This window comes from Bifidobacterium reuteri DSM 23975 (genome assembly GCF_000741695.1).
Classification (GTDB): Bacteria; Actinomycetota; Actinomycetes; order Actinomycetales; family Bifidobacteriaceae; genus Bifidobacterium; species Bifidobacterium reuteri.
Genome location: NZ_JGZK01000005.1, coordinates 168237 through 283579 on the forward strand (window position 1 = coordinate 168237; position 115343 = coordinate 283579).

Here is a 115343-nt window from a genome sequence, read left to right on the forward strand (position 1 = left end):
TCGCCGTCGCGCAACGCCTTGTCTGCATCGCCAGCATTGGTCACCGGGGCGAACACCTTGGTGAAGAGCGAAGGCTGCTCGGCGAACGTCATCGCAGAGGCCTCGTCGTCGCCGGAGCCATATGTCACGCCCATCAGCATGCGGCTTTGTGATACCGTGTCGATGCCTTCGGTGTTCTTTATGGCCTCAATCGCGTCATCGGGGATCTGTCCGTTGGACACCGACATGGCGGAGAAATCCGATTTGAGTCCGGAATCCACAATGCCGGCCACGGAGGCCTTGGCCGAGGAGGCGATCACGCCAAGGCAGCTGACGATTGCGACACCCACGAACAACGCCGCCGCGGTGTTCGCTGTGCGTCGCTTGCTTCGCGACAGGTTGCGAGTAGCCAGTCTGCCCGTCACCGTGAACACATGCGACGGAATCCAACCGAGAACGGCACTGGTTGGCGTCACCAGTGCGGGGGCCAGCACAATGACGCCGATTACGATCAGGCCGGCGCCGATGCCCAGCGGCCAGCCGGTGCCCAGCGTCGTGGCCAGATCGTTGAACCGGCTCCAGGGGGATACCTCGCCTCCGTTGGTGTTGACCCATGCGATGCGCCAGCATACCGCCCATGCACAGACGCCCAACACCATCATGATCGCGCCGATGATGCCACGTGGCCATACCGGTTTCTCCGGGTTCACCGTTTCGTTCATGGCTTGGATGGGAGGGGCCATGGCAGCACGGCGAGCCGGAAGAGATGCCCCGATAAGCGTGACGAGGACGCCCACGATCAAGCCGACCAGCATGTCGGAGACGCTCGGATTCACGGCGCCGGTCATCGGCGTGCCCATCCGGGCCATCAGCGCCACGATGCCCTTGACCATGCCCCAGCCAAGGCCGATGCCGATTCCGGACCCCACCAAGCCGAGAAGAACGGCCTGTACAGCCACTGTGACGAAAACCTGGACGGGGGAGGCTCCGATTGAGCGCAGCAATGCATAGCCGCGCATCGATTCGCGCACGATCATAGAGAACGTGTTCGTGATAATGAACGAGCCGACGAACAGGGCGATGATCGCGAATATGAGGATCAGCGGCTGGATGAAGCCCAAAGCCTTCTTGGTGCTTGCGGCGTTGTCGTCGCGCACGCTCTGCCCGGTCACGGCGACGGCGTTCGCATCGGCAGGCAGCGCCTTGTTGATTCGGTCGGCGAGCGTTTGCTGCTGTTCCACGCTGAGAGGCTGTCCCTGGGCTGCCGACCCGTAGACGGTCAGATAGCGGGCGGTGCCGATCTGCCCGGATTGCTGCTGGAAGTACTCTTTGGCGGTGGCCGGGTCGAGGCCGATGATGATTGCGCCGGCCTGGGAGGAGGCGGTGGAGAATATGCCTACCACGCGTACGTCGGCAGGTCCGTCCGGATATACGAGCTTGGTGGTGTCGCCGACGTTGAGACCGGCGGTTTCGGCCGCGAACGTGTGCAGGGTGATCTCATCCTTGGCCTTCGCCCATCGGCCTTGGGTCAGTGTGGCCGAACGCCATGTTCCTTGCGACAGTCCCATGCCGGAGGTCATGCCTCCCATGGTGGATACGGCGTTGCCGTCCTTGCCCACCAGCACCAGACCGTTGACCTCGTACACCGCTTCAGCGGTGTCCACGCCCTGAACGCTGCCGATGGTGTCCACCAGGGAGACATCGATGCGGTTGTAGTTCTTCGATTCCGTGGAGGTCTGGGTGGAATCCGAGCCTGACTCGGAGCCTGAGGATGAGGCCGCGAATGATGCCGACGTGTCATCCTTCTGTTCCGTGTCGCCCCGCACATACACGTCGGCATCGGAATTCGAGGCCAGCATCTGATCGACCTGATTGTTCATCATTTCGCGGAAGCAGAACGATCCCACCACGAAGCTCACGCCGAGCGCGATGGCGATGATGGACATGACGAATCGCCCGAAATGCGCGCGGGCGTCACGCAGACCGATCCTGATCATGCGTTCGGCTCCGCGTCGCCGTCCTCGTTGCCTTCGTCGGCGAAGACCTCGAGAATACGGTCATAGGAGGGATGCCTCAGGTCCTGCGTGATGTTGCCGTCGGCCAACACGAGCACACGATCGGCATAGGAGGCTGCACGGGGATCGTGCGTCACCATGACAATAGACTGCCCATACTGTTGCACGGATTGTTTCAGGAATCCCAGAACCTCACGGCTGGAATGGGAATCGAGGTTGCCGGTGGGTTCGTCGGCGAAGATCACGGATGGGCGGGCCATCATCGCGCGTGCGCAGGCCACGCGCTGCTGCTGTCCGCCGGACAGTTGGCTGGGGCGATGCTTGAGCCGATGCTCCAAGCCCACCACGCTGACCACCTGCTTGAACCAGGCCCGGTCGATGGGTTTTTTCGCTATCTGCAACGGCAGCAGGATGTTCTCTTCGGCGGAAAGGGTGGGCACCAGATTGAACGACTGGAAAATGAAGCCGATCTGCTCGCGCCTCAGCTTGGTCAGTTGTCTCTGGTTCATCGCGGAGACCTCGAGCCCTTCCACTATTACCTTGCCGCTGGTCGGTTGGTCAAGACCGGCCATGCAATGCATGAGTGTGGATTTGCCGGAGCCGGAGGGGCCCATGATCGCGGTCATCTGGCCGCGCTCGAATTCCACGTTGACATGGTCCAGAGCCAGTACGCGATTGTCTGCGTCGCCGTACACTTTGGTCAGGTCGATGGCTTGCGCCACCACATGGTCATCCATCCCATTGCGCTGTTCCGAATCGCGTGCGGTGCCTTGCCTGCTGTGACGAGCATGGTGAATCATTCGTCCTTAAGTCTGTGCCCGTGAACTTATGCCTATAGTGTATCGAAATGGGTGATTGGGCTGTGTGGGAGGCATGAAGGGTATGAGGTTTGAGGAATGCGTCGATGCGTTCATCCGTTATCTCCAAGCCAATCGTGGCCTTTCCGAGAATACGCTCAAGGCGTATCGTGGCGATGTCGAAGCATGCCTTGCCCTGTTCGTGCGCCGCGGCGTCACCGATCTCAACGAGATCACATTGGATGATCTGCGCAGTTGGATGGCTGCCGAATCGCGCCATCACGCGCGCAGCAGCATGGCTCGCAAAACTGTCGCCGTCCGCGGGTTTTTCGCATGGTGCTATGGGCATGGTTTGGTGCGTACGAATCAGGCCGCGACTCTGATGACTCCATCGATTCCAGACACCTTGCCGGCGGTGCTCACCGAGGTGCAGGCCAGACAGCTGATGGATAAGGCCGATAGCGAGGCCGTCAATCATGGCGACGGCGTCGGCGACAACGACGGCGACAACGCCGGCGATATGGATGACGGCGGCGATGGCGGTCTTCGCGGAACGCACGCCGAACACCTGCGCAATGCTGCGATCCTTGAACTGTTGTATGCCACCGGCATTCGTGTGGCGGAGCTGGTGTCGCTCGACATGAACGATGTGGACTTCACCAACCGTACTGTCAGAGTGACGGGAAAAGGCAATAAACAACGGGTTGTGCCTTTCGGCGTACCGGCCATGCGCGCGCTGCGGGCATGGGTTGATGATGGGCGCCCCGATATTGCCGCCGATGATTCCGCGGATGCGCTGTTTCTGGGGGCACGAGGGCGCAGAGTCAACCAACGTGTGGCGAGGGAGGTGGTGCACCGCATGGCCAGAGACGCCGGAGTGCCGGATATCAGCCCTCATGCATTGAGACATTCTGCGGCCACGCACATGCTCGATGGGGGCGCCGATCTGCGCGAGGTGCAGGAACTGCTTGGCCATGCGTCGCTGAAAACCACGCAACGGTACACGCATGTCTCCATCGAACAGCTGAAAAGCAGGTATGCACAGGCGTTTCCGCGCGCCTGATCCCATCGCGCGTCATCGCGCGTCAGGTTTGTGCGTCATATTTCGTTGTGACAGTGGTCTTTTCGAGGTCTTTTCGAGAATGACCAGAATGTGGACAATACCGTGTGAACCTGCAATATGGCTGAATATCGCCATTTAACGGACTTCGAATTTACATATACGTAACATGGAATTTGCTTCTTGTCACCAAAGCGCGAGACAATGCAAATTAATCAGCAATGGGGTTGGTTTGCCGGTATGACGCCTACGACGCGTCGCCAGCGGCCAGCCCCATTTGCGTGAAGCGGATCGTGGTCCAAAACCATGATCCTGCAGATTACGAATAGGAGATATCAATGAAGAAGAAAGCTCTTGCTTTCGCCGCCATGGCCTGCTCCATGGCCATGCTGCTGAGCGCCTGCGGCGGTTCCAGCAACAGCAACGCCGCCGGTGACACCGCTGGCGCCAACATCATCTACGCCTACAACTCCGAGCCGCAGAACCCGCTCATCCCGTCCAACACCAACGAGACCGGTGGCGGCAAGCCGGGCGATCTGCTCTTCTCCCGTCTGGTCTCCTTCGACAAGGACGGCAAGGCTTCCAACGAAGTGGCCGAGTCCATCACCCCGAACGATGACGCCACCCAGTACACCATCAAGCTGAAGTCCGGTTGGAAGTTCACCGACGGCACCGATGTCACCGCCGAGTCCTTCACCAAGGCTTGGTCCTACGCCGCCAACGCCAAGAACGCTCAGAAGGCCTCCTCCTTCTTCTCCACCATCAAGGGCTATGACGACCTGCAGGCCGACGGCCTTAAGGGTGACGAGCAGCTCTCCGGCCTCAAGGTCGTGGACGACACCACTTTCACCGTGGACCTGAACCAGTCCGATTCCGTCTTCCCTGTCAAGGTCGGCTACCTGGCCTTCGCCCCGCTGCCCGAGTCCTTCTACAAGGACCCGAAGGCCTTCGGCGAGAAGCCGGTCGGCAACGGCCCGTACAAGCTCGACCACTGGGATCACAACAAGGAGATCGCCCTAGTCAAGAACACTGACTACAAGGGCAACGAGGACGTCAAGAACGACGGCGTGACCTTCAAGGTCTACACCGACGACCAGGCCGCCTACCGCGACATCCAGTCCAACAACGGCGCCCTCGACGTGATGGAGTCCGTGCCGGCCGCCTTCACCAAGACCTTCAAGTCCGACAAGAAGATCCAGCCGTACTCCGAGGCTGGTTCCGTCATCCAGACCTTCACCATCCCGTCCACCCTTGACCACTTCAAGAACGACGAGGAAGGCCAGCTGCGCCGCCAGGCCATTTCCATGGCCATCAACCGCGAGCAGATCATCGACAAGGTGCTCAACGGCATCGGCACGCCGGCCACCGACTTCACCTCCCCGAAGACCCCGGGTTACTCCGACTCCCTCAAGGGCTCTGAGAACCTCAAGTTCGACGCCGCCAAGGCCAAGGAACTGTGGGCCAAGGCTGACGCCATCTCCAAGTTCGACGGTCAGCTCACCTTCTCCTACAACGCCGATGGTGGTGCCAAGCCGATCTACGACGCAATCGTGAACCAGCTCAAGAACAACCTGGGCATCGACGCGGCCACCAACCCGATTCCGACCTTCCAGGAATTCCGTGACGCCATCACCAACCGCCAGATGACTGGTGCGTTCCGCACCGGCTGGCAGCCGGATTACCCGTCCGCCGAGAACTACCTGTGGCAGCTGTACTCCTCCGCCGCTGCTGACGGCAAGGGCTCCAACGATGGCGACTACAAGAACCCTGACTTCGACGCCCTGTGCCTGCAGGCCGCCGCCGCCAAGACCACTGACGAGGCCAACAAGCTGTACCAGCAGGCTCAGGAGATCCTCCTCAAGGATTTGCCGGCCATCCCGCTGTACTACTCCAACGCCTCCGGCGTGGCTTCCCTGTCCGTCAAGTCCGGCTTCGGCATGGATTGGCAGAACCTTCCGACCTACGCCGAGATGTCCAAGAAGTGAGCTGAGGCTCGTCTGACATCGAACATGTAGTTCGCTGACCTACAAGGGGCGAGGATCGTCATGGTCCTCGCCCCTTTTCGCATTTCGTCGCATGCACCATTCTTCCTCGTACGTGTCGCGGGAAATTCCTCGTGAAAAGTCATGAATCCATACCATATATCGGACAATTTCACAGGAACCGCCCGGAATGGACGCTAAGTTAACGTCAGTTTACAAACCTCCGTCAGCGCTTGCGGTAGACTGTCGGAGTATTTGACGACCGGTCGCGTGCAGCGTTTCGCCGTTGTAGTCCCCGAAACCGGTCATGAGTAAGGAGCAACCGTATGGGTAAGTATCTTCTGCGACGCATTCTGCAGATGATCCCCGTGGTTCTCGGTACGACATTCCTCGTGTATGCGCTGGTCTTCCTGCTGCCTGGCGATCCCGTCAAGGCCATGTTCGGTGACAAGCCCATCAACGAAGCCGTCGCAGCCCAGATCCGCGCGGAATACCACCTCGATCAGCCGTTCATCGTTCAGTACTTCATCTATCTGAAGAACGCGCTGACTCTTGATTTCGGCAACACCTTCGCCGGCCAGCCCGTGATCGACGAAATCACCCGCGCTTTCCCGGTCACCATCAAGCTCGGTCTGATGGCGTTCTGCTTCGAGGCCATCTTCGGTGTGATCTTCGGTATCATCTCGGGCCTTAAGAAGGGCAAGTGGTACGACACGGTCATCCTGATCGTCTCCCTGCTCCTCATCTCCGTGCCGACCTTCGTCACCGGCTTCGTGATGCAGTATCTCCTCGGCATCCAATGGTCAATCCTGCCGGTGACAGCCGGCGCGGACCCGACGTTCCTCGACCTGCTCATGCCGGCCATGGTGCTGGGCTCCGTCTCGATGGCCTACATCATCCGACTGACCCGATCGGAGATCTCCTCTAACATCGCCGAGGACTATGTGCGCACCGCACGGGCCAAGGGCATGTCCAATGGTCAGGTCATGCTCCGCCATGTGCTGCGCAACTCCCTGATTCCGGTCGTCACCTATCTCGGTCAGGACATCGGCGCCCTCATGGGTGGCGCTATGATCACCGAGCAGATTTTCAACATCCACGGCATCGGCTTCCTGACCTATCAGTCGATTCTGAAAGGCGAGGCGAACCTGGTGGTGTCCATCGTCACGCTGCTCATGCTGATCTTCGTGGTGTGCAACCTTATCGTCGACATGCTCTACGCGGCACTCGATCCGCGCATTCGTTACGCGTGATAGGGAAGGAGTGACCGACATGACTAACGAAAACCTCGACAACCAGCTCGATAATTCCGGCGAACCGACGCCTGAGTACTTCATGGAGACCCTCCCCGGACAGGATCGATATGTGGCGCCTCTCGATGAGACGCCGCTGCAGGACGTGGACTCCGTCGACGAATCCGCTCCTGCGGCGAGCATGTGGGCCGATGCCTGGCGAACCTTGCGCCGCAACCCGCTGTTCATCATCTCCGGTATCGTCATCCTCTTCATCATCATTGTGGCCATCGCGCCGGGTCTGTTCACCAAGCAGGACCCGAACTCCTGCGATCTCGCCAACTCGTTGAGCCCCGCCTCCAACGGACACCCCTTCGGCTATGACATGCAGGGCTGCGACGTATACACCCGCGTGGTGTACGGCACCCGTACCTCGCTGTCAGTAGGTGTGCTTTCCACGTTGCTCGTCGTGTTCGTCGGCACTCTTATCGGTGCCGTCGCCGGCTTCTTCGGCGGATGGGTCGATGCGGTGCTGAGCCGTATCACCGATATCTTCTTTGCCCTGCCGATGCTGCTCGGCGCCATCGTGGTGCTGCAGATGTTCAAGACCTCCAAGTCCATCTGGAAGGTCGTGCTCGTGCTCGCACTGTTCGGCTGGGTCGGCGTATGCCGCATCGCCCGAAGCGCTGTGCTCGAAGCCAAGAACCTTGAATTCAACACCGCTTCCACGGCTTTGGGCTCGACGCCCACGCGAAACCTGTTCCGTCACATCCTGCCGAACTCACTGGCCCCGATTATCGTTATCGGCACCACGTCGCTGGCGTCGTACATTGTGGCCGAGGCGACGCTGAGCTTCTTGGGTGTGGGTCTTCCCACCACCACCGTGAGCTGGGGCGGTGATATCTCCAGCGCCCAGGTCAACCTGCAGACCGATCCGCTCGTGCTGTTCTACCCGTCCGCGGCACTGGCCATCACCGTGCTTGCGTTCATCATGATGGGCGACGCCGTCAAGGACGCCCTTGATCCGAAGAGCCGTACGGCCTGAGTCAGGGAGCAGAGGAAATATTATGACTGACAATTCCACTATCGATTCCCAGGCACAGATGCTGGCCATGCAGAAGGCCCACGGCCCGCTGCTCGAAGTCAAGGATCTGGCCGTCGATTTCACCACGGACACCGGCAAGCCGGTCCATGCCGTGCGCAGCTCCTCCTTCACCGTCTATCCAGGCCAGTGGGTGGCCATCGTGGGCGAATCCGGTTCCGGCAAGTCCACCTCCGCAATGGCGGTGCTGGGTCTGCTTCCCGGCACGGGTCATGTGGTCGGCGGCTCCATCAAGCTTGACGGCCAGGAGATCGCGAATGCCAAGCAGAAGGAATTCGACAAACTCCGCGGCACCAAGATGGGCCTCGTGCCTCAGGACCCGATGAGCAACCTGAACCCGGTGTGGCGTATCGGCTCTCAGGTCAAGGAGGCTTTGAAGGCCAACAATATGGACGTCAACCACGAGAAGCGTTCCGCATTGGCCAAGGCCTTGGCCGGCGAGGACGCCGCCGTGAAGCTCAAGGGGAATGACGACGAGACCTTCCTCGGCTCCAAGGAGCTGCCCGCTCTGATGGACGAGGCCAAGAAGGCGCTGACCGCCGCCGGTGTGACAGGGGACGCCTTCGACAAGGCCGTCGCCCGCTTTGAGAGCGAATGGGTGCCTGGTTCCGAAACCCGTTGGCGTGTGGCCGACGACCTCATCAAGGCCGGTGTGAAGGATGACGATGCTTGGTATCTGGCCAAGAAATACGTCATCGGTTCGTCCATGGACGATCGTATCGCTGGCCTGCTGTCCGAAGCCGGTTTGCCGGATGCCGCCACCCGCGCCCGTCAGTTCCCGCACGAGTTCTCCGGCGGCATGCGCCAGCGTGCGTTGATCGCCATCGGTCTGGCCTGCCGTCCTGACCTGCTGATCGCCGATGAGCCGACCTCGGCACTTGACGTGACCGTGCAGAAGCGCATCCTCGACCACCTGCACTACCTGACCGATTCGCTCGGCACCGCCGTGCTGTTCATCACCCACGATCTGGGTCTGGCCGCCGAACGCGCCCAGCACATCGTCGTCATGTACAAGGGACAGGTCGTCGAATCCGGTCCGTCCCTCGAGGTGCTGCAGCACCCGCAGCACCCGTACACCAAGCGACTCGTCGCCGCAGCGCCGTCACTGGCCTCCCAGCGCATCATTTCCGCCAAGGAGCGCGGTGAAGACGCCGATGCGTTGCTCGACCACAAGATCGCCGATGAGAACGAGCTCGAGAAGAGCGAACACATCATCACTGTCGAACACCTGACCAAGGAGTTCAAGCTTCCGCGCAAGAAGGAGATGTTCAAGGCAGTCGACGACGTGTCCTTCTCCGTCAAGCGCGGCACCACTCTGGCCATTGTGGGCGAATCCGGTTCCGGCAAGTCCACCGTGGCGAACATGGTGCTCCACCTGCTCGAACCCACCTCCGGCAAGGTCTTCTATGAGGGACGTGACACATCCACGTTCAAGGCCAAGGATCTGTTGGGCTTCCGTCGTCACGTGCAGCCGGTGTTCCAGAACCCGTACGGTTCGTTGGATCCGATGTACTCGATTTTCCGCTCCATCGAGGAGCCGCTGCGCATCCACAAGATCGGCGATCAGAAGTGGCGCACCAACCGTGTCAAAGAACTGCTCGACATGGTCGAGATGCCACAGTCGGTCATGGGTCGTTATCCGAACGAGCTTTCCGGTGGCCAGCGTCAGCGTATCGCCATCGCGCGTGCCATGGCCCTTGACCCGGACGTGATCGTGTGCGACGAGGCCGTCTCCGCCCTCGATGTGCTCGTGCAGGACCAGGTGCTGCACCTGCTCAACGACCTGCAGGCTGAAAAGGGGCTGAGCTACCTGTTCATCACCCACGATCTGGCCGTGGTCCGTCAGATCGCCGACGAGGTCGTGGTGATGCAGCATGGCAAGCTCGTGGAGCACGCCACCACTGATGAGGTGTTCGACCACCCGAAGATGCAGTACACCCAAGATCTGCTCGACGCCATCCCCGGCGGCAAGCTCAAGCTCGGTCTGGACTGATAATTCATCGCGCTATGTCGGTGTTGTCCGGCAGGTGTACCGGGCAACACGACATAGCGCTTAATGGAGTGTCTGATAAATCACACGTCATAGGTGATGGTCAGGGGAGCGTGGTCGGACCAGCGCTGGTCGTAGGTGGGCGCCTTGTCAATGACGAAGCCCCGTGCGGTCTCCGCCAGTTCCGGTGTGGCGAACTGGTAGTCGATTCTCCATCCGACATTGTTGTCGAAGGCGCGTCCACGCTGGCTCCACCAGGTGTATGGCCCTTGGATGTCGCCGGATAGTGAACGCATCACATCCACGAATTCGTATTCATTGAGCCATCGGTCGACATACGCGCGCTCCTCGGGCAGGAATCCGGCGTGATGCTCGTTGGCCTTGGCGTTCTTGATGTCCAACGGCGTGTGCGCGATATTGAAATCACCGCAGAGCACAGCCTGCCTGCCACCGTGCGCAGCCTCATCGCGCAACTCGCCCAGACGCACCAGCATGGTGTCCAAGAAGCGGAATTTCTGCTCCATCTTCAACGGGTCATCGGCATTGCCGGCATGGACGTATACGCATACCACCGTGATCACGTATCCCTGCGGTGTGCGGATATCCGTTTCGATCCATCGCCCCGAATCGACATCCTCATCCAATCCCGGCAGACCGTACCGCTGCTCGATCACTGGCAGATCGGCAAGCAGCGCCACGCCGGCGCGACCCTTCACGCGGCAGATCTCGTTGGTCAGCGTGAGATCCTCAGCCGAATCGATTGCGCCCGCCTGCGCGTACTCGAAGGCGAATTTGCTGACTATCTTGTCGATGTCCGGCTGCGGCGCACGGACCTCCTGCATGCACCATATGTTTGGAGTATGGTGTCCCGCCCAAGCCACGATGCCTTTGCGGTCGGCCGCACGCAGGCCATTGACATTGGAAGTAGTGATGGTAATGGTCATGCCGCCATAGTATTAGCGTCTGTATACCAATCTCACTGCGGTCTCATCGCCTGACGTGAATGTTCAGCGTTCTTTGAGGCTGGGTGCTAGGCTTGCAAGGGTTGCAACCGTGATACGAAATGAGGAATTATGGGACTGTTCGGATTCGGAAAGAAGAAGAGCAAGAAGGAAGCCGAACCGGCCGGCTCCGTCGACGAAGACAAGGCGGCGGCTGAGGCCGCCAACACCGCGGCCAAGGCCGAAAGCGCCGAAACCGTGCTGGCTGAGCCGTCCGGCGAATACGTGGGCCGTGGCGATGAGCGTGGCCCGTGGGACGTGAACGACGAGGACGTTCCCGACTACGACGATTATCTGGATCTGGGCGCGTACTACCTGCCGTTCCTGCAGGGTATCGAATTGCGCATCAAGGCAAGCCGCGCCACCCAGCAGGTGCTGGGCTCCACCATCACCTATGGCGCTTCCAGCCTTGAGATCGAGGCGTTCGCCGCGCCCAAGACCATGGGACTGTGGGATGATGTGCGCGCCGATCTGCTGGAGGCCAATAAGAACGCATCCGAAGCCGAAGGTGTATTCGGCACCGAACTGAAGCTGCCGGTCAGCGTCAAGGGCGGCAAAACCGTCAACACCCGTATCGTCGGCGTTGACGGGCCGCGTTGGATGCTTCGCGGCATCTTCTCCGGCAAGGCTGCCGTCGATCCCGATAGCCCGGAGACCGAGGCCCTGAACAAGTTCTTCGCTGACATCGTGGTAGAGCGTGGCGAGGAACCGTTGGCTCCGCGCGATCTCATCCCGATGCATCCGCCGGTCGCCCCGGCAGAACGCCGTGCCGCCAAGGCCGCTGCCGAAGCGGAGGCGCAGGAAGGCGGCAAGGAGCACTTCAAGGACATTCCGGACAACAAGCCGAAGGGCCCGCTGAGCCAGGACCAGACCACGGAGGTCAAGACCACCCTGTCCCGTGGTCCGATGTTCTCCGAAGTGCGCTGATCTGCCGGCCTGCGTATCCGGTGCCTTCTTCTGCAGAGAAGGCACCGGATACGGTGTATCGGAGCTGCTGGTTTTCGAGGACTTTCACGGTGAATCTCTCACGGTGGGAACTCCACGGATAGAGGAAGAGACTTGACAGATAAGAAACGTACCGGCCTGTCGGCGCTGGCGGATGCCGGCAATGGCGACGAGGATTTTTCGGTCATCGAGGCGATCGGCGGTCCGCGCGGCGTCATCGAGTCGATGCTGCCCGGTGTGGTGTTCGTCGTCCTGTTCGTGGCTACAAGCAACCTGAACCTCACCATTGCGGTGTCTGCTGTGCTGGCGGTGCTGCAGGTCATTGTGCGTCTCTGCCAGCGCCAGTCGGTGATGGGCGCGGTGTCCGGGCTTGTGGCAGTGGGCATTTGCCTGATCTGGGCATGGAAAAGTCATGAGGCGCGCAACTACTATATGTTCGGCTTTCTGACCAATGCCATCTATCTGGTACTGTTGTCGGTCTCGCTGATGGTTCGTGTGCCCGGCTTGGGACTGGTTGTGGAATTCATCCGGCAGATGCCCACCGAACGGTTCAAGGCATGGTTCCAGGATTGGATGAACGATGAGGCGCTGAAACGCGCCTATACGATCATCACCGGACTATGGGTGGCGGTGTTCGCACTGCGTCTGATCGTACAGGTGCCGTTGTATGTGACCGATCATGTCGCGGCGCTTGGCGTGACCAGGCTGCTGATGGGCATTCCGTTCTGGGCGCTTGCCATCTGGGTGAGCTACCTCATCATCGCCACGCCGCTGCACCGTCATAAGACCGCGCGAAAGGATGAGAACGAGGATGCAAGCTGAAGTCCGCATCGAACGATACGCCGATCAAGGCCGTTGCGTAGCCCATATCGATGGGCGTGTGGTCTTCGTGCGTTTCGCCCTGCCCGGCGAACTCGTCCGGGTCGAGCTCGACGAGCCGCACGATCGCGACGACCGTTTCTGGACCGGCGAGGTCGTGGAGGTGATCGAAGCGTCCGAGGATCGTGTCAGTCCTGCATGGCCGCTTGCCGGACCATTGGCCATGGGCGGGGGAGTGGGCGGTGCCGATCTCGTGCATGTCTCGCTGCAAGGACAGCTGACATGGAAAGCCATCACCGTTTCGGAGCAGATGAGCCGCCTCGGCCACATCGATGTGGCTGTGCCCATCGAACGCATGCCCGGCGATGAGGAACTTGGCGGGCTGCATTGGCGTACGCGCATCGAGATGATTGCCGATGAACAGGGACGGCCGTCCATGCGTCGCCGTGGCACTCATAATCGTGTGGCCCTTGACACCATGCCGCTCGCCACTCAGGCGCTCCTGGATGTGGCCGAACGCGAGCATGTATGGGATGGCGGCTTTGCACCGGGAAGCCAGATCCGGTTGTCTGTGCCCGAACCGCGCACGAACGGCACGGAGCCCGGCGTATCCTCCAACAATCACGACAATGGCGATGATTATGCCGTACTTGTTGACGGAGAGCTGCGTGCCGGTTCGCGATTGCTGACCGAACGGGTGACCATCAACGGCCGTCCGTTCACCTATCAGGTGGATGCCAATGGATTTTGGCAGATTCATCGTCAGGCGCCGATCGCGCTCGGCACGCATGTCATCAATCTGGTGAACGGGCGGCTGCAAGGCGCTGCGGCACCGGTGATCTGGGATCTGTATTCGGGGTCGGGGCTCTTCACCCTGCCGCTGGCCACCATGACTGGCGAACGCACCCGCATGTTGAGCGTTGAAGGTGCGGCGGTCGCTGTCAAGAACGCACAGCGCAATCTCCGCGCTGCCGGACTGACCAACGTGGACGCCCGCACAGGTGACGTCTCGCATACGTTGCTTCATGTACCTGCCGATCTGGCCAAGCCGGATGTGGTGGTGCTCGACCCGCCACGCGCCGGGGCCCGGGCCAAGGTCTGCCGCCAGATCGCGGCATCCGGGGCACCCACTGTGGTGTACATCGCCTGCGATCCCACATCATTGGCCCGAGACACCGCCACGCTGATCGCGGAAGGCTATGAGCTCAGCGATATCAGGTCGTTCGACATATACCCGATGACGCACCATGTCGAGACGGTGGCCCTGTTCGTCCGCTGATGCGCATCCGGACCGTTATCGCCGGGGTGCGGCTATCATGCCCACTATGAGACGACGGATTATGGTGGTTATATCCTGCACCGCGCTGGTGTTGTCGTTGGCCGCATGCACGCCGGTCAATCGTGCGGTGGGCGATACGCAGGACAATCCTCCCGCCGTCGCCCATGATTCAATCCATACATCGGATGCGGAAGTCGGGTTCGTCGGCTCCACGGATACCGCCGCGGACAAGCTCGCCATAGATGCCATGGCCGACGACGGCATCAGTGTGTACTATGCTTCGCTGGATTCCGATGCTTCCGATGCTGCTGGTACGGCTGCCTCCGATACTGCTGCCGATGCAGGTGCTGACGGCACTGATGCTGACGGCACCGATGCCGCCGATTCGGATATCACTGCGCAGCATGCGGTCGCCGATTACGTCGCCCGTGCCGTGGACATCATCATCGTCAGCGGCATCGCCATTACCGATGCCAACCGTGATACATGGGAGCAGACACTCGGCAACGCCAGGGAGGCAGGCATCGCAGTCGCCCTGCTCAATCCTGTTGCTGTGCCCGACAATGATCTGCTTTACGCGGCCACGCTCACCATCAACGACCGTGACGCCAATGCCGAGCGCATCGGCGACGCGGTGCTGGCGGTCATTCGCGACGAGCCGCACGAGCGCTCTATCGCTGTCACCACCATGTGACATCACGCCGAATCATCCCCGAGCCTGAACGCATTGCGCCATACGGCACGGTAGGCTGGATGGCATGAGTGCAACAGCAGCCGCGGCAATGCCCGAAATCGACGAGACCGGCCTGAACGCCGAGGAAGTGGCCAAGCGCATCGAAGCCGGGCAGACGAACGCGATGAAGGACTCCACGTCACGTTCGGTGAAGGACATCGTGCGCGCCAACGTGTTCACACTGTTCAACGGCATCATCTTCGCCGCCATGGTACTGGTGCTGATCACCGGATCATGGAAGGACGCGGTGTTCGGCTTCGTCATCATCATCAACACCGGCATCGGGATCGTGACCGAGCTCAAGGCGAAGCGCACGCTGGACAGGCTTTCCATTCTGGTCGCGTCCGATGTGCTTGTACGCCGTGGTGGCAATGATGTCGCGGTATCCCATAGCGATATCGTCATGGATGATCTGCTGTGGATTCGATCTGGTGAACAGGTGCCTGCCGACGGACGAATCATCCATACTTGGGGTCTGGAACTGGACGAATCCATGCTGACCGGTGAATCGCGGACCGTCCGGCACAAGGTGGGGGAGCAGATCTGCTCCGGTGCCACCGCGGTCTCCGGCATGGCGCTGGTCAGGGTGAGCGCCGTGGGAGCGCACTCCTATGCGGCAACGCTCACCGCGCAGGCGAAGGTCTACAAGAAGACCGTATCCGATCTCAACAAAGGCATCAATACGATTCTGAAATTCATGACCTTCCTGGTGGTGCCGCTGTGCGTGCTGCTCATCTGGTCGCAGATCCGCACGGTCGGAGGCTGGAACCATGCGTTCACGACCGGTGAATGGCGTGGGGCCGTGGTGTCGGCGGTGGCGGGCGTGGTGGGCATGATCCCCGAAGGCCTCGTGCTGTTGACTTCGCTGAATTTCGCGGTGGCCGCGATGCGACTCGCCCGGCACAACACGCTGGTGCAGGAACTGGAATCCGTGGAGACGCTCGCCCGCGTCGATGCGTTGAACCTTGACAAGACCGGCACCATCACCGATGGCGGCATCGCCTTCGACCGGCTCATCATGCTGGAGGATGCGGCCGATGTCGGCGGACATGGCGTCGCGGCCGAGCGGACCGTCGCACAGGCGCTGTACGACTGCTGCAATGAGGAGCAGCCCAACGGCACTGGGCAAGCGGTGCTTGCTGGCCTGACGGCGCAGGGGTTCGTCGCAGGAACGGTTCGTGCGCGTATTCCGTTCTCCTCGGCCCGCAAGTGGAGCTCAGTGGTGGACGAGAGGGGCGAACGGTGGTTCATGGGCGCTCCGGAAGTCATATTGGCTGCATTGCAGGGCGACAACGCCGACATACTGCGGCAGGTCAACGAATATGCCGATGACGGCGATCGGGTGCTGTTGCTCGCCCGTTCTGCGGACTGCAATTCTGAAGGAAGCCTGCGTCATGGTTCAGCGGGACACGATGCAATGGGCGACAATCCAATGGGGGAGACCGCTGGCGCCGTCAGCGCCGATACTCCACGACTTGACCCGCAGGCGCAACCCGTCGCGCTGGTGCTGTGCTCCGAACGGATTCGCGACGATGCCGAGCGGACGCTGGCATGGTTCCGTGAGCAAGGCGTGCGATGCCGCGTGATCTCCGGCGACAATCCGGTGACGGTTGGTGCATCGCACGCCGGGTCGGACTCACCGGCGACCGTGAGCCGGTGGCCTTGGACGCGCGTGAATTGCCTGACGACATCCATGAGCTCGCCCGGGTGCTGGAGCATGTCGACGTGCTCGGGCGCGTGCTGCCCGATCAGAAAGGCCATTGTACAGGCGCTGCACACGCAGCATCATGTGGTGGCGATGACCGGCGACGGCGTCAACGATGCCTTGGCCTTGAAAGAGGCCGATCTCGGCATCGCCATGGGCAACGCGGCGCCCGCCACCAAGGCCGTGGCGCAAGTGGTGTTGGTGGATTCCAGATTCTCCCATCTGCCCGACGTCGTGGCGCGTGGACGTCAGGTCATGGCCAACATGGAACGGGTCGCCAGCCTGTTCCTCGTCAAAACCGTGTATTCGGCGCTGATTTCGCTCGGTGTGGTACTGACGCAAATCCCATACCCGTACTTGCCCCGCCACATCACCTACATCGGTGCGCTCACCATCGGCATGCCGGCGTTCATCCTGGCGCTCGCGCCGAACACGCGACGCTACGTCCCAGGATTCCTGAAGCGTGTAGTCAAGTTCGCGCTCCCGGGCGGCGTGGCCACGGCGCTTTCCGTGCTGTTGGCCGCCTGGTTCCTGCCTGGCGTCATGGGCTGGAACATCACAGGCAACGATGGTGATCTCTCCTCTTTGCGCGCCACCAGCGCCATCATCCTGTTCCTGATGGGCGTGTTCGTGCTCGCACGTGTCGCGAGTCCGCTCAACAGTTGGCGCGGTGGGCTGGTGGCGTTCTTCGCCGCCGCTGGCGTCATCGGCACGTTCATCCCGTTCGTTGCGCGGTTCTTCGCGCTCATCCTGCCCACCGGCGCCACGCTGACCGCCACGCTCATCGCCCTCGCCGGCGCAGCCGTGATCTTCGTGCTGTGCCTATGGCTGGTGCCGAAGGCCGGCAGCATTCTGGCCCGGTTCCTACGCCGAAGCGGAATCAATATCTAGTGTGCCGTATATCGCCGGCTCCCCTCTCTGAGGGGAGCTGTCAGCGTAGCTGACTGAGGGGAGTTGGGCTCCTTCGCCAGCCCCTCCCCGAAGTCAGCTGAAAGAAAGTCGCTGCATTGTCTCACGTTTCAATCCGACACGCCAGAGGCAAAGTAACGTACCCGTACCATAACAAGCGGATAATCTACGGCAACAAGAGCCGATTCATGATTCGGAGGAAGCATGTCCTTACGTGACGCCCAACTGGCCACCTTGCACGCGGCCGGCAAGGACTTCGATTACTACAACATCGCCAATCTCGATGGCATCGACCACTTGCCGTACTCGCTGAAGGTGCTGGTCGAGAACCTCGTGCGCAACATCGACGGCGCCAACATCACCGACGAGCACGTCAAGGCCCTGCTCGATTGGGACCCCGACGCACAGCCCAGCCACGAGATCCAGTTCACCCCGAGCCGCGTGGTCATGCAGGACTTCACCGGCGTGCCGTGCATCGTGGACCTTGCCACCATGCGCGACGCGGTCAAGGACCTCGGCGGCGACCCGGAGGTCATCAACCCCCAGGTCCAGTCGGACATGGTCATCGACCACTCCGTGCAGATCGACAAGTACGGCATCGCCGACGCGGTCGAGCAGAACATGGACATCGAATACCAGCGCAACGGCGAACGCTACCAGTTCCTGCGCTGGGGGCAGCAGGCGTTCCGCAACTTCCGTGTCGTGCCGCCGGGAACCGGCATCATCCACCAGGTCAACATCGAATACCTGGCCAAGGTCATCATGACCAAGAGCGCCGAGGCATCCGGTCTGAACGATGGCCGCGATCTCGCCTACCTCGACTCCTGCGTCGGCACCGACTCGCACACCACCACCGAAAACGGCCTCGGCGTGCTCGGCTGGGGCGTGGGCGGCATCGAGGCCGAGGCCGCCATGCTCGGCCAGCCCATCTCCATGCTCGTGCCGCGCGTCGTGGGCTTCAAGCTCACCGGCTCCATCCCCGAGGGCGTCACCGCCACCGATGTGGTGCTGACCATCACCGACATGCTGCGCAAGCACGGCGTGGTTGGCAAGTTCGTGGAGTTCTACGGCGAGGGCATCGCTTCCGTGCCGCTGGCGAACCGCGCCACCATCGGCAACATGAGCCCGGAGTTCGGCTCCACCTGTGGCATCTTCCCGATTGACGACGTCACGCTCGACTACCTGCGCCTGACCGGCCGCTCGGACGAGCAGGTCGCGCTCGTCGAGGCGTACGCCAAGGCCAACAAGCTGTGGGGCGACGCCAACGATCCGGACTACGTCGAACCGAAGTACTCCGAATACATGGAGCTGGACCTCGGCACCGTGGTGCCGTCCATCGCCGGCCCGAAGCGTCCGCAGGACCGCATCACGCTCGCCACGGCCAAGTCCACGTTCGAGGACACGCTGCCCGCGTACGAGACCGAGAAGACCGCCCACGAGCCGATCGCCGTCTCCACCGACTTCCGCGGCGATTTCGACATCACCAACGGCGACGTGGCCATCGCCTCGATCACCTCCTGCACCAACACTTCCAACCCGTCCGTCATGGTGGCCGCCGGCCTGATTGCCCGCAACGCGCACGCGCTGGGACTCAAGCCCAAGCCGTGGGTCAAGACCTCGCTCGCCCCCGGCTCCCAGGTGGTGGCCGACTACCTCAAGGCCGCCGGACTGCAGGACGACCTCGACGCGCTCGGCTACGAGCTCGTCGGTTTCGGCTGCGCCACCTGCATCGGCAACTCCGGCCCGCTGCTGCCAGAGATCTCCGAGGCCATCAACGCCAACGACCTGACCGTCACCGCAGTGCTCTCGGGCAACCGCAACTTTGAGGGACGCATCAGCCCGGACGTCAAGATGAACTACCTCGCATCGCCGCCGCTCGTGATCGCCTACGCGCTCGCCGGCACGATGGACTTCGACTTCGAGACCCAGCCGCTCGGCGTTGACAAGAACGGCAATGACATCTATCTCAAGGACATCTGGCCTACCAACGAAGAGGTGGCCGCCGTGGTGAACGGCACGGTCAGCCGCGAGATGTTCCTCAAGGACTACGCCTCCGTGTTCGACGGTGACCGCCGCTGGAAGGGCCTCGACGTGCCCGAAGGCGAGCTGTTCCAATGGGACCCGAAGTCCACCTATGTACGCAAGCAGACGTTCTTCGATGGCATGAAGGCCGTGCCGGACCCGGTTGAGGACATCCACGGTGCCCGCGTGCTCGCACTGCTCGGCGACTCCGTGACCACCGACCACATCTCCCCGGCCGGTGCGTTCAAGGCGTCCAGCCCTGCCGGCAAGTATCTCACCGACCGCGGCGTGGCCCCGAAGAACTTCAACTCCTACGGTTCCCGCCGAGGCAATCACGAGGTGATGGTGCGCGGCACGTTCGGCAACATCCGACTGCGCAACCAGTTGCTCGCCTCTGTGGGCGAGGAGGTCACACCGGGCGGTTTCACCTACGACTTCACGACCGGCAAGCCGTCCACGATCTTCGATGCATCGCTGAACTACAAGGCAGCGGGCACGCCGCTTGTGGTGCTGGCCGGCAAGGAATACGGCACCGGCTCCTCGCGCGACTGGGCCGCCAAGGGCACGCTGATGCTCGGCGTCAAAGCCGTGATCACCGAGAGCTTCGAACGCATTCACCGCTCCAACCTCATCGGCATGGGCGTCCTGCCCCTGCAGTTCCCTGAAGGCGAATCCTACAAGTCGCTGGGTCTTGATGGCACCGAGACCTACGACATCGATGGGGTGGATAAGCTCAACTCCGGCACGACGCCGAAGACCGTGCATGTCACTGCCACGCGTACGGATGGCTCCACGACCGAATTCGACGCGGTCGTGCGCATTGACACCCCCGGCGAGGCTGATTACTACCGTAACGGCGGTATCCTCCAGTACGTGCTTCGCAACCTCATGAAGTAATGCAACAGGACGGTCGGGGCCATGTCTCCGGCCGTCCTGCATTTATGGGTCATGTGGATCAGTGGGACTGCAGACGGCACTGCTTCCAGATGTCGCTGAGCTTCTGACCATTGGACGTGCGCTTCCATACTTCAAGCCCGCCGCTGCGACGGCCTCCCGCAGCGGCACGGGCGGCCGCAGTGGGCGTCGGGTATTCCGAGCCGTCATCCAAGCGGAACCGTCCGTTCTCCGTCACCGTGGCATACCAGCGTTCGCCCTTGCGAGGCCGCTCCCAGACCAGCCGTTCGCCGGGCACCAGCAATCCGGCCTGAATCACCTGACGGATGGTCACACGTTTCGAGCTGTGTGCTGCGTGCGCCGTCGGCGACTGCGCGAGCTGATCGATGCCTTGGACGGTGAGATCGTTGTTGTTGCGGTCATAACGGATGCCCCAATAATCCACAATGAGGCGAACCGTCTCCGACTGCCGCTTCTCAAGCAGCGAAGGCGTGCAGTCGTTGTAATCCTTCAGCTCATTGGTCAAAGGAAAACGGCGTGAATCCGAGCGCATGAGCATGCGGTCACGGCGCGCGGCGAATTCGTTGAACTTGTCCAGCTGCTCTTCGGTGCCTTGGACCAGTGCCAGATTGCCCAGTCGATACAGCCAATGGTCATGCTGCTCGGGTGACCAGTCACTGAACGATTTCGAATGTTCGATATTCACCGGCATGATAGGCAGTGCGCTGCATTTGCGCGGCCTGTCAAGGTGGGATTGCGCCTTCTGCTCATTGGCGCGGATGAGCAGCAGTCGAACCAACGCATTGTCTGATTGCAATTCCCCTTGCAGGCGCACCACGGCGTTCTCCTGGTCGTCGTCGCGGACTTTCAGACCGTTGCACCGTTCGACCAGATACCCTTTGTCGAGATCGCGGATAGCGGCGTTCGCATACCCGCGTCTGTCTGTGACGTCGGTCCGAATCAACGTACGGATTCCGGTCACGCGTTCAAGAGCCGACAGGATCTCCGACAGACGGCGTTCATCGTGGGGCTCCAATGCGGCGAGCGACGTCGATGCCTTGACGTTCCGTGAGCCGCGTTGTGCGAACGGCGGGCAATCGGGATTGCCCAGCTGACGATACGAATTGACCAGCGCCCACATGGCTACGGGCTTCCACTCATGGTTGCGGTAGTCGTTCAGTCCCTCGAGACGATGCCGGATTTCGGCGGGCAGTATCGTCTCGTTGGGTTTGGAGATGATGCGCCACGCCATCGCATACGGGGCGAGCACGGTGTTGATGAACGAGGCCACCGTGCCGTTGTCGATATGAGGCTTGAGCACATTGTCGAGGAAATCCTCGATGAGCTTGCCGGTATCCGGCTGATGGGCGAGGATGAGATATAGGTATGAAAAGAACTCGTCGCTCTCATGCGGGTCGTCGCTGATCGGGTCGATGATGTCGTCCCAGCGTTCGGTATAGGCGTCAAGCTCCGCGTCACTGAGCCCGGATGTGGCCCGTGCCTTGAAGACGTCGGACGGCGTGAGCGGCAATCCCCGCATGTTCATCACGTCGAAGATGCGATGGGCGCCATCAAGGTTGTCGGTCGTGACGATGACCAGGGTGACCTGATTGACGAGGTATTGGGCGAACTGCTGCCGCGCGGACATGCCCCACGCGGATATCTCGTCGTACACATTCCGGATGTTCGTTACCATATTGCGTTGCGCGGCGGTGGCCAGATCGTCGTTGTCCATGTCGAACACGGATTCGAGGTTGTCCTCCTGGACGTGTTCCCGGAAGAATGACGCGTCGCGTTCGCGCAATGTGAGCCGTGGCTCGCTGATGATGCCGCGCAGCTTGTCGCCGGGTTCCACCAGCAGCGCGTCGAGCTGGTGCATCAGGTCGGCGTCCTGTTCCAGATCGCGCAGCACGGCGATGATGATGGATAGGGATACCAACCGCTGCTGCCCGTCGATGACGTCATAGCGGTTGTCACCATGGCGGACCAGGATCAACGAGCCGAGGAAGTACGGGGTCTGCGGTGTTTTCGAAGCGTCATGCAGATCACTGACCAGTTGGAGAATGTTCTCGGACTTCCAGATATACGCCCGCTGGAAGGAAGGCACCGTGAAACGGAAATCCGGTGTGAACACCTTTCCCAGTGGCAGTTCCCGTGCGTTGATGGCCATATGATCCCCCTGTCCGCCCCTTCGCCGTCGGTTGCTGGAGCCGCTCGCATGCATGTGCCGATGGATACCGCACTCGCATCCGCATGCAACAGTTCCGCAGTTCAGCTTACCAGCGCAAGCTGGCAAACGCGGGGGCGGTATCCGCGCGTATGCCGGCGATGCGGTTTGTGTTGTGGAGCGCTCCGTGGCAAGTACGGTTCCGCAGCGTCAGTCGTGCTCGGGAACCGCGCCCTCATAGAGATAGAAGGACATATCGTCATGATGGTATCGGGATGCGTCCAGGTCGATGGACGCGATCCGCTCGAGCCCATGATGGGTGTAGAAACCCACATTGCAGGAGGTGTCCGTGAACAGGAAGTACTTCGTCATGCCGCTCCTGCGGAAATCATCGAGCATCCTCCGGAACATACGCTTGCCCAGACCATGGCCTTGAGCTTCAGGTGAGAGCGCGAAGAGCACCACTTCGGCGGCATAATCATGGCCGGACCGCGAAGCCCGACTGCGCAGCATCCGGTCCAAGGCAAGGATGCCCACGATTTCATGGGCTGCACGCAGGCCTTCACGGGAGCGCATGAGTCCGCCCAGAAGACGGAGATACCTGCGGGCATGCGTATTGCATCGGTTCCGGGTCTCACGTGAGTCGATGCGGCCCAGAATCAGCGCGACCGGTTTGCCATCCACCACTGCGGTATAGGCGTTGGTGGTTCGGGCCAGACAGTTCTCCCAGTCGGCCTCGGCCGCGAGCATGCCGATACGTTCGCTGAAGTCGGCATACCAAGTGCGTCGCACCAGATCGATCAGTGCGGGGTGGTCGTCTCGCTGCAAAGGGCGAATCGTTGCGGTCTCATGCTCAAGTTCTTGCATGTGTTTCATTATGCCTTATGCCCAGGGGCGGAATTGCACTGTGCTGCGATACCGTGTGCGGCGTTTGCGGCGGAATCCGACTGGGAGAGGCCATTGTGCAGGAACGGGAGCGTACTCAGGCAATCCGCCGAAGAGACGCGGCCTATATAAAGCCTACAATCGTGCCGGCAGGTCGGCGCGCTCCACCAATCGGGCCATCTGCACGCGGCCCATGTCGAGCTTGTCGGCGGCCGAGGAGAGATGCGCCTTGGCGGTACGTTCCGAGATGAACATCCGGGAGGCGATTTCGGCGTTCGTATAGCCTTCCGCCGCGAGCATCACGGCCTCGCGCTCGCGGTCGGGCAATGCATCGAGCAATGCCCGCGCCTCGTCCCTGCGCGATTGGGGACGCGACTTGCTCAAGCCGTCGATCAGCTGTTTTTGGCTGACCGTCATTGAATTGGGGCTCGCCTGTGCATACGCCGATGATGCGGCGGATGATGCAGTCCGGGGCGTCGGTCTTCGATACGAATCCTTCGGCACCCGCCTCCACTGCACGTTCGACGGTGCCGGAGGGACTCAGCGAAGTCAGAATCAGCACATGCGGAGCAGGGGAGAGCGCTCGCAGTTGGCGGGTCGCCTCGATGCCGTCCACTCCGGGCATGGCGATGTCCATCAGCACCACATCCGGATGTTCGAGCGCGGCTCGGCGCACGCACGTCTCACCATCGGTGGATGAGGAAGCCACCACGATTCGCCCGTGGGAATAATCGTTCAGAATCAGACTCATCGCTTGGCAGATCATCGGGTCGTCGTCGATGATGCTGACCCTGATCGGCCTTGTCCCGATGCTTTCGGCATCAGTCTGCGCGCCATCGTCCGGCACCGACTGTGCGGCGGATATGGTACTGCCGTTCTTCTCGCTCACAGAAGACATCTTAGCTGCGCCACGGCAACTGCACGTCCACGTGGAACAGGTGGCGATCGTCCACGCCATACCGGCATTGTCCGCCTGCCGCATGCACGCGGGCCGCAAGACCGGGCAGCCCTGCGCCATGACCTGCTCGGTGAGCGGCTTTGTCGGTAGCGGTATCGGTAGCGGTATCGGGCATCGGATTGCTGATATGGATGTGCACGCCGGACTGCGGAGCCACGGAGACCTCCAAGGAGACCGGCATGCCGGGGGCGTGCCGCCGCGCGTTCGTCAATCCTTCTTGGATCGCCCGGTAGGCGGCCTTGCTGATGGCCTCATCCAATGCACTCAGCTGCTGGATATCGATCCACGTGTTGAGCGAGGTGCCGGAATTGCGCGTATCGGTGATCAACGCGTCCAATGATTCACGGGTCAAAGCGGTGTTGTCGGATGGGGCGAGCTGCTCCCACGCCTGTTGCGGGTTGCGCAGCATGTCGATGATTGCATGCGCCTCGTCCAACGCTCCAGCCGACTGGCGGCGAATGTCTTCGGCCTTGTCCGCCAAGGCCTTCGCCTCAGGCGTGTCTCCGAGTCTGTCAGCCTCCGCCTTGAGTGCACTGGCGTTCAACGCCATCAGGGACAGCGAATGGGCAAGCGTGTCATGGGCTTCGGCGGCGATCGCGTCGGCGAGTTGCTGGTTGTGAAGATCGCTTTGCAATGTCGCCGCTTGGGTGGTGGCTGCATCGGCCATCGCGTTCGCCGTGCGCAGGCTGGCGCGCGACCGGATATGCAGGCCGATGAGCACGGCGATGGCCACGAAAATCAGCGAGGCCACCGCCGCGCTGATCACCACGGTCGGTTCCTCCACCATCATGACAATCGGCTCACCTGAATCGCCGCCGGTATCCGGTTCGGCGAAGAACAAGTGCCATATGGATGCGTCAGGTTGTTGGAAGGCGTCCCGCAACTGGCTGATCAGCGTTACTATGGTGCCCGCAGCGACGGCCCGTATGGTCGTGTGTCGGTCGGTTCTACGGGCCAGCAACGATGTCATCGCCATCAAGGCGATCAATGAGTCGAACGGGAACACCACGACCAGTATGCAGGAGATCCAGAATGTCGCTTCCGGATACTCGTTGCGCGCCAGCAGCAGAAAACCGGACGGCAATGCGACCAATACACATATGACGACCAGCACGAACCCGGCGGAATCCTGATCGAAATTCCTCGAAAAGAACGAGGTCTGCGACAGACACATGAAACTGGCCAATGGCACCATGGTCGCCGAGCACCATCGCTTAGTGATCACAGGCACCTCATCCGGTTGAGGTCTGGACGTAGTCGTTGTTCTTCGACTTGGCGAAATCCGGTGGCGTACTTTTCTTTCCGGCTGCGTACCTGCAACGTTTCGATCAGTCATGGATACCACTGTATGGCCTGTCCCAGCCTGCCGCCACTGGACGCCAGGGCGGAACCATGCCCGGCAAATTGCCCGACCGGGCAGAGGACTCTGACCATTCGTCCACTACCTTCGGCGACCGTCGAACGGTAACGTCGAAAACGATTCAATCAACGGGAAGACATTGCGCCGCAATGGTGCAGTTGAGGAAAGGAGAGCGTCATGGCACATCAAGACGAGGCTCAATCGGCATCCGGAACCAAAACGAAAAAGCCAATCTGGAAGCGTTGGTGGTTCTGGCTTGTCATTATCGTGGTGATTGCGGCCATCGGCAGTCAAATGGGAGGGGCATCTGGGCAGACGGGGACGCAGTCCTCGCAGAGCAGCTCCAGCCAGAACGCGACCAATAACGCTGGTTCGGACAAGGACTCCACAAATACCGGTTCCACCGGTACCGACAGTGCCGACAATGGCGGTGCCGATCAGAAGTCCGACGTGCCTGCCGAATACCGATCCGCGTTGAAGAAGGCGGAATCGTACGCGACCGTCATGCATATGTCCAAGCAGGGCATCTACGATCAGCTCACCAGCGAATACGGTGAGAAGTTCTCCGCCGAGGCCGCCCAATATGCCGTCGACAACGTCAAGGCGGACTGGAACGCGAATGCGCTGGCCAAGGCGAAGAACTATCAGGAGACCATGTCCATGTCGCCTGAGGCTATTCGAGACCAGCTCACCAGCGAGAACGGGGAGAAATTCACCGCCGAGGAAGCGGATTACGCCATCCAGCATCTCAATGAATGACCGATCTCTTTCGCGATGGGGCGTTACGCCAATCCCGCCATCCGCTTTCGGAAGGCGGGATTGGTGCTGCTGCGCGGCCTGCGGCGGACAACAGCGACGTTTCGCCCTAAGACGAGGGATTTCATGGAACGTTCAGGTTTGTTCGGCTAGGATTGGTTCTGGAACAACAGATGAAGGAGCGAATATGACATTCGGTCAGCAGCCCCAGAACAACGGGCAGTACAACCCGCAATACAATACCCCCGACTACAACGCCGCCCAGCAGGCAGGATACGGACAGAACTACGGCGCTCCCCAGGGCGGACACCAGTTCGGCATGAACTATCAGAACGTCCAGCAGCAGTACCAGTACGCGCAGCCGCAAGGTGCCGGCGCAGGCGCGGCCGCCATCAACACCACGATGACCTACAACGTCGAAGAGGCGCGACGCGTTTCCGTCAGCAAGGTCTATGGCGAGATGACCATCGGCCTGATCGTCACCGCCATCGTGGCTGTGGCCGGACAGGTCACCGGCGCCTATTACAGCTTCCTCATGGCCACCGGCATGATCGGTCTCATCGGCCTGTGCGTGGCACAGGTCGCACTCGCCGTGGTGCTCGGCATGCGCGTGACCAAGATGAAGTCCTCCACCGCCCGTGTCATGTTCTACGTGTACGCGGCACTGATGGGATTCACGCTGAGCTCCATCTTCATGGTCTATGACCTCGGCTCCATCGGCCTGGCGCTCGGTATCACCGCCGCGTTCTTCTTCGCCCTCACCATGTTCGGCATGACCACCAAGATCAATATGCTCAAGGCCGGTCCGATTCTCATGGTCGGCCTCATCGTGCTCATCATCTCGCAGGTCGTGCTCATGTTCCTGCAGGTCGATGGCATGACGCAGATCGTCTGCGCCATCGGCTTGGTGCTGTTCGCCGGCATGACCATCTACGACGCGCAGTCCACTCGCGCATTGCTCACCGAATATGAGGCGCAGGGTCCGGAGATGGTCAAGAAGATCTCCATCCTGTGCGCGTTGAACCTGTACCTCGATTTCGTGAACATGTTCCTCTACATCCTCCAGTTGCTCGGCAACCGCGACTGACGGACAACCGATGATGCGACGCGTGCACTGACGTGTGCACTTGCAGCGCGACACATGGCAAGCCCGACCACAATGTGGCCGGGCTTTTTCATGCCCGACACAAACGCGAGTTAGGTTGGTGCCCCATGAGAAGACAAGAGCTTATGGGCATGTTCTGCCTGTTGTTGACCGCGCTGATCTGGGGATTCGCGTTCGTGGCGCAGGTGCAGGGCATGGATTCCATGTCGCCGCTGTTCTTCAACGCCAGTCGATTCACGTTGGGCGCGCTCTCTCTTGTGCCGATTCTGATTTGGCAGCGCTGGCGGGGGCGTGTGGGATCGTCCGTCGCCGCCGTGGATGCTGACTCCGGGCGACCTGTTTCAGCATCGCCGGATACGTCGGAAGACGCATCCTCGCATGGCACACACGCCGTGCCGTTCTGGGCGGCATGGCTCGCCAATCCGATCGTGGTTTCCGTGTTGTGCGGCGTGGTGCTGTTCACCGCGAGCACCCTGCAGCAATACGGCATCCTCTACGGCAAATCGGCCGGTCGGGCCGGATTCCTCACCGCCCTGTACATTGTGATGGTGCCGCTGCTGGCTTTCGTGTTCCTCCGCCGTCGTATCGGCATTCTGGTCGGCGCGGCCGTGGCGTTTGCAGTCGTGGGCTTCTACCTGCTGTGCGTCACCGACGGGTTCGGCTCCATAGGCTTTGCGGACATCCTGTTGCTGTTCACTGCCGTGCTGTTCGCGGCCCATATCCTCATCATCGACACGCTAGGCTCCAAGGTGAACGCCATTGTCCTGTCGTTCGGCCAGTTTTGCACCACTGCGGTCCTGAGCTGGATTGGCTCGATGATCGAAGGCTCGGTGGATTGGGTCGGGGCGGCGCATTCCTGGCTGCCGATTCTGTATGCCGGCATTGGATCGGTGGGCATTGCCTACACCTTGCAGGCGGTGGGGCAGCAGTGGGTGCCGCCCACGCGGGCGAGCCTGCTGATGAGCCTCGAATCGTTCTTCTCGGCCGTTGGTGGTGCGATCTTCCTCGGCGAGGTCATGACCCCGCGCGGCTACCTCGGTTGCGCGCTGATCTTCTTCGGCACGCTGCTGGCCCAAGCCCCCGCCAAACTCCCGAAGTTCCGTGACGGAAGCGATTCCTGAGTGCGGTTTCGGCGGTGGAAGTGCTGTATCTGGTCGGCCGGAGTCGCTTCATGATGTCCTATGTCCACGCCACTGTCCACGCCATCCTGCCTGCGCATCAATCCGAGGTCTTCGGTGCTTCGCCCACCTGAGGCGCGCCATTGATGTCGCGATGGATGTTCTGCATCTGCACCTCGATGTTCTGCAGGCTGCGCGAGCAGTCCAGCAACGTCTGCGAATGCTCGTTGAGCTTGGTGTCCGGCAGGTCGGTCTTGTATCGGAGCGCATGCTCCAGTGACGCCCAATAATCCATGGCGATGGTGCGGAACTGCACCTCCACGGGCGTGTAATGCGCGCCCGAGGAAAGGAACACCGGCACCGCGTAGATCACGTGCAGCGAACGGTATCCGTTCTGCTTGGGTTTCTTGATATAGTCCTTGACGCGGAGCACCTGGATGTCGGACTGCGAAGACAGATAGTTGGATACGGAATAGACGTCATCTCGGTAATTGCAGATCACGCGGATGCCCGCCACATCGAACAGGTTGTCCTTGATGGCGTTGACGCTGACGGGCAGCCCTTTGCGCTCCAGCTTGCCGATGATGGAGTTCACCGATTTCAGGCGGCGCTCCATGTGGTGAATCGGATCATGGCTGAAACGCACCTGGAATTCGTCGTCGAGAATCTCCAGTTTGGTGCTGATCTCATACATCGCTCCCTCGTAGACCTGCATCAGGTCGATGAATTCGGTGATCTGATCGGCGTCGAAGCTGCCTCCGGGCAGGTCGAGCATCTTCAGACGGGCGTTCAGGTCGGCGGTGTTGAGACGGTTATGACGGTCAAGTATCACGACCACCAATATACCGTTCCTGCTTGTCGTGGCCTGAATGCCGGCGCACAATCTCCTCAAGTCGCACATGCTTTTCCGGTCGTGGCCCACAGGCATCCACAAGTCTCCCGTATTCGTCTATGTATCCAATACCGGACAGGATCCTGTCTGATGCTGCCCTATGCTGTCCGATCCTGTCCGGGGCGGGCGGCTTCGATGCCGCAGGATGTGGGCATGCCACGCAGTTGTCGAGTGTTTGTCTCCATGACGAACCCACTGGATAGAATCGCACCTTATGAATGAAGACATGATGACCGAGGCGGAGCGCGCCTCGATTGAGGCTGACGGTGCGGAAATCGCAGCAGGGGAGCGCGGCAAGGGCGTATTCCATATCCATACGCTCGGATGCCAGATGAATGTGCACGATTCCGAACGCATCGCCGGCGTGCTTGAGGCCAATGGATATGTGCCGGCCACCCAGGAACAGATCGATTCCCATGATTTCGACGTGATCGTGCTCAACACCTGCGCGGTGCGGGAGAACGCCGCCGAACGCATGTACGGCACGATCGGCCTGTTCAACCGCATCAAGATGCAGCGGCCGAACCTGCAGATCGCCGTGGGTGGATGCATGGCCCAGCTCGACCGCGAGACGATCGCGAAGCGGAAGCCGTGGGTAGCCGCCGTGTTCGGCACCAAGAACATCGAGGATCTGCCCAGACTGCTGGAGCAGAACCGCATCACCGACAAGCCCCAGGTGCGGGTCAGCGACAAGCTCGAGGAATTCCCGAGCGACCTGCCAGCCGCCCGCGCATCCCGCGTCAGCTCTTGGGTGGCGATTTCCGTGGGCTGCAACAACACGTGCACCTTCTGCATAGTGCCCACCACCCGCGGCAAGGAGAAGGACCGTCGCCCTGGCGATGTGCTCGCGGAAATCCGCCGGTGCGTGGCCAATGGGGCCAAAGAGGTGACGCTGCTTGGGCAGAACGTGAACTCCTATGGCTACGGCATCGGCGACCGTTATGCCTTCAGCAAACTGCTGCGCGCCTGCGGTGACATCGAGGGGCTGGAGCGCGTGAGGTTCACTTCGCCCCATCCGGCGGCGTTCACCGATGATGTGATCGCCGCGATGGCCGAGACCCCGAACGTGATGCACCAGCTGCATTTCCCCCTGCAATCGGGGTCGGACCGCATCCTGCGCGCGATGCGCCGGTCGTATCGTTCCGCCAAGTTCCTCGACATCCTCGGCCGTATCCGCGCCGCCATGCCGGACGCGCAGATCTCCACCGACATCATCGTCGGCTTCCCCGGCGAGACCGAGGAGGATTTCCAAGCCACGTTGGACGTGGTGCGTAAGGCACGGTTCTCCACCGCATTCATGTTCATCTACTCGCCGAGACCCGGCACGCCGGCGGCCTCCATGCCTCAGATCCCCCGTGACGTGGTGCAGGAGCGCTTCGACCGTCTGGTGGCCTTGCAGGAGGAGATCACCCAGGAAAACATGGAAAGCTTCGTGGGGCGCGACGTCGAGGTGATGATCACCGGCAAACTCGGGAAAAAGGACAATGACACGCATCGTGTCACCGGGCGCGAGAGAACCGGGGTGCTGGTGCATATCGGCGTGCCGGAGGGACAGCCGGTGCCGGAGATCGGCGATTTCGTGACGGTGACCGTGACCCACGCCGGACGGCACAATCTGCTGGCGGACCCCGATTCCGCCGCGGGACAGACCTATTCCGTTCGCCACTGAAGACATACGTCCGGCGCTCTGCGATCTCTATGATTGCTTCGACATCAGGGTGCAACCAAGGTTCCTGTGATCAGGGATTGGACGCAGAGCTGGTTTAGGGAGAGAGACTGTGCAGGAAGAAACACACATCACGCCGCGAGTGGTCAGTATCGTCGGCCCGACCGCTTCGGGCAAAACAGGTCTCGGCATCGCCATCGCCCAACGACTGGCGGCGCAAGGCGAACGGGCCGAGATCGTCAACGCGGATGCCTATCAGATGTATCGCGGCATGGATATCGGCACCGCCAAGCCGACCGCCGAAGAGCAGGCTGCGGTGCCGCATCATCTTATCGACATCATTGATCCCGAAGAGTCGATGAGCGTGGCCCGTTTCCAACAGCTCGCCCGCGAAGCCATCGCCGACTTGCAATCGCGTGGCGTCAGGCCGATTCTCGTCGGCGGGTCGGGATTGTATGCGCGGGCGGCCATCGATGACATCACCTTCCCCGGCACCGACCCCGACGTGCGCAGGAAATATGAGGAGAGGGAGAAGACCGAGGGCTCAGGCGCGTTGTTCGACGAACTCAAAGCCAAGGATCCTGAGGCCGCTGCGCTAATGGACCCGCATAACCCCCGTCGCACCATACGGGCGTTGGAGGTCATCGAGCTTACAGGACAACCATACTCGGCGAGTCTTCCGCGGTATCGGTATGTCATCCCATCGGTGCAGATCGGTTTGGACCTGAGCCGTGAGGAACTGGATCGGCGCATCGATCTGAGAACCAAGCAGATGATGACCAACGGTTTCGTGGAGGAGGTGTGGCGCCTACGCCCGCATCTTGGTGCCACCGCCGTGCGTGCGCTCGGCTATCAGCAGATCATCGACCTGTTGGACGGCATCTGGGACGAATACGACGCCTTCGCCGACATTGCCCAGAAGACCAAGCGTCTTGCACGCAAACAGATGGGCTGGTTCGGCCGTGATCCACGCATCCATTGGCTTCAGGCGTTGAATCCGAAGCTTGTCGACAACGCGATGGCCATCATCGCCCATGCCGATGCTGGCGATTACGATCCCATCGATGCTCAGGCTGATGCCTATGTGCAACACCATCTTGGGGACATCGCCGCCGCCTGAAACACCACACTCTGGCTCCCTGCTCTGGCTCCCTCTGACGAGGGTGCTGTCAGCGAAGCTGACTGAGGGAAAGATCGCAGCCGTAAGGCCGCATGTATTCAGTGCGCAGGACCCTGGTCCCAACCGGCAATCAGAAACACGCGCGTCGGATTCGCTGGACGCAGCATCGCCTCGAACATGCGCTCGAATGCGGAGATATCCCCACGATACGCCGTATGCTTGGCCGTGCGATATATGTCGCGTGTCACCATGCCCCAGTCGAGATCCCATCCCGCGTCATGCGCGAGACGGGAGCCGAAGATGCGCAGTACCATCGCGTTGCCTCCGCGGAACGGATGCAGATAGCCCAGCTCGTCGTATATGACCGAGAACTTTTGGACGAACACTTCCCTGTCCAGGGCATGCAGATTGCGGTTGTCCGCCAGTTCCATCGCGATGTTGTGCGCTCCGGTCTCTATGAGCCCGGCAGGGAAAAAGGCCTCGGGATTGTTGGCGCGGGCGCGGTCGTTGGTGATCTCGCGCGTGGTGTTCGATGTACGCAGTTTCCCGGCGTCATCGAACACTCCCTCGAACAGGCCGCGGTGGATCGCCACAAGCTCATCCAGATCGCCGGAGGGATTCCAACGCCGTTCCGCCAGCAGCACCGTGCGCGCAAAGACCGCGTCGGCACGGTTCGCGGCATGATCGTCAAGGCTGCCGTCTGACAGACGGTTCTCGCCATTCGGCCCAAGGATGTTCAGGCGCATGGCCGTCTGCTCGTCGGCCACGTCGATGAGATGGCTCACATCCTGGACGCCCTGCTCATAGGCGGCTGCGGCGCGCATCGTCGCTTCGCCCGGCGTCATCGCCTCCAGTGCGCAGTTCCTGAGTGCAAATGCGACTGCGCTCGCACGCTCTGCGGGTGTCATGGAACCCATGATAAGCCATGAAACATGTCATACGGCGACATGAACCCCCGTACATGTAGAATCAGACGCGATATGGCACGTACAGCATCCTCCAATAGCACACAATCCCGCAAGACCCGTGGCGGTGGCAACACCTCGACGCATGACGGGGAGACCGCAGTCCAGCCGGAACTCGATGCGGAGCCTGAACCGCTATGGCATAAGCTCCTGCTCGCCATCCCGCGTGCGCTGGGCTCGGGTGTCCGCGCCATCGCCGGTGTGGGGGAATACGACCCGGCATATCGGCGTGACGGGTTGTGCTTCATGCTGCTCGTTCTCGCCATCCTCTTCTGCGCTTCAGAATGGTTCCGCGTCAATGGGCCGTTCGGTCGGTTCCTTCATGCCTTGGCCTCCGGCGTGCTCGGTGTGATGAGCATCGTGCTGCCGGTGCTGCTGGCCGCTGTGGCCATCCGTCTGATGCGCAACTCTGGTTATGGTTCCAGCAATCCCCGCGTGATCACCGGTTGGGCGTTGCTCATGTGGTCCATCTGCTCGATCATCGATGTGGCCCTCGCCGCGAATCATCCCGGCTTCGATATCACCGTGCTGCAATCCGCCGGCGGTCTGCTTGGGTTCTTCTTGGGCTCGCCGCTGGCGTGGGGGCTGTCCTCCGCGTTCGCCATCGTGGTGTTCGTGGTGTTCGGTCTGTTCTCCGTCATGATGATCACCGGCACCCACGTCACCGATCTGCCGGAGGATGCGCGCAAGCTGATGGCGTTCATCCAGCGCAAGCCCTATGCTCCCAAGGGCCAGGATTCGAATGACGGCGACGATGAGCGCAGCCAGTTCCCCAATGAGGTGCGTGTCGGCGACACTACGCTGGCGTTCGCGGATGGCGTGCCGACCCATGACGGCGACGACGAAGAAGAAGGGGAAAACCCATCCCCGTCCAAGCCTGGTTTCTTCACACGGCTTTTCGGTCGCAAGCCCAAAGACGAGGGCGACAAGACGCTTGACCGGTATGCCGCCGACGACCCCTTCGACCGGGCGGCGAGCCGGCATGGGGCCACCGCCGAAACACCGGTGGTGGATCCCTCCACCGGTGAGATTCTCGGGGAACATGACGGAGGGCGCACGGTTGCGTCCTCCTCCTATGATGGCCGTCCTCATGTGGCAGGTAACGCGCCGTTCGCCGATGATGCGGCCGATGCCGCGACTGTTGCAGGCACCGTGCCCGTCCTGTCTGGTGCGGCCGGCGCCGTTCTGCCACGGGTGGTCGCCAGCGGCAGCGGCACAGTGGCCATGCCTTCCAGCGCGGGCGGTTCCGGTACTGCGGGCGGTTCCGGCGGCACTACAGCGATGCCGTCCGGTACCACAGCGGACAATGACCCCTGGGCCCCCAGTGCCTTGCAGGCTGCCGGAGCCGCGGCTGTTGTCGCTGCAGGTGCCGCGGCCGCTGGCGCGAATGCGACCGCTCCCTATGCCGGGGCCGACGCGGATGGCAGCGGCGTCGGACAGTCCGGTGCGGTTGCGGATGGCGAAACCGGCACCGATGACGACGCGAATCGTCCCTACCAGTTGCCTGACCTGAACCTGCTCGCCAAAGGCCAGCCCCATGCCATGCGCACTCCGGCTAATGACCGTGTGATTCGGGCCCTGACCTCCACATTCGAACAGTTCAACGTGGATGCCAAGGTGGTGGGCTTCCTGCGTGGCCCGTCAGTGACCCAGTACGAGGTCGAGCTCGGTCCCGGCGTCAAGGTGGAGAAGGTCACCAATCTGCAGCGCAACATCGCGTACGCGGTGGCCAGTTCGGATGTGCGTATCCTGTCTCCGATTCCCGGCAAATCCGCTATCGGCATCGAAATCCCGAACGAGGACCGCGAAATCGTGCATCTGGGCGACGTGTTGCGCTCCGACAAGGCGGTGGGCGACCCGAATCCGATGCTCACCGGTATCGGCAAGGACGTGGAGGGGCACTTCGTCACCGCCGACCTGACCAAGATGCCGCATTTGCTGGTGGCCGGCGCCACCGGTTCCGGCAAGTCCAGTTTCATCAACTCGATGCTCACGTCCATCATCATGCGTGCCACGCCTGAGCAGGTGCGCCTGATCATGGTGGACCCCAAGCGTGTCGAGCTGTCCGCGTACGCCGGCATCCCGCATCTGCTGACTCCGATCATCACCGACCCCAAGAAGGCCGCACAGGCTCTGGAATGGGTGGTCAAGGAGATGGATTCACGCTATTCCGACCTGGAATACTTCGGCTTCCGCCATGTCAAGGATTTCAACGAGGCCGTGCGCGCCGGCAAGGTGCATGCGCCGCTGGGCTCCAAACGCAAGGTGGCACCCTACCCGTACATCCTTGTGGTGGTCGACGAGATGGCCGACCTCATGATGGTGGCCAAGAACGATGTGGAAAGCTCCATCCAGCGCATCACACAGCTCGCGCGAGCCGCCGGCGTGCATCTGGTGCTCGCCACACAGCGCCCGTCCGTGGACGTGGTGACCGGCCTGATCAAGGCCAACATCCCCTCGCGTCTGGCGTTCGCCACGTCTTCGGCGACCGATTCGCGAGTCATCCTCGATACCGTCGGTGCCGAAACGTTGATCGGACAGGGCGACGCCCTGTTCCTGCCGATGGGCTCCGCGAAGCCGATTCGTGTGCAGGGGTCGTGGGTGTCCGAATCGGAGATCCGCAAGGCAGTGGAGTTCGTGCGCACGCAGCGCAAGCCGAGATACCGCGAGGACATCGAGGAGATGGCCAAGGAGGCGGAGAAGAAGAACGGCATGGAGCCGGATGAGGAGATCGGCGACGATATGGACGTGCTGCTCCAGGCCGCCGAGCTCGTGGTCACCTCCCAGTTCGGTTCCACCTCGATGCTGCAGAGGAAGCTGCGCGTGGGCTTCGCCAAGGCAGGCCGTCTCATGGACCTGCTCGAGACCCGTGGCGTGGTGGGCCCGTCCGAAGGCTCCAAGGCCCGTGAGGTCCTCGTGCAGCCCCAGGACCTGCCGCAGGTCCTCGCGTTCATCCGCGGCGAGACCAGCTCGCTGAACCCTTCCCAGCCAGCCCAGGGCGAGCTCGGCGAGTAACGGCTCGGCTTTTCAGAGCAGCTTTCAGCTTCCCTTTACCTAACGTAGAAGTATGGGGGTAACGTGAACATTATGACTAATGAAGCAATGGACAAGCAGGGCACACCCAAGGCCTCCATCTTCGACGGATGGAACGCGGCGCCGAACCTGGTCACCTATTCGCGCATCGTGCTGGTGATCATCTTTCTGGTGCTGGACGCTCTGGCCGGTGAATGGGGCGCCGACAACCTGACATTCCGTTGGATTGCGGCGGTGTTGTTCATCATCGCGGCGTCCACCGACAAGATCGACGGCTGGATGGCCCGCAAATACAATCAGGTCACCGAAATGGGCAAGCTCATGGACCCTATTGCGGACAAGCTGCTGACCTGCGGTGCCATGATCGTGTGCTCCGTGTTCGGAGAACTTGGTTGGTGGGTCACTATTCTGTTCCTGATTCGTGAGATCGGCATCACCGTGATGCGCTTCTTCGTGATGGAGCGTCCGGGTGGCAAGGTCATCGCCGCCGCATGGCCCGGCAAGCTCAAGACCGTGTTCCAGTGCGTGGGCCTGTCCATGCTGTTGCTGCCGATGTGGGCTCTGGACGGCAGTGCCACCACTCCGCTGTGGCTCACCGCCTACTACTTCCTGACTTACACGGTGATCTATGTGGCTTTGGTGCTTTGCCTGTACTCCGGTGGCGTGTACCTGTACAACACCTTCGTGGCCCCGAACAAGCGCTGAACGATGAATGCCGATGACCTTGCCGCAGCCGTATTGGCGATCTGTGAATCACGTGGTGTGAAAATCGCCTGCGCCGAATCGCTGACCGGTGGTCTGCTCGCGGACGCCTTCGTGCGAATTCCTGGGGCATCCCGCGTGTTTCTGGGGTCGGCGGTGACCTATGACATCAACGCCAAGGCATCCATCCTTGGCGTTGACAAGGCATTGCTCGACCGCGAGGGGGCGGTGCACCCCGAAGTGGCCCGCCAGATGGCGGTGGCGACGGCGAGGCTGTATGACCAGCCGGACTATGCAGGCCGTGTCATCGGGCTATCCACCACCGGTGTGGCGGGTCCCGGCCCTGATGGCGACAAGCCGGCCGGATTGGTATATGTGGGGTTCCGCATACCGCGAGACGTTGCTGCGGATCGAGCCGAGCATGTCGAGGCGGTTGAATTGCGGCTTTCGGGCACTCGTGAGGATGTCCGCCATGCCACCGTGCTGCATGTGCTCGAGCGGCTTCGTGCGTGGCTCGGATAGTTGGGTTGCCTGTTCCGGGAATGATTCGGTGCATCGGTCTGGGCTAGTATCCTGCGCCATAAGTTCGTTGATTAATTCACTACCCCTCAGTCCCGCTTCGCGGGCTAGCTCCCCTGACAAGGGGAGCCTCATATATTCAACGAATTAGTGATGCGGGATACTAGGTTGCGGTTTCGGTGGCCGTTTCACCGGCGAATGACCGATGCGATACACGCCTTAAGCAAAACCTGAGTCTATTTACAGCAACTTTTCAGGAATAAAACCCGTGGTGCATGGTGTTGAACTGTATGGAAACACTGAACAGGCCTGGAAGGGGGCTAAGGCGATGGAAACGATGACGCGGGCGGATGAGCAGATGGATGTTGCCGTCAAGAACCCGATGCGAGTGCAGCCGGGCGTTGCCCGTATGCGGGAACTCACCCCGGCCCAGCGCCGCGCGGTGATGTTCGCGCAGCAGCAGGTATTGAAGGCACAGGCCGCGAAGAAGGCCCGCGATGAACGTGCGGCAGCACGCGAACGTATGTGGCAGGACGAGGAGGCCGGATACGCCAAGTCCCGCCCTGCGGCTGTGCAGAACGTAGCTGCCGAATCCGAAGCGCATGACGTGTCGCTGCGTGAGGCTATCGGTCACGTGCTCCGCGATTTGCGCACACGCGACCGTCGCACGTTGCGCGAGGTGTCCGAGAAGGCAGGCGTCTCTCTCGGCTACCTCTCCGAGGTGGAGCGCGGCCAAAAGGAGGCCAGCTCCGAACTGCTGAGCTCCATAGCCGATTCGCTTGGTGTGAGCACTGCACAGATGCTGCGCATGGTTGCCGACTATCTTGACTCGGTCAATGAGCGGTAATCATTTGTGAGGCTGCTGTGGGGCCTGTGACGGTGGTATTCGTCACAGGCCCTGTTGTATGTTGCCGGATATTCGCCGGGTCGTGGCACACTTTCGGGTATGCGTGAACGTGAATTCTGGGAATTGCTCGAAGAGGTGTTCGGCCGCAGCTATGGCCGCTCGCTGGCCCGCGATCAGCGCATGCCCAAATTGGCGAATATGACGGTGCTTGAGGCGCTCGACGCTGGGGAAGAACCGCGGGTGGTGTGGAACGTGCTATGCGATCAGATGGAAGTTCCTGATTCGAGGCGCTGGGGGCACGACCACAATGCTCCACCGATGCCGGCCGCATGAGGCGTGTTTTCGGCGTGTCGCACAAGAATTCGAACAGATGTTCGTATGTTGCTCTATAGTTATCCACAGTGAGATGAAGCCACAACCGTGTGCATGGCGGCGCTGACCTGAAGTAACGCCTTACGGCAGTAGGGCTGTCGCTCTGAGGAGGGGCATGGGCCACGAAGCTGGAACCACAGAGGTCCGTCGGGCTTGCCGCATGAGGTTGCTCTTGCATACGGTGGGAGTGACCAACCGCTTACGACTTCGATAAGGAGAAGATCATGGCACAGGAGACCAAGTCGGCACCGCAACCAACCGGTGCTGCCGAACACGAGCTCGATCCCAAGCGCAAGGCCGCGCTGGATGCCGCGTTGGCGCAGGTCGAGAAGAGCTTCGGCAAAGGTTCGGCGATGCGTCTGGGTGACAGGCCGGAACAGAACGTCGAGGTGATTCCCACCGGTTCGCTAGCGCTTGATATGGCGCTGGGCATCGGTGGGTTGCCCAAGGGGCGCATTGTGGAGATCTACGGTCCCGAATCCTCCGGCAAGACCACATTGGCATTGCATGTTGTCGCCAACGCCCAGAAGAAGGGCGGTGTGGCCGCGTACATCGACGCCGAGCACGCGCTTGACCCTTCCTATGCGCGCAAGCTGGGCGTGGACACCGATTCGCTGATCGTCTCCCAGCCGGACAACGGCGAGCAGGCGTTGGAGATCGCTGACATGCTGATCCGATCCGGCGCATTGGACGTCATCGTCATCGATTCGGTGGCGGCATTGGTGCCGAAGGCCGAGATCGACGGCGATATGGGAGACAGCCATGTCGGCCTGCAGGCCAGGCTCATGAGCCAGGCGTTGCGCAAGATGACTGGCGCGCTGTCCCAGGCGGGGACCACCGCCATTTTCATCAACCAGCTGCGTGAGAAGATCGGCGTGTTCTTCGGCAACCCCGAGACCACCACCGGCGGCAAGGCGTTGAAGTTCTACGCTTCGGTGCGCATGGACATCCGCCGTATCCAGACCATCAAGAACGGGGACGAGGCCGTGGGCAACCGCACCCGAGTCAAGGTGGTCAAGAACAAGATGGCTCCTCCCTTTAAGTCCGCTGAATTCGACATGCTCTACGGCGAGGGCATCTCCCGTGAAGGGTCGGTCATCGACATGGCTCAGCAGGTAGGCGTGGTCAAGAAGTCTGGCTCATGGTTCACCTATGAGGGCGACCAGCTCGGCCAAGGGCGTGAGAAGGTCCGGCAGTTCCTCAAGGACAACCCGACGATCACCGAGGAGATCGAGAACAAGGTCAAGGCCCAGTTCGGCCTTATCGCGCCATCCGACCAGTTCGCAGAGGACGAGGAGGCCGCGGCAGCTGCTGCTGCAAGCGAGGCTGCTGCCGCCGATGAGGCCAAGGACAGCAAGGCGGCGGCCGCACGGCAGAAGTCGGACAAGACCGCGGAGAAACCTGCCCAGACGGCGGCCAAAGACGCCACCGCGAAGGTCTGACGCGCGATGATCGATGCCGCTGAATTCCTTCAGCGCAATCCTGCCGTCCTCGGACATGCTGTACCAGGGAATGCAGGAACAGCTGAAGCTGAGGCGTCTGCCGTGTCATCGGCCCCGGATTGTTTACGACACTCACTGTTCGGTGGTGCTTCGGAAAGATGCCACAGGAGCGCATCAGCCGGCGGGGCGTCGGCTGATGCGCAGGCTCCGAATGCCCCGAATGAGGATGAGGACGCATGCCGGGAGGCGGCGTTGAGGCTGCTCGATGCCGCTCCCCGGTCATCCGGGGCATTGCGAGACCGTCTCGTCGGCAAAGGATATGCCGAAGACGTCGCAGACCGGGTGATAGCACGGCTGATTGAAGTGCGGCTGCTGGATGACCGCGAGTACGCCGAATCGGTGGTCCGGATCTGCGCCAACCGCATGATGGGGCGGCGCGGCGCAGCCATGGAACTTGCCCGCAAAGGCGTGGATCGCATGCTGGCGTCGCAGGTGACCGAGGAGGCCGAACAGAACGGCGTGTTCGAGGAAGCGGCGTGGGAATTGGGGCGTAGTGTGGCGCGCAAGACGCAAGGCCTCGACCGGCAGGTGCGTCAGCGTCGCTTCTGGGCCGCGGGTGGACGCAAAGGGCACAACCCGGCTATCCTGCGCGAAGTCGCTGCCGAGCTGCTGGGATAGTTCGATGCCTGGTGAGCCGTTCGCTCCGTTGGAGCGGTCGTTGGGGGCAGCCAGCGGGATGGCTCTCTCGACGGTACGTGATGGAGGTTGTTTTCGTCGGTTGTATCGCACGAAAGCGATTCCCGGATTCTTCTCCATGCCGTATGTATAATTACAGGCTTGAGACCTCTTGATGGCCGCGGCCGTGATCTTCATTGGGATCGGCTGAGGAACTTCCGGGCTCCATAGAGCACGATGGCGGATAACGTCCGCCCAGGGTGACCTGAGAGATAGCGCAGCAGAGAACAGACCGCCCGTCCTCGACGGGTAAGGGTGAAACGGCGGTGTAAGAGACCACCGGGCCGCTGGTAACAGCAGGCCGCATGGCAAGCCTCATCGGGAGCAAGGCCAAGCAGATGGCGGTAAGGGCTGCTCGCCCGTGTCATCGGGTAGGCTGCTAGAGCCTGTCGGCGACGTCAGGTCGAGATGGATGGCCATCCGTGCAGCGCATTCGCGCGGCACGACAGAACCCGGGGTATAAGGGGTCTCATATCATCTTTTCCCGTTTTGCCGATGGCGCTGTGTCCAGCTTAGTGTCCAGCTTATAGAGCGGATTGTTTCACGAAGGTTTGTGGAAACAAACATATTGCTTTGAGCGAGCAGTCGGGCGCGTTGCCGATTGTTTACGCATTGTTCGTCTACAATGAAACGTATCCAAGCGGTGATGTTGCCGTTTGGACCCACATATAGCGGGTGAAACCGCTTGAGTCACTAGGAGGTCAACATGGAAATCGTCGTTACCGGACGTCACACACAGATCAAGCAAAGGTTCCGTGATGTTGTCGAGTCCAAGATGAATCGTGTGACCGCAATCGCCCCGGATGCACAGCGCGCGCAGATCGTGCTGACCCATGAGGGCAACCCGCGTCAGGCAGACACCGCCAAGCGCGTGGAAATCACCGTTATCGCGGGTCGTACCGTGGTTCGCGCCGAAGCCTCCAGCACGGATGAGTTCAGCGCATTGGACATGGCGCTCGACAAGCTGACGCTTCGCCTGCGTCGTACCCGCGATCGCCGCAAGGATCATCGTCGTGGATACACCAACCCGGTGCCGGTCGATCTGGGTGCCGCCGCTCCGGAGCCGGAGGTCGAGGAGGCCGATGAAGAACCGAACAACAGCCCGGCTGCCGCTGTCGCCTCCGATCTTGGCCCTGGCGAATCCGTGGAAGTCCAGGTTGGGGATACGCCGATCGTCATCCGCCGCAAGCTGCACATCGCCGAGCCGATGAGCATCGACGAGGCGCTGTACGAAATGGAGCTCATTGGACACGATTTCTTCCTGTTTGTCAACAAGGACACCGGTCGTCCGTCCGTGGTCTATCACCGTCACGGCTGGAGCTACGGCGTGTTCGAGATCGACACTCCTGAAAACGTCAAGAAGGCCGAAGCCTGACGCTGAACCCCGATAAGGCAACAGCCGAATAGCAGGCAATCGAGATAAGCCGCTTCCCGCCAACGGGAGGCGGCTTTTTCGTAATCTGGTCGAAAAAATGCGTGGTTCTTGCCACGTGGCGGTATCCTGATATGCGGAACCACCGAAACCAATCAAGGGAGAACCCAGTGGTCGATATCATTGACAAAGCCCTGCGCATGGGCGAAGGCCGTCAGATCAAGAAGCTCGAGAACGTGGCCAAGGCAGTGAACGCCTTGGAGGACGAGATCTCCGCCCTGTCGGACGACGAGCTCAAGGCTCAGACCCCGAAATTCAAACAGCAGATCGATAATGGCAAGAGCTTGGACGAGATCATGCCCGAGGCGTTCGCCACCGTGCGAGAAGTCTCCAAGCGCACCCTCGGACAGCGTCACTTCGACGTGCAGCTCATGGGCGGCGCGGCCCTGCACTGGGGTAATATCGCCGAGATGAAGACCGGTGAAGGCAAGACCCTGGTCGCCACACTGCCGAGCTACCTCAACGCACTCGAAGGCAAGGGCGTGCACGTGGTCACCGTGAACGACTACCTCGCCAGCTACCAAAGTGAGCTTATGGGCCGCATCTACCGCTTCCTGGGCATGAACGTCGGCTGCATCATCACCGAACAGAAGCCGCCGGAGCGCCGCAAGCAGTACAACGCGGACATCACCTACGGCACCAACAACGAGTTCGGCTTCGACTACCTGCGCGACAACATGGCTTGGGAGAAAGCCGATCTCGTGCAGCGCGGCCACCATTACGCCATCGTCGACGAGGTCGACTCCATCCTGATCGATGAGGCCCGTACGCCGTTGATCATCTCCGGCCCCGCCGAAGGCGACGTGACCCGTTGGTACCGCCAGTTCGCCAAGCTGGTCCTCAAGCTCGCCCGCGACGAGGACTATGAGGTCGACGAGAAGAAGAAGGTCGTCGGCATCCTCGATCCGGGCATCACCAAGGTCGAGGACTTCCTCGGCATCGACAACCTGTACGAGCCGGCCAACACCGCCCTGATCGGCTACCTCAACAACGCCATCAAGGCCAAGGAGCTGTTTATCAGGGACAAGGACTATGTGGTCACCCAAGGGGAGGTGCTCATCGTCGACGAGCACACCGGCCGCATCCTGCCGGGCCGTCGCTACAACGAGGGCCTGCATCAGGCCATCGAGGCCAAGGAAGGCGTTGAGGTCAAGGCCGAGAACCAGACCTTCGCCACCATCACCCTGCAGAACTACTTCCGCATGTATGACAAGCTCGCAGGCATGACCGGTACCGCCGAGACCGAGGCCGCCGAGTTCATGAACACCTACAAGCTGGGCGTGCTGCCGATCCCGACCAACAAGCCGATGATCCGCAAGGACCAGGACGATCTCATCTTCCGCACCAAGAAGGAGAAGCTCGCCGCCATCGTCAAGGATGTGGCCAAGCGCCACGCCTCCGGCCAGCCGGTGCTGCTCGGTACTGCCTCCGTGGAAAGCTCCGAGGTTGTCTCCACCCTGCTCGATGTGGCGAAGATCCCGCATCAGGTGCTGAACGCCAAGCAGCATGAGAAGGAAGCCGCCGTCGTGGCCGTCGCCGGCCGCAAGGGCGCCGTCACCGTGGCCACCAACATGGCCGGCCGTGGTACCGACATCATGCTCGGCGGCAACGTCGAGTTCCTCGCCGACGCCAAGCTGAAATCCGAAGGCTACTCTCCCGAGGACACCCCGGAGGAGTACGAGAAGCGCTGGCCTGGCACCCTGAACGAGATCAAGGCGCAGGTCAAGGACGAGCATGAGGAAGTCAAGAAGCTTGGCGGCTTGTACGTGCTCGGCACCGAACGCCACGAGTCCCGCCGAATCGACAACCAGCTGCGCGGCCGTTCCGGCCGTCAGGGCGATCCGGGCGAATCCCGCTTCTACCTGTCCCTGGAAGACGATCTGATGCGTCTGTTCAACACCCAGCTTGTGGCCCAGGTCATGGCCAAGGGCATGGAGGAAGGCCAGCCGATCGAATCCAAGTCCGTCACCAAGGGCGTGCGCACCGCGCAGAAGGCCGTGGAATCCCGCAACTACGAGATCCGCAAGAACGTGCTCAAGTACGACGACGTGATGAACAAGCAGCGTACCGTCATCTACTCCGAGCGTCAGGCCGTGCTCAAGGGCGAGGACATCCACGAGGATATCGAGCGCTTCATCGCCGACACCGTGGAGTCCTACATCAAGGGTGCCGAAAAGGGTTCCGACAAGCCGAAGGACTGGGATTGGGAAGGCCTGTTCAAGGCCCTCAACACCGTGGTGCCCACCGATGTGACCGCCGATGAGGCCAAGGAGGCTGCGGGCAATCTCAAGGGCGAAAAGGCCATCGAGGCCGTGCGCGACCTGATCGTCAAGGACGCCAAGACCAAGTACGACGAGCTGGAGAAGACCATCGGCGAATCCGGCCTGCGTGACCTCGAACGCCGTGTGGTGCTTGCCGTGCTCGACCGCAAGTGGCGTGAGCACTTGTATGAGATGGACTACCTGAAGGACGGCATCGGCCTGCGCGGCATGGGCCAGCGCGACCCGCTGGTGGAATACCAGCGTGAAGGCTTCCAGATGTACAACTCCATGATCGAGGCGATTAAGGAGGAGTCCGTCCAGCTGCTGTTCCACATCGATGTCAAGCAGGTCGTCGCCACCCAGGATCCGAACTCCACCGATGACGAGGACGCCGCCGTGGCCGCCGCCGAAGGTGCCACCGGCGTCGCCGAAACCTCTGAGGCTTCCGAACCCGCCGCAACCGTGGCCGCCGGCCCCGATGAGGACGGCGAGACCGAGGAGGAGGCTGCCGAAGGCGAGTCCGAAGAGGAATCCGAAGACTCCGCCGAGAAGCAGGCCATCGCCGAGTCCGCCGCCGCATCCGAATCCGGCGAGGCTACGCTTCCCGTGGCCGGTCCGGCTCCGATCAGCCACGCCGAAGGCAAGGTCCCGGTCTCCAAGCGTCCGAAGAGCGAAGAGCTGAAGACCCCGTGGGCCGACGGCCGCACCTTCCCAGGCACTGGCAAGAACGCGCCCTGCCCGTGCGGTTCCGGTCGCAAGTACAAGATGTGCCACGGCCAGAACGAGCAGTGAGCTGATTGCCCTGCACGGATGAAACAAGCCCCGCTGGTTCACACGGTGAATTGGCGGGGTTTTCCGTATCCGCTCAGCGAGTTCCCGCTGTTTCCGTCGTTTCATTGAGCAGTTTCAGATTCTCCCGGTAGACCTCGCGCCCTGAATGCGAGATCAGGTTCGAGGTCATGTTCACCATGAGATCGATGGACTCCCGCCTGCCCCGACGGAACCAGTCCTTGAGCATGTTCACGACGCCTCCGGCGATGTAGCCGAACTGGTAGTCGCTGAGCGTCTTCGCCATCGTCGGGTCGACCATCGTCGGGTCGACCGTCGTCCGATAACTCGTCGTCTCGCCAGTGCCGGACGCATCGCCCGTGGCGGCCACGCCGTTGGTTCCGATGGCGGCACCGACGGGACCTCCTATTCCCAGAATGATCTGCGGCGCGACCGTCTCGGTGCAGACCTTGGAGATTGCATCGATGATGTCCGCGTACAGATTGCCGCCGGACGGCGTCGACAGGAGCGAGAGGAGCTGCTCCCGCCCGTCCAACGACATGTAGACCTCGCGGATGAACGGACGGTAGTCGCCGTTGCACATCTCCTGAGTGTGCCGATATGTCATGTCCGTGTACATGTCAATCAGGTCGGTCCGCAGTTGGTCGAACATGTCGTATACATCGTGGTAATGCGCGTAGAACGTGACGCGGTTGACATCGGCCAGTTCCGTCAGTTCGGTGACGGTGATCCTGTTCAAGGGCTTGTCGGCCAGCAGGCGTAGCAGCGCCTCCTGCAGAAGAAGACGCGTACGCCGTGTTCGACGATCCATTTTGACGTCATTTTTAGTGTTCATTGTCGTTTTTCCTACAGGTGTCGGCCATATTCGTAGCATATCCATCGGAAGGCGTCCAAGCTGATGGTTGCAGGGCGATCCGACGTCTCCAATAATGATACCCCGTAAGACAACAGATGTAGTAAAACACACGACTGTAAGGAAACTGTCAGGGGGTATCCGGTGCAACGGATCATCAACGGCTTTCTCAGGCATCGCATCATCGTGGTGATCGTCTTCACGATGCTGACGGTCCTCGGGGCCATCGCCTATCCACAGGTCAAAGTCAACTATTCGTTCGCCGACTACCTGCCGAAGGACGCGCCGTCCGTCATCGCGCTCGACGACATGAAAGCATCCTTCGACGCGGGCGTGCCGAACGCGCGACTGTACGCCGAAGGAATCAACGCGGTGCAGGCGGAGCGTCTTGCCGACGATCTGGCTGATGTCGATGGCGTCGATGAGGTCATGTGGCTCGGCTCGGTCGTCGACACCAAGACGCCGGCGGAGATCCAGGACGCGGATACCGTCTCCTCTTGGAAGACGGACAAGGGGTATCTCTACCAGCTGACCATCGATTCGTCCAAGCTGGTCGACGCTGTGCCCGAGGCCAGGGCCGTGGCCGAACAGGCGCATGCGACGCACGTGACGATGGCCGGCGACGGCGTCACCACGGCCGAGGCGCAGGGTTCCACCGCCACGGAGATCATGCTGATCATGGCCATCGCCGTGGCGATCGTCATCGGCATCCTGCTCATCACCTCGCACTCGTGGTTCGAACCGGTGATCTTCCTCATCGTCATCGGCGTCGCGATCGTGATGAACATGGGGTCGAACATCGTGCTCGGCGAGATCAGCTTCGTCAGCCAGATCTGTGGCGCAATCCTACAGCTCGCCGTCTCGATGGACTACGCGATCGTACTGCTGCACACCTTCCGCAGAGTGGAGAAGGAGATGCCCGGCGCCACGCCGGTCGAGGCGATGGCCGAGACCATGATCCGCAGCTTCACGGTGATCCTGAGCTCGGCGGCCGTCACCTTCTTCGGATTCCTCTCGTTGACGGTCATGCGATTCGGCATCGGCGTGAACATGGGCATCGTGCTCTCCAAGGGCATCGTGTTCAGCTTCCTGTCGATCATGCTGCTCATGCCCTGCCTGATACTCATGTTCCTCAAGCCGTTGAACGCATTGGAACACCGGTATCTCATGCCCTCGTTCTCCCGGTTCGCGAATGCTGCGATACACATCGCTCTGCCGGCGGCGCTGGCGATCCTCATCGCCGCGGTTCCCGCCTATGTGGCGCAGGAGCGCAACGACTTCATCTACGGCGCAGCCGATTTCGTGCAGCCGGGCAGTCGGCTCAAATCCGACGCAGACCACATCAACGACGCCTTCGGCCGCTCGGAGACGTGGGTCATCATGGTCCCCGAAGGACGATGGGCGGATGAGCAAGCCGTCATCGACGACGTCGAACGGCTTCCTCATGTCACCGACGTCACCTCGTATATCACGATGGCCGGCAGGGCGATGCCGACCGCCATCGTCCCCGGCGATCAGTTGGACCAGCTCATCTCGCATGGATGGTCACGTCTCGTCGTGTCGATGGACGTGCAAACCGAATCGAAGGACGCCTACGCGCTCGTGCCTGAAGTGCGCGACACCGTCGCCCGCCACTACGGCGACGACTACCGGCTGGTCGGCACAGCACCTACGACCTGAGGGACGTGGTGCGCGCCGACAGCGGCAAGGTGCGTCTGTTCTCCATCGGCAGCATCGCACTCGTGCTGCTCATCGTGTTCCGGTCGATCGCGATTCCGGTCGTCGTGTTGCTCGCCATCGAAATCTCGATCTGGCTCAACCTCGCCGTGCCATACGTGACCGGTGACACCCTCAATTACATCGGATACCTCGTCATCGAGGCCGTACAGCTCGGAGCCGCCGTAGACTACGGCATCATCTACACACGCGAATATCTGGACCAACGACGACGGCACGAGCCACGTGAGGCGACTCGCCTGTCCATCCAACATTCCGCGATTACAATCCTCACCTCGGCCACAATCCTCATCAGCGCCGGATTCGCCGTGTGGCGCATCGCATCCAACGGCGTGATCAGCGAGATCGGTCTGCTCGTCTCCCGCGGCGCCCTTGTCTCGATGCTGCTCATGTTCCTGCTGCTGCCATGGCTGTTCCGCGTATCCGACGGGCTGATACGACGCACCTCGATCGGACTGGGCTTCCGCGATGACGCGCGTATGAATGTCAGAAATACAGATGCGCAAACCATTGGCACGCCATCCGACACGCAATCCGATACCCCCAATGACCAACCTGCCACCCACACCACTCATCCCACGAAGGAGATCACACGATGACCATGACCAACACCCATCACGACAACGTGAACGCCAACACCTCAAGCACCATCACCGAGCGTCGACACACGACGGTCAGGAGAATCCTCGCGCCCACCATCGCCGCATTCCTCGCGACCGTGCTCCTCACGGTTCCGGCGCTGTCCCGGGCGAATGCCGCGGACGAGCCCGAGCATCCGCGCACACCACGGGCGGTGACTTCGGCGAACAATGGGGGCAATAGTGGAGAGGGGAGCGGCAAGGACGAGACCGTCTACATCAAGGCCAAGGCCGACGGCGCCGTCTCCGGCATATACGTGGTCAACACCTTCGACGCCGGGCAGCCACGCACCGTCCAGGACCCGGGCTCGTACACCAAAGTCACGAACCTCACCACCGACGCCAAACTCGAGGAGAAGAACGGCACGGTGAACATCACCACCCTCAACGACAAGCCGTTCTACTATCAGGGCGACCTCAAGGCCGACACCGCACTGCCCTGGAACGTCAGCGTCGACTACACGCTGGACGGCAAGGCCGTCGATGCCGAGAAACTGGACGGAGCTGACGGCGAACTCGCCATGACCCTGCGCATCGCGCCCAACGAATCGGCCGACAAGGCGACCCGGGAATTCGCCGACGCCTATGTGATTCAGGCACAGGGCACCTTCCCGCAGGAAGCGTTCGACATCACTGACGCCGGTGACGCTGCCCTCGCCCAGTCCGGTGGCAACACCGTCGTCTCCGGCATGGTCCTGCCCGGAGAAACCGGAACATTCACCATCCGCGGCCAAGCCAAGGACTTCACCAGCTCCGGATGGCAGATCACCGCGATGAGCCTCGACATGGCGCTGGACGTGCGCGATCAGGACACCTCCCAGCTCACCGAGCAGACCGGCAAACTCAGCGACGCCACCGTGCAATTGGCAGACGGCACGACATCCCTCGCCCAAGGCAACCGGGAACTGAGCCGGGGAATCGGTTCGCTCGCCACCGGAACCGCCGAACTCAACCGCGGCGCGCAATCCCTCGCCGGCGGAACGGAAACGCTCGCCCAAGGCGCCGGGACGCTTGCGCAGGGCAACCGGCAGCTGGCCGACGGACTGGCGCAACTGTACGACGCCAGCGGAAGCATGAGCGACGGTGTCAAGGGACTGCCCGAACAGATGACGGCGCTGAGTCAAGGGGTCACCACGCTCAAACAGGGGTCGGACGCCCTGAAGCAAGGGGATGGGCAGTACCGTCAGGCACTCGCCGGCGGTCAGCAGACGATCCTCGCACAGGTCGGCGGTGACATCGATGCGGCCGAGACGGCATCTCGACAGGCGTACGCCCAGGCATTGGCCGCCGTGCAGCAGAATCCCGGCGACACTCAGGCCATCGCGGCGCTCGACAAGGCCGTGACAGCTATGGTGCAGGTGGAGAACGCCAAAGGGCAGTATCAGGCGCTCGGACAGGCGCTTGACGGTTACGCGGGCATCTCCTCCGGCATCGGCCAGCTGCGCGGGGGAGTGGATCAGCTCGACGCGAAGGTGAACGGTTCGTCCAACGGATCGTCGGCGGACTCCGCGGCCATGCAGGCGTCCCTTATGCAACTGGCCGAGGGATTGGCATCGATGCACGCCGCCGTCGGACAGCTCAACACGGGGGCGCAATCCGCTGCCTCCGGTGCCGAGGAGCTGGCGAAGGGCCTGTCATCCGCGCGTGATGGCGCCAACAGCCTCGCCACCGGAGCCGCTGCGGCGGACTCTGGCGCGCACAGCCTCGCTTCGGGCGCGGCCTCGGCTGCAGAAGGCGCCGGTCAGCTTGATGACGGCGCCCGAAAGCTCGCCGACTCCGTCAAGGGCATGGACGACAAGGTGCTCGACGAACTGCAGAAGACCATCGACGAGAAACTCGGCAAGGGCTTCAAAGTGCATTCGTTCGTCGCCCCCGCCAACACCGCCGTAGACCGCGTCCAGTTCACCTACGTCCTGCCCGGCATCGGGCAGTGAGCGACGGGTCGGCTCCCCGCATCGAGCGGGGAGCCTTTCGCGTTCTGCAATATGAAAGAACCGGACGGAGACGCAATATACGGCCATTACAATGGGCCGCGTCACTGATTATCGGGCGCGAGTGCGCCAAGGAGGAACAATGGCCGAGATCACATGGAAGTCGATTCTCACCAAGCTGGTCGGGGGAGACCACCTGAGCGCCGAGGAATCCGAATGGTTCGTCGATGATCTGATGAAGGGCAACGCCAATCCCGCCGCCGTGGGTGCCACGCTCGCCCTCCAGCAGCAGCTGGGGCTGACTGCCGAGGAGGTGTCCGGCGCGGCCAAGGCCATGGTGTCGCACGCCGTGCCACTCAACGTCTCCGGTGAGACCACCGACATCGTGGGCACCGGTGGTGACGGCTTCGCCACGGTGAACCTGTCCACCATGGGCTCGGTGGCCGCCGCGGCCGCGGGCGTGAAGATCGTCAAGCATGGCAATCGCGCCGCCTCCTCGAAGTGCGGTGCCGCCGATGTACTCGAAGCGCTCGGTCTCCCGCTGGACCTGAAGCCCGAGGCGGTTGGCGAGGTCGGAGACGAGGTGGGCATCACCTTCGCGTTCGCCCGCACCTTCCACCCGGCCATGCGCTTCGTAGGCCCGATTCGCGCCGCGCTCGGCATTCCGTGCGTGTTCAACGTGCTGGGCCCGCTGACCAACCCGGCCAAGCCCGCCCATGTGGCCATCGGCTGCGCCAAGCGCGAGATGAGCCCGATTATGGCCGCCGTCTACGCCGCCAACGGCCAGTCCGGCATGGTCTACACCTCGCATGAGGGCATGGACGAGCTCGCCCCCACCGGCCCGGTCTCCGTGTGGGAGATCCGCGACGGCAAGGTGACCGAGACCGAATTCGACCCGACCGTGGAGCTCGGCCTCGCCAAGATCGACGTCGCCGATCTCAAGGGCGGCGAGCCCGAGGCCAACGCTGCCGCCTTCCGCGATTTCGTGGCCGGCAAGGACATCCCGGCCCGCACCACCGCACTGCTCAATGCCGCATCCGCCATCGTTGCCGACGGTCATCTGGTGGGCGATGGCACGCTGGGCGAACGCTTCCGCGAAGCTTACAAGCTCGCCGAGGACGCCGTGGACTCCGGCAAGGCCCAGGCCCTGCTCGACAAGTGGGTGGCCACTGCCAAGTCCAAGGCGTGACACGCTGACGCGCAGGCTTGGCGATTACCGCAGCAATCGTCCATACCGAAACTGGGGGGCAACGAGCTAATTCGTTGCCCCCCAGCTGTTTACCGGGCAGATGATAGTCATCCTCGATGCGGCGTCATCCTGTCCAGTCAGGTGCACTCAGACCCGTGCTCCATCATCGAAATACCCGCCTTTATCTCCGGGACGGTTCTTACGATTGAGAATCTTGACGATGAGACCACCCAACCCCAGTATGGTGCACAGGCCGAACGCAATATTCAACAGTGCGCTGATCAACGGGATGCTGTACAAAGCCGGCACCAGGATCATCGTCAGCATGCCGACCAGGCCAATCACCAGCAACGCGACAAGCAACACCGTCGAAGCGTGCAACGGCCCGAGCTCCGGGTTCGGGGGAGTGAAGCCGCCGTCATCGTACCGGTCCATCACATCATCCGTGTCCAGCCAGCTGGAACCGGTGAAATCGCGGGGGCCGGCACCCGGGGACTCGCGCCTTCTCTGACCTCCACGCATACGCTCATGGAAAGGCCTCACGCCATCGGTGAACGCTGCCGCATCGAGATCGTCCACGGACAGCAATGCCTCCTTTTCGCGGCGTTTGGCCTGCCTCTCGAACTTCCGCGCCTGGCGCGATGAGGCGACATCATCGAGGTCGGCCTTATGCTCGGCCTCGAATGCAGCCCAGGCCTCATCCAGATTGCCGAGGCCATGCTGCCCGGATGGAGCGGCATCACGGGAGTAGCCGGCTGCGTTGGCGCCGGTGCCGACGTCGTTGCTCGTGTCATCCCCGTGTCCAGGCACGACATGGTGCTGCCCGTCGTCCGGCGTGGATGTTGGGTGCTCTCCGTCGCCATTGCTATTGTGGTTATCAGTCATAACTATCACTCTAATCAGGCGGTCGGCCAATGGCCGGCGTCCGTGTGAAGGGGGGAATGCCACGTGCTCTACTGGTTCTTCGTCAAGGTCTTTGGTCCCATCGCCCGTCACCATCTCGGTCCTACTGTTTCCGGCCTGAACAATGTGCCGCGTACCGGCGGCGCCATCATTGCAGCCAACCATCTGGCGGTGATCGACGATGCGCTCATCCCGATCACCTGCCCGCGCATGGTGCATTTCATGGGCAAGGCCGAGTATTTCGAGGGCAAGGGCATCAAGGGCAAGTTCAAAAAGTGGTGGTTCACGTCAGTGGGTGTGTTCCCGGTGGACCGTTCCGGCGGCAACAAGTCGCTTGGTGCGCTTGAGCACGCGCGAGAGATCATCGAGGACGGTCACCTGTTCGGCATCCACATCGAGGGCACGCGCAGCCCCGACGGCCGCATGTATAAAGGACACACCGGCGTCGCCCGACTGGCATTGGAGACCGGATGCCCGATTGTACCGGTGGCATTGATCGGTTCGGACAAGCTGCAGCCGATTGGCACCACGATTCCGAAGAAGGGCAAGACGCAGGTCAAGTACGGCAAGCCGATCGAGGTTTCCAGGAAGGCCGCCGATGAGATCACCCACGCCGAATTGCGCGAACTGACCGACCGCGTTTCCGCGGCGATCCGCGAGATGAGCGGTCAGGAATACGTTGACGAATACGCGCAGAAGGTCAAAGCCGAGCTGAAGGCCGCTAAGGAGGCGCAGAAGGCTGGCGAAGGCGTTCGCAAAGCCACGAACCTCACACCACGGTCAGCGTGATGACGGTCGGCTTGCCGTTCTCGTCGCGAAGGCGCACGGTTTCGCCGGCCTTGGGGCTCTGGATGCGGACCTCATGCGTCAGATCGCCCAAGGGGGCGGACTTCTTCACGGTGAAGCCGAGCTTCTCCAGCTGCTTGGCCGCCTCATCGTAGGTCATGCCGACCACGTTCGGCAGCACGGTGGTTTCCGGACCTTTGGAAACCACCACGTCCACGCTATCGCCCCACTTGAGCTGGGTTCCGGGTTTGACCGAGGTCGAGATAACCGTGCCTGCCGCGATCTTGTCATCGTACTGCTCGGTGATGTTCGCAGTGAGCTTGAGTTCAGCGAAGGACGCCGTCATATCATCCTTGGTTTTGCCTACTACATCCGGCATGCTGACCGGCATCGGTCCCTTGCTCAGGGTAATGGTCACTGTGGCATCATGCTTCATCGTGGTGCCCGGGTCGGGGGAGATGCTCAATGCGGCACCTTCAGGGACATCCATCGAATACTGGTCGCCGGATTCATCGTGGACGATATTGCTGAAACCGGCACTCTGCAGAGCGGCGATCGGATCCTTGCCATGGGACGATGAGGGGTCCATGATATCGTCCGGAATGGTGATCATGCGTGGGCCCTTCGAGATGACGATCTCAAGCTTCTGCCCATTTCGCTTCGACACATGGCTGTTGACGAACGCCTCCGCATTGTCCACTGACGCGGAAATGATCTTGCCTTTGTCTATGGAATCGCTGTACTCCTGCGACGTCTCATAGGGAATGCCCGCCGATTTGAGCAGGTCCTCATAGGCCGACCACTCGGTGCCCGACAGTGAACACTGCGTGTCCGCTTCGGCACAGGAGGCATCTTGAGGCTGGGGCACGCTCCAATAGCTGCCAGGGCCTGCAAAGGTCCACCATGAGGCGCCTCCGCCGATGCCAGCGAGTATCAGTGCCGTCACTAGGATGACGATGAGAATGACCTTGCGCCTCGATGATTTCTTCTTAGGGGAGTCGGCAGGGGAGACCAGAGTGCCTGATGCCGGATTGTCTGGCGACGTACTGCCGGCATTGCCGTTGCCAGAGGAGGGAGAATCGGTGCCATTGCCGGTACTCAATGCCTGTGTCGGTTCCGTTGTGGTCCCGGTCTGCGCCATGATGGCGGTACGGCCCGGATCAGGTGTCAATGCAGTCGTCGGCACTGCAGTCGTAGGTGCCGGATTTGTTGTCTGTACCGCAGTCGGCTGCGCTGTACGTGTTTGCGCCGGATTCGTTGACTGTGCCACCGGTGGTGCGGGCGGAGCCGGCTGCATGGCAGTCAGTCTTTCCGCGTTCTCGCCTATGGCACCCACCAATGCGGGAAGAGTGGCATCGGCGCGTTCCGCATGGGGCGACTCCGTCTGCAGGCGGTACTGCCATGCCTCCATCGGCAGTTTGGCCGCCAACTGGCGCAGTTCGGAAGCGGCCTCCAAACCATTCTTGGGCCGCGCTTCGACTGCGCGCGCAGTCAGATGAGAGATGAACGCCGCCACAGAGGGGTCGATGCCGGGGCAGACGGTGGCGATGGACGGCACGTCCTCATGCACATGTTTGAAGACCAGCGTCACCGGGTTGTCGGAATCGAACGGTACTTTGCCTGCCAGCATCTCCCATGCCATGATGCCCACGGAATACAGGTCGCCCTGTGGTGTGGCCTGATTGGCTTCGATCATTTCCGGGGCAAGATAGGCTGCCGTGCCGAGCAGCATGCCGGTGGAACTCAACGTGGCCTGGCTGGCTGCCTTGGCGAGACCGAAATCGGTGATCTGCACATGGCCGCGGTCGTTGAGGAGAATGTTCTCCGGCTTGATGTCTCGATGCACCACTCCGGCGCGATGCGCGGAGGCCAGTCCATCCAATGTCTCGGCGACGATGCGCAACGTCTCACGGACGGAGAATGTGCCCTGAACGTTCATTTCATGACGCAGATTGATGCCATGGACGTATTCCATGACCAGAAAATCCAGGCCGTTGAATTCGCCGGTGTCGTATACCTGCACGATGTGTGGATTGGCGATGGCCGCGGCGGAATTGGCCTCGCGTCGGAAACGCTCCACGAATTGCGCGCGATGCGGACCCTTGGCGAGCTGCGTATGCATCACCTTGATGGCCACGGTACGGCCCAGACGCTCATCGACCGCCTCGTATACGGTGGCCATACCGCCTTCGGCGATATTGCGCACGATGCGGTAGCGTCCCTCAATCATTGGCGTGGGCTCGTTCTCACTCATTGATCCGTACGGTTCCTTTGACTACAGCTGAACATGGCTCAGTCTACCTTGTCCGGGCTACGCATCAGGCCGGTCTGCGCCTGATCGCGCCACGGATTGGTCTTGATTTGGATTGGTTGCGGTATGGATTGGTTTCGTTGTGATGTGATCGCTGCGATAACTGCCTTGCCCCGGATTTGCCGGCGGTGGCCAGCGGCGCCTCACCTGAGGTCTGAGGGGATGAACCGTGCGCATGCCTCGATGAGGCGGCGCCGACCATCCTCGCTGAGATGCCATTGTTCTATGGCCTGCCTCGATTGCGACCACAATATGCTGATGCGGGCACGGGATTGGTCGATCGCACCTGTGCGTTCGAAGAGCGTGATGACGCGGCCTACTTGGGTCTCATCACGATGCTCGGCCTCGAACATGGCGCGCAGCTCGTCCCGGTCCGATACGTTGGCGGCGTTGAGGGCATCGGCCAGCAGCACGGTCCGCTTCCCCTCGCGGATGTCGCCGCCTACCGGCTTGCCGGTATTGCGGCTGGACCCGATGACATCCAGAAGGTCGTCCGCAAGTTGGAACGCCAGACCCAGCGGCTCCCCGACGGCCAATGCCTCACGCCGGGCGTCCTGCGGGTCGACACCGGCTGCCAACAGCGCGAACAGCAGTGGCGCGATGGTGGTGTAACTCGCCGTCTTCCATCGGAACACGTTCAACGATGCCTGAACCAATGCCTGCGGATTGCTGAGCGGAGTCATTTCGACGCCCAGATCAAGGACCTGTCCTATCTCCACCTCGCGTTGCATCGTGAGAAACGATTCGATGATGGCGTCGCTGTTGCTGAGCTGCTTGGCAGCACGGCGCGCGATTTCGATGCATTCGGTGGCGAGGATGTCTCCTAGCATCAATCCGAGACCGCGTCCTATGGATGCGTTGTGCACGGCGTATTCCAGCGCGCGATGGGCTGAAGGCTTGCCACGGCGCAAATCGGATTCGTCGATGATGTCGTCATGTACCAGCGCGGCGGTCTGGAACACTTCGATGGCGCAGGCCAGATCGATCATCGCGTTTCGCGAGGAGTTCACGTGATGCTGCTCGGTAAGCACGTCGAAGGCATCGAGACTGAGCAAGGCGCGGAGGCGTTTCCCGCCCTGGCTTGAGGTGACGGCCTGCTGAATCACATCGTCCATCACCGGCCGCAGGGCCGCAGCCACCTCACCAGTGTCGGGGGCGTCGGTCAGGTCGCGGACCAGCGTGCCGATGCGTGGTTCGATGATGGACAGGTCTTTCGCGGTTGTGCACATGCCTTATAACTTATCCACAGGTTGTGATGAATACAAGAACGTTGGAAACACTGGGTTGTGAAGCTGGAACCACAATGGTCGATCATCGTTGGTATCACGGCGGGTTCATTGCATAGTGGATGTACGCCCGTCAACGGTGACGGGCTGATGCGACCGACGCGGATGGCGTGGGGCATCGACTGGGAAAGGCAGGAATCATGGTGATGAACGACAACGACGCGCGAACCGATGGTGGCGGTGCCGTCGACGGATTCGAAACGACCAGAGTGAGTGCAGGCAAACCCGGATGCGGTGCACGGCATGACGGTGCGGGACGGTCCGGCAGACGCCGTGCCAAGAACGGCAACGGGCCGGGGCGCCATCGCAAAGGCGAATCGCGCGGCACCGCATCACGCAATGACCGTAACGATGAAGCGCGGCGCTCGCGAAGGCAAACGCCTCCTGCGCATGGCAGTCACGAATTCAATGGTTTCGATGCAGACGACCTGAAGATGATGTCGGATGCATTCCATGCCGATCGTCGCGCACGCGGCCCCCAGCAGGCCGACGCCGACTGGGTGTCCGAACCGTTGGATGAGTGGCTGGCCTCGCTCGAAGACGGCACGGCCAGCTTGGACGATGACACCATGGCGGCGTTCGCCGTGGGCATGAATGAGACGTTGTCGATACGCGACGCGCTCATTTTGTCGCTCATCGTCGATCAGAACAGATGCCCGAAATCACAGCTTATGGAATTTGCGGCGAAGCCCCACAGCGAGCACGCCCGTCGCCGGATGGGCACGCTGCTCACGGCGGCCTTTGAAGATGAAGGGCTGGTCCCGGACGAGGAACGATGCCGGACCGGTATTACCATGCTGCTTGACATCGCCTGTGCATCCCCGGTGCCGTATTGCATACAGCCGTTGGCTGTAGCGGCCTATGCGCTATGGTGGCTTGGGGATTCGAGCGCGGCGGCACTCGCCTTGCAATGCCTCGTGCTTGATGAGGACTGCTCGTTGGCGGCGATGGTGTTTTCCGCTTCCGACCGTGGCGTTTTCCCGGCATGGTGTGCTTGTGAGAACAAGGAATCGGCCATGTGACGGGGATTGCATCTGAAAGAGGTGACTTGCGTGCGGTTGGGGTCTGTGCGTCCTCATCGTGTCGCCGTCGGTGATGTCGTGCCGTTTTTCGCTGTGCGGGAATAATCGTCCGTAGAAGGTGATTAACTCTCATAGTTGAAGATTTGCCCTTGCCAGAAGTGGGCCCATGTGGTATGGGTGCTTCCGGCAAGAGATCAGAAGGAGCAGTTTTGGCCACGAAGGAAACGACGGCAACCAAGCACGCGGAAGACTCCGGCGAGGAGACCGAGACCAAGAAGAAGGCCAGCTCTACGACCACCGCACGCAAGACCTCCACTCGCAAGCCTCGCGCGACGAAGTCTGCCAAGGTCGCAGCAGAGGACAGCGGAGAAAAGACGGCCAGGAAGACGACTCGTCGTGCCGCCTCCAAGAAGTCCTCTGCGAAACCGGCCGATGATGAGGATCTCATCAAAGACGAGGACGACCAGGACGACGAACTCGGTGACGACGTGGTCGGTGACGACGACCTGGACGTCGACGACCTGGACGAGGACATCGACGACGTTGACGCCGACGATGTTGAAGACGATGACGATGATTCCGACGAGGATGAGATCGACGCCGACGACGTGGATGACGACGAGGACAACAAGCCCAAGGCCCCCGAAAAGCCGAAGGAAAAAGGTGCCTATGTGGTCTCCGACACGGATGACGACGATGAGAACGTCATTCCCGCCGGCAATCCGAAGCGCAGGGTCATCGCCGCAGGCGCCACTGCCGACCCGGTCAAGGACTATCTCAAGCAGATCGGCCGTGTGAGCCTGCTGAACGCCGAACAGGAAGTCGACCTGTCCGAACGCATCGAGGCCGGCCTGTACGCGCAGCATCTGCTGGACACCCAGTCGGAAGGCATGGAGTTCAAGCGCAAGCGCGAGCTCAAGTGGGCCGCCGCCGACGGCAAGAAGGCCAAGGACCACCTGTTGGAGGCCAACCTGCGCTTGGTGGTGTCCCTCGCCAAGCGATACACGGGCCGCGGCATGCTGTTCCTTGATCTGATCCAGGAAGGCAATCTGGGTCTTATCCGTGCCGTCGAGAAGTTCGACTGGAAGAAGGGCTTCAAGTTCTCCACCTACGCCACATGGTGGATTCGCCAGGCCATCACCCGCGCCATGGCCGATCAGGCCCGCACCATCCGTGTGCCCGTGCACATGGTGGAAGTCATCAACAAGCTCTCCCGCGTGCAGCGTCAGATGCTGCAGGATCTGGGTCGTGAGCCCACGCCGGACGAGCTGGCTCGCGAGCTGGACATGCCTGTCGAGAAGGTGCAGGAAGTGCAGAAGTACGGTCGTGAGCCGATTTCGCTGCACACGCCGCTCGGCGAGGACGGTGATTCCGAGTTTGGTGACCTCATCGAGGACACCGACGCCATCGCACCGTCCGACGCCGTCGCCTTCTCCCTGCTGCAGGAGCAGTTCAAGCAGGTGCTGGAGACGCTGTCCCCACGTGAGGCCGGCGTGATCAAGATGCGCTACGGTCTGGAAGATGGCCAGCCGAAGACCTTGGATGATATCGGTCGCGTGTATGGTGTAACCCGTGAACGCATCCGCCAGATCGAGTCCAAGACCATGTCCAAGCTGCGTCACCCCTCCCGTTCGCAGACCTTGCGCGACTTCCTGGACCAGTGATCGCGCCGCTCGGCAGCGCGATCACGCGAGGAGCTGGACAGTCCAGTGAACTGTCCAGCGACGGAGCCATCCGTTGAGTAGTCGCTGAGCAGACGGTCGGACGCGGACTCATCCGTTTCGTTTTCCCCGGTTCGCCGGGAAAGCAGGATGCCTGTTATAGAAGAAAAGGACTATGCCCAAAGAAGAATACGGCGCGAAGGATCTAGCCGTTCTCGAAGGCCTGGATGCGGTTCGCAAGCGTCCGGGCATGTACATCGGCACCACGGACTCACAGGGTCTGATGCATTGCCTGTGGGAGATCATCGATAATTCCGTTGATGAGGCACTTGCAGGCTTCTGCACGGATATCGTGGTGACCCTGCATACCGATGGTTCGGTGGAGGTCGCGGACAACGGGCGCGGCATTCCGGTGGACAAGGAACCGAAAACCGGCTTGTCGGGCGTGGAAGTGGTAATGACCAAGCTGCACGCAGGCGCCAAGTTCGGCAACTCCTCATATAACGCGGTAGGCGGTCTGCATGGCGTGGGCTCTTCCGTGGTGAATGCGTTGAGCTCCCGTCTCGATGTGGAAGTGGATCGTGACGGCAAGACCCACCATATGTCCTTCCATCAGGGGCATCCAGGCGTCTATACGGATGCCGACCCCGCCAAGCCCTCGCCGGATTCCCCGTTCAAGCGCACGCGCAAAAACCGTCCTACCGAATTGGACATCATCGGCACGGTGAGCCCGAAAACCACCGGTACTCGCATCCGGTATTGGGTCGATTCGGAGATCTTCAACAAAACCGCCGAGTTCTCCTATGAGCAGCTTGTCGATCGCGTGCGTCAGACCAGTTTCTTGGTCCCCGGTCTCAAGATCACCATCGTCGATGAGAACGTGCCGGAGTCGGCGACCGTGACCACAGATCGGTCGGATGCCACGGAGTCCGGCGATTCGGCATCGGCGACCGAGATTGACGGTCAGGACGCGGGCATCGACGGTTCCACAGATGCCGGCGAACGAGATGAGGATTTTTCCTTCGGCGCATCCGACGAGATGGCCGACGGTGCATTCGGCGAGCAGCCGGCCCACCCGCGCGTCGTGGAGTTCCGCCATACCGGCGGTGTTAAGGATTTCGTGGATTTCCTCTCCAAAGGCGAACCGGTATCCGATATCTGGCGCATCCAGGGCGAAGGCACCTACAAGGAGGAGACACAGGCCGTAGGCGAAGGCGGCGAGCTGCATGCCCAGGAGATTGAACGCACCTGTGGTATCGATATCGCCCTGCGCTGGGTGAACGGTTATGACACCACGATCATGAGCTTCGTCAACATCGTGGAGACGCCGGGCGGCGGCACCCACGTGGATGGGTTCATGAACGGCATCACCAAGCAGATTCGCAAGGCCGTGGAGGACAACGCCCGCAAGCTCAAGGTGAATCTCAAGGATTCAGCCATGAAGGTGGAGCGCGACGACATCCAGGCCGGGCTCGTGGCTGTGGTCACCGCCCGTGTCGCCGAGCCGCAGTTCCAAGGCCAGACCAAGGACGTGCTCGGTACCGCCCAGGTCAAGCCGATAGTCACGCGGCTCACCGACCAGCAGTTCGGTGAGATGATCACCGGCGCCAAGCGCGGATTCAAGGACCAGTCGGCCCGTGTGCTTGAGAAGATCGTCGGCGAGATGCATGCACGCATCCAGTCGCGCAAGGCCAAGGAGGTGACCCGCCGCAAGAACGCGCTCGAATCCGCGTCCATGCCGGCCAAACTCTCCGATTGCCAGCCCGGCAACGATGACGTGGCCGAATTGTTCATCGTGGAGGGCGACTCGGCACTCGGCACGGCCAAGGCCGCGCGCAATGCCGGATTCCAGGCGTTGCTGCCTATTCGAGGCAAGATCCTGAACGTGCAGAAGGCCTCGATCACGCAGATGCTGTCCAATAAGGAATGCGCGGCCATCATCCAGGTGGTCGGAGCTGGTTCCGGCCAGAGTTTCGACATCGACCAGTCTCGATATCACAAGATCATCATGATGACCGATGCCGATGTGGACGGCGCGCATATCCGCATCCTGCTGCTGACCTTGTTCTATCGGTACATGCGGCCGCTCATTGAGCATGGCTATGTGTACGCCGCGGTGCCGCCGCTGCATCGCATCGCATTGACCGGCTCGCGTAAGGGTGAGTACCTGTACACGTATTCGGACGATGAGCTGGCGAACAAACTCGCCGAATTGGATGCCAAGCATATCGGCTATGCCGATGACATCCAGCGCTACAAGGGTCTGGGCGAGATGGATGCCGACCAGCTGGCGGACACCACCATGGATCCGCGCACGCGCATGCTCCGCCGCATCCGCATGGAGGACGCCGCTCAGGCGTCGGAGATCTTCAGCTTGCTCATGGGCGATGACGTGCCGCCGCGCAAGCAGTTCATCGTCGACAATGCCGACGACTTCGACCGCTCCAAGATTGATACGTGACGGATTGTCACATGCCGGATTGTCACATGCCGGATTGCCATGTGCCGCATCGGCGGCTCCGGCGTTCCGGCTGATGACCGGTGGCCGGTGGCGCCGACATGCGGGTTTCGACCGTGTGCCGGCGCCACGTCGTTATCAGCCGCAGGTCAAGTCCTGCTTGGGCGCCTCGCAGGCGCTGCTGCCGGGTTGGGGCGCTCATACCCCCAGTGTAGCGTTCCACGACATGATTACCCAGTCCGGATCGCTCAACCCCAGCGCCACCCACCAGACGAGGACCAGGATGAATCCGATGGTGATCAGCGGCAGGCGTTCACGGAAAAGACGGACCAGCGCCAGCAGCAGGATCACCGCGAGCAACGCGATGAACGTCAGCGACAGCCACCTGAGCCAGGTCATGCCATAGGCGGCGATGTATAGGCCCAGACGGGTGGCCGAGGAGGCAAGCATCACACCGGTCGCCGTGATGAGGCCGATTTCGAGGCCGATCATCGTCCTGGTGCGTGGTACGAACGTCATCACGACGCCGTAGCCCGCCAGATTGAGCGCGGTCACGAACAGCAGCTGGAAGAAGCCCTGACGCGCGTATTCCGCGTACGTGTAGCCGGCAGGCAGACCAGCGCCGGCGAACAGGAACGTGAACTGGATGATGCAGAACACGGCGTACAACGCCAGCACGAGTCCGAGCACCACCGCGGCGATGGTCGGGTCGAACGGGCGGCGTCGCTCGGCCTGCCGCAGGCCGCCGAGTTCCGGTTCCGTGGTCCGGGTCTCTACGCTCGCCAGCAATGAGAACAGGAACGGCGCGGGAATGACGACCACGGCGGCATGGAAGAGGAACCGCGTGAGATCGATATGGTCGACCATGTGGGTCACGCCGTAGGCGAACACCTCGTCCGCCTGCATGAGCAGCGGGATTAGCAGACAGAGAATCGGCAGGCTGATGAGCAGCGCGATGCCGATTTTGCGCAGTGTGGTCTCCGGCGATCGTGACGTGACATCATTGCCATCCGGATGCGTCGCCGTATCGACGAGCCGTGCGAGCGTGTCGATGAGCAGCGGCCAGCGCGAGAATGGGCTGACCGTCCATCCAAGGAACCAGTCCGCGATCAGCGTGGCCGGACGGCGGATGTCGAAGGTGGCGCTCGACAGCTGCAGGAGCAGCATGAGCAACGCCGGCAGGGCAAGGTAGCCGGTGATCAGCGAGTACCAGAAGTTCGGCGTCGGGCCGGAGGCGTTGCGCCAATCGGCCGCCAGCGAGGTGTCGTTGACGATCAGCCATGACGCGCAGAACACGGCGACGGCACCGACGATCCACCACATCGGCGTGCGGCAGGCCCTTGTGACGAACAGCAGGACGCCGATTGCGAGTATGACAAGACAGAACACGCCCCAGGGAAGCCAGCTGGCAGTGTAGGTGCCACTCGCGAATGAAGGAGGGTCGATGATGAGCCGGTCGAAGGCGAACGGGATGACAAGCGCCGCGGCGATCAGGGTGATGCGACGGCGCATTGAAAGCGTCGGCGTGGCGGATGATGATGCGTTCGGGAGCGGTGACTCTGCGGGTGGTGTGTCCGCAGACTGCGCGGTTGCGGATGGGGTGGACGCGAGCGAAGCGGTTGCGGATGCCGTTGCTATAGGCGATGCGGAGGTGCCCGTTTCGGGGACCGTGCCGTCCGGATGATGCGTGAGATTGGTGCTCATGCCTGCATCGTATGATATCGATATTCGATATATGTCTATCGTAAATCGATTCTTCACAGTTGTTTCATATCGAATTTCGATATACAGCGAGGCTGTGTTGGTGGCGTTGCGCTGCGGCGGGGTGCATGACTGCCATGGGTGACGCCTCGGTGTGGGCGATAAATGTGTACGTTCGTCCGCGTGTTGCTTGGTGACCGTTTGGTAACCTTATGACATCGTTATCACAATGTTGTCTTCGATGCTGAAAGGTGTGTGTATGGCCAGCCTGCTGCTTGCTGTGATATACGTGGCGTTCATCAGCTTGGGATTGCCGGACTCGCTGCTGGGGGCGGTGTGGCCCACGATGAGCCAGGACCTTGCGGTGCCGGTTTCGTGGGCTGGCGGCATATCTGCAGTCATCTCGTTGTTCACTATCGTCTCCGCGCTGCTCTCCGACCGTATGACATTGCGTCTTGGCGCAGGGCGCGTCACTGCCATCTCGGTGGCTCTGACGGCCATAGCGCTGGCCGGCTTCTCCGTGGCGCCGAACTACTGGGTGCTGCTGCTCATCGCCGTTCCATACGGTCTGGGTGCCGGCGGTGTGGACGCTGCGCTCAACAACTACGTCGCCATCCACTACGAGAGCCGCCATATGAGCTGGCTGCACTGCATGTGGGGCGTCGGCGCCTCGATTGGCCCGTACATCATGGGATATGCGCTGTCCAACGGACAGGGCTGGCCGTGGGGATACCGGTACATCGCTATCCTGCAGGTCGCGCTCACGCTGATTCTGGTGCTGAGTCTGCCGCTGTGGAAGTCACGCGGTCGTGCGGCGGCCGAGGCGAACGGCGTCGACAGCGCTGCCGGTGAGGGCGTCGGGGCCGACGCGGCTTCGTCCGCCGGCACGGAACGCAAGCCGCTTGGCGTGGCCGGTGTGCTGGCGATCCGTGGCGCGAGGGAAATCCTCATCATGTTCTTCTGCTACTGCGCCATCGAAAGCACCGCCGGCCTGTGGGCCTCCAGCTACATGGTGATGCACGCCGGCGTGGACAAGGTCACGGCGGCCAGCTGGGCCAGCCTGTTCTACGTGGGCATCACCGTGGGACGTGCACTGTCCGGCTTCTTGACCATGAGGTTCCGCGACCCGGTGATGATTCGCATCGGTCAGGTGCTGGTGCTGCTCGGTGTGGTCACGATGTTCCTTCCGTTGCCACATCATCTGGGTATCGTGGCCGGATTGATCGTCGTGGGTCTCGGTTGCGCGCCGATCTATCCGTGCGTCATCCACTCGACGCCCGCATACTTCGGTGAGGAGAATTCGCAGGCGATCGTGGGTGTGCAAATGGCGTGCGCCTACACCGGCACGCTGCTCATGCCGCCGTTGTTCGGCATCATTGCACAGTACGTGACCATCAGCTTGTATCCGTGGTATCTGCTGCTGTTCCTGGTGCTCATGGTCGCCATGCACGAGCGTCTGCGCAAGCTGCGCGGCTGATTATCCTCCCCGTCGTCAGCGGGGCTACTATGCTGGGCAAGCATGAGTAGTGAAGAACATGAGCAGATGCCCGAGCCGGTACGCGATCGTCTGGAAGCCTTGGGCAAGGCGCAGGGTGCTGTCATTGTGGTCGGTTCGATGAACGCGGACTACACGGTCAGCACCAAACGGCTCCCCAAGCCGGGGGAGACCGTCAACGGTGGTGCCATGAAAGTGCTACCCGGCGGCAAAGGGGCAAATCAGGCTGCCGCCGCAGCAAGACTTGGCGCCAACGTGCAATTGCTGGGTGCTGTCGGGGAGGACGACAACGCGAACTTCCTCTTGAGCAAACTGGATGAGGCTGGTGTGGACACCGCGGACATCCTGCACGTGGAAGGCCCGAGTGGCACCACGCTGATCACCGTGAGCGCCGAGGGCGAGAACACCATCGTCTATTCCCCGGGATCCAATGCGAAGGTCAGTGCCGGATATGTGCAATCCCATCGTGACACCATCGCGTCCTGCGCCGTGCTTGGTCTATGTCTGGAAAGTCCGATCGCCACGGTGATCGCGGCGGCGCAGACCGCGCATGACGCCGGCGTGACCGTGCTGCTCAACGATTCCCCGTTCATGGACGAACTGCCGCACGAGCTGGTGGAGGCCACGGACATCCTGCTGGTCAATCAGCATGAGGTGGCGCAGTTGCTGGGTCTGCCCGACACCGATTCCGTGGACTATGACTGGTATGAGGTGACCTCCCGGTTCGTCGACTATGGCTTCGGCAGAGCCATCGTGACGCTTGGGGCTTCGGGCTCAATCGTCATTGAGGATGGTCGTTGGCATCGTGTCTCCGCCGCACAGGTGGATGCGGTGGACACCACGGGATGCGGTGATTCCTTCATGGGGACCGTGCTCGCAGGTCTGGCGGCCGGATTCACGTTGCTGCAATCCGCCCAGATCGGATCCTATGTCTCCGCATACGCTGCGACCAAGCTCGGCGCGCAAAGCGCCTATGGAACTGCCGAAGAGGTCATCGCCTACTTCAGCTGACCAGTATCGGTCTATGAGCGGGGCAAAACCTCGCATCGCTGTGCGATATGGTCCATTGGCTGTTTGTCAGTGGACCATATCGCATAATGGTTCGAGGTTGTGCTTCGGCGAGTGGGCCTGTAGGGGCCGTATGGTCGGATGACCCGAGGTTGTGCTTTGCTGAGAGGTTGTGGGCAGGGCGAGTGCTCTGGTGAACCGAGGTTGTGCTTCGCTGAGAGGCTGTCGACGGGGCGGATGTCCTGGTTGTCCGAGGTTTTGCTTCGGTAGGAGGCTATAGGCGGGCTGAAAGTCCAGATGGCTCGAGGTTTTGCCCCGTTGGGCGAGAATGCTGCCGCCGCCGGTTCATGAGTGACGCGCAGTTTGTTCGCATAGCACGTTACAATCGAACATATGTACGAAAGTCTGAGTCTGTTCGCCGAGCCAACTCGGTCATGGTTCATGCATGCATTCGGGAAGCCCACCGAAGCGCAGAATCAGGCGTGGCCGGCCATCGCCTCTGGCGAACATGTACTGGTGATTGCACCCACCGGCTCAGGCAAGACGCTCGCCGCGTTCCTCTCCGCCATCGATCGATTGCTGCAGCCGGGAAATAAACGGACGCGTTCGAAGCGCACAGGTGTACGCGTTCTCTACATTTCACCGCTCAAGGCGCTTGCGGTGGATGTGGCCAAAAACCTCGAACAGCCCCTCGACGGCATCGCCGCGCAATGCGAAGCACAGGGGCTGCATGCGCCGAACATCACCGTCGCCACCCGATCGGGGGATACCACTGCCCAAGAGAGACGCCATATCGCCTCCCACCCACCGGAAATCCTGGTCACGACTCCGGAATCCTTGTATCTGCTGCTCACCTCCAAGACCAGACGGATCCTGTCCACTGTGGAGACGGTGATCATCGATGAGATCCACGCGGTGGCGGGCACCAAGCGCGGCGCCCATCTGGCGTTGAGCCTGGAACGGCTGGAACGACTGGTCTCCGAATCGCGCAGACGGGAATCTATGGACTCATCGGCGTCTGTCGAGGCGATACAGTCCGACAACGACGCCTTTGCCGACGCTGTTGTCGGCTCGATGACGGAGCATACGGGGCAAGATGACCGCATCGGTGGTGGAGGCCGCGCAAGTCAGTCGTGGCGTATCCAGCGCATCGGTCTTTCCGCGACGGTCAATCCGCCTGAAGAGGCTGCTCGATTCCTAGGTGGAGGCAGACCGGTGACCATAGTGAATCCGGGCGGCAGGCCGGCCATGGACGTGAAGATGGTCGAGCCGTTGGACAACATGCGGGATTTGGACTCCGGCAATGTGCAACATCGTGCGGGAGGCGCGGATTCCAGCCAGGCCAGGCCGTATATCAGCGGGGTCACACCGGCCATGCAGAGGCTGGCAGAGCGTAAGGGCATCACTGGTGTCGCTGATGGTGGTGACGAGGACGCCGAGCGTGACGGTTCGGTCTCTTCGGCAATAACGGGAGCCCGTGGCGACCGTACATCAGGATCCATATGGCCTGTGGTGGAGCGCAGCATCCTCGATGAGGTGTTGGCGCATCGCACCACACTGGTATTCGTGAACTCCCGAGGTGTGGCGGAGAAACTCACCGCACGGCTCAACGATATGTACGCCGAAAGCCCTGCCGCTGGCACTGGTAGGTCGTCTGGGCGAATTGGCTCGGATACCGATGAAGCGCATGAATCCCTTGGCCCTGGCTCTCCGGAAGGACGTGAGGGGTTCGCAGCCCACTACGATGCCGTGGTCGGCTCCACCACCATGCTCGTCGATGCCCATGAGGACGCTGATGTGATCGCCATGGCCCATCACGGTTCGGTTTCCAAAGACCGCCGCAAGATGATCGAGGAACGATTGAAACGAGGCAAACTGCGCTGTGTGGTGGCCACCTCCAGCTTGGAACTCGGCATCGATATGGGGTCGGTCGATCTGGTGATCCAGGTTGATACCCCGCTGTCCGTATCCTCGGGGCTTCAGCGTGTCGGACGGGCCGACCATCAGGTCGGGGGAGTGTCCCATGCCCTGTTCTACCCGCTTACCCGCCATCAGATTGTCACCTCGGCGGCCTGCATGGAATCGATGATCGCCGGCGATATCGAACCGCTGTCCATACCGCGCAATCCGCTTGACGTGCTCGCCCAACAGAGTGTCGCAGAGGCCTCCATGCATGATTTGGACGTCGAGGACTGGTATGCGACCGTACGTCGCAGCGCGCCGTTCGCCGAACTGTCCCGTGACATGTTCGACGCGGTATTGGGCATGATGTCAGGCGCATACAACACCGAGGAGTTTTCGGCATTCAAACCACGACTGATGTGGAACAGGGAGGAGGGTCGGATTTCCGCGCGTCCCGGCGCGCAGAAGATCGCCGTGACCTCAGGCGGCACGATTCCCGACCGTGGACTATACACGGTGGTGCTTCCCGAGGCGGATGCCGGCAAAGTCCAGCGGCGCGTAGGCGAACTGGACGAAGAGATGGTCTACGAGTCTCGTGTGGGCGATGTGATCACGCTGGGCACGTCATCCTGGCAGATTCAGGAAATCACGCGGGATCGCGTCGTGGTGACCCCGGCCCCCGGACGCACCGCCCGACTGCCATTCTGGCATGGTGAAGGTGCGGGGCGGGACTACGGGTTCAGCCGCACCATTGGTCGTTTCCTCCGGGAAACCAGCGCCGGTCTCATATTCGCTTCCGTCCTCCCGCGTGAAAGCAGTCCGACAGGGGAACAACCTTCCTATACCGGGGAAACGATATCTGGCTCCCCTCTCCGAGGAGAGCTGTCTGCGCAGCAGACTGAGGGGAGTTTCGAGGGAAAACTAGTTACAGCAACCATTCCATCTTCGCCTACCTTCAGCACGTCCATCCTCAATCGACTCCGCCACGACGGCCTCGACAGCAACGCCATCGCCAATCTGGCGCGCCTTATTGCCGAACAGCAGGCCGCAACCGGCATGATTCCCGACGACCGCACCCTGGTGGTCGAACGCACCCGTGACGAAGACGGCGGATGGCGAGTCGTGCTGCTCAGTCCCTTCGGCCGCCGCGTGCATGAGCCATGGGCCATGGCCATCAGCCGCCGACTCGCCACCCGATACGGCTTTGATGGTCAGGCCTATGCCGCCGATGACGGCATCGTTATCCAACTGCCGGACGGCGAAGGCCATATCCCCATGGCGGACCTGTTCCTGTTCGACCCGGAAGACCTTAAAACGGACGTGGAACGCCAAGTGGGCGAGTCCGTGCTGTTCGCCGCCCGGTTCCGCGAATGCGCCGCACGATCGTTGTTCATGCCCCGCTCCGAACCCGGCCGCCGCGTGCCTCTGTGGCAGCAGCGGCTCAGGGCGGCGCAACTGCTGCAATCCGCGCGCGCGGCCAAAAACTTCCCATTGCTGCTCGAAACGGCTCGTGAATGCTTGCAGGATGTCTACGATATGCCAGCCCTGAACGAGGTGATGACCGGGCTCCAATCCGGCGCTATCGTCGTGAAAGACGTGGAGACCGAAACGCCGTCACCGTTCGCAGAGAACATCCTGTTCGGCTTCGTCGGCGCGGTGATGTACCAGTACGACCAGCCGCAAGCCGAACGCAATGTGCAGTTGCTCTCCCTCGACCCGCAGGTGCTGGAACGGCTGCTTGGCACCACGGATATGGCGCAGGTGCTGGACTCGGACGTGATTCACGATGTCGAAAGGGAGCTGGGGGAGCGTACCTTCTGGAACGAGCTCGCGGACGATGATGTGACAGGCCGCGTGACCCGTTACGCCAAAACGCATGGTCCCTTCACCGCGGAGCGGCTCATTGCCGATCTTCATCTGACCGTCACGGATGCCGTGCATACGCTGGATGCGCTCACCGCCAAAGGGGAGCTGCTGCAAGGGCATTTTACGGATGCGGACTCCACTGATGCGGATTCCGGTGGGATGGTGTCGGCCGGCAACGGCGATGCGACGGTCCAATGGCTGCACAAGGACGTATTCCGCCGCATACGCGCGCGGTCGCTGGCCAAAGCGCGCAAGGCGGTCAAACCGGTCGAACCGTCCGCCTATCAGATGTTCCTGCTCGACCGGCAAGGCGTAGGACCGGTGGGAGGTGAACGATACGAGGGTGTGGACGGGCTGATGCGCGTCGTCGAACAGTTGGAAGGCGTCGCCCTGCCCGCCACACTATGGGAATCCTCGGTATTCCCCGCACGTGTCCGCGATTACCAGCCGGCGTTGCTGGACGAATTGCTGACCTCCGGCGACGTGGTCTGGGTGGGAACCAAGACCGGTGCCACCGGTGCGCTGGAGGTCGGCGAGGTGGCGTTCCATCCGGCCGACTCATTGCTGCTGGACTCAATGCCTTCCGGTCCGGCGCCATCGGCCTCATTGGCGTCGGGCAAGGTACCGTCGAGTTCGGAGCTATCGGATGCGGTGCCATCGGGTACAGTACTGTCGGGACAGGGCGATTCGGACGAGCCATCCGTCACCATGCCCGAATCGATACTCGCGGCGTTGGATTCCGGTGGAGCCTTCCATGCGAGGCAATTGGCGGATGCGGCCAAACGCGTCTGGAGCGAGACCGCCGAACCGGACATCGACCCGAACACCGGCGAGATCATCCCGCAGGAATGGAGCGAACGGCAGTTCAAGGATGCCCTGTGGAGCCTGGTATGGCAGGGAAAGGTCACCAATTCCAGTTTCGCGCCTGTGCGTGCATTGAGCGCGGGCGCGAATGCTCCACGCAAAACCGGCGCATCGCGTCGGCGTGGAAGGATGGCTCCGATTCGTCGCGCCGTCACGGATATGACGTTGGGCGGACTATGGCTGGCCGTACCCGGCGCCAATCGGGAAGCGGAGGACGCGCAACGGGAGCAGGCCGAGCGCCTGCTCGCGCTGGTCGATGCGCTGCTGGACCGTTACGGCATCATCGCCCAGCCGCTGATCGACCGCGAGAATGTGCCCGGCGGCTATTCCGCGCTCTATCCGGTGCTGAAGCGCATGGAGGAGCATGGCCGTCTGATTCGCGGCATGTTCGTTCGCGGCTTCGGTGCGGCCCAATTCGCCGAACGTGAGACCGTGGATGCGCTGAGGCATCCGTTGGAAGGACGAGCGCAATCGGTGGTGGCATTGAGCGCGCTCGACCCGGCGAATCTTGCCGGCACCGCCATCGGCTGGCCGGCAGTCGCCGCCAACGCCGTCAAGCCGGTCAGAAGGGTCGGGTCCGTGGTGGTGCTCAGTGAACAGGGGCCGGTGCTGTACGCAACGATAAAATCCAAACACCTCACAGTGTTCGACTGGGCATCCCGTCCGGATGCAAGCCGCGATGCCGACGGGGCATCACGCGACGTCGACAGCCGATGGCGCAGGGCGGCCTCGGAATTGGCCTATGCGCTCAAGCGTGACGGCTCAGGAACCGTGACCTTCGCGGACGTCAACGGCGAACCGTTGAACGCCCGTCACCCCTTCGCGCGCATCCTCCATCAGGCCGGCTTCGTCCCCGTCCCCCAAGGCATGCGCCTGTACTGAGCGGTGATGTGTTCCGAAGACCGCCGGCGAGGACGGCACATTGAGGACGGCTCATAAACGGTGGCCATGCGAGTCCTGGATAGCCATCGGGGCGACGAGCCAGCAACACTCGTTGGGAGCCGTCAAGCTGGTTACGGTCGCCGTGCAGCAATCGACCCCAGCACCCGTGGATAACGGCGGTTGCAGGAGACCACGGTCGCGCCCATGGCAGCCAGGCCGAAGACGACCATCACGGCCAATACCCATGGCAAGGTGAGTGTGAACGCCAGCACCGTAAGCAGCAGCATGGGAAGCGATGCAATCAGGGTCGCCGCCGATAGCGAACCCATCGAGCCGGTGTGAGTGGCGAGGAACATCTGCTCGGTCGCGAATGCCAGCGCCGCCGGTGCCAGTACGACATAGATGACCCGCATGACGGTGGCCGAGGCATCGAGCCCCGCCCATGCCAGATAGCCCACGGTGGTCAGAATCATGAACTCCGCGAGGAGCACAGGAAGCAGACTCTTGGCCAGGCAGTATCCCAGCATCGAGCGCCCCGAACCGCGCCAGTTCTCCAACGTGCCGTCGGTCTGCGGCACCACGCTCAAGTCCATCGAAGACGAATTGGAATACAACGTGCCGAACGCCAGCATCGATGCGGTATACCCATACCACGCCGCCAGCCCCTGCGCCATGCCCCATACATTGATCGTAGCCAGTTGCTGCGGCGAGGAGCCAGACAACAGTACGGCGAGCATGATCGGTATGAACAGCCACATGCCCACTGCAAACGCCAAGTATAACGGGCTTTTACGTAGCAGCGTCCAATCGTGCCAGAGCATCGCCCTCATCGCGTGCCTCCCAATCCGAAGTCCACATGATCGCGCTCACGGCCGAGCGTGGCCGCCTGCCGGAAGGCGTCGATATCGTCGAAGTCGGCGAGCAGGCAATCCTTGGCCACACGCTTGTCATCCAGAACAATCACACGGTCGGCGACCTCCCAGCAGTAGTCGAGGTCATGCGTGATGGTCAGTATCGTGCGTCCATCCGCCTTGAGCTGCCGCATCAGGTCGATGAGGAGCTGCCGGGTGACCGGATCGACCGCGTTGGTCGGCTCGTCCAGCAGGACGAGCCGGGGATTGAACAGCATGCCGGCCATGATGCCCGCACGCTTCCTCAATCCGCTGGAAAGATCCTTGACCTTCTTGTCAAGATGCTCGCCGAGTTCGAACGCGCGGACCATCGGCAGTCGGTCGAGATGCTTCAGGTCAAGCGGATGCGGGTCGTCATGCGTGGCGTACAGCATCGAACGGAACCTGAGATTCTCGCGGATGGTCATCGTGGGGGAGAGATTGCCCGAATCGGTGAGCTGGAATACATCACGCATGGAGCGGAACACGTCGGCGTTGATGGTCGCAGAGCCTTCCTGTGGGCGCAGCAGTCCGGTGATCACGCCGAACAGGGTGGTTTTGCCCACTCCGTTATAGCCGAGGATGCCCAATGACTGTCCGGCCGGCACGTCAAGGTCGATGTGCTCGAGCACGGGTTTGCGACGCCTGTATCCGAACGTCATGTCCGTGACGCGGATGGCGAGCGGATCCTGACCTGCGGGTGCCGCTGCGGCCGTTCCTGATGCGGAGGGCATGACGGATACCGTCGAATCAGAAGTTACGGGGGCAGATGCCGTGGACGTCGTCGCGACGATGGAATCGAGTGTGGTAGTGGTCATGATCGTTGCCTTTCCCTTGATGAATATCGACCACAGGTACAGCGCCAGCGCGGCGAGCGTTGGCGTGACGGCCAGCGCGACGCCCTGCGGTCCCGCGATGGTCGCGCGGAGTGCGGGAGCGTCGAGGAACGCGAACCCCATCAGCGCCGCGGACAGCACGGTGATAGGGATTACGGCGTACGCCAGTTGCGCTGCGAGATACTGCCGGAACGGACGTCCGCAGGCGCGTACCGAAACGATGGTGCCGTTGGCGAAGTCGCTGCGGATCGCGTCGAGCGACAGCGTCGGCGCCAGGCCCATCGTGAACGATGCGACGGCGAAACGTAGCATCACCCCGGCCATGTCAGGGCCCATGGCCAGCGGGGTGATGGTGGCGATCAGTGAGAGGGGTGCCACGATGGCGATAACGGCGGTGATGAGCATCGCCGTGTTATGCCGGATCTGCTGCAGATCCTTGTACAGGACGGCCTTCATATGAGCCTCGATTCGTGGATTGGCCGGTGATATCGGGAAGTGATGTCGGAACGATGATTTCGAGTATGCTTGCGCCAGGCCATGCGCGAAACCGCGGTTTCAGGTATGGCTCACGCCAGGCGATGGTGTGTGTTATTCGGGTTGGCGAACTGTGAGAATCCCGCGCCCGCTGTGGCGGATGTGGGGCGACGGCTATGGTTCGGTGGCTATTGGCGGTTACCGGCGGTCTATTGCCCGGCGACGATCTGCCTTAACGCTGCCACATGCGACCGGAATGCGGACCCGCCCTCGCTGGTCAACCTGACCCATGTGACCTTGTAGGCCTTGCCGCCCTCATCGGCTTTCTTGTCCAATTGCACGTAACCGTGGTCGGCGAGCGTCTTCAGATGCTTGGAGCAGGTGGCGTCGCTGATGCCGAGCGTGTCGCGCAGCACGTCGAACCGCAGGGTGCCGTAGGTGTCCAGCAGTCCGCAGATGCGCAGCCGCACCGGGGCGTGGATTACCTCGTTGAAGATTGGTTCCGGATCATCCGACGCCATGATGCGTCTCCCCGTCGCTGGTGGGTTCGCCCATGGGAGTCGTGCGTTGCCTGAGCGCGCGGATGGTCTCGCTGAGTTCAAGATGCTCCATGAAACCGTTGAACGCAGCACCCACTGCCGTGACCGCCACGGCCGACCACCAGGCGTTCGTGGCATAGCCCACCGCCAGGGCAGCGGCTGCCGGAATGAAATTGGCGATGGCATGCACGGCGAGGATGATCCGGAACCGCCGGCTCTTCATCACAGGCCGTGGGGGAAGCCATTGGATGGCGACGCCCTGCATGTGGCAGGTGAACAGCAGCATCGCGTAGACCAACAGCACGGAAACCGCCAGCAATGTGAATATAAGCCATGCGGGATTGCCCGGCTGATGGAACCGGTTGAGGAACACCTGTGGAATCAGCCAATACGTCAGGGTGATCATGCCATATATCACCGTCACCCATATGACGGTCGGGACGCGGTTTCTCTCGTAATAGTCGGAGGCGAGCCTCGCCCGATCCGTGTCCAAGGCACTCAGTCGCGTCCAAGGCGGCCGGCGCATTGGACGCTATCGACGGGTTGTCCAACGCCCGAGGGGGCAGCACAGGTTGTGGTGTTTGTGCTGCCTGCCGTGCATCGGATTGGCGCTGCTGTTGCTGCAACCGGTCACGCGGCTCGTCACCGGCGCTCGTCCGTGTACCCTGCGTATCCGCCATGATGGCCCCCTTTGCGGTCCCTTGAGCCTGGACGTTAGCTTGATCGCTGGCTGCGCTGCGGCCAAACCACTTTCCGCTACGGAAAACAGTACCACTTTCCGTTATGGAAACAAGTTGCGTGTCGGCATGGCGGTGTCGGCATGGCGAGGCGTGCAAGGAAAATGGCGGGCAACGGGTATCCCACAGTGCAGGGGAATTCCCGGCATATATAGTCCATGGAAGAGAGGTCGACGCGGAACTCGTCTTAGCGGATGCGCCAGCTGGAGTCTCGCCGCGTCATGATGAGACCTGCGCGTGTGAGTTTCTTGTTCAGTGTGTACAGGGCGTAGTGGAGCAGGCCCTGCTGCTCGAAATACGGGCCACTGACCAGCTCGGCGAGCCTCTTGATGTCCACGAATTCGCCGTTGGCACGCACCAAGGCTTCGAGCAGGCTGTATTCCAAGCGGGACAGGTTGATGGGCGTGTGCGTGGAGGCATAGTACGCCTTCCGGTTCGTGGTGTCCAGAGTGAGGTTGCCGCGAATGATCATCGTGGGGGAGCCGGGGGTGAGCGCTTCGACATGGGAGAGCAGTTCCGTGTCGGAGAACGGTTTGCGCAACACGGCGTCAGGTTGATTCAGATGCGATTGATCGGTGCGCGGCACATCGCTATCGTTGGGGTCGGCCGGATGGCTCGCAAGAGGTTCGTATTCGTCAGGCAAGGCGCGCCACCGATTGCCGGCACCTGTGGTCCGGCTCAGTGGCGTGGATGTCAGCAGCAGAATCTTGATATCGGGCGCAGCCTTACGAAGCGATGCGATGAAGGAGCCATCAGGCGGTTCCACCATATCCTCGTCAAGTACGATGGCATCATACTGCGGTTCGGACTGCCCCAATTCCGCGAGCGTATCGGCATGTGTGGCGGTCTGCTCCACATCGTGATGCGCGCCGAGCAGCGTGCCTCGAATGGCGCGGGCCAGCGGCTCGTTCGTCGCAGCGACCAAAAGCCTCATCATGCATCCTTTTCCACACCCAGTATTGCTACTGCCCAGTCTAGGACGGGGAATCGGCTTTCGGATGATTCAGCCGATGAAGGCGACGGGTGCGGCGAGATCCACGCCGGAACCGTCGCGGCGCATGTCGGGCTTCGGCAGCTCCACCGGCGTGCCGGAGGATGTGGCGGCACGCAGCGGATACAGACCCACCCACGCCAGGATCAGCGTGTTCTGGCCTTTCAGGAAGCGCTGCGAGCGCACACCGCCCGTGGCACGACCCTTGGTCGGGTACATCTCCAACGGCGTCACTTTGGCGGCGCCGTTCTCGGTGCCGGGCAGTGCGTCCTCGTCGCCGGCCACGGTGAGCACCACGCACCGGGACGCCGAGCTCAGGCCGTTCTCGCCCTCCTCATACGTCCACGCCACCTTGCCTGCGGGCACCACATTGAACGCCATGACCTGTGCGCCGTCAGCCAGCTTGATGCCGGCCATGCCCCCTGCGGTGCGGCCTTGCGGACGCACGTTCTTCGCCTCGAACGTCAAGAGGGAGGAATCCGAGGCGATGAACACCAGACGGTCGTCGTCCTCGGCGGTGGCGGCGAACACCACCTCATCGCCATCCTTCAGGTCGATGACAGGCCAGGAGTCCATCGTGGTGGGAGCCTCGCGGTTCCAACGCTTGACCACACCGTTGCGGGTGCCGATGGCCAGCGAGGGGAGCGGTGCGTCGGCGGCATCGGATTCATTTCCCGAGTCGCCGGTCTTCACCGGCTCCATGGCGATGGCGGTCACCACGTGTTCGCCCGGAATAGGATCGGTGGATTCGGTCATGCCGATCAGCTCGTCCGCCTGCACGCCACCGGTCAAGGCGAGCGCCTCGGAAGCGGGCAACGCCGGCAGATCGACCACATGGGCCAGCACCAAGCGTCCCGCCGACGTGATCAGCGCATATGTCGCCTGCGTGGAAGTCGGGAACAACGCGGTGATCTGATCGTTCGGCTGACGCTTGTCGGAAGAGGAGCGGGCATGGTACACGTCCAGTGCGCTTGGCGTGGTTCGTGCGATCAGACCTGTGGCGCTCATCATCACCACGCACGGTTCGTCCTCGATCTTCAGGGCTCCCGCCAAGGCGTTCTCCTCGCCGCTCTTTTTGGCGGCCTTGGTCGCAGCGGCGACATCGGCCGCCGCCGAGGAGATAGTGGCCGCGGACTGCACCGCCTCGAGCGCGGACTGGGCGAGCGCGGCGGCGGGCGCGCCGAATGCGGAAACCGGGGTCGGTGTGCCATCGGGATCCACATCCAGCAGCACTGTCCGGCGCGGCGAGCCCCACTTGGAGACCGCTTCGTCCATCTCGCCGGTCACCACCTTGTCCAACGCCTCCGCGGACGCCAGGATACGGGTGAGCTCCTCGATGCGTTTCTTCAGATCATCGCGCTCGGCCTCAAGCTCGATGCGGTTCATCTTGGTGAGCCTGCGCAGACGGAGATCGAGGATGTACTGCGCCTGCACCTCGTCCAGATCGAAGACGGCCATCAAGCGGGTCTTGGCGACATCGGCGTCATCCGAGGTGCGGATCACCTGGATCACCTCATCGATGTCGAGCATGGCCAGCAGCAGGCCCTCGACCAGATGCAGGCGCTCCTGCGCCTTCTTCTTGCGGTATTCGCTGCGGCGGCGGATCACCACACGGCGGTGATCGATCCATACCTGCAGCATCTCTTTCAGACCCATGGTGTGCGGTCGGCCATCCACCAGCGCCACGTTGTTCATCGCGAAATTGTCCTGCAGCGGCGTGTGCTTGAACAGTTGCACCAGCACGGCATGCGGGTCGAAACCGGTCTTAATCTCGATGACCAGACGGGTGCCGTTGTGTCGGTCGGACAGGTCGTACGCGGCGGAGATGCCTTCGAGCTTACGGTTCTTCACACCGTCGGAGATGCGTTCGATCACCTTCTCCGGGCCCACCATGTAGGGCAGCTCGGTCACCACGATCGCCTGCTTGCGTGCGGTGACATGCTCGATATGCGTGGTGGCGCGTGTGGTCAGCGTGCCTCGGCCGGTCTCATACGCCTCGCGGATGCCGTCACGGCCCAGGATGGTGCCGCCTGTCGGCCAGTCCGGGCCCGGCACATAGCGCATCAGCTGTTCGAGCGTGGCCTCGGGATGGGCCATCAGGAACTTGGCGGCGTTCACCACCTCAGCAAGATTATGCGTGGCGAGGTTCGTGGCCATGCCCACGGCGATACCCGAACCGCCATTGACCAGAAGGTTCGGGATTGCGGCCGGCAGCACGGTCGGTTCCTTGAGCTTGTTGTCGTAGTTCGGCGTGAAATCGACCGTATTCTCGTCGATGTCCGCGTTCATGCCGAGGGCGGCGGGAGCGAGGCGGGCCTCGGTGTAACGGGATGCCGCCGGACCGTCGTCAAGAGAGCCGAAGTTGCCGTGCCCATCCACGAGAATCAGCCGCATGGCGAACGGCTGTGCCAGACGCACCATGGCCTCGTAGATTGCGGAATCGCCATGCGGATGCAGCTTGCCCATGACCTCGCCCACCACACGGGCGGATTTCATATAAGGGCGGTCCGGATTCAGGTTCATCTGGCCCATCTGGTAGACGATGCGTCGCTGCACCGGCTTCAACCCGTCGCGCGCATCGGGCAAGGCGCGCGCATAGATCACCGAATACGCGTATTCGAGGAATGATTTGCTCATCTCCTCGTTCAACGGCGTCTCGACGATATGCTCCTTGACTGTGCGCGGATCATAGGTCTGCACGGACGGCTTGCGGTGTGATGCCATGGAACTCCCTTTCAAACTCGCACCATAGTAGCAGTGCCCCTGCGCACATGCGCCGAACATCATCGTTCATCGTCGATCATCATCGACAGCGGGCTCATTGGGGTTACCATGAACCATATGACTGTCGATACGCCGGAAATGGACCAACTGCTGCGCCTGATACCCACCGTGACCTATCAGGACGCCAATCCGTCAGGAGCCCTGCACCTGTCCGCTGTGCTCCCCGCATTGTCCAGCGCCATAGGTCATCCGACGCCCACCCCTGTGCATGCCAATCCGGAGGCATGCCAGGAAGCCTTGGGACTGCCTGATGCGGCTTCCGCCATCGTCGTGCTGGTGGACGGTCTGGGATACTGGAATCTGGCCATGCGGCTGGGCCATGCACCCTATCTGCGCTCACTGATGAACGACTCCGCCAACCAGCGTCCTATCGCCACCTGCGCGCCCAGTACCACCGTGGCGGCCATGGCCACGTTCGGCACAGGCACATGCCCGGGGCTGACCGGCATGGCGGGCTACACGCAGCTGGAGCCGAACAGTAGCAAACTCATCCAGCTCATCCAATTCAAGGACGCCTTGGCGCCCAAGCCAGCCAACCCGCACCTTCCCCAGCCGCCCATCATCAACCCGCATGAGCTGCAGCGCGAACCCACGGTGTTCGAGCGTCTCGCCGCCCAGCAGGTGCGGGTCACCAGCTCCGGTCTGCCGAAGTTCAAAGGGTCGCCCTTGACCGAAGCGGCTCTGCGCGGCACCGAGTACCGGGCCGGCGTCACGCCGCGCGATCGCGTGCTTGCCGCCGCCCGCGCCGCCCGCGAACCGGGGCTCACGTATCTGTACATCCGTGATGCGGACAAGGTCGGACACAACTACGGATGGGATTCGGAACAATGGGTGGCCGCATTCGAGCATATCGACGCGCAGCTGGCCCTGTTGAGACGCAGCGCTCCCCAAGGGACGCTCATCGTGATCGTAGCCGATCACGGCATGGTGCAGACCGATCCGGCGCAGCGGGTGGACATCGCCGCCGAACCGCAGCTGATGCAGGGCGTGGAGCTGGTAGGAGGTGAGCCGCGCTCGCTGATGCTATACGCGCAGGACGGCGAGGACCCGGAGGATATCGCGCGGCGGTGGCGCAATCGTCTGGAGGACCGTGCGCAGGTGCGGACGAAGTCACAGGCGATAGGCGATGGATTGTTCGGCCCGGTGTCCGAACGTGTGAAGCCGATGATCGGAGACGTGATTGTGCAGGCCGCCGATGCGATGACGATCGTGGATTCACGCACCCAGAATGACAAGGCCACGCATCTGCAGCGTGCATGGTTCGCAGACTCAACTGGAAATGGAGATCCCCTGCCTGATTGACATCGCATGACATGTCGATAAATGACGCCGACTGCGGCGTCCGGCGTTCAGTCTCCGAACAGGATCTCGTCCCAGCTGGGCACGGCGGACCGTCCTGAACGGCGTTTGGGGGTCTTGCCGGCATGGGCGGATGCCGTTCCGGCGGCGGATGCCTCGGAATTGCCGGTATCGCCGGTACTCGTGTTCGCGCGGCTTGCCGCGGGCAGCCCCGAAGGGGCATCGACCGTGGCGGGGGCGACGGCCTGTATGGAGGCTTGTGCGGGTGGCGTCGCCTGGTCCGTGGCCAGTCCCGCAGTCTGGGCCGTCGTGGGGTTCGCTCCGGCCGACATGCCGTTAGGCATTACGGCCGCGGAACCGGCCGGACCTGACACCGGGATGACACGGGCGCTGCCGTCGACGGACGCGACTGTGTCGGATGATCCGGTAGGCGTCGCGAGCACAGCCGCACCCGGGAATTTGACCGGAGGCATGGAGCCGGAGGCGCCGGGATCGGCGGAGGCTCCCGCCCCGACGGCGGCTTGCGGCACGGCAGCGGGAATCGACGGCTTTGGCGCCGCCCATGCGCTCACCGCCCGCTCGATGCGCGCCGAGCGTATGGAATCTCCCGGCAGCTCAGGGCCGGGGAGCAGTCTCGCCGCGGCTTTGGAATCATCCGCGGCACTGTGCTCGCCCAATAACTTGCGCGCAGCGTTGTTCAGGCATACCACGGAATTATCGTGCATGTTCCACGTCCATTCGGCGTGGATCTCCCGTCCCGCGGAAGTGAACACCGCCACGATGCGCCATGGTTCGAGTCCGCGGCGAGTGGATTTCCAGGTCACCGATTCCATGCCGATGGAAGCGGAGGCGAGCGTACGCTCCACCAGATCGTTGATGGTACGGACCCGGCTGTCTTTCGGGGCCGGCACGGTCAGGAACTGTTCGATGGCATACTGTTTCTCGGTTTCCACCGCTGCGGAGAAGCGCCGCACCAACGTTTCGCTCAGACCGTAGCGCTCGGCCACGCGGGAAGGATCCGCGCCCGCGCGGATCAGTGATTGGATCTGGGAAATCGGCAATGTCGCCTGTTCATGCGGCTGGGCTGGCTCACGCCGCTCGCTTCTGACCTGCTTCGCTTCGAGAATCGCACGTTCGAGCGTGTCGTCCAGGCTGACGGCCACCTGACGTCCGCCTACGGAGAAAATCAGGTCCCCCGCTTCGCTGACACGCTCAAAATGGGCCTTTTCAAGCCGATTCTCAGGCATACGTACTCCACTTTCCTTGCCAAGGACATTGCTATATTCCAGTATGCCCCACGTGTCGAACTTTACATGTATTTCAAATCGTGTACCCTATGGCCGAGTATAGCGTGGCAACGAGCGCGCACAGCAGTAGATGTGAGATGAAAGGACCATGATGGCTCAGGATTATGATTCCCCTCGCAACAAGGACGAGGACGAGGAATCGCTGCAGGCTCTGGGGAAGTCCGCACAGAACTCCTCGAGCGACATTGATGATGACGAGAACGCCATCGCCGAAGACTATGAGTTGCCGGGCGCGGATCTGAGCAACGAGGATTCCTCGGTCACCGTCATCCCGATGCAGGGCGATGAGTTCGTCTGCTCCCAGTGCTTCCTCGTCAAGCACCGCAGCCAGCTTGCCTATATGGATGAGGATGGCCAGCCGGTGTGTGAGGAGTGCGCCTCCTGATGGCGTTCGACGAAACCTACAACGAGCCCGAACACACCGAGGTGCTGGTCAAATCGATCGATCCGGAGCATCCGGCCGACCTGCATTACGCGCATGCCGGTGACGCTGGCGCCGATCTCATCACCACGGTCGATGTGACCTTGAAGCCGTTCCAACGCGCATTGGTGCCCACCGGAGTGGCTATCGCATTGCCGGCAGGGTATGTGGCGCTGGTGCATCCCCGTTCCGGTCTGGCCGCCAAGCAGGGGGTCACGGTGCTCAACGCTCCCGGTACCGTCGACGCAGGTTATCGTGGGGAGATCAAGGTGCCGCTGATCAACCTCGACCCGGAGCATACTGCCGAATTCCATCCTGGCGACCGCATCGCCCAGCTGGTGATTCAACGGTATGTGGAGCGCGGTTCGTTCCCGCTGACGTCCTGCCCGGATCCGACCGGGCCGAACGCGGTTTCGGTTCGACCGGGGTGTCGGGCGCTGCGGCGTAGGGCGGCGGCACAGGGCGAATCAATCGCAAATGCATGATAGCCGGCCCGGCCCGCAGCGAACGTGGTGCGGCGGGCCGGGCCGGCACGTGGCTACAATGAAAGTCACAATGGGAGGTGGCAGGCATGTCGGAGAACGAGAGCGAGCAGTATGCCGCCCGCAAGTTGGGCTGTGAGATCAGTGCCGATCCGCTGAACCCGCTCGAGCCCATCAAGCAGGTGTGCAAGGCCCATCATCCGGGAGAGGATCTGACCATCCTCGACCGTGCATACAGGCGTGCCGTCATACAGCACTCATCCCAGCGCCGCAAGTCGGGGGAGCCGTACATCATCCATCCGCTGGCAGTCTCCCAGATCCTCGCCGACCTCGGCATGGGCCCGGTGGTCGTCGCAGCCGGTCTGCTGCATGACACGGTGGAGGACACCGACTACACACTGGAGCAATGCCGTGCGGAATTCGGTGACACCGTGGCCGGGCTGGTCGATGGCGTCACCAAGCTGAGTCAGCTCGAGGTCGGCGACTCGGCCCAGGCCGAGACCATCCGAAAGCTTGTGGTGGCCATGAGCCGTGACGTGCGCACACTGGTCGTCAAACTCGCCGATCGCGTGCACAACGCACGCACCTGGCGCTATGTCAAGACCACCTCAGCGCAGAGGAAGGCGCGCGAGACCCTCGACGTCTATGCGCCGCTGGCCAACCGTCTCGGCATGAACGCCATCAAGACGGAGCTCGAGGAACTGAGCTTCAAAGTGCTCTATCCCAAGATTTACAACGAGATCGTGGTGCTGGTGGCGCGCCGTGCGGGCCAGCGCGAGGTGTACCTCAAGCAGATTCTCGCCGAGATCAATGATGATCTGTCGGAGCAGCATATCAGGGCGTATGTGACCGGCCGCCCGAAGGATTATTTCTCCATTTACCAGAAGATGATCGTGCGCGGCCATGATTTCGCCAACATCTATGATTTGGTGGGCGTGCGCATCATCGTCGACACCATTCAGGACTGCTATGCGGCGCTTGGCGCCGTGCATGCGCGGTGGAACCCGGTTCCCGGACGGTTCAAGGACTATATCGCCATGCCGAAGCTCAACATGTACCAGTCCCTGCATACCACGGTGGTGGGGCCGGGCGGCAAGCCGGTCGAGATTCAGATCCGCACCTGGGACATGCACCGCCGCGCCGAGTTCGGCATCGCCGCACATTGGAAGTACAAGGAGAATGGTCAGGCCGGCCGGGCGTTGAGCTCGCCGGACAAGTCCGACCGCAAGCGCGGCGACAACGAGCAGGAGCTTTCCGAAGCCGACAATCTCAAATGGATTCAGCAGCTCGCCGACTGGACGAGCGAGACACCAGACTCCAACGAGTTCCTCGGTTCCCTGAAAGAGGATCTCGGTTCCGCCGAAGTGTACGTGTTCACGCCGAAAGGCAAGATCGTCTCGTTGCCAGCCAAGGCCACTCCGGTGGATTTCGCGTACGCCGTGCATACCGAAGTGGGCCATCGTACGATGGGCGCCCGCGTCAACGGTCGTCTGGTGCCGCTCGACACCACGCTCGACAATGGCGACACCGTGGAGATCCTCACCTCCAAGTCCGAGACGGCCGGGCCCTCCCGCGATTGGCTGAGCTTCGTCAAGAGTCCGAAGGCACGCAACAAGATCCGTCAATGGTTCTCGAAGGAGCGGCGTACCGAGGCCATTGAGGAGGGACGCGACGAACTGACCCGCGCCATGCGCAAGCGCAATCTGCCGGTGAATGCGTTGCTCACTCCCGAGGCTCTGGTCGGTGTCGCCGTCGACCTGAACTTCCCGAACGCGGATGCGGTCTTCGCCGCCATCGGCGATGGCCAGATCTCAACACAGAACGTCATCTCCCATCTGGTCAAGGATGCCGGCGCCGACGAAGTGGACGAGGAGGTCGAGCAGGAGGCTCTGCCGCTCAAGCCGGTGGAACGCAAGACCTCGTCCAGTTCCACTGGCGTGTCCGTGAAAGGTGTGGGCGATGTATGGATCAAGCTCGCACGATGCTGCATGCCGGTGCCGGGAGACCAGATCATTGGCTTCATCACCCGTAGCCAGGGCGTATCGGTGCACAGGACCGATTGCCAGAACATGATCGATCTGAAGGCCAAGCAACCGGAGCGTGTGGTGGAGGTCGAATGGACCAGCACGAAGGGTCTGTTCATGGTCAAGATCCAGGTGGAGGCGCTGGACAGGCGCAACCTGCTGTCTGATGTGACGCGCGTGCTCTCCGACCATGGCGTGAACATCATCTCGGGCACCATTGCCACCGGCTCCGACCGTGTGGCCACCAGCCAGTTCAGCTTCGAAATGGCCGACCCCCAGCATCTCAACACATTGCTCGCCGCAGTGCGCAAGATCGATGGCGTCTTCGATGTCTACCGTCTGACCGGTGCCAAGGAATCCGCCGAACCCCGGCTGCGCAAAATGAAGTAGCAATCGGGATACCGTCTCCGAGAAGCATCCCTCGGACGGACTCTCCTCGACAGACTCTCCCTCTGTCGGGGCAGCGGATGCAGGCGATTGTGGGATATCGAAACGATGAGGGCTCCGATGATTGACATCGGAGCCCTCATTCAGTAGGCAGTGTGGACCTGGCTTACTCCGCCACGTCCACGGACAGGATCACGGCAGGTTCGGTCGGACGATCCATCGGATCGGTGGACAGCGCTTCGAGCTTGTTCACCACCTGCTTGGAGGCGTCATCGGCCACTTCGCCGAAGATGGTGTGATGGCCGTCCAGCCACGGGGTCGGCACCGTCGTGATGAAGAACTGGGATCCGTTGGTGCCGTGGACCTTGCCGTCACGGCCGCGACGCAGGCCGGCGTTCGCCATGGCCAGCAGATACGGCTTGTCGAACTTCAGGCTCGGGTCGATCTCATCATCGAACTCATAGCCGGGGCCGCCGGTGCCGGTGCCCAGCGGGCATCCGCCCTGGATCATGAAATCCTTGATGATGCGGTGGAACGTGAGTCCGTTGTAGAACTTGCCGTGGGAGGGCTGACCGGTGTACGGGTCGGCCCATTCCTTCTCGCCTGTGGCGAGACCCAGGAAGTTGGCCACGGTGTTGGGGGCCTTGTCGTCGAACAGGTTGATGGTGATATCGCCCTCGGAGGTGCGCATGATTACTGTAGTCATAGGTTCCAGTCTGACATTGCCCCACGTCATTCATCTGATGGTGATGTCGTGGGGCGGCGCGGGGCTGCGGTGCCGGTGTTATATGCCGACGCGGGCATGGCATGCCGGCAGGCATATGCGAATCAGCGGATGGGGGAGAAGCTGACACCCTCGTTGCTGCCGGTGGTTGAACCGCCACTGTTGGACGAGCCTGAAGAGGAAGAGCCGGAGCCGGTGGATGTTGAGCCCGACGTCGAACCCGAGTTGGAATCCGAGCCTGTAGAACCGGAGGTGTCTCCGGACGTTCCCGAGCCGGTCGTTCCCGAGCCATTCGTTCCCGAGGAGCCGGTGGAATCCGAACCCGACGATCCGGTGGAATCTGTGGTTCCGGAACCGTTGGTGGTACCGGAATTGCTGCTGTCGGATCCGGTGCCGTTGGAGTTCGTCGAATCGTTGGTCGTGCCGTCCGTTGTGGTGTTTTCGTTGCCGGTGCCATCGTTCTGATCGGATTGCCCATACTGCGGATTCTGGTCGTTGTGGTGGGGCTGTACCGTGGAATCGCCGTCATCGGTGGTGCTGTCGGATGATGTGGTGGGGGAGATCAGGTCGGAGACCACGGTATCGGTGCCATGCCCCTGGGTCACCAGCATCACGATTCCCGCGGTTACGGCCACCGTCAGTAGTCCTGAAACCAGGGTGACGACTACTGCCGTACGTTTGGGGTCATGGCGGTGTTTGCGTAGCTCGGCGATGGAATAGGTATGCCCGTCGTTGGGGCGGGAGACGATTTCCCGGGGCCTGCGCGCCGATGCGGCGCCTTGCGGTTCGACGGTTCGGCCTTGCGCGGGTCCATGGCCCGAACGCTCGCGGGAGGCATCTGCATCCGCATCCTTGGACTGCTCCGCCTTCGCGGTGCCGTCGGTATCCTGGTCGATGGAGGGATCGCCGGATCCCTCGTCGCCCGCATCGTCATTGTCGGCGTCTTCGCTGCCTGAGTTGCCGAGGGTCTGTTGGAATTTCTCGCTGGATGCCGTAATCAGATTCTTGTAGATGTTCGTGGCGACCACGGAGACGATGTAACTGGCTGCCGCACCTATGACCGATCCGGCGACGCCGATTTTCGCGGCCAGCAGGAATGAGGTGACGGCGGCCAATGTGCCGGCCACAATCGAGGAAAGGGAAAGACCTTGGAAAAACTTCTTCACAACGTATGACGGTAGGCGGTTCTGCTGTCATCTTGCTGAAGGCGCGGTGAAAACGACAGAATGCTTACATGAGGATTCCATAATCTTCACATGATTCAGGACAGGGGATGGCGAGGTTGCGGGAATGCCATTATGCCATCATGCCGATGAGGTCTCATGCCCAGTCGAATCGTCCGGTGCCTGCGCCCAGTTCGAAATGCAGTCTGGCTATGCCGAGGCAGATATGCGCCTGTACGCCGTCAAGGGCCTGCGCGCGGACGGTGCGTCCATCCTCCAGCAGCTCGAACCGGACCGGTTGCTTGCCCAATGCGCTGGGGGCGAGCATGACCGCCTCGATACCGGCATGGAACCATTCGGGGGCGTCGGCATATGTTCCATTGGCCACAGTGCCGAGCTCCTCCGCCGGTCTACTGCGATGAGGACGTCCCGGGCGCGTGCCATGACCCAATGCTATGGCTGCGGGCATGCGTTGTCCGGTGCCGATCGTCCACGCACCATGGTGGTCCTGGGTTTCATGAAGCACCACCCATGACGTGTCCAATCCCAATGAGACCGCGTTGAGCGCCAGCAGTTCACCGGCATAGCCCACCTGCTCGTCAAGACGATGTCCATCGTCGCAAACACCCGCATCGGTGCCGTCATCGTCCTTGCCGGAGGTTTCGGAGCCTTCCGGCTCGTCGGAGCCGATCAGCGCGATGAGGTTATGCACCCCCGAGAACCGTCCATAATGCGTGGGGCATCCGCCGAGCGCATCCTCGGCATCATGGATCAGTTGGATGTGCAGATCGTAGGTGCCGTTGAGCTCGTCGATAAGACGGGACAATGTCGCTATCTGCTCTGCGGCCAAAGGCTCTTCGCTGAAGTTGCGAACGGCATGGCGTTCCTTCATCGACTCGAGCAGGTTCATGGCATTCCTCTCAATTCACGGTGTCGGGCATGGTGCGACTGACAATCATCCTCATAGTACTGGGCGGGCGCGAACGCGGCGAACGTGGCTGGCACGACGGGCGCGACGGTTCCGCCGCGGCGGGCACCGCTTTGGAGCGGCACTGGGATGCGGCGTCAGTTGCGATGCAGCGAATGCCGCGTAGGTTTCATGACGGACATGAGCACGGCGGCGAAGATCAGCGCAAAGCCCACCATCGAACTCCATATGATGCGCTCGCCCCAGAACAGGGCGGAGAACGACACGGCAAACAGGGATTCCGTGCACATGATGATGGACGCCTGTGATGCCGGCACATGCGCGAGCCCGATGTTCTGCATGATTTGGGCGCTCATCGTGGCGCCGAGGAACAGGTACAGCACGCTGGCCACCACCGGTCCCGCCAGCCAGCCGGCGTCTGGCGCCGGCTCGGTGAATACGGCTCCGAGGAGGAACATCGTCCCCGCCACGGCGAACTGCACGAAGGTGATGGCGATCGGGTCGAACCGTTGGGCGTAGACGCCGAGGAATGTGAGGTTGAAGGAGAAGATGATTGCGGTGCCGATGGTGAGCCAGTCGCCGACGCCCAGGGACAGCGAGCCGCCTGGTTTGAGAGAGACGAATCCGACGCCGATGAGGCAGACGACGCCTGCGATGAGATTGATGATCTTCGGCCGGTTCCTTGACACGATCCATGTGACGAACGGCGTCAGCACGCAGTAGGCGGCCGTCAGGAACGCGCTGCGTCCCGGTTCGATGGTCTGCAGCCCGACGGTCTGCGTGACCATCGTGCCCCAGTACGTCATGCCCACCACCACGGCGGGGATGATGATCTTGGGTGTCAGATTGGGGATGATGTGCCTGTGGAACAGGGCCAGCATGCACAGACACGCACCGAACATGCGCAGGGCCATCAGCCATTGCGGCGGGATCGCCTCCATGGCGAACTTGGCGAGCAGATAGCTGCCGCCCCACAACGCCGCGCATGCGAGGAGCATCAGACGTGCGAGATTCGGCGGGAACGAACGTGACCATTGGCTGCGCAGCCTGCTGAAACGATCGACCAAACTCATAGGCATGTCCTCTGCACTTCTTGTCTTCCGCCTGTTTGCTCCGGGTCACAGGTTACGGGTACGGCCGGTCAAAATCGGGGATTGGATTCGTGGTGCGTGACCGGCATGTTCGATGGGGAGGTGGCCGGCGCTCATGTAAGGTGACGTTACTCACAGCGATCATCCGAGCGGTTGGCGTACGGTTTGATTACTGTTGACTATGTATCATCAGTGCAATGAAAGGACTTGCCATGGCAGTCATCACTCCGGAAATCAAGGAATTCGTGGCGAACAACCTCGGTTTCGTCTCCACCATCTCCAAGGACGGGGAGCTGGATCTCGGCCCGAAGATGTCCCTGTTCGTTCTGGACGACACGCACATCGCCTACCACGAGCGCACCGCCGGTCAGACCTACGAGAACCTGAAGAACGGATCGCCGCTGGTCGTCGCGTTCGCCAACCTCGAGAAGAAGCAGGGCTACCGCTTCCGCGGCAACGTCACCCTGCACGTCGATGACGACATCTACGACGCCCAGGTCAAGATCGCCGAGGAGAAGGGCACCAAGAAGCCGGCCGTGATCCCGGTGCTTGAGGTCACCGAGATCCAGAACCTCGCTTCCGGCCCGAACGCCGGCAAGACCATCGTCAAGGACTGATGCCGATGCCCCATGCGGGCTATTCCATGTCCCTTGCAGGCCGTCTCCGCATCTCACGGAGGCGGCCTGCCGTGTATATGACGTCGCTGGCCACCTTATTGTTGCTTGATGGTGCGGATGATGATGTGATGCCCCTCCGTGTCGGTGGTGGCGAACAGGTAGGTGTCCCCGCCGTCCTTGAGCCTGAGCTTCCTGCGCAGTCCCGCCACAGGCATGGGGAAATTCCGTACGGTGATGTTCGCGTGCGTCAGCCCCTTCATCGCACGGTTCAGGTCATGCTTGTTCATCGTGGTCACCGTCTCGATGGCGAATGAGCGTCCGGGGAATCCGCCAATCGACTGTCCGGAGACGAACAAGTGGCTGTTCGGACCGATCTGACGGACGTTGAACCGGCGCTCCACTATATCGAAGCATCCGGCCTTCATGATGGAGGCATTGGGCTCATACAGGTACTGCCAACCGGCGTCATCCGCAACGATTCTGCCATCAGAGGCACGATTCGCCGATTCGGCGGCGATCATGGCAGAATCGTTGCCCCTCGACGCATCAGGCACGAACTCCAACACCTGGTCGTCGTTGACGCACACCACACGGGGCGCGTCGCACCGGTCTCGGCCCAACACCAGCAGCAGCTCCTTGCACTCATTGCCGGTGGAGACGATATGCACCTCATGCACCGAGCCCGAAAAATCGGCGACCGTCTTATGCCAGTCGAGCATGGGGGACAGCTTGATCATGACCACGGACGCCTTGCCGAGCAGCAGATCCTTCAGCGCCAGAACATCCGGGGTGCAGTCCGCGATCGCATAGGTGCGCGAACCATGGTCGTCCCTGCGCGCCGGGTCGGCGAAGATCATCGACACCCGGTCAAGTCCCCGAACCGCTTCGGTGGAATCGCCGTTGATGATTCCGGCATGGGGCAGTCCCAGCAGCGGGAGATTATGCCGGGCGATATCGCACAGGTCCGGCTGCCGTTCCACATATGTCGCCGTGTCGAACACGCGGGCCATATAGGAGAAATCGACACCGAACCCGCCTGTCATATCCACGAGGGACGTGGGCGAGTCGGATGATGCCATGAGCCGTGACGCCACACGCGCCTTGTACTGTGCCGTGAACTGCGAAGAGCACTGTTCCATCGGGACCTGAGGCGGATAGATCACCCCCTCGCACCCCGCCCAGTCAGGAAGCTTGACACGCGCACGCTGCCACCCGGAAATCTGCTCCAGGGCGAACGGCAGATCGACCGACGCATCATGCCTGGCATGCAGCGCCAGATCGCGCACATCCTCATTGCGGTGTTCGGCTATAAACGCAAGGGTCTGTTCGGTAATCTCCACAACGGTCATTGTAAAGGAGCGTCGACCGTCCGGTGAGCGTCTCCACGGCTCATGATGATATGGAGGAAGAAGCCAAGGAGGTCCACATGATCGATGAAGTGGTGATGCTGCGCCACGGACGTACCCAATACAATCTCGAGCACCGGCTCCAGGGACAGATCGATGTGCCCCTCGACATCGTGGGGCAATGGCAGGCCGATCAGACAGGATTCGCGCTCGCGAGCCGTTTCTATTGGGCGAAGGTGAACCATCTGGCCGAGCATCCGGAATTGATTGCACAGCCGGGGTTCGGCGCCGCGGAACGCACCGACGTCAGGCAATGGCAGCAGGCTCCGGCGGCCTCCCGGCGCATGGCGGTCGTCTCCTCCGACCTGTTCCGCGCCCGGCAGACCGCGCATGCCTTCGCGGATGTCCTGGGGCTTGAGGTCCGGGTCGATGCGAGGCTGCGCGAGCGCAGTTTCGGCCAATGGGAAGGGCTCACCCGCGAGGAGATCAAGGAGCAGGACGCCGAGGCGTACGCCTCCTGGAAGCACCATACCGGTGGAGAGACGCGCTACGGCGTGGAAAGCCGGGCGCAGGTCGGTGAGCGAGGCGCCGCCGCCGTATGCGATCTGATCGCCGATCCGGCCATCAACGGCGAAGGTGCGGGACGCCATGACCCGGTCACGCTGATGCTGGTCGGCCACGGATCATGGATCACCGCCACCATCGCCAACCTGCTCGGGCTCGACCCGAACGGCATGAACGCCCTCGGCGGACTGCGCAATGCCAGCTGGTGCCGGCTCAAGGTGCGGCATACCGTCAACGGCCAGCCGGTGGACACGCCATACTTCGAACTCGACGAATACAACAAGACTCCGGCCGTTGCGGACAGCGCCGACTGGGAGAACGGTCCGTCCGATCTTCGAGGAGCCGGCATGCTGGATTGGCGGCCCGTCATATGGTGAGACAGCATGGCGTGTCATGCTCATATGCGCATGTCCGTGCCGGACCCGCCGTATGCGCAAATTCGAACGGTGGGTCTAGACTGATTCCGGTTTACGACCGTACAGCGATAGAACACTGGAAAGCGCGGAAGGCGGGTGAGCGTCATGCTGAGAATCTTCAGCTCAATCAACAACCAGGTCGAGCAGATCGAGAAACCCGAGAACGGCTCCTGGCTCTGTCTGAGCGAGCCGACAGATGTGGAGCTCGCCACCGTCGCATCCCAGACCGGCATCGACCTGGCCGATCTGCGTGCCCCTCTGGATGACGAGGAACGCTCCCGCGTGGATGTCGAAGACGACTACACGATGATCATCGTGGACATCCCCACCGTGGAGGAGCGTGGCGGACGCGACTGGTACGAGACCATCCCTCTGTCGATCATCGTGACCGAAAACCTCATCATCACCGTCTGCATGCAGGACACGCCCGTGCTGCACCCGTTCATGGAAGGCACCATCCGTGGGTTCAACACCTACATGCGATCCCGGTTCATCCTGCAGATCCTCTACCGCAATGCCACGATGTACCTGCGATACCTGCGCATCATCGACCGCGAAAGCGACAAGCTCGAACTGAAGCTGCGTCACTCCATGCAGAACCGTGAGATCGTGATGCTCATGGAGCTGTCGAAGACCTTGGTGTACTTCACCACGTCGTTGAAGTCGAACGAAATCGTGATGGAGAAGCTCACCACCCTGCAGCGCATCAAGCAGTATCCGGACGACGAGGACCTGCTCGACGACGTCATCACCGAGAACAAGCAGGCCATCGAGATGGCCAACATCTACAGCGGGGTCCTTGCGAACATGACCGACGCCTTCGCGTCGATCGTGTCCAACAACCTGAACAATGTGATGCGCATCTTCACGATCATCTCCATCACGCTGTCCATCCCGACGCTCATCTTCTCGATGTACGGCATGAACTTCGTGCCCGGACAGCTGGGCATGCCGTTCACCGACAAGACCTGGGGATTCACGCTCATCATCGTGATCTCCATCGTGCTCTCCGGCGTGGTCACCTGGTTCCTCACCCGCTCCCGACTGTTCAAATGAGTTTGGATTGCCCTGTGCATGCTGTGATGAATGCTGTGAAGGGTCTTTTTATCATGAGGTCAAAGTGCTGATGCTGCCGTCGCGACGTCCGGTCCCATGCCGTGAAGACGGGGACATCCTAGGCCATGGCGCGGATCGGGCCGGGGCGGCTCATTCCATCCGACGCAGTATGCGGCGGCATGCGATCCGGGCGATTGCCGTGGCATCGGGCATGGTCGCATTGCTTTCCGGATGCGGACAGATCCAGGTGACGGCCGTATCGGGCGCACCGGAAGGCCCGACCATCGCCATCGGCGTCGCGGCGGACGAGCCGGGCGTCAGCGTGTGGCACGATGGCACATACGAGGGATTCGACGTGACTGTGGCGAAATATGTGGCGTCACGTCTCGGATACGCGAACAAACAGATCGTATTCAAGCAGGTGCGTCCCGAAAACCGTCAATCCATGCTTGACAGCGGACAGGTCGATCTGGTGGTGGCATCCTGGGCCATCACCGACGAGTCCCGCGCCGCGGTCGATTTCGCCGGACCATACCTGACCACCGGCGTGGGGCTTCTGGTACGCGCAGACGACCGTACGACGCTCTCCGCGGACGGCGACAGTGTGGGCGAGCTCGGGCGACGCAATATCTGCGTGGTGAAAGGCGACGAAACGGCATCGATGCTCCTCGAAAACCATAGTGATGCCGTGGCGCAGGAACGCGACAGCTACGCCCAGTGCGTCACTGCGCTCGAAGCGGGATCGGCCGACGCCATCGCCTCGGACCAGGTGGTGCTGGCCGGTCTGCGACAGGCCAACGGTCCGCAGTACTCGGCTCTTCTGACGGATGCGGGAACCGTCTCATACGGAATCGCTGTCGGCAAAGGCAATGCCCGGTTGGCCGGAACGATAGCGCAGTCACTCAAGGACATGGTTGCGGACGGCAGCTGGGACGACGCCCGCAGCACGCTGGAGAACCAGACCATGCTCGCTATTTCGCGTGACGGCACTCCCGGCGCCATCGTCTCGGATGATGAATAACGAAAAGGAACGTGTCCAGTTACGCGGCTACCTTGCTGATTTATGAGTGACAACGAGAAGAGCACGCAAACCGAAGAGCCCGGCTTCCGTTATAACGCCCGATTGGCGCAGGACATCGAGAACAAATGGCAGAAGATCTGGGATGAACGCGGCACGTTCTGGGCCGCCAACGTCAATGGCGACCTGAAGGACGGCAAGGGGCGCAACGCCGACGGCCGCACCGCCTATTTCGCCATGGATATGTTCCCCTACCCCTCCGGCAAAGGCCTGCATGTCGGTCATCCGCTGGGCTATCTGGCCTCCGATGTCGTGAGCCGCTATCACCGCATGAAGGGCGAGAACGTGCTGCACGCCATGGGCTACGACGCCTTCGGTCTGCCTGCCGAACAATATGCCGTGCAGACCGGCCAGCATCCGCGCGTGACCACCGAAGCGAACATCGCCAACATGTCCCGTCAGCTGCACCGCATGGGCCTGTCGTTCGACAACCGCCGCACCTTCGCCACCATCGACCCCGGCTATGTACGCTGGACGCAGTGGATCTTCTCCCGCATCTACGAATCCTGGTATGACGACGAGGCCACCAACCCTTCCGGGACCAAGGGCTCCGCGCGTCCGATCAGCGAGCTTGTGGCCAAGTTCGAGTCCGGCGAGAAGGCCATCCCCGGCCATGAGCATGACGGCAAGGCATGGGCCGACCTGACCGATGCGGAGCAGCAGGATATACTGAACGACTTCCGACTGGCATACATCTCCAAGTCACCGGTCAACTGGTGCCCCGGTCTGGGAACCGTGCTCGCCAACGAGGAGGTCACCGCCGAGGGCAAGTCCGAGCGCGGCAACTTCCCGGTGTTCCAGCGTGAACTGCGCCAGTGGTCCATGCGCATCACCAAGTACGGCCATCGTCTGATCGAGGACCTCGACGGCATCGACTGGCCCGAGAAGGTCAAGCTCATGCAGCGCAACTGGATCGGTGAATCCCATGGTGCCTCCGTGCACTTCAGCGTTGCCACCGCCGATGGCGACAAGGACATGGAAATCTACACCACCCGTCCCGACACCCTGTTCGGCACCACCTTCGCCGTGGTCTCCCCGGAGCATAACCTGCTGCAGTACGTCCCCGCCGAATGGCCTGCCGGCATACCCGAAGCATGGAAGGGCGGCTACGCCAGCCCTGCGGAAGGAGTCAAGGCATACCGTCTCGCCGCCGAATCCAAGACCGCCAAGGACCGTGTGGACGAGGGCGGCGAGAAGACCGGTCTGTTCACCGGCCTGTACGCCACAAACCCGATCACCGGCGCGAAGCTTCCGCTGTTCACCGCAGACTACGTGCTGATGGACTACGGCACCGGTGCCATCATGGCCGTGCCCGGTGGCGACCAGCGTGACTACGATTTCGCCGTCAAGTTCGGCCTGCCGGTGATCTACACCGTTCAGCCGCTGCCGGATTCCGGCGACGATCTGGCCGATTACGAAGGCAAGGCGCCGTTCGTCTCGCATGACGGCATCGTGATCAACTCCTCGGTGGACGTTACGGCGGCCAAGGGCGACGCGCTGTCCCTGAACGGGCTTCGCGTCGATGACGCCATCGCCAAGGTCAACGAATGGCTCGAATCCGCCGGCGTGGGCAAGGGCACGGTGAGCTACCGTCTGCGCGACTGGCTGTTCTCCCGCCAGCGCTACTGGGGAGAGCCCTTCCCTATCGTCTATGGCGAGGACGGCACCCCGCACCTGCTGCCGGACTCCGCGCTGCCCATCAACCTTCCCGACGTGCCCGACTACGAGCCGCGCACCTTCGACCCGATGGACGCCGAGTCCAACCCCGAGGCGCCGCTGAGCCGCAACGAGGACTGGGTCAAGGTCGAGCTCGATCTGGGCGATGGCGTCAAGACCTATTACCGTGACACCAACACCATGCCGAACTGGGCCGGCTCCTGCTGGTACTACATGCGTTACATCGATCCGGCCGACACCAAGCACATGGTCGAAAAGGACGAGTTCGACTACTGGATGGGCCCGAACCACAACAAGTACTCCGGCGACGAGGGTGGCGTGGACCTCTACATCGGCGGCGTGGAGCATGCGGTGCTGCACCTGCTGTACTCCCGCTTCTGGCACAAGATCCTCTTCGACCTGGGCTACGTGGACTCCGCCGAACCGTTCCACAAGCTGTTCAACCAGGGCATGATCCAGGCCTACGCCTACACCGACGACCGTGGCCAGTACGTGCCGGCCGACGAGGTCGTGGAAGGTCCGGCCGACGCCTCCGGCGAGCCGACGTTCACCTGGAACGGCGAACACGCCAACCGTGAGTTCGGCAAGATGGGCAAGTCACTCAAGAACATCGTGACCCCGGACTTCATGTATGAGAACTACGGCGCCGACACCTTCCGCCTGTACGAGATGAGCATGGGCCCGCTGGACGAGTCCCGCCCGTGGAACACGCGCAACGTGGTGGGCGGCATGCGCTTCCTGCAACGCCTGTGGCGCAACGTGGTCGATGAGACCACCGGCGAGGTGCACGTGTCCGAAGACACTCCGGACGAGAAGACGCTCAAGCTGCTCAACAACACCATCGCCGAAGTGACCGTGGAGATGGAGGGCATGCGTCCGAACACCGCCATCGCCAAGCTCATCGTGCTCAACAACCATCTGACTTCCCTGAAGTCCGTGCCCCGTGCCGCCGTGGAGCCGCTGATCCTCATGCTGGCACCGATCGCGCCGCATATCTGCGAGGAGATGTGGAACAAGCTCGGACACCCCGAATCCCTCTCCGCCGAGCCGTGGCCGGTGGCCGACGAGCGCTACGTGGGTCATGACACCGTGACCGCCGTGGTGCAGATCAAGGGCAAGGTGCGCGCCAAGCTCGAAGTTCCGGTCGACATCGATCCGGCCGACCTCGAGAAGCAGGCGCTGGAGGCTGTGGTGGACCGTCTTGGCGGCAAGCAGCCGCGCAAGGTCATCGTCAAGGCGCCGAAGATCGTCTCCATCGTGCCCGCCGAATAAGGACGGCCGACACCGGCAATGTGGATAACTCCAGAAGCTGGAACCACATACCCCGATTCAGCTGGACATCATGCCCATGCGTCCATCACCGTGGATGCATGGGCATTTTCCGTATCGCGTCAACAGCGTCAACATCGCCAGCAAGATCAACGGCGTCATCGTCATCATGTCGGCTGCAGGGCTTGCACGGCGGATTCGATCGCATCGAATCCGGATCCGGGCATGCCACGCAAACCGTGCGCGATGCCGGTCGCGTCGGCGAGATTCCTCCACCACCTGGTTATGAGGGTATCCATCCATTGCCGGATCGGGTTGCGGCCGACAGGTCGTCATCCGATGATTCAAGTCATTCATCCGGCTTCGATGATGTGGCAGCGGCCGGCACCATGGCGCGAGACCGGAAACCGCTCGGCGAACTGATCGGAGTACGACTCTCGGATTCGGCCGCAGAAGGTGCAAGACGGAGCCGGGACAAGCCACGCGTGGTGTTCACGGTCAACCATGCGCTGGCGGTGATCCTGATCCTGATCGCGGCATTGGGCGCCAGCCTGGCGTTGCTGGTGCAGCAGTCGATGAATCTGACGGCATTGTCATCAGGCATCGGCACCTCCTCAGACATCGGCACAGCGCAGCTGGATGGCGGCGAAGCGGATGCGGACGGCGACACCCGAACGGGTGATACCGATCCCGGTGACGATGCCCCCTCCAACCCTGGTATCGACACCGGTTCCGCCGCCGGCGACGATGGTGAAGCCGATCCCTTGCCGCAGGCCGATGACCACCGCATCGATCTCAACACGGCCACATCCGAGCAATTGCAGACCATCAACGGCATCGGACCGACCATGGCGGAGCGTATCCTCGCCCATCGCGAATCCATCGGACGGTTCTCATCAGTCGATCAGCTTCTCGACGTCGACGGCATCGGCTCCAAAACCCTGGAGAAGATGCGGGGGCAGGTGACGGTGCGATGAACACCGCAACGCATATCGTGCATGATGCGCCGCCCGCCATCGCCGGAGCGGATTGGATGCTGCGCGAACAGGGCAGTCGGGACTGGCGCATGCTCCCGGTGGCGCTGGCGCTGTGGGCTTCCAGCCTTGCCTCGCATATCGGATTCGACCGATGGCCCGGACAACAGCGCATCGACATCCCTACCGGGTCATTTGACATGACCATATTGCCGATAACCGTTTTCGCCATAATGATGGTACTGACATTGGCCGTGCTCTGTGCGGCGTTCCACACCAAGGCTCGTTGGGCGGGCACGATCGCTGTATGCCTCGCCATGGCCTGTGTAGGCGGCATTACCGCTATTGCCGCCGACACAGCCGAATGGCGCGACCCCGCGGCGATATGGGCCAGAAACCAGGGCGGTCTGACACAGGTTCATGCCACGGTGTCCGCTCCCGTCATAGCTTCCGATCTGCGCGATTACGATTGCCGGATCGATGTGCGGCTCAACGGCATCGCGCCTGCCATGCAGGGAGCGGATGACGGATTCCGGCATTCGTCGGCGGATGTCCGTGTGTATGCCGCGGAATCGTATTGCTCCCGATTCCACAGAGGGGCGACGTATCGCTTGTCCGGCACCCTGCAGGAAGCCGAATACGGACATATGCCATTATGGCTCCTGCTGCAGGGCGGCGATCCCGTCGTGCAGATGGCCAATGGGCCACCGTACCGGACCGCCATAGAGCATATGCAGCAGTCGTTCTTCCTGATCACCGAGCAGCTGTCCGATCAGGGACGCGTACTCGTGCCGGGACTGACCATGGGCGTGCTGGGACAGGATTACGTGAGCGTGTCGCCTCCGGGGCACGTCGGCTCACCCCTCGACGACACCTATGCGGCCACGCTTGAAGAACGGTTCCGCCGATCCGGCATCATGCATCTGATGGCTGTCTCCGGAGGCCATTTCATCATGTTGGCGGAAGCGGTCCGACGCCTCTGCAGACGATGGCTGATATGCCAGCAGCTCAGCGCCGGAGCGATCGCCGGTGCGTATCTGGTCCTGGCCCTATTGGTCTATCCCAGTGATTCGGTGACCCGTGCGCTGATCATGGGCCTGCTCGGAGCCGGAGCCTATGCGCTGGGACGCCGGTCCCAAGCATTGAGCGCCCTGTGCTGGACGGTGACCGGTACACTCATCCTCGAACCGGAAATGTCGCAGAGCTATGGATTCGCGTTGTCCTCGGCGGCGGTACTCGGCATGGTATTGTTCGCTGGACCAATCGGCAAGACGGCGGGACGCATACTGCCGGAAGCCATCGCGCAGATGGTGGCGATGACCATGGCGGCACAGTTGTTCACACTGCCGATTCAGATACTGATGGAACCTGAGCTGCCGTTGCTTTCCATACCGGCGAACATATTGGTCTCACCTGTTGTGGGCTTCTCGACGATCACCGGGCTCATGGCGCTCGCCTGCGCGTGGTGCCTGCCATGGTTGGCAGGCACGCTCGCCTGGGTCGCCTCGGCGGGCACATTAGTGATGGAACGGGTGGCGATGTGGCTGGGTGGCAGCACATGGTCCGTGATGCCCTGGCCGGATGGGATAGCCGGCGCCTTACTGGTCCTGCTCATTGAAGCCGCCTGCATGGTGATCGTCATGGCCGTGAGCCGATTCGCACGTCGACGCACCATGCAGGACATTCGGCCTTCCGGACAACGGTTCGGCTCATCGCGCCGGGTACGGTTCGCCATCTGGTGGCAGGAGACGCGGCGCATGCTCCATGTGACCGCATCAGACGGGAGCACGTGACTCACCATTGGCCGCAATCCCATGCGGAAGACGTCATCCGAGTCGTTTCAGCAGCGATTCCACATGCCCCTTGGCCCGCACATTGTAACGTGCCAGTTCGATGCGCCCATCGGCGGCGATGGCGAACGTGGAACGCAATACGCCCACGTGCGTCTTGCCGTACAGCTTCTTTTCGCCGTATGCGGCATATCGTTTGTGCACGATGAGGTCCGGGTCGGACAACAGCGGGAACGACAGGTGGTCGCGCTCGCGGAACCGCTGCAGTTTGGCCACGGGATCCTTGGATACGCCGAGCACCGTGTAGCCGAGCGACTCGAGGCGGGCCATGTTGTCACGGAAGTCGCATGCCTCGGTGGTGCAGCCGGGGGTCATTGCGGCGGGATAGAAGTACAGGATCACGTTGCGGCCGGCCGTGGTAAGCGCGGACAGCGTGACGCTGGTCTGGCTGCCGTCCGGTTCGACGGCGGTCAGCGTGAAATCAGGCGCAGGCTGGCCGGGCTCAAGCCGTGCGGGCATCGTCGCCGCGTCAGTGGCGTTGTTCATATCCTGGGGTTCGATATCGCTCATACCGTCCATCGTAGTGCGCGGAACCGGGCAATGGCGGGGCTGACACCGATTATGTCGGGCTTTGTCCAAAGGATGTGGGGTGATGGAAGGCATGGCCAGATCAACAGCGAATGCACCGGTGACGGTGGTGCCGGGCGGAGACTCATATCTGAACTCCATGCGCGTCAAGGAACTCTGCACGGCGGCGCTCAGGGCGCGCCCGGACGCGGAATTCATCGAACTGGACGCCACCGGAGCCGACCGGTATGCATTCGATGAGGCCGTAAGCCCCTCGCTGCTCTCCGATGTGGCGGTGGTCAGGATCGACAACCTGCAGAACGCGGACGAGAAACTCGCCGAATCCCTCCTCGCCTACACCAAACAGGCAGTCAGGGACCCGCAGGGTTCCAGCGTGGTGATATGCCAGCATGAAGGCGGCGCCAAAGGCAAACGCCTCCTCGACCAACTGGTGAAGGCGGGGGCGCGTACGGAGGATGTACCGGACCTGAAGAAGCCGGACGCGCAGCTGAACTTCGTCTACAAGGAATTCGAGAAGCGCAAACGGCGAGTGGAACCGGCAGCAGCGCAACAGCTGGTCGCCGTACTCGGCGGCAAGACCGGCGAACTCGCCGCGATGTGTGAGCAGCTGTGTTTCGATTTCGACGACGATCCCATCGCGTTGCAGCGTGTCAACCAGTATTTGACCACCAATCCACAGGTCACCGGCTTCGCTGTCGCCGACAAGGCGCTTGAAGGGCACACGTCGCAGGCCATCGTCATGATGCGTGCCGCTGTGGAGCAGGGGACCGACCCGATAGCGCTGATCGGCGCCTTGGCCATGAAACTGCGGACATTGGCCAAGGCTTCCGCGGTGAAATCCGGCACCATCTCGCAAGCGGAGGCCAAAACGAACCCCTGGGTGTTGCGCAACGCCGCAAGACAGCTTGGCGGTTGGACCTCTGCGGGAATGTCCCATTGCATCCGCATGCTGGCGTGGGCCGACGAGCAGAGCAAAACCAACGGAGGAGACCCGCTCTACGCGTTGGAACGCTGCATCGAGGACATCAGCCACAAAGGACGACCGGCATAGACCGGCATAAACCCTCCCGAGGCGCGCGAGGCGCTCGACACCAATACCAGCGGACACACAGACAGTACAGAGGATGACACCGGACATGAACACGATCACGACACACGCATCCACCGCACAAGCCATGCGGCAGCTCGGCGCACAGGTGGCCGGCCAAGTCAGAGGAGGTGACGTGCTGCTGCTCTCCGGGCCGCTCGGCGCCGGCAAAACCACGTTCGCCCAAGGCTTCGGCGCGGGATTGGGCATCGAGGAGCCCATCGTCTCACCCACCTTCACCATCGCCCGCGAACTGGACGGACGATTCGCCGACGGAACCGCCGCCCATCTGGTCCATGTGGACGCATACCGACTCGGAGGTGCCGCATACGCACCCGGGCAGGACGCCATCGGCCGGCTCCTTGACGAACTCGAATCGCTCGGCCTCGACGAAGAACTCGAAGACCCCGGCGAGAACACCGTGGTGCTGATGGAATGGGGCGAACAGATGGCCACCGCATTGGCCGACGAACGATTGGAAATCCACATCGGCAGACCATTGGATCCGACGGCCATCAGTGAGCACGGCGACCAGGACGGTCTACAAGACAGCCAGCCTGTGCTCACCAGCAACGGCATCCGCACGGTGACCTTCGTACCAGTGGGCGCCCGCTGGCAAGGCTTCACCATATAAGAGACCAACGAGCCACGATGGGCAGCGTCTGCACGCACGCGCCCGCAGGCGCTCTCTTCGATGTACACTCTCTTAAGGTTCGGTACGGATAATGCCATGTGCGCGTGAGCATACGGCTAGGAGGATACATGGGTTGCACACTGGTGATTGACACCTCATTCGGTTCGACGGTCGGCGTCGTGGGGCATGAGCCCATCGTCGAAACGGATTCTCGCACCCATGTGGAGAAGTTGCAAGTCAACATCGCATGTGCGGTGGAACAGGCCGGGTTCGCCCCACAGGACATCAATACCATCGTGGCAGGCGTAGGACCCGCCCCATTCACCGGATTGCGCGCGGGAATCGTGGCGGCCAAGGCGCTCGCTTTCGCCACCGGCGCCAAGCTGCTCGGCCAGAATGCGCTTGAGCCGCAGGCGCAATGGAACGCAATACGCCGCGGGAAGAAAGGCACTCTGGGCGATCCGCGCAGTCGGCATGTGCTGACGTTGGCGGTCAACGATGCACGCCGCAGACAACTGTATTTCGAACTGTGCGCAAGTCCGGCTGCGGATCAAGGGCCGGATGCTTCCGCGCCTGCCAAGCCTCTGATTGCGATGGACATCGATTATCCGGCCTCCATCGTGGACCGTGTGAACCAAGCCGTCGAAGCGTACGCCGCCGACGTTGACGGCGATGTGATCGTGGACGTGATCGGCCACGGCGCTCGCAGGTATGCTTCCGTGCTGGCCGATATCAGGCATCTGGGTGATATCGACGATGAATCAGTGCTCGACCAGGGTGCGCAGGGGCTGAGCATATTCGCGGCGGAAGCGCTGCTGAACTCCGGCCTGCATCTGGATGAGCCGGTCGAACCGTTGTATCTCCGCCGTCCTGACGCTGAGATCCCGGCGCCGCTGAAGCATGTGCTCGGCCATGAAGGTGCGGAGCGTAACGCCTGATGCTGATCACTCAACAGGAACTCGGCCATGAACAGGCCGTTGCCGCCATGCGGTCGCTGGAAGTGGAGCTCTTCGGCAACCACGCATGGAGCGAGGCCTCGGTGAGGCAGGAACTGGAACTGCCGAGCCGCACCTACGTGTTCGATGTCGCGGAACCGATGCCGAAATCGGATGCCGATACGCCCTCGGTTCGCGGATTCGCGGGATACTGGTATGACGGTGAGGACGCGGAAATCATGGATGTCGGCGTCGGCAAAGCCTACCAGCGGCACGGCATAGCCCGGGCTCTGATGACGGCGCTGATAGACCATGCCCGTGCAGCCGGCGCGCGAAGGATGCTGCTGGAAGTCAGTGTGATTAATGCGCCTGCCCTCGCCTTGTACCGGGGCTTCGGATTCGAACGCATCGGACTGCGCAAACGCTATTACCAGCCCGAGGGCATCGACGCCTATGTGATGGCCTTGGACCTGCAGCCGCGCGTCGTGGGATTCCAGCCTTCCGGAGCCGGCGGCGCCAACGTCGCCGAGGCTATTGGTGCGGAGTCCGGAGGGCACGTCGATGAGAATGCCTATGAACGGCAGAAGACAAGTGGACAGGAGCTGTAACCATGAGCGAGCCGATTGTATTGGGTATCGAATCCACCTGTGACGAAACCGCGGCCGCCATCGTGCGTGGCCGCGAGCTGCTGTCCAATGTGGTGGCCTCATCGATGGAGGAACATGCGCGGTATGGAGGTGTGATTCCGGAGATCGCCTCACGTGCGCACGCCGAGGCGTTCGTGCCATGCGTCTCCAAGGCGTTGGCCGACGCGGATATGACCCTGGCTGATGTCGATGCCATTGCGGTCTCCGCCGGTCCGGGGCTGGCCGGCTGTCTGGCCGTGGGCGTCTCCGGTGCCAAGGCGCTGGCATGGGCTGCGAACAAGCCGATCTATGGTATCAACCATGTCATAGGCCACATCGCGGTGACGCAGTTGCAGTTTGGTGCTTTCCCTCCGGATACGCTGGCTCTCATCGTCTCCGGAGGGCATACCTCGCTGCTGCATGTGGAGGATATGCCGCGCAAGATTGACGTGGTCGGCACGACGCTCGATGATGCGGCGGGGGAGTGCTTCGATAAGGTGGCGCGCCTGCTCGGCTTCCCCTATCCGGGCGGCCCGCACATCGACCGTCATGCCCAGCATGGCGACCCTCATGCGATCCGTGTGCCGCAGGGCCTCACCCAGGGCAAGGCAGGAGCTGCGCATCCATATGATTTCAGCTTCTCCGGTGTCAAGACCGCCGTGGCCCGTTGGGTGGAAGGGGAGCAGGCCGCAGGCCGGGAGATTCCAGTGGATGACGTCTGCGCCTCACTGGCCGACTCGGTGGCCACCCGTGCTGGCCGTAAGGCCATGCGCGGCTGTGAGCAGTATGGCTCCGATACGCTGATCGTCGGCGGAGGATTCTCCGCCAACTCGCAGCTGCGCGCCAAGCTGCTCGAATTCGGCGAGCGTCATGGTGTCGATGTACGTATCCCGCAGATCAAGCTCTGCACCGACAATGGTGCCATGGTCGCCATGCTCGGCGTGAACCTAGTCGAAGCCGGTGTGGCTCCCAGCGCACCTGACTTTCCGATCGATTCCGCCATGCCGTTGACTCAAGTGTCAATGTGATTTCGTGCGGATGCCTGAAATCGGCGGAATAAGGCGCGACATGCCTACACGCATGTAATTTGCTTTTTTGCGGACGGCATGTAAGATATGTGACTTGTGCGCGAGAGAAATCTCAAGCATGACAGCATTCCTGCGTAGCTCAGTTGGCAGAGCATCCGACTGTTAATCGGACGGTCGCTGGTTCAAGCCCAGCCGCAGGAGCTTCTTCCGGTCGGGTCGTTGCTGGCCTGTCTGGTTGATAATTGAATATTCCTGCGTAGCTCAGTTGGCAGAGCATCCGACTGTTAATCGGACGGTCGCTGGTTCAAGCCCAGCCGCAGGAGCCATGTGAAGCCCCTTGGTGGAATGCCAAGGGGCTTCGTTTTTTGAGGCACCGTTTCTCTATAGACCTGCGAACGTTGATGGGCGCCGTTGGCGACTTATATAAAGTCTTTTGTGCTATGTGGATAACCTGGCAAGCTGGAACCACATACCCCGATCGAGCTGGACACCGCACGCTTGATTCCATCAAGGTGGAAGACACCGGCAATGATGCCGGCATGATTCGGCATGCATCCATGCCGCCGATCTGGAATGAGGTGTCAAAGGATATGAATGGGTATTGGTTCGATTGGCGTCGGCATGCCGCCCGACGCGCCGCCAGACTGCGTGAACACGAGCGTAGACGGGCGGAGGAGCGACGGACGTGGATGGATGCCGCAGTGGCCGCCGCAACGGCATTGGGACTGGCTCTGGCGCTGCTGATGGGACTGACCGTTGAAGCGTCATGGGGCGCTTCGCCCTATTCCTCGATTCAGCAGACGGCCTCGAATGGTACTGCCACACAGACGAAAGACATGTCGCCCGACGTCCAAGAGACGCTTCTGCCTGTGGATTTCACCGATCTGACGATGCTGGAAGAACGATCCACGTCGCGGTGCTCGGCACGATACGGTTGGCCCGTCAGCAATCCGGTGGTCGAGGCTCCGTTCGACAGGCCACTTACTCCGTGGGCACCCGGACATAGGGGAATCGATGTCAAGGCGCGGCAGGGGGACTCGATTTCGGCGCCTGCTGCTGGAACCATCAGTTTCGCGGGGAAGGTCGGCGGCAAGGATGTGGTGAGTCTACGCCACCGTGGGGGAGTGACCTCGACCTTCGAGCCCGCCGTGACCACGCTTGAGGTCGGAATGAACGTGAATGGAGGGGCCTCCATCGGCGTGGTGGACGGCGAATCCGACCATTGCTCAATCCGCCAATGCCTGCATTGGGGATTGAAGCGCGGGGCGCACGATTATCTGGATCCGGAGCGATACGTCGGCGAATACATGATCGTACTGAAGGAATGATCTGTACGCGGGCCTGGTCCCCACATCCCAGCGAGATCCATGTCACAACCCTGCATCGGCCAGGCTGATATAGCCGGGATCGATGAGCGTGGCCTTGAGATTGCTGGCGCTGACGGCCAATGGCGGTTCGTTCAGCGTCGGCACCTTCTTGATGCCTCCCACTGTGCTATCGCGCACGGATGACATGTCGCTGAGCGGTTTGCCGGTGTTCAGTCTCCCGCATACTTCGGCGATGTCGGCGGCGAGGAGCTGCCGGTTTTCGATGCCGGTCATCCATTGCTTGCCTTTGACGACATTGGGGATGCTGGAGATATACGAGCCATAGCCGGTGACCAAAGGCCACTGTGAGTCTTTTCCTTTGTCGGTCTCATTGGCCGCATCCGAACCGGTATCGTTTGCGGAATCGTCGTTTTCGGGGGCTTTGACGGGGTCGGGGACGCTTTCGCGTGCCAGATCCTTTTTGCCTGTGATGTTGCCGATGATACCGGAAATCGTGATTTGCGGATTGATGTCGGCCGCAGAGCCGGTGTACCCCAGATCATCCAGTTTCGCCACCACTTCGGAAGCTACGTAATCGTTCATCGCGATGATGCCGTCGATGCGGGTGGTCGTGGAAGTGCTGCCGGAATGCTCCAGTCGCATCGACAGAACCTTGGCAGTGGCGCGGTCCTTGCCGATGTCGTAGGCTACGTTGAGCCAATCATCCTCGGTGGTGTTTTTTGTCAATGCTCCTGAAGGGCTGATCACTGTGCCTTTCTGGTAATACGCGCCGAGCACCTGCCAGATGCCTTGGAATGCCTCCTTGGCGAACTGCGAGTCGATGCCGGCGCCCGTATCGCCGTCATCCGATGTGGTATACGGCAGCAAAACCTCGATGCGTTTGGGATTGTCCTTGCTCGCCTTGTCCAATTCGAGTTTGGCGGCCACGTTCTGAGCCTGCAGATGTCCGATGGTCCGCGCATCGGAGAACGATACGAATGCGTCCGGCTTGTATCCTTCAATGCTATTGGCCAGAAGCACCACATGCATGCCCGATTCCTGGGCGAGTTTCAGTGATGAGACCAGACGCTGCACTGCCTGGGCCTGTGTGTCGTCGTCGTTTTCGGTGCTGTCATCGGAATCGGCTGTGTTGTCGTTGCTCTCGTCGTTCGAGTTGGTGGACGAGGAGGACTGTCCATTCGAGGACCCATCCTCCGGCTGATCGGATGTGGCGTCGTCGGAATCCGTAGCTCCTTCATCGGCATCGGATTCGGTGCTCAGCTCCTGGCTGACATAATCGCCGTACTGGCGGGTCGAATCATCGGCGGCCACCACCGGGGCGACCAGTACCGTCGTGTTCTCCGCTGGGATGGCGATGCCAGAATCATCGGTCACTGTTTTCCCGGAGAGCCGGTTGACCACATAATCCTGAATCGCCCTGCTTTGCTTATCCAGCGTATCGGAAGTGGCATGCGAGATGTTCTCTTTCTTGAACCCGTACTGGACGAGCGCGTCAGTCAATTCCGGCGTGAGCTTGGCCCATTTGTTCAAGGGGGTCTGCTGATTCAATGTGATGCCGTCTGACGGTGTGAACAGCGCGGCTGCTCCCATGGAATCGGAGGTGATGGTGGTCTTCGTGCCACCGTCGGCGTCGTCATCGTGGCTGGCGCTGCATGCAGTCAGGGACAATACCATTGCGCATGCCGCTGTGATGGCGGTGGCGATAGTGACGGAGCGACGTACGAACCCCATAAACGAACAATCCTCCCCAGCAGAGTCTGCGATTCATGAACACTCTGGTCCGATTGTAGTGGACGGGATATGAAATATCCCGGATACGTGCGAAAGAACCGTGCGTATCCGGGATATTTCAGGGTATGGGAGACCGGGATGGTCAGGCGAGGGCTTTCTGAAGATTCTCATCAAGCGCGTTCATGAAGCCCTCGGTGTCGAGCCACGGCTCGTCCGGGCCGATGAGCATGGCGAGGTCCTTGGTCATCTGGCCGCCTTCGACGGTGTCGACGATGACCTTCTCCAGCGTTTCGGCGAAGTGACGGACTTCGGGGGTGCCGTCCAAATCGGCGCGGTGCTTGAGGCCGCCCGTCCAGGCGAAAATCGAGGCGATCGGATTGGTGGAGGTCTTCTCGCCCTTGAGCCAGCGACGGTAATGGCGGGTGACGGTGCCATGTGCGGCCTCGGCCTCGACGGTCTGCCCGTCCGGGGTCATGAGTACGGACGTCATGAGACCCAGCGATCCGAAGCCTTGGGCCACGGAATCGGACTGCACATCGCCGTCATAGTTCTTGCAGGCCCAGATGTAGCCGCCATGCCATTTCAGGGAACTGGCCACCATATCGTCGATGAGACGGTGTTCGTAGGTCAGGCCGGCCTCGGCATACTTATCCTTGTACTCGGTCTCGAACACTTCTGCGAAGATGTCCTTGAACTGTCCGTCGTACGCCTTGAGAATCGTGTTCTTGGTGGACAGATACACCGGGTAATGACGCATCAGGCCGTAGTTGAAGCAGGCACGTGCGAAACCGCGGATCGAATCGTTGACGTTGTACTGCACCTGGGCCACGCCGCCGTCGGGCCCGTAGTTATAGACCACGTGCTGAATCGGCTCGGATCCGTCGTCCGGAGTGAAGGTGACGGTCAGCTGGCCAGCGCCCGGCACCTTGAAGTCGGTGGCCTTGTACTGGTCGCCGAAGGCGTGACGGGCCACGACGATCGGCTTGGTCCAGCCGGGCACCAGACGCGGCACGTTGCTCATCACGATCGGTTCGCGGAAGATGGTGCCTCCGAGGATGTTGCGGATGGTGCCGTTGGGCGACTTCCACATCTTCTTGAGGCCGAATTCCTTGACTCGGGCCTCATCGGGGGTGATGGTGGCGCACTTGACGCCGACATGGTGCTTCTGGATGGCGTGGGCGGCGTCGATGGTGACCTGATCGTCGGTCTCGTCGCGGTGTTGGATGCCCAGATCGTAGTACTCGAGGTTCACATCGAGGTACGGCAGAATGAGCCTGTCCTTGATGTCCTTCCAGATCACGCGGGTCATTTCGTCGCCGTCAAGTTCAACGACGGTGCCTTCGACCTTGATTTTGGCCATGCTTCCTCCTGATAGATGCTTTCGCGGAATGGTTCAGTCTTATCGCATGTTTGTAACGAGTCGGTTCGGGATTCGAGAATATGGACACCTTAGCGGGGGCGTCCGTCCCCGGCAATAGTGTGGAGACCATGTCTCAGGAAATTGAAATCGGTTTGGGCAAAAAAGGCCATCTAGGCTACGCGCTTGACGACGTGGCCATCGTCCCCTCACGGCGTACGCGCGACCCTGAGGATGTATCCACCTCCTGGCAGATCGATGCCTATGAGTTCGACGTCCCGGTCATCGGCGCGCCGATGGACTCGGTCACCAGCCCGGCCACCGCCATCGCGATGGGCAAGATGGGTGCCCTTGGTGTGCTCGACCTGGAAGGCTTGTGGACCCGCTATGAGGATCCGGAGCCGCTGCTGGACGAGATTTCACAGCTTCCGGCCAACCAGGCCACGGCACGTATCCAGCAGATCTATGCTGAGCCGGTCAAGCCCGAGCTCATCACTCAGCGTCTTCGTGAGATCCGCGCGGCCGGCGTCACGGTGGCGGGCGCGTTGTCCCCGCAGCGCACGCAGCAGTTCTACTCCACAGTGGTGGATGCGGGCGTCGACCTGTTCGTGATTCGCGGAACGGTGGTGTCTGCCGAGCACGTTTCCTCGTCACATGAGCCGTTGAACCTGAAGAAGTTCATCTACGATCTCGATGTGCCGGTGATTGTCGGCGGTGCTTCCAATTACACCGCTGCTCTGCATCTGATGCGCACCGGTGCCGCAGGCGTGCTGGTCGGCTTCGGCGGCGGTGCGGTCGCCGCCACCCGCCAGACCTTGGGCGTCCAGGCGCCTATGGCCACGGCCATCGCCGATGTGGCCGAGGCCCGCCGCGATTACATGGATGAGTCGGGCGGCCGTTACGTGCAGGTGATTGCCGATGGCGGCATGGGGGATTCCGGCAGCTTCGTGAAAGCCCTGGCCTTGGGCGCCGATGCGGTGATGCTCGGGGCGCCTCTGGCGCGTGCGACCGAAGCGCCGGGCAAGGGCACGCACTGGGGTGCGGAAGCCCGTCATCAGACGTTGCCCCGTGGATACCGCACCACGGTGGGTACAGTGGCGCCACTGGAACAGATTCTGTTCGGCCCGAGCCATCAGGCGGACGGCAAGACCAATTTCATCGGCGCTCTGAAGCGAGCCATGGCATCCACCGGCTACGTGGACGTCAAGAATTTCCAGCGCTGCGGCATGATGGTCACGCCGTATTCCGCTCGCTGATCATCGGTTTCGCCGAGGCGCCGCGCAGAGTACAGGACCGTCGGCGCAATCGCCGGTTTTCGCCCTTGAAAATCGACAAACCATGTTGATTTGTCGATTTTCAAGGGCGTTTTCTTTGCAATCAGCGAAGTAGTTTGACATGTACGACGCAAAGTGGTGATGTGGTGTCCAGATTCAACCAATGACGGTTGGGTCGCAATAGGGAATCACAGGTGATCTGCCATGGAATACAATGGCTTTTTCTATCATCAACGCACGCCTCTGCCAAGCTATGACGGTTTCATCACCGTCGAGCTTTCCGAAAGGCCGGTTCGCTACCATATACAGCCGTTGTTCGCATGTGGCATGAGCGGCCAGGAATGCCACACCATGGCGCTTGCCGCATGCCGGATCGCATGCAATTGCGCTGATGCCATCCGGGGAAAACTGAGCGTTGCCCGACTGCAACGTGCGTTGACCGCGCCTTGTCTGGAACGATTGCAGACCATGCAGTACCTGCTCGATATCCATATGGCCACCCATCCTGAGATCAAAGCGAAATTCTGCTATCTGCCCACAGTCCCCAATCTGATCAACGGCATGATCATCAGCGACACCATCATGGAGCTTGCCGTTCTCATGACCATCGGGCAGGAAAACCTGCGCGTGAACCTCAAATTCAAGTACATAGGCTCACGCTGGATGTGCGTGTTCGCCGATCTCGGATAGCGGCACGGGGATCCGCCTTGTGCCCCTGCATGCCGCACTGACAATCTCCGACATGTTGTCCGTGCTCCAGACGGCCGATGCCTGTGGCGTAGTCATAGGACGTTTCGCCTATAGTGGAGCGTATGCGTGAACATGTTGAACAACCCAGATACGTCACCACGGATGAAGACACGGTTTTCTCGCTGCTGTCGAAGCGCGCCGCCCGCACGCCGGACGACACCATCGCCGAGTGGCAGGATGATGATTCACATCAATGGCACGGCGTCACCGCCTCCCAGATGCTGTCTCGCGTGCGCGAAGTGGCCAAGGGGCTGCTGGGTCTTGGCGTCAAGGCCGGCAGCATGGTGTTGATCTACTCGCCAACGTGCTACGAGTGGGGCGTCACCGATTTTGCGTGCGCGGCGATCGGCGCGGTCGTGGTGCCTGTGTATGAGACGGATTCCGCCAAGCAGACCGCCGGCATCATCGAGGAGGTCGACCCGGCGATCGCATTTGCAGGGGACTTCCAACGTGCGCAGACGCTCGAGCAGATCCGAGCCGGTCATCCAGGCCTGAAATACGTGTTCAACTATCAGGCCGATGGGCTGGACGCCGTGGCGGACTTCGGCCGTGGCATCAGCGACGAGACGCTGGACGCCGCCATCTCCCGCATCACCGCCGACGATCTGCTCACCGTGGTCTACACCTCCGGGTCCACCGGCAAGCCCAAAGGGGCCATGCTCTCCAACCGCAACTACACCCATATCGTGCTCAACGGCTACGAGATCCTGCGGGGGATGCTGTACGACGACAACCGTCTTCTGCTGTTCCTGCCCCTTGCCCATTGCTTCGCCCGGTACATCCAGTATGTGTGCATCGGCGGGTGCGGCGTCGTGGGATACCTCCCCAACGCCAAACATCTTCTCGCCGACATCCGCAGCTTCAAACCCACCTATCTGCTCGGTGTCCCACGTGTGTTCGAGAAGGTGTACAACGCCGCCTCACAGAAGGCCGGCGCCGGAATCCAGGGATATATATTCGCCCGGTCGGTGAAGCATTTCGTCAAATGGAGCAAGGATGGGCAGTCCGGACATGGTCATTCCGTGTTCGACCGCATCAGCCACTCCTTCTTCATGGCCACGGTCGGCAAGTCGATTCGTTCCGCGCTTGGACCGAACCTCCGCTGGCTCGCATGCGGAGGCGCACCGCTCAACGTCGATCTCGCCCACTTCTTCAACGGCATGGACGACATCACGTTCATCCAGGGATACGGCATGACCGAAACAGCGGCTCCGATGCTGGTCAATTGGGAGGACGACAACGAGGTCGGGTCCGTGGGCAAGCCCGGTCCCGGCATGGGCGTGCGTCTGGGCGAGGACGATGAGATCGAACTCACCGGGCCCAATGTGTTCCTTGGCTATTACAAGCAGCCTGAGCTGACCGCCCAGACCATGACCGCAGACGGATGGATCAAGACGGGTGACCTTGGTCGCATCGACGACAGGGGCTTCACCTTCATCACCGGACGCAAGAAGGACATCATCATCACCGCTGGCGGCAAGAACATCAGCCCGGCGCCGATGGAGGACATCATCGACACGTGCCCGATCGTGTCGCATGCCGTGGTGGTGGGCGATGGCAAGCCCTTCGTTTCTGCGCTGATCGAACTCGACCCCGACATGCTGCATTCGTGGCTGTCGGGCCAGGGGCTTGACGCGCACATGACCCTCGATGAGGCCAGGGACAACGATGCGGTGCGCGCGTTCATCCAGCAGTACGTCGATCAGGCAAATGCCAATGTCTCCCGGGCCGAATCCGTACGAAAGTTCGTGATTCTCAATGAGGTCTTCAGCCAGGAGCGAGGAACACTGACGCCGAGCATGAAGGTGGTGCGCCCCAAGGTGCTCAAGCGGTACGATTCCGTCATCGAAGATGAGCTGTATGCCCCCAAGCCGTCCAACAAGCCGCTGCCGGCCACCGTCAAGATCATCGACAGCACTTCGGAGACCGTGAAGAAAGCCTCCGAACAGGTCAGGCAGGCTTCGGAGCAGGTCAAGCAGGCCTCCGAACAGGTCAAATCCAGTGTGTCCGATTCGCTTGCTAGCGTGCAGGAGAAAATCAAGAAGACCAAGGCCGAATCCGAGCAAGCCGAGCAATCCGAGCAAGAGTCGGACGATGCCGGGAGCATGGTCGGCCAACCACAGGCTGACGCCAACGAGAAGAACGAGGAGTGACATCACAGTGGCCATTCGTGAGATTCGAGTCGTGCCCGATCCGGTACTGCGCACCCCATGCGACGAGATCAGGGAAATCACCCCTGCCGTGCGCAGGTTGGTGCAGGATCTGCTCGATACGGTGAACGATCCGGGCCGTGCCGGTCTGTCCGCCAACCAGATCGGTGTGAGTCTCAGGGCGTTCTCCTATAACATCGACGGACATGTCGGGTACATCCTCAACCCGGTACTGGAGGAGACCTCCGGCGAGCAGTATGGCGACGAGGGATGCCTGTCGGTGCCGGGCCTGTGGTACAAGACGCGAAGGGCCGATCACGCCCGCGTGCGGGGCATCGACCTGGACGGCAAGGAAGTGGTGTTGGAGGGTGCAGGCCTCATGGGCCGCATGCTTCAGCATGAATGCGATCATCTCGACGGCCATGTCTATCTTGACCGTCTCGAAAAGGACGAGCGTCGCGAAGCCATGAGGTACATGCGCACGCATCAGCGATAAGCAGATATTCTGTCGCTTCCGCGGAGAATCAGTGGACGCGGCCGCTCCGATGGCTGTTGGGGCGGCCGCTTTTCCATATCTGGTGATACCCTTAAATTTTGTGTGCCACTCGGCAAAGAGCGCAGTCGCAGGTGCTCGGAGCCACCCATTATCGTCGACCGGCACACCACAAATACGCGTCATGCTCGCGACGGCCTGTGTCGGTCGGTGGCGACTCGAGCGATCGGGGAAGCCGCTGCACGCAGGTGCGCATGACCAGGCAAGAACCGACAAGAAAGGTAGTATTACCATGGCTCAGATCACTATGAGCGAGATGCTGAAGGCAGGTCTGCACTTCGGCCACCAGACCCGTCGTTGGAACCCGAAGATGAAGCAGTTCATCCTCACCCAGCGTAACGGCATCCACATCATCAACCTGTTCAAGTCGCTCGACATGATCGACAAGGCCTACGACTTCATCAAGACCACCGTCGCCCACAACGGCACCGTGCTCTTCGTCGGCACCAAGAAGCAGGCTCAGGAGGCCATCGCTGCACAGGCCACCCGCGTGAACATGCCTTACGTTTCCGAGCGCTGGCTCGGCGGCATGCTGACCAACTTCCAGACCGTTTCCAAGCGCGTGTACCGTCTCAAGGAACTTGAGGAGATGGACTTCAACGACGTGCACGGCTCCGGCCTGACCAAGAAGGAGCTCCTCCTGCTCGAGCGCGAGAAGGACAAGCTGGAGAAGCAGCTCGGCGGCATCCGCAACATGAACCGTACGCCTTCCGCCATGTTCGTCGTTGACGTCACCAAGGAAGCCCTGGCTGTCGAAGAAGCTCACAAGCTCGGCATCCCGGTCGTCGCCATCGTTGACACCAACGCCGATCCCGACATCGTCGAATACCCGATTCCGGCCAACGATGACGCCATCCGCGGCATCGAACTGCTGACCAGCCTGATGGCCGACGCCGTTGCGGAAGGTCTGCTGGAGCGTTCCGGCCAGGCCAACAAGACCGCCGACGACGCTCAGCCAATGGCCGCTTGGGAGAAGGAACTTCTGACCAACGAAGCCCCCGCCGAGGCCGCCGCTGAAGCAGCTCCGGCCGCCGAAGGCGAAACCGAGGCCCCGAAGGCCGAGTGATGCTCTAGGATGGGAAGTGCCTGAACAAGCGCTTCCCATCTGTTTTGGGTAAGCAAAATCTTCTTAAAGGAGAACATCAATGGCAGCAATTACCGCCGCACTGATCAAGCAGGTTCGTGAGGACACCGGCGCCGGCATGCTCGACGTCAAGAAGGCTCTCACCGAGGCCGAAGGCGACGTGGCACGCGCCAAGGAAATCATCCGCGCCAAGGGCATCGCCGCAGCCGGCAAGCGTGAAGGCCGCAAGGCCCAGGAGGGCACCATCGCCTCCAAGGTCGTCGAGATCGAAGG

85 protein-coding genes, 2 tRNA genes, 1 other RNA gene and 4 pseudogenes (2 of these 92 cut by a window edge) are annotated in these 115343 nt (G+C 61.6%); 62 read left to right on the forward strand and 30 right to left on the reverse strand.

What is annotated here, in order from left to right:
- Both BREU_RS06020 and BREU_RS06025 read right to left on the reverse strand, forming a co-directional pair.
- Nucleotides 1-1976: the 5' portion of an ABC transporter permease gene (locus tag BREU_RS06020; protein WP_044088834.1), read on the reverse strand. The gene continues 943 nt to the left of window position 1, outside the view; 1976 of the gene's 2919 nt are visible here — the first part of the coding sequence; the start codon lies at nucleotides 1974-1976; its stop codon lies off the left edge, out of view.
- Nucleotides 1973-2731 (reverse strand): ABC transporter ATP-binding protein, encoded by a 759-nt coding sequence (locus tag BREU_RS06025; RefSeq protein ID WP_044095874.1) that lies wholly within the window; start codon nucleotides 2729-2731, stop codon nucleotides 1973-1975. Before BREU_RS06025 ends, BREU_RS06020 begins: the two co-directional genes overlap by 4 nt.
- A 145-nt stretch (nucleotides 2732-2876) precedes the next feature.
- Between BREU_RS06025 and BREU_RS06030 the strand changes: the two genes are divergently transcribed.
- The 5 genes from BREU_RS06030 (at nucleotide 2877) to BREU_RS06050 (ending at nucleotide 10160) form a co-directional block, all read left to right on the forward strand.
- Complete coding sequence (locus tag BREU_RS06030) at nucleotides 2877-3854, forward strand: tyrosine recombinase XerC (RefSeq protein ID WP_044088836.1); 978 nt, start codon at nucleotides 2877-2879, stop codon at nucleotides 3852-3854.
- Between the two features lie 335 nt (nucleotides 3855-4189).
- Nucleotides 4190-5836 (forward strand): peptide ABC transporter substrate-binding protein, encoded by a 1647-nt coding sequence (locus BREU_RS06035; RefSeq protein WP_044088837.1) that lies wholly within the window; start codon nucleotides 4190-4192, stop codon nucleotides 5834-5836.
- Between the two features lie 323 nt (nucleotides 5837-6159).
- Nucleotides 6160-7086: an ABC transporter permease gene (locus BREU_RS06040; RefSeq protein WP_044088838.1), complete on the forward strand. Its 927-nt coding sequence runs from the start codon at nucleotides 6160-6162 to the stop codon at nucleotides 7084-7086.
- A 19-nt stretch (nucleotides 7087-7105) separates the two neighbouring features.
- On the forward strand, nucleotides 7106-8110 hold the full coding sequence (locus BREU_RS06045; protein WP_081886576.1) for an ABC transporter permease: 1005 nt from the start codon (nucleotides 7106-7108) through the stop codon (nucleotides 8108-8110).
- Nucleotides 8111-8132: 22 nt separating this feature from the next.
- On the forward strand, nucleotides 8133-10160 hold the full coding sequence (locus BREU_RS06050) for a dipeptide ABC transporter ATP-binding protein (RefSeq protein ID WP_044088839.1): 2028 nt from the start codon (nucleotides 8133-8135) through the stop codon (nucleotides 10158-10160).
- 80 nt (nucleotides 10161-10240) lie between these two features.
- Here BREU_RS06050 and BREU_RS06055 read toward each other — a convergent pair whose 3' ends face one another.
- Nucleotides 10241-11101 carry an exodeoxyribonuclease III gene (locus BREU_RS06055; protein WP_044088840.1) on the reverse strand — a complete coding sequence of 287 codons (861 nt, stop codon included), beginning with the start codon at nucleotides 11099-11101 and terminating at the stop codon, nucleotides 10241-10243.
- A gap of 129 nt (nucleotides 11102-11230) precedes the next feature.
- Between BREU_RS06055 and BREU_RS06060 the strand changes: the two genes are divergently transcribed.
- The 6 genes from BREU_RS06060 to acnA all read left to right on the forward strand — a co-directional run bounded on the left by BREU_RS06060 (nucleotide 11231) and on the right by acnA (nucleotide 20467).
- Nucleotides 11231-12085 (forward strand): DUF3710 domain-containing protein, encoded by an 855-nt coding sequence (locus tag BREU_RS06060; RefSeq protein WP_044088841.1) that lies wholly within the window; start codon nucleotides 11231-11233, stop codon nucleotides 12083-12085.
- A gap of 132 nt (nucleotides 12086-12217) precedes the next feature.
- On the forward strand, nucleotides 12218-12925 hold the full coding sequence (locus tag BREU_RS06065; RefSeq protein ID WP_044088842.1) for a DUF3159 domain-containing protein: 708 nt from the start codon (nucleotides 12218-12220) through the stop codon (nucleotides 12923-12925).
- Nucleotides 12915-14201 (forward strand): class I SAM-dependent RNA methyltransferase, encoded by a 1287-nt coding sequence (locus BREU_RS06070; protein WP_044088843.1) that lies wholly within the window; start codon nucleotides 12915-12917, stop codon nucleotides 14199-14201. The genes BREU_RS06065 and BREU_RS06070 overlap by 11 nt, the downstream gene beginning before the upstream one ends.
- A 46-nt stretch (nucleotides 14202-14247) precedes the next feature.
- A complete protein-coding gene (locus tag BREU_RS06075) occupies nucleotides 14248-14895 on the forward strand; it encodes a hypothetical protein (RefSeq protein WP_044088844.1) in 648 nt (215 codons plus the stop codon).
- Between the two features lie 64 nt (nucleotides 14896-14959).
- The gene (locus tag BREU_RS06080) at nucleotides 14960-17530 is read left to right on the forward strand and encodes an HAD-IC family P-type ATPase (protein ID WP_238567016.1); all 2571 of its coding nucleotides are present in this window, start codon (nucleotides 14960-14962) and stop codon (nucleotides 17528-17530) included.
- Between the two features lie 222 nt (nucleotides 17531-17752).
- The gene (gene acnA, locus BREU_RS06085; RefSeq protein WP_044088846.1) at nucleotides 17753-20467 is read left to right on the forward strand and encodes an aconitate hydratase AcnA; all 2715 of its coding nucleotides are present in this window, start codon (nucleotides 17753-17755) and stop codon (nucleotides 20465-20467) included.
- 58 nt (nucleotides 20468-20525) lie between these two features.
- On the opposite strand, the gene BREU_RS06090 is transcribed toward acnA, so the two are convergent.
- The 4 genes and pseudogenes from BREU_RS06090 to BREU_RS06105 form a co-directional block, all read right to left on the reverse strand.
- Nucleotides 20526-22634: a GmrSD restriction endonuclease domain-containing protein gene (locus BREU_RS06090; protein ID WP_044088847.1), complete on the reverse strand. Its 2109-nt coding sequence runs from the start codon at nucleotides 22632-22634 to the stop codon at nucleotides 20526-20528.
- A gap of 207 nt (nucleotides 22635-22841) precedes the next feature.
- Nucleotides 22842-23498 (reverse strand): GNAT family N-acetyltransferase, encoded by a 657-nt coding sequence (locus BREU_RS06095; RefSeq protein WP_238567017.1) that lies wholly within the window; start codon nucleotides 23496-23498, stop codon nucleotides 22842-22844.
- 153 nt (nucleotides 23499-23651) lie between these two features.
- Nucleotides 23652-24282: pseudogene (locus BREU_RS06100) on the reverse strand (response regulator).
- A 133-nt stretch (nucleotides 24283-24415) separates the two neighbouring features.
- Complete coding sequence (locus BREU_RS06105) at nucleotides 24416-25669, reverse strand: sensor histidine kinase (RefSeq protein WP_081886577.1); 1254 nt, start codon at nucleotides 25667-25669, stop codon at nucleotides 24416-24418.
- Between the two features lie 342 nt (nucleotides 25670-26011).
- On the opposite strand from BREU_RS06105, the gene BREU_RS06110 reads away from it, so the two are divergent.
- The 3 genes from BREU_RS06110 to BREU_RS06120 all read left to right on the forward strand — a co-directional run bounded on the left by BREU_RS06110 (nucleotide 26012) and on the right by BREU_RS06120 (nucleotide 28816).
- Nucleotides 26012-26593 carry an Ltp family lipoprotein gene (locus tag BREU_RS06110; protein WP_044088849.1) on the forward strand — a complete coding sequence of 194 codons (582 nt, stop codon included), beginning with the start codon at nucleotides 26012-26014 and terminating at the stop codon, nucleotides 26591-26593.
- Nucleotides 26594-26777: 184 nt separating this feature from the next.
- Nucleotides 26778-27677: a Bax inhibitor-1/YccA family protein gene (locus BREU_RS06115; RefSeq protein WP_044088850.1), complete on the forward strand. Its 900-nt coding sequence runs from the start codon at nucleotides 26778-26780 to the stop codon at nucleotides 27675-27677.
- Nucleotides 27678-27826: 149 nt separating this feature from the next.
- Nucleotides 27827-28816: a DMT family transporter gene (locus tag BREU_RS06120; protein WP_081886592.1), complete on the forward strand. Its 990-nt coding sequence runs from the start codon at nucleotides 27827-27829 to the stop codon at nucleotides 28814-28816.
- A 97-nt stretch (nucleotides 28817-28913) separates the two neighbouring features.
- Here BREU_RS06120 and BREU_RS06125 read toward each other — a convergent pair whose 3' ends face one another.
- Nucleotides 28914-29654: a GTP pyrophosphokinase gene (locus tag BREU_RS06125; protein ID WP_181162268.1), complete on the reverse strand. Its 741-nt coding sequence runs from the start codon at nucleotides 29652-29654 to the stop codon at nucleotides 28914-28916.
- Nucleotides 29655-29919: 265 nt separating this feature from the next.
- Here BREU_RS06125 and miaB point away from each other — a divergent pair, with 265 nt between their 5' ends.
- Together miaB and miaA are read left to right on the forward strand one after the other, a co-directional pair.
- Nucleotides 29920-31374 carry a tRNA (N6-isopentenyl adenosine(37)-C2)-methylthiotransferase MiaB gene (miaB, locus tag BREU_RS06130; RefSeq protein ID WP_044088852.1) on the forward strand — a complete coding sequence of 485 codons (1455 nt, stop codon included), beginning with the start codon at nucleotides 29920-29922 and terminating at the stop codon, nucleotides 31372-31374.
- 127 nt (nucleotides 31375-31501) lie between these two features.
- Nucleotides 31502-32491, forward strand: a complete 990-nt coding sequence (miaA, locus tag BREU_RS06135; RefSeq protein WP_044088917.1) for a tRNA (adenosine(37)-N6)-dimethylallyltransferase MiaA — start codon at nucleotides 31502-31504, stop codon at nucleotides 32489-32491.
- 98 nt (nucleotides 32492-32589) lie between these two features.
- Here the strand turns inward: miaA and BREU_RS06140 are convergent, their stop codons facing one another.
- A complete protein-coding gene (locus BREU_RS06140; RefSeq protein ID WP_044088854.1) occupies nucleotides 32590-33336 on the reverse strand; it encodes a Fic/DOC family protein in 747 nt (248 codons plus the stop codon).
- A 135-nt stretch (nucleotides 33337-33471) separates the two neighbouring features.
- Here BREU_RS06140 and BREU_RS06145 point away from each other — a divergent pair, with 135 nt between their 5' ends.
- The 10 genes from BREU_RS06145 to secA all read left to right on the forward strand — a co-directional run bounded on the left by BREU_RS06145 (nucleotide 33472) and on the right by secA (nucleotide 45591).
- Nucleotides 33472-36471 carry an FtsK/SpoIIIE family DNA translocase gene (locus tag BREU_RS06145; RefSeq protein ID WP_044088855.1) on the forward strand — a complete coding sequence of 1000 codons (3000 nt, stop codon included), beginning with the start codon at nucleotides 33472-33474 and terminating at the stop codon, nucleotides 36469-36471.
- Nucleotides 36472-36558: 87 nt separating this feature from the next.
- Nucleotides 36559-37194, forward strand: coding sequence for a CDP-diacylglycerol--glycerol-3-phosphate 3-phosphatidyltransferase (pgsA, locus tag BREU_RS06150; RefSeq protein ID WP_044088856.1), 636 nt, complete (start codon nucleotides 36559-36561; stop codon nucleotides 37192-37194).
- Between the two features lie 3 nt (nucleotides 37195-37197).
- Nucleotides 37198-37713: a CinA family protein gene (locus BREU_RS06155; protein ID WP_044088857.1), complete on the forward strand. Its 516-nt coding sequence runs from the start codon at nucleotides 37198-37200 to the stop codon at nucleotides 37711-37713.
- A 325-nt stretch (nucleotides 37714-38038) separates the two neighbouring features.
- Nucleotides 38039-38557, forward strand: a complete 519-nt coding sequence (locus BREU_RS06160; RefSeq protein ID WP_044088858.1) for a helix-turn-helix domain-containing protein — start codon at nucleotides 38039-38041, stop codon at nucleotides 38555-38557.
- Nucleotides 38558-38656: 99 nt separating this feature from the next.
- A complete protein-coding gene (locus BREU_RS06165; RefSeq protein ID WP_044088859.1) occupies nucleotides 38657-38890 on the forward strand; it encodes a DUF3046 domain-containing protein in 234 nt (77 codons plus the stop codon).
- 263 nt (nucleotides 38891-39153) lie between these two features.
- Nucleotides 39154-40371, forward strand: coding sequence for a recombinase RecA (gene recA / locus BREU_RS06170; RefSeq protein ID WP_044088860.1), 1218 nt, complete (start codon nucleotides 39154-39156; stop codon nucleotides 40369-40371).
- A 6-nt stretch (nucleotides 40372-40377) separates the two neighbouring features.
- Nucleotides 40378-41049: a regulatory protein RecX gene (locus BREU_RS11565; protein WP_081886578.1), complete on the forward strand. Its 672-nt coding sequence runs from the start codon at nucleotides 40378-40380 to the stop codon at nucleotides 41047-41049.
- Nucleotides 41050-41209: 160 nt separating this feature from the next.
- Nucleotides 41210-41582, forward strand: an RNA gene (gene rnpB / locus BREU_RS11290) — RNase P RNA component class A.
- 230 nt (nucleotides 41583-41812) lie between these two features.
- Entirely contained in the window at nucleotides 41813-42481 is a 669-nt protein-coding gene (gene hpf / locus BREU_RS06180) for a ribosome hibernation-promoting factor, HPF/YfiA family (RefSeq protein ID WP_044088861.1), read from the forward strand.
- Nucleotides 42482-42648: 167 nt separating this feature from the next.
- Nucleotides 42649-45591, forward strand: a complete 2943-nt coding sequence (secA, locus tag BREU_RS06185; protein ID WP_044088862.1) for a preprotein translocase subunit SecA — start codon at nucleotides 42649-42651, stop codon at nucleotides 45589-45591.
- Between the two features lie 73 nt (nucleotides 45592-45664).
- On the opposite strand, the gene BREU_RS11270 is transcribed toward secA, so the two are convergent.
- A complete protein-coding gene (locus BREU_RS11270) occupies nucleotides 45665-46423 on the reverse strand; it encodes a TetR-like C-terminal domain-containing protein (protein ID WP_152598572.1) in 759 nt (252 codons plus the stop codon).
- 162 nt (nucleotides 46424-46585) lie between these two features.
- Here BREU_RS11270 and BREU_RS06195 point away from each other — a divergent pair, with 162 nt between their 5' ends.
- The 4 genes from BREU_RS06195 (at nucleotide 46586) to trpD (ending at nucleotide 51936) form a co-directional block, all read left to right on the forward strand.
- Entirely contained in the window at nucleotides 46586-48121 is a 1536-nt protein-coding gene (locus BREU_RS06195; RefSeq protein WP_052382052.1) for an efflux RND transporter permease subunit, read from the forward strand.
- Between the two features lie 8 nt (nucleotides 48122-48129).
- Nucleotides 48130-48777, forward strand: a complete 648-nt coding sequence (locus BREU_RS11275) for an MMPL family transporter (RefSeq protein ID WP_052382053.1) — start codon at nucleotides 48130-48132, stop codon at nucleotides 48775-48777.
- Nucleotides 48774-50750: a hypothetical protein gene (locus tag BREU_RS06200; protein WP_044095860.1), complete on the forward strand. Its 1977-nt coding sequence runs from the start codon at nucleotides 48774-48776 to the stop codon at nucleotides 50748-50750. The genes BREU_RS11275 and BREU_RS06200 overlap by 4 nt, the downstream gene beginning before the upstream one ends.
- A gap of 139 nt (nucleotides 50751-50889) precedes the next feature.
- A complete protein-coding gene (trpD, locus tag BREU_RS06205) occupies nucleotides 50890-51936 on the forward strand; it encodes an anthranilate phosphoribosyltransferase (protein ID WP_044088865.1) in 1047 nt (348 codons plus the stop codon).
- 147 nt (nucleotides 51937-52083) lie between these two features.
- Here the strand turns inward: trpD and BREU_RS06210 are convergent, their stop codons facing one another.
- Complete coding sequence (locus tag BREU_RS06210; protein WP_044088866.1) at nucleotides 52084-52821, reverse strand: hypothetical protein; 738 nt, start codon at nucleotides 52819-52821, stop codon at nucleotides 52084-52086.
- A 63-nt stretch (nucleotides 52822-52884) separates the two neighbouring features.
- Between BREU_RS06210 and BREU_RS06215 the strand changes: the two genes are divergently transcribed.
- Nucleotides 52885-53628: a lysophospholipid acyltransferase family protein gene (locus BREU_RS06215; protein ID WP_044088867.1), complete on the forward strand. Its 744-nt coding sequence runs from the start codon at nucleotides 52885-52887 to the stop codon at nucleotides 53626-53628.
- Here the strand turns inward: BREU_RS06215 and BREU_RS06220 are convergent.
- Together BREU_RS06220 and BREU_RS06225 are read right to left on the reverse strand one after the other, a co-directional pair.
- On the reverse strand, nucleotides 53609-55879 hold the full coding sequence (locus BREU_RS06220; RefSeq protein ID WP_044088868.1) for a Stk1 family PASTA domain-containing Ser/Thr kinase: 2271 nt from the start codon (nucleotides 55877-55879) through the stop codon (nucleotides 53609-53611). The genes BREU_RS06215 and BREU_RS06220 overlap by 20 nt on opposite strands.
- Before the next feature lie 200 nt (nucleotides 55880-56079).
- Nucleotides 56080-57165, reverse strand: a complete 1086-nt coding sequence (locus BREU_RS06225; protein WP_044088869.1) for a polyprenyl synthetase family protein — start codon at nucleotides 57163-57165, stop codon at nucleotides 56080-56082.
- Between the two features lie 506 nt (nucleotides 57166-57671).
- Here BREU_RS06225 and BREU_RS06230 point away from each other — a divergent pair.
- From BREU_RS06230 to BREU_RS06240, 3 genes and pseudogenes are all read left to right on the forward strand, one after another.
- Nucleotides 57672-58244 (forward strand): annotated as a pseudogene (locus BREU_RS06230) (DUF4192 domain-containing protein); the annotation flags it as partial.
- Between the two features lie 209 nt (nucleotides 58245-58453).
- Nucleotides 58454-59908 carry an RNA polymerase sigma factor gene (locus tag BREU_RS06235; protein WP_044088870.1) on the forward strand — a complete coding sequence of 485 codons (1455 nt, stop codon included), beginning with the start codon at nucleotides 58454-58456 and terminating at the stop codon, nucleotides 59906-59908.
- A gap of 172 nt (nucleotides 59909-60080) precedes the next feature.
- Nucleotides 60081-62366 carry a DNA gyrase/topoisomerase IV subunit B gene (locus tag BREU_RS06240; protein WP_044088872.1) on the forward strand — a complete coding sequence of 762 codons (2286 nt, stop codon included), beginning with the start codon at nucleotides 60081-60083 and terminating at the stop codon, nucleotides 62364-62366.
- Between the two features lie 195 nt (nucleotides 62367-62561).
- On the opposite strand, the gene BREU_RS06245 is transcribed toward BREU_RS06240, so the two are convergent.
- On the reverse strand, nucleotides 62562-64067 hold the full coding sequence (locus tag BREU_RS06245) for a DUF4153 domain-containing protein (RefSeq protein ID WP_081886581.1): 1506 nt from the start codon (nucleotides 64065-64067) through the stop codon (nucleotides 62562-62564).
- 256 nt (nucleotides 64068-64323) lie between these two features.
- Here BREU_RS06245 and BREU_RS06255 point away from each other — a divergent pair, with 256 nt between their 5' ends.
- The 3 genes from BREU_RS06255 (at nucleotide 64324) to BREU_RS06265 (ending at nucleotide 72081) form a co-directional block, all read left to right on the forward strand.
- Nucleotides 64324-65541 carry an MFS transporter gene (locus BREU_RS06255; RefSeq protein ID WP_044088874.1) on the forward strand — a complete coding sequence of 406 codons (1218 nt, stop codon included), beginning with the start codon at nucleotides 64324-64326 and terminating at the stop codon, nucleotides 65539-65541.
- A 66-nt stretch (nucleotides 65542-65607) separates the two neighbouring features.
- Entirely contained in the window at nucleotides 65608-66570 is a 963-nt protein-coding gene (locus BREU_RS06260) for a ribokinase (RefSeq protein WP_044088876.1), read from the forward strand.
- A gap of 390 nt (nucleotides 66571-66960) precedes the next feature.
- Entirely contained in the window at nucleotides 66961-72081 is a 5121-nt protein-coding gene (locus BREU_RS06265) for a DEAD/DEAH box helicase (RefSeq protein ID WP_044088877.1), read from the forward strand.
- 131 nt (nucleotides 72082-72212) lie between these two features.
- Here the strand turns inward: BREU_RS06265 and BREU_RS06270 are convergent, their stop codons facing one another.
- The 6 genes from BREU_RS06270 to BREU_RS06295 all read right to left on the reverse strand — a co-directional run bounded on the left by BREU_RS06270 (nucleotide 72213) and on the right by BREU_RS06295 (nucleotide 79272).
- Entirely contained in the window at nucleotides 72213-72839 is a 627-nt protein-coding gene (locus BREU_RS06270; protein WP_156100222.1) for a hypothetical protein, read from the reverse strand.
- Nucleotides 72840-72907: 68 nt separating this feature from the next.
- Nucleotides 72908-74263 (reverse strand): ABC transporter ATP-binding protein, encoded by a 1356-nt coding sequence (locus BREU_RS12350; RefSeq protein WP_238567019.1) that lies wholly within the window; start codon nucleotides 74261-74263, stop codon nucleotides 72908-72910.
- A 227-nt stretch (nucleotides 74264-74490) separates the two neighbouring features.
- The gene (locus BREU_RS06280) at nucleotides 74491-74802 is read right to left on the reverse strand and encodes a transcriptional regulator (RefSeq protein WP_044088879.1); all 312 of its coding nucleotides are present in this window, start codon (nucleotides 74800-74802) and stop codon (nucleotides 74491-74493) included.
- Nucleotides 74789-75313 (reverse strand): hypothetical protein, encoded by a 525-nt coding sequence (locus BREU_RS06285; protein ID WP_044095864.1) that lies wholly within the window; start codon nucleotides 75311-75313, stop codon nucleotides 74789-74791. The genes BREU_RS06280 and BREU_RS06285 overlap by 14 nt, the downstream gene beginning before the upstream one ends.
- A 431-nt stretch (nucleotides 75314-75744) precedes the next feature.
- Nucleotides 75745-76494: a response regulator transcription factor gene (locus BREU_RS06290; RefSeq protein WP_223847861.1), complete on the reverse strand. Its 750-nt coding sequence runs from the start codon at nucleotides 76492-76494 to the stop codon at nucleotides 75745-75747.
- A gap of 66 nt (nucleotides 76495-76560) precedes the next feature.
- Complete coding sequence (locus BREU_RS06295) at nucleotides 76561-79272, reverse strand: DNA gyrase/topoisomerase IV subunit A (RefSeq protein WP_044095867.1); 2712 nt, start codon at nucleotides 79270-79272, stop codon at nucleotides 76561-76563.
- A gap of 117 nt (nucleotides 79273-79389) precedes the next feature.
- On the opposite strand from BREU_RS06295, the pseudogene BREU_RS06300 reads away from it, so the two are divergent.
- Nucleotides 79390-80644 (forward strand): annotated as a pseudogene (locus tag BREU_RS06300) (alkaline phosphatase family protein).
- 37 nt (nucleotides 80645-80681) lie between these two features.
- On the opposite strand, the gene sepH reads toward BREU_RS06300, so the two are convergent.
- Entirely contained in the window at nucleotides 80682-81878 is a 1197-nt protein-coding gene (gene sepH, locus BREU_RS06305) for a septation protein SepH (protein ID WP_044088883.1), read from the reverse strand.
- 151 nt (nucleotides 81879-82029) lie between these two features.
- On the opposite strand from sepH, the gene BREU_RS06310 reads away from it, so the two are divergent.
- The 3 genes and pseudogenes from BREU_RS06310 (at nucleotide 82030) to BREU_RS06320 (ending at nucleotide 85255) form a co-directional block, all read left to right on the forward strand.
- Nucleotides 82030-82323, forward strand: coding sequence for a DUF4193 domain-containing protein (locus tag BREU_RS06310; protein ID WP_044088924.1), 294 nt, complete (start codon nucleotides 82030-82032; stop codon nucleotides 82321-82323).
- Nucleotides 82323-82807: pseudogene (gene dut / locus BREU_RS06315) on the forward strand (dUTP diphosphatase). The gene BREU_RS06310 and the pseudogene dut overlap by 1 nt, the downstream one beginning before the upstream one ends.
- 123 nt (nucleotides 82808-82930) lie before the next feature.
- The gene (locus tag BREU_RS06320) at nucleotides 82931-85255 is read left to right on the forward strand and encodes a RelA/SpoT family protein (protein WP_044088886.1); all 2325 of its coding nucleotides are present in this window, start codon (nucleotides 82931-82933) and stop codon (nucleotides 85253-85255) included.
- A gap of 163 nt (nucleotides 85256-85418) precedes the next feature.
- Here the strand turns inward: BREU_RS06320 and BREU_RS06325 are convergent, their stop codons facing one another.
- From BREU_RS06325 to BREU_RS06340, 4 genes are all read right to left on the reverse strand, one after another.
- Nucleotides 85419-85958, reverse strand: coding sequence for a peptidylprolyl isomerase (locus tag BREU_RS06325; RefSeq protein WP_044088887.1), 540 nt, complete (start codon nucleotides 85956-85958; stop codon nucleotides 85419-85421).
- Between the two features lie 122 nt (nucleotides 85959-86080).
- A complete protein-coding gene (locus tag BREU_RS06330; protein ID WP_044088888.1) occupies nucleotides 86081-87142 on the reverse strand; it encodes a hypothetical protein in 1062 nt (353 codons plus the stop codon).
- Nucleotides 87143-87296: 154 nt separating this feature from the next.
- Nucleotides 87297-88049, reverse strand: coding sequence for a nitroreductase family protein (locus tag BREU_RS06335; protein WP_044088889.1), 753 nt, complete (start codon nucleotides 88047-88049; stop codon nucleotides 87297-87299).
- A gap of 155 nt (nucleotides 88050-88204) precedes the next feature.
- On the reverse strand, nucleotides 88205-89140 hold the full coding sequence (locus tag BREU_RS06340; protein ID WP_044088890.1) for a DMT family transporter: 936 nt from the start codon (nucleotides 89138-89140) through the stop codon (nucleotides 88205-88207).
- 230 nt (nucleotides 89141-89370) lie between these two features.
- Here BREU_RS06340 and BREU_RS06345 point away from each other — a divergent pair, with 230 nt between their 5' ends.
- On the forward strand, nucleotides 89371-89775 hold the full coding sequence (locus BREU_RS06345) for a pyridoxamine 5'-phosphate oxidase family protein (protein ID WP_044088891.1): 405 nt from the start codon (nucleotides 89371-89373) through the stop codon (nucleotides 89773-89775).
- 95 nt (nucleotides 89776-89870) lie between these two features.
- Here the strand turns inward: BREU_RS06345 and BREU_RS06350 are convergent, their stop codons facing one another.
- The gene (locus tag BREU_RS06350; protein WP_081886595.1) at nucleotides 89871-91115 is read right to left on the reverse strand and encodes a THUMP-like domain-containing protein; all 1245 of its coding nucleotides are present in this window, start codon (nucleotides 91113-91115) and stop codon (nucleotides 89871-89873) included.
- Between the two features lie 86 nt (nucleotides 91116-91201).
- Here BREU_RS06350 and BREU_RS06355 point away from each other — a divergent pair, with 86 nt between their 5' ends.
- The 6 genes from BREU_RS06355 to BREU_RS06380 all read left to right on the forward strand — a co-directional run bounded on the left by BREU_RS06355 (nucleotide 91202) and on the right by BREU_RS06380 (nucleotide 99948).
- Nucleotides 91202-92062 carry a histidine phosphatase family protein gene (locus BREU_RS06355; protein ID WP_044088925.1) on the forward strand — a complete coding sequence of 287 codons (861 nt, stop codon included), beginning with the start codon at nucleotides 91202-91204 and terminating at the stop codon, nucleotides 92060-92062.
- 144 nt (nucleotides 92063-92206) lie between these two features.
- On the forward strand, nucleotides 92207-93157 hold the full coding sequence (locus BREU_RS06360) for a magnesium transporter CorA family protein (protein WP_044088893.1): 951 nt from the start codon (nucleotides 92207-92209) through the stop codon (nucleotides 93155-93157).
- Nucleotides 93158-93341: 184 nt separating this feature from the next.
- Complete coding sequence (locus BREU_RS06365; protein ID WP_161788295.1) at nucleotides 93342-94178, forward strand: transporter substrate-binding domain-containing protein; 837 nt, start codon at nucleotides 93342-93344, stop codon at nucleotides 94176-94178.
- A gap of 42 nt (nucleotides 94179-94220) precedes the next feature.
- Nucleotides 94221-97184 (forward strand): leucine--tRNA ligase, encoded by a 2964-nt coding sequence (gene leuS, locus BREU_RS06370; protein ID WP_044088894.1) that lies wholly within the window; start codon nucleotides 94221-94223, stop codon nucleotides 97182-97184.
- 299 nt (nucleotides 97185-97483) lie between these two features.
- Nucleotides 97484-98158: a ComEA family DNA-binding protein gene (locus BREU_RS06375; protein WP_238567021.1), complete on the forward strand. Its 675-nt coding sequence runs from the start codon at nucleotides 97484-97486 to the stop codon at nucleotides 98156-98158.
- A gap of 89 nt (nucleotides 98159-98247) precedes the next feature.
- Nucleotides 98248-99948: a ComEC/Rec2 family competence protein gene (locus tag BREU_RS06380; RefSeq protein WP_044088929.1), complete on the forward strand. Its 1701-nt coding sequence runs from the start codon at nucleotides 98248-98250 to the stop codon at nucleotides 99946-99948.
- 33 nt (nucleotides 99949-99981) lie between these two features.
- Here BREU_RS06380 and BREU_RS06385 read toward each other — a convergent pair whose 3' ends face one another.
- Nucleotides 99982-100515, reverse strand: a complete 534-nt coding sequence (locus tag BREU_RS06385) for a peroxiredoxin (protein ID WP_044088896.1) — start codon at nucleotides 100513-100515, stop codon at nucleotides 99982-99984.
- Nucleotides 100516-100606: 91 nt separating this feature from the next.
- Between BREU_RS06385 and holA the strand changes: the two genes are divergently transcribed.
- The 8 genes from holA (at nucleotide 100607) to BREU_RS06425 (ending at nucleotide 106171) form a co-directional block, all read left to right on the forward strand.
- Complete coding sequence (holA, locus tag BREU_RS06390) at nucleotides 100607-101584, forward strand: DNA polymerase III subunit delta (protein WP_044088930.1); 978 nt, start codon at nucleotides 100607-100609, stop codon at nucleotides 101582-101584.
- A gap of 85 nt (nucleotides 101585-101669) precedes the next feature.
- The gene (tsaE, locus tag BREU_RS06395; RefSeq protein ID WP_044088898.1) at nucleotides 101670-102254 is read left to right on the forward strand and encodes a tRNA (adenosine(37)-N6)-threonylcarbamoyltransferase complex ATPase subunit type 1 TsaE; all 585 of its coding nucleotides are present in this window, start codon (nucleotides 101670-101672) and stop codon (nucleotides 102252-102254) included.
- Between the two features lie 128 nt (nucleotides 102255-102382).
- Nucleotides 102383-103192, forward strand: a complete 810-nt coding sequence (gene tsaB / locus BREU_RS06400; RefSeq protein WP_044088899.1) for a tRNA (adenosine(37)-N6)-threonylcarbamoyltransferase complex dimerization subunit type 1 TsaB — start codon at nucleotides 102383-102385, stop codon at nucleotides 103190-103192.
- Nucleotides 103192-103797 carry a ribosomal protein S18-alanine N-acetyltransferase gene (gene rimI, locus BREU_RS06405; RefSeq protein ID WP_081886582.1) on the forward strand — a complete coding sequence of 202 codons (606 nt, stop codon included), beginning with the start codon at nucleotides 103192-103194 and terminating at the stop codon, nucleotides 103795-103797. Before tsaB ends, rimI begins: the two co-directional genes overlap by 1 nt.
- A gap of 2 nt (nucleotides 103798-103799) precedes the next feature.
- Nucleotides 103800-104843: a tRNA (adenosine(37)-N6)-threonylcarbamoyltransferase complex transferase subunit TsaD gene (gene tsaD, locus BREU_RS06410; protein ID WP_044095868.1), complete on the forward strand. Its 1044-nt coding sequence runs from the start codon at nucleotides 103800-103802 to the stop codon at nucleotides 104841-104843.
- A 128-nt stretch (nucleotides 104844-104971) separates the two neighbouring features.
- Nucleotides 104972-105044: transfer RNA gene (locus BREU_RS06415), tRNA-Asn, on the forward strand.
- 49 nt (nucleotides 105045-105093) lie between these two features.
- Nucleotides 105094-105169: transfer RNA gene (locus BREU_RS06420), tRNA-Asn, on the forward strand.
- 213 nt (nucleotides 105170-105382) lie between these two features.
- Nucleotides 105383-106171, forward strand: coding sequence for a M23 family metallopeptidase (locus tag BREU_RS06425; RefSeq protein ID WP_238567023.1), 789 nt, complete (start codon nucleotides 105383-105385; stop codon nucleotides 106169-106171).
- Between the two features lie 42 nt (nucleotides 106172-106213).
- Here BREU_RS06425 and BREU_RS06430 read toward each other — a convergent pair whose 3' ends face one another.
- Together BREU_RS06430 and BREU_RS06435 are read right to left on the reverse strand one after the other, a co-directional pair.
- Entirely contained in the window at nucleotides 106214-107902 is a 1689-nt protein-coding gene (locus tag BREU_RS06430) for a substrate-binding domain-containing protein (protein ID WP_044090210.1), read from the reverse strand.
- 142 nt (nucleotides 107903-108044) lie between these two features.
- Nucleotides 108045-109262, reverse strand: a complete 1218-nt coding sequence (locus BREU_RS06435; RefSeq protein WP_044090211.1) for an NADP-dependent isocitrate dehydrogenase — start codon at nucleotides 109260-109262, stop codon at nucleotides 108045-108047.
- Between the two features lie 128 nt (nucleotides 109263-109390).
- On the opposite strand from BREU_RS06435, the gene BREU_RS06440 reads away from it, so the two are divergent.
- Nucleotides 109391-110515: a GuaB3 family IMP dehydrogenase-related protein gene (locus BREU_RS06440; RefSeq protein WP_044090212.1), complete on the forward strand. Its 1125-nt coding sequence runs from the start codon at nucleotides 109391-109393 to the stop codon at nucleotides 110513-110515.
- 174 nt (nucleotides 110516-110689) lie between these two features.
- Here BREU_RS06440 and BREU_RS12355 read toward each other — a convergent pair whose 3' ends face one another.
- A complete protein-coding gene (locus BREU_RS12355; protein ID WP_223847866.1) occupies nucleotides 110690-111025 on the reverse strand; it encodes a hypothetical protein in 336 nt (111 codons plus the stop codon).
- Here BREU_RS12355 and BREU_RS12360 point away from each other — a divergent pair, their 5' ends adjacent.
- The 5 genes from BREU_RS12360 to tsf form a co-directional block, all read left to right on the forward strand.
- The gene (locus BREU_RS12360) at nucleotides 111026-111223 is read left to right on the forward strand and encodes a hypothetical protein (RefSeq protein WP_223847867.1); all 198 of its coding nucleotides are present in this window, start codon (nucleotides 111026-111028) and stop codon (nucleotides 111221-111223) included. It begins immediately after the preceding gene.
- Between the two features lie 122 nt (nucleotides 111224-111345).
- Nucleotides 111346-113436 (forward strand): AMP-dependent synthetase/ligase, encoded by a 2091-nt coding sequence (locus tag BREU_RS06450; RefSeq protein ID WP_044090214.1) that lies wholly within the window; start codon nucleotides 111346-111348, stop codon nucleotides 113434-113436.
- Between the two features lie 7 nt (nucleotides 113437-113443).
- Complete coding sequence (locus tag BREU_RS06455) at nucleotides 113444-113929, forward strand: peptide deformylase (RefSeq protein WP_044090215.1); 486 nt, start codon at nucleotides 113444-113446, stop codon at nucleotides 113927-113929.
- A gap of 289 nt (nucleotides 113930-114218) precedes the next feature.
- Nucleotides 114219-115052, forward strand: coding sequence for a 30S ribosomal protein S2 (gene rpsB / locus BREU_RS06460; protein ID WP_044090216.1), 834 nt, complete (start codon nucleotides 114219-114221; stop codon nucleotides 115050-115052).
- A 79-nt stretch (nucleotides 115053-115131) separates the two neighbouring features.
- On the forward strand, nucleotides 115132-115343 hold the 5' end (the start) of the coding sequence (gene tsf, locus BREU_RS06465; protein ID WP_044090217.1) for a translation elongation factor Ts. Its footprint extends 640 nt past the window's final position; 212 of the gene's 852 nt are visible here — the first part of the coding sequence; its start codon is at nucleotides 115132-115134; its stop codon lies off the right edge, out of view.

What these genes read in the sequence shown, in the direction of transcription:
- BREU_RS06025 (WP_044095874.1), bottom strand. Translation starts at nt 2,731, where the DNA reads ATGGATGACCATGTGGTGGCGCAAGCCATCGACCTGACCAAAGTGTAC.
- BREU_RS06030 (WP_044088836.1), top strand. Translation starts at nt 2,877, where the DNA reads ATGAGGTTTGAGGAATGCGTCGATGCGTTCATCCGTTATCTCCAAGCC.
- BREU_RS06035 (WP_044088837.1), top strand. Translation starts at nt 4,190, where the DNA reads ATGAAGAAGAAAGCTCTTGCTTTCGCCGCCATGGCCTGCTCCATGGCC.
- BREU_RS06040 (WP_044088838.1), top strand. Translation starts at nt 6,160, where the DNA reads ATGGGTAAGTATCTTCTGCGACGCATTCTGCAGATGATCCCCGTGGTT.
- BREU_RS06045 (WP_081886576.1), top strand. Translation starts at nt 7,106, where the DNA reads ATGACTAACGAAAACCTCGACAACCAGCTCGATAATTCCGGCGAACCG.
- BREU_RS06050 (WP_044088839.1), top strand. Translation starts at nt 8,133, where the DNA reads ATGACTGACAATTCCACTATCGATTCCCAGGCACAGATGCTGGCCATG.
- BREU_RS06055 (WP_044088840.1), bottom strand. Translation starts at nt 11,101, where the DNA reads ATGACCATTACCATCACTACTTCCAATGTCAATGGCCTGCGTGCGGCC.
- BREU_RS06060 (WP_044088841.1), top strand. Translation starts at nt 11,231, where the DNA reads ATGGGACTGTTCGGATTCGGAAAGAAGAAGAGCAAGAAGGAAGCCGAA.
- BREU_RS06070 (WP_044088843.1), top strand. Translation starts at nt 12,915, where the DNA reads ATGCAAGCTGAAGTCCGCATCGAACGATACGCCGATCAAGGCCGTTGC.
- BREU_RS06075 (WP_044088844.1), top strand. Translation starts at nt 14,248, where the DNA reads ATGAGACGACGGATTATGGTGGTTATATCCTGCACCGCGCTGGTGTTG.
- BREU_RS06080 (WP_238567016.1), top strand. Translation starts at nt 14,960, where the DNA reads ATGAGTGCAACAGCAGCCGCGGCAATGCCCGAAATCGACGAGACCGGC.
- acnA (WP_044088846.1), top strand. Translation starts at nt 17,753, where the DNA reads ATGTCCTTACGTGACGCCCAACTGGCCACCTTGCACGCGGCCGGCAAG.
- BREU_RS06090 (WP_044088847.1), bottom strand. Translation starts at nt 22,634, where the DNA reads ATGGCCATCAACGCACGGGAACTGCCACTGGGAAAGGTGTTCACACCG.
- BREU_RS06095 (WP_238567017.1), bottom strand. Translation starts at nt 23,498, where the DNA reads ATGCAAGAACTTGAGCATGAGACCGCAACGATTCGCCCTTTGCAGCGA.
- BREU_RS06105 (WP_081886577.1), bottom strand. Translation starts at nt 25,669, where the DNA reads ATGGTGCCATTGGCCAGTTTCATGTGTCTGTCGCAGACCTCGTTCTTT.
- BREU_RS06110 (WP_044088849.1), top strand. Translation starts at nt 26,012, where the DNA reads ATGGCACATCAAGACGAGGCTCAATCGGCATCCGGAACCAAAACGAAA.
- BREU_RS06115 (WP_044088850.1), top strand. Translation starts at nt 26,778, where the DNA reads ATGACATTCGGTCAGCAGCCCCAGAACAACGGGCAGTACAACCCGCAA.
- BREU_RS06120 (WP_081886592.1), top strand. Translation starts at nt 27,827, where the DNA reads ATGTTCTGCCTGTTGTTGACCGCGCTGATCTGGGGATTCGCGTTCGTG.
- miaB (WP_044088852.1), top strand. Translation starts at nt 29,920, where the DNA reads ATGAATGAAGACATGATGACCGAGGCGGAGCGCGCCTCGATTGAGGCT.
- BREU_RS06140 (WP_044088854.1), bottom strand. Translation starts at nt 33,336, where the DNA reads ATGACGCCGGGCGAAGCGACGATGCGCGCCGCAGCCGCCTATGAGCAG.
- BREU_RS06145 (WP_044088855.1), top strand. Translation starts at nt 33,472, where the DNA reads ATGGCACGTACAGCATCCTCCAATAGCACACAATCCCGCAAGACCCGT.
- pgsA (WP_044088856.1), top strand. Translation starts at nt 36,559, where the DNA reads ATGGACAAGCAGGGCACACCCAAGGCCTCCATCTTCGACGGATGGAAC.
- BREU_RS06155 (WP_044088857.1), top strand. Translation starts at nt 37,198, where the DNA reads ATGAATGCCGATGACCTTGCCGCAGCCGTATTGGCGATCTGTGAATCA.
- BREU_RS06160 (WP_044088858.1), top strand. Translation starts at nt 38,039, where the DNA reads ATGGAAACGATGACGCGGGCGGATGAGCAGATGGATGTTGCCGTCAAG.
- BREU_RS06165 (WP_044088859.1), top strand. Translation starts at nt 38,657, where the DNA reads ATGCGTGAACGTGAATTCTGGGAATTGCTCGAAGAGGTGTTCGGCCGC.
- recA (WP_044088860.1), top strand. Translation starts at nt 39,154, where the DNA reads ATGGCACAGGAGACCAAGTCGGCACCGCAACCAACCGGTGCTGCCGAA.
- BREU_RS11565 (WP_081886578.1), top strand. Translation starts at nt 40,378, where the DNA reads ATGATCGATGCCGCTGAATTCCTTCAGCGCAATCCTGCCGTCCTCGGA.
- hpf (WP_044088861.1), top strand. Translation starts at nt 41,813, where the DNA reads ATGGAAATCGTCGTTACCGGACGTCACACACAGATCAAGCAAAGGTTC.
- BREU_RS11270 (WP_152598572.1), bottom strand. Translation starts at nt 46,423, where the DNA reads ATGAACACTAAAAATGACGTCAAAATGGATCGTCGAACACGGCGTACG.
- BREU_RS06200 (WP_044095860.1), top strand. Translation starts at nt 48,774, where the DNA reads ATGACCATGACCAACACCCATCACGACAACGTGAACGCCAACACCTCA.
- trpD (WP_044088865.1), top strand. Translation starts at nt 50,890, where the DNA reads ATGGCCGAGATCACATGGAAGTCGATTCTCACCAAGCTGGTCGGGGGA.
- BREU_RS06210 (WP_044088866.1), bottom strand. Translation starts at nt 52,821, where the DNA reads ATGACTGATAACCACAATAGCAATGGCGACGGAGAGCACCCAACATCC.
- BREU_RS06220 (WP_044088868.1), bottom strand. Translation starts at nt 55,879, where the DNA reads ATGAGTGAGAACGAGCCCACGCCAATGATTGAGGGACGCTACCGCATC.
- BREU_RS06225 (WP_044088869.1), bottom strand. Translation starts at nt 57,165, where the DNA reads ATGTGCACAACCGCGAAAGACCTGTCCATCATCGAACCACGCATCGGC.
- BREU_RS06240 (WP_044088872.1), top strand. Translation starts at nt 60,081, where the DNA reads ATGCCCAAAGAAGAATACGGCGCGAAGGATCTAGCCGTTCTCGAAGGC.
- BREU_RS06245 (WP_081886581.1), bottom strand. Translation starts at nt 64,067, where the DNA reads ATGAGCACCAATCTCACGCATCATCCGGACGGCACGGTCCCCGAAACG.
- BREU_RS06255 (WP_044088874.1), top strand. Translation starts at nt 64,324, where the DNA reads ATGGCCAGCCTGCTGCTTGCTGTGATATACGTGGCGTTCATCAGCTTG.
- BREU_RS06260 (WP_044088876.1), top strand. Translation starts at nt 65,608, where the DNA reads ATGCCCGAGCCGGTACGCGATCGTCTGGAAGCCTTGGGCAAGGCGCAG.
- BREU_RS06265 (WP_044088877.1), top strand. Translation starts at nt 66,961, where the DNA reads ATGTACGAAAGTCTGAGTCTGTTCGCCGAGCCAACTCGGTCATGGTTC.
- BREU_RS06270 (WP_156100222.1), bottom strand. Translation starts at nt 72,839, where the DNA reads ATGTGGCTGTTCATACCGATCATGCTCGCCGTACTGTTGTCTGGCTCC.
- BREU_RS12350 (WP_238567019.1), bottom strand. Translation starts at nt 74,263, where the DNA reads ATGAAGGCCGTCCTGTACAAGGATCTGCAGCAGATCCGGCATAACACG.
- BREU_RS06280 (WP_044088879.1), bottom strand. Translation starts at nt 74,802, where the DNA reads ATGGCGTCGGATGATCCGGAACCAATCTTCAACGAGGTAATCCACGCC.
- BREU_RS06290 (WP_223847861.1), bottom strand. Translation starts at nt 76,494, where the DNA reads ATGATGAGGCTTTTGGTCGCTGCGACGAACGAGCCGCTGGCCCGCGCC.
- BREU_RS06295 (WP_044095867.1), bottom strand. Translation starts at nt 79,272, where the DNA reads ATGGCATCACACCGCAAGCCGTCCGTGCAGACCTATGATCCGCGCACA.
- sepH (WP_044088883.1), bottom strand. Translation starts at nt 81,878, where the DNA reads ATGCCTGAGAATCGGCTTGAAAAGGCCCATTTTGAGCGTGTCAGCGAA.
- BREU_RS06310 (WP_044088924.1), top strand. Translation starts at nt 82,030, where the DNA reads ATGGCTCAGGATTATGATTCCCCTCGCAACAAGGACGAGGACGAGGAA.
- BREU_RS06320 (WP_044088886.1), top strand. Translation starts at nt 82,931, where the DNA reads ATGTCGGAGAACGAGAGCGAGCAGTATGCCGCCCGCAAGTTGGGCTGT.
- BREU_RS06325 (WP_044088887.1), bottom strand. Translation starts at nt 85,958, where the DNA reads ATGACTACAGTAATCATGCGCACCTCCGAGGGCGATATCACCATCAAC.
- BREU_RS06335 (WP_044088889.1), bottom strand. Translation starts at nt 88,049, where the DNA reads ATGAACCTGCTCGAGTCGATGAAGGAACGCCATGCCGTTCGCAACTTC.
- BREU_RS06340 (WP_044088890.1), bottom strand. Translation starts at nt 89,140, where the DNA reads ATGAGTTTGGTCGATCGTTTCAGCAGGCTGCGCAGCCAATGGTCACGT.
- BREU_RS06345 (WP_044088891.1), top strand. Translation starts at nt 89,371, where the DNA reads ATGGCAGTCATCACTCCGGAAATCAAGGAATTCGTGGCGAACAACCTC.
- BREU_RS06355 (WP_044088925.1), top strand. Translation starts at nt 91,202, where the DNA reads ATGATCGATGAAGTGGTGATGCTGCGCCACGGACGTACCCAATACAAT.
- BREU_RS06360 (WP_044088893.1), top strand. Translation starts at nt 92,207, where the DNA reads ATGCTGAGAATCTTCAGCTCAATCAACAACCAGGTCGAGCAGATCGAG.
- leuS (WP_044088894.1), top strand. Translation starts at nt 94,221, where the DNA reads ATGAGTGACAACGAGAAGAGCACGCAAACCGAAGAGCCCGGCTTCCGT.
- BREU_RS06380 (WP_044088929.1), top strand. Translation starts at nt 98,248, where the DNA reads ATGCTCCCGGTGGCGCTGGCGCTGTGGGCTTCCAGCCTTGCCTCGCAT.
- BREU_RS06385 (WP_044088896.1), bottom strand. Translation starts at nt 100,515, where the DNA reads ATGAGCGATATCGAACCCCAGGATATGAACAACGCCACTGACGCGGCG.
- holA (WP_044088930.1), top strand. Translation starts at nt 100,607, where the DNA reads ATGGCCAGATCAACAGCGAATGCACCGGTGACGGTGGTGCCGGGCGGA.
- tsaE (WP_044088898.1), top strand. Translation starts at nt 101,670, where the DNA reads ATGAACACGATCACGACACACGCATCCACCGCACAAGCCATGCGGCAG.
- tsaB (WP_044088899.1), top strand. Translation starts at nt 102,383, where the DNA reads ATGGGTTGCACACTGGTGATTGACACCTCATTCGGTTCGACGGTCGGC.
- rimI (WP_081886582.1), top strand. Translation starts at nt 103,192, where the DNA reads ATGCTGATCACTCAACAGGAACTCGGCCATGAACAGGCCGTTGCCGCC.
- tsaD (WP_044095868.1), top strand. Translation starts at nt 103,800, where the DNA reads ATGAGCGAGCCGATTGTATTGGGTATCGAATCCACCTGTGACGAAACC.
- BREU_RS06425 (WP_238567023.1), top strand. Translation starts at nt 105,383, where the DNA reads ATGATTCGGCATGCATCCATGCCGCCGATCTGGAATGAGGTGTCAAAG.
- BREU_RS06430 (WP_044090210.1), bottom strand. Translation starts at nt 107,902, where the DNA reads ATGGGGTTCGTACGTCGCTCCGTCACTATCGCCACCGCCATCACAGCG.
- BREU_RS06435 (WP_044090211.1), bottom strand. Translation starts at nt 109,262, where the DNA reads ATGGCCAAAATCAAGGTCGAAGGCACCGTCGTTGAACTTGACGGCGAC.
- BREU_RS06440 (WP_044090212.1), top strand. Translation starts at nt 109,391, where the DNA reads ATGTCTCAGGAAATTGAAATCGGTTTGGGCAAAAAAGGCCATCTAGGC.
- BREU_RS12355 (WP_223847866.1), bottom strand. Translation starts at nt 111,025, where the DNA reads ATGGATATCGAGCAGGTACTGCATGGTCTGCAATCGTTCCAGACAAGG.
- BREU_RS12360 (WP_223847867.1), top strand. Translation starts at nt 111,026, where the DNA reads ATGGCCACCCATCCTGAGATCAAAGCGAAATTCTGCTATCTGCCCACA.
- BREU_RS06450 (WP_044090214.1), top strand. Translation starts at nt 111,346, where the DNA reads ATGCGTGAACATGTTGAACAACCCAGATACGTCACCACGGATGAAGAC.
- rpsB (WP_044090216.1), top strand. Translation starts at nt 114,219, where the DNA reads ATGGCTCAGATCACTATGAGCGAGATGCTGAAGGCAGGTCTGCACTTC.